The following is a 108,710-nucleotide window of genomic DNA, read 5'->3' as shown; positions in this document are numbered from 1 at the left end:
CACAATCACCACGCAGCCGGTGGGCGTGGGTATTACCCCTGCCAGCGACATCACCCGCTATAACCTGACCGGCGCCATCGACTGGACCCTGACCGACCGCGAAAGCGGTGCCCGGGTGGCCGGAGGGCGGGTGGAAAGCTTTACCTCATGGTCGGCCACAGGCTCAACCGTCGCGGGACTTGCGGCGGAAGAGGATGCGCACCGGCGGCTGATGCATATTCTGGCAGATCAGATTGTCATGCGGATCGTGGCCAGTTCGGCCAGTTGGGCCGAATGATCCTGAAAGGCGCAGAGGCGGCGCGCTATTGCGCGCGGCCGGAACCGGGGCGGGCCGGGCTTCTGATCTTCGGCGCCGATGCGATGCGGGTTGCGCTGAAGCGGCAAGAGGCGATTGCCGCCCTGATCGGCCCGAATGGCGAGGGTGAAATGCGCCTTGGCCGGATCGCGGGGGCCGATCTGCGCAAGGATGCCGCCCTGCTTTTGGATGCCATCAAGGAAGTCGGCTTTTTCCCCGGCCCCCGCGTGGCCTTTGTCGAAGACGCCACCGACACCACCACCCCCGCCATTACCACTGCGCTGAAAGAGTGGAAGCCGGGCGATGCGGCGATTGTGGTGACCGCGGGCAATCTGACCGCGAAATCCACGCTCAAGGCCCTGTTTGACAAGCATCCGACCGCCATCAGCATCGGCCTCTACGACGACCCGCCCAGCCGCGAAGAGATTGAGGCGGAACTGGCGAAAGCCGGGCTGCGCCAGATCGAGCCTGCCGCGATGACCGATCTGGCCGTGCTGGCGCGCAGCCTTGATCCGGGCGATTTCCGCCAAACGCTGGAAAAGATCGCGCTTTACAAATGGGGCGATGACACGCCCCTGACCCCCGCCGAAGTGGCCGCCATGGCCCCCGCAACGATCGAGGCTGAACTGGATGACCTGATCAACGCCGTGGCCGAGGGGCGTGGCACCGGCATCGGCCCGCTGCTGCGGCGGCTTGAGGCGCAGGGCACGCAGGCGGTGGGGCTGTGCATCGCCGCGCTGCGCCATTTTCGGGTGCTGCACGCCGCCGCCGCCGATCCGGGCGGGGCAATGAGCGGCATCCAGAAGGCGCGCATCGGCTTCAAGCAGAAAGACGCCATGGGGCGGCAGGCGCAGGCTTGGGGAATGCACCGGCTGGAACAGGCGCTGGCGCTGCTGGTGGAAACCGACCTGACATTGCGCTCCACCTCGAAGGCGCCGCAGATGGCGGTGATGGAGCGGGCGCTGTTGCGGCTGGCGATGATGCGGCGCTGACGCGGCGCTTGCCCTGCCGCCCCCACTCTGGCACCTCATGGCAAACCTTTCAGGAGGCCCCGATGCCCCGCCAAGCCGGACCGTTTGACGCCTGCCTGCTGCCGCTGGCCCGCCATGCGCTGAAATTTCCCGACATCGAAGGGCAAGTCGTCTGGTGGGAAGAGGGGCATTGGGCCGCGCAGGACGATGACGAGGCGCTGCTGGATGCCGAAGAACTCGCGTTTTATGCCGAGGGCTTGCTGACCGAGGGTTTCGGCTGCGGCTGGCAGCTTCTGGCCGAGGCGGATCATCCGAAAACGCCGGTTCTGGCGCTCTTGTTCTTCTGGCAGGGGGCCAAACCTGCCATCCCGGCGCCCGAGGCGGGTTGGGTGCTGTTCGCTTCGGGGCTGCATTCGGCCTGAGCCGCCGCACTGGCCTCTGGCCATGGCGCGTGGCATCAAGGCCCGGGAGGATTGCCATGCTGTCCGTGTTTCTGAGGGGGTTCGGCCCCGCCGTGCCGCGCCCCAAACTTTCCGAGGCGTTGCGTGCCGCTTTTGGGGCCGCTCTTGGTCTTGGCGTCGCGGCGCTGGCCTGCCGGATGGTGGGGCTGCCGGGGCCGGGGCTGATCGCGCCGTTCGGCGCCTCGGCCTTTCTGGTTTTTGCTGTTCCGAACAGCCCCCTGGCGCAGCCATGGTCTGTTGTGGCGGGCAATGGTCTGGCTGCCGTGGCGGCGCTGGTGGCGGGTTTCCTGCCGCTTCCCCTGCTGGCACAGGCGCTGATCGCCGTGGCCCTTGCGGTGGCGGTGATGGCGGCGGCGCGGGCGATGCACCCGCCCGGGGGGGCGGTTGCGCTGCTTTTGGCACTGTCGCCGCTGCCCCATGGCGGACTTGTTCCCGTGCTGGTGGGATCGTCGGCGCTGGTGGCGGCGGGGCTGGTCTGGAACCGGGCGACGGGGCGGGTCTATCCCCTGCGCCAGTCGCCCCCTGCGCCGCATGGCACCGCCGATCCCAGCCCGGCGCGGCGGCACCTGCCGCCGCCCGGTGCGCTGGCCGACCTTCTGGCCCGGCTGCGGCTGGGCGCGAACATCGGGGTCGAGGATCTGGCCCGGCTGATCACCGCCGCCGAAGCCGAAGCCGCCATCCGCCCCCTTGCCGGGTTGACCGCCGCGCATCTGATGTCGCGCGATCTGGTCACCGTGACACCGGACACCCCACTGCCCCGGCTTGCCGCCGAATTTATCACCCACCGTTTCAAGACGCTGCCGGTGGTGGCCGAAGGGCAATATCGCGGCCTTGTCAACGAACACGCCCTGACCGGGCAGACCGAGCCCGGCCTGACCGCCGCCGATCTGGCCGAGGCGGGTGAGACCGCCAGCCCGGACACCCCGGCGGGCGCGCTGGTCACACTTCTGGCCGATGGTGGCCAACAGGCCGTCCCGGTGCTGGCAGAGGGCCATCTGGTGGGGCTTGTCACCCGGTCGGACCTGATTGCGCTTCTGGCGCGGCCCCTTGCGGCGACGCCCGCCGCATGATCCGATGCGGCCATCTCAGCCGGAGGCCCGAATGTCTGCCCAATCCGATCTGCACCACGCCTGCGCCGCGCTTGGCACCATCCTGTTCACGGTAACCGTGCTGGACCCTGAAAAGGATCAGGTCTGGCGCAGCTATACCTCGCATCCGGTGGAATATCCGTTGCAGGGGACCAAGCCGCAGACGCGCGACGGCTGGTATGAGCATTGCATCGCCGGCAAGCAGACCTTTGTCGCCAACACCACGCCCGAATTTGCCAAGTTCTTCTTTGACCATGCTCTGATCACCTCGATGGGCCTTGGCTCGGCGGTGAATATTCCGATCTGGGACGATGCCGGCACGGTGCGGCTGACGGTGAACCTGCTGGCCGGACCGAACCATTTCACCTCCGAAAAACTGGCCGCCTATGGGGCGCTGGTGGCCACCGCCCGCCCCGCCCTTCTGGCCGAGGCCGCCGCCTGACCCATGGCCTTTACCCTGCGCCAGTTGCAGTTCTTCATCGCCGCCGCCGAAGCGGGGTCGGTCTCGGGCGCGGCGCGGGCGCTGTCGATCTCGCAATCCTCGGTGACCGAGGCGATCCGCGCGCTTGAGGATGATCTGGGGGTGCAACTCTTCGACCGGCTGGCGCGGGGGCTGATGATCACCCAGAAGGGTAGCGCCTTTCTGCGCCATGCCCGCCAGATTCTGGCCGATGTCGCCACCGCCCGCACCACCTTTCGGGATGAGGCGCCCGTTACGGGGCGGCTGTCGCTGGGCGTGACCAGCCTTGTCGCAGGCTATGTGCTGTCGGACATCCTGCAACGCTTTCGCCGCGCCTTTCCGCAGGTCGAACTGAACGTGACCGAGGATAACGGCGACTACCTGCAACACCTGCTGATCGGCGGCGAACTGGATGTCGCGGTGCTGCTGACCTCCTCGGTCCGCGACCGGATGGCGATGCATGTGGAAACGCTGCTGGTGTCGCCCTATCGGCTGTGGTTGCCGCTGGGCCACCCGTTGGGCGATCAGGAAAGCATCGCGCTGGACGATCTGGCGGGCCAGCCGCTGATCCAGTTGACCGTGGACGAGATCGAGGAAAGCACCCGCCGCCTGATGGGGGCGCTGGCGGTGAAGCCCGAAATCGCCTTTCGCACCCGCAGCGTCGAGGCGGTCCGTTCGCTGGTGGCGACCGGGGCGGGGCTGGCGATCCTGCCCAGTCTGGTCTACCGCCCCTGGTCGCTGGAAGGCGACCGCATCGGCATCCGCGATGTATCAGGCGACCTGCCTTCAGTGCAGGTCGGGCTTGCGTGGCGGCGCGGGGCGCCCCTGTCGCCGCCCGCGCTGAACTTTGTCCGCTCGGCGCAGGACGGCTTGGCGAACCGCTGACACCTCCCATCGGTTTTTCCGATAGATGCTTTCCGCGTTTTGTTATTGCGAAATCACCCGGCTGCCCTACCCTTGCGCCATGACCGGAAATCCGGCGGCGACGCCATGGCGCGCGACAACTCAGGGAGACTGCGGATGAAGACGTTGAAACTGATGGGCACGACGGCGCTGGCAATCCTGACCGGCATCACCCCGACGCTGGCGCAGGTCACCGCGATCGGTGACGGCGAAGGTGAAGTCTCGATCGTGGCCTGGGCCGGCTATATCGAGCGTGGCGAGACCGACAAGGGCTTTGACTGGGTGACCAAGTTCGAGGCCGACACCGGCTGCAAGGTCTCGGTCAAGACGGCCAACACCAGCGACGAAATGGTCGCGCTGATGAACGAAGGCGGGTTTGACCTTGTGACGGCTTCGGGCGACGCCAGCCTGCGGCTGATCGCGGGCGGCCGGGTGCAGCCGATCAACATTGACCTGATCCCCTCGTGGTCGGCGGTGGACGAGCGGCTGAAGAATGCCGGCTGGCACACGGTCGATGGCGTGCATTACGGCGTCCCCTATATGTGGGGGCCGAACGTGCTGATGTATAACACCGATGTCTTCAAGGAAGCACCGAAGTCCTGGAACGTGGTGTTCGAGAAGATGGACCTGCCCGATGGCAAGTCGAACGAAGGCCGGGTGCAGGCTTATGACGGCCCGATCCACATTGCCGATGCCGCGCAATATCTGATGTTCCACAAGCCGGAACTGAAGATCACCTCGCCCTATGAACTGAACGAAGAGCAATACAAGGCCGCGCTGGACCTCTTGCGCGGGCAGCGCGAACTGGTGGGCCGTTACTGGCATGACGCCTTCATCCAGATGGACGACTTCAAGAACGAAGGTGTCGTCGCCTCTGGTTCCTGGCCGTTCCAGGTCGGTCTTCTGAAGTCCGAAGGGCTGCCGATTTCCTCGACCATCCCGGAAGAAGGCGCCACCGGCTGGGCCGATACCACGATGATGCATGTGGACAGCAAGCATCCGAACTGCGCCTACAAATGGATGGAACATTCGCTGTCGTCCAACCTGCAATCCGACCTCGCGGTCTGGTTCGGGGCCAACCCCTCGGTTCCCGCCGCCTGCACCGATGGCCGCGGCATGCTGACGGCCGAAGGTTGCACCGCCAACGGTATGGATGACTTCGAGAAGATCCGGTTCTGGACCACGCCCACCTCGAACTGCTCGCAAGGCGAAGGCGCCTGCGTGCCCTATTACCGCTGGGTCTCGGACTATATCGGCGTGATCGGCGGCCGGTAACCGGCACGTCAACCCGTGGCCTCGGTCCCCCGAGGCCACGGAACGCAATCCTGCCCTTTCACCGCACCGTAGGGTGCGTGCTTGGCACGCATCCAGCCTCATCACGCCGGAAACCCCATGACCGTTGCCGTCGAATTCCAATCCGTCTCGCGCCATTTCGGCCCGGTCAAGGCCGTCGATAGCGTCGATCTGACCATTGCCGAGGGCGCCTTCTTTGCCATGCTCGGCCCTTCCGGCTCGGGCAAGACCACCTGTCTGCGGCTGATTTCCGGCTTTGAACAGCCGACCGGCGGCAGCATCCGCATCTTTGGCGAGGATGTCAGTCGGACCCCGCCGCATCTGCGCAACGTCAACACCGTGTTTCAGGACTACGCCCTGTTCCCGCACATGAATGTGCGTGACAACGTGGCCTATGGGCTGATGGTCAAGGGTATGGCCAAGGCCGCCCGCCATGCCCGCGCCGAAGAAATGCTGGCGCTGGTCAAGCTGGACCGCTACGGCGACCGCAAGCCGGGCCAGCTTTCCGGCGGTCAGCGGCAGCGCGTCGCCCTCGCCCGGGCTTTGGTCAATGAACCGCGCGTCCTTCTGCTGGACGAACCGCTGGGCGCCCTCGACCTCAAACTGCGCGAGGCGATGCAGGACGAACTCAAGGCGCTGCAACAGCGTCTTGGCATCACCTTCGTCTTCGTCACCCATGATCAGCATGAAGCACTGTCGATGGCCGACAGCCTTGCCGTCTTCAACGAAGGCCGGATTGCCCAGATCGGCACCCCGGCCGAGGTTTATGACCGCCCCGCCACCCGCTTTGTCGCCGATTTCGTCGGCTCCTCCAACGTTCTGCCGCCCGAGATGACCCGCGCCTTGGGCGGGCCGGCGCAATGGGCCTCGCTGCGGCCCGAGAATACCCGGCTGGCCGAAACAGGCCCGGTCACCGGCACGGTCACCGCGCTGCGCTATCTCGGTTCGGGAACCCGGGTGATCCTGCGGGCGGGCGAGACCGAAATTGCAGCCCTTGTCCCCGCCGGTCAGCCGCTGCCCGAACCCGGCGCCACCAGCGCCTTTGCCTTCGCGCCGGACGCCCTGCATGTGATGGGGGGTGCATGATGCCGATGCCAGGCGCAACCGAAGAATTTTCGGACGAAAATTCTTCCACCCCGGCCCACCCCGCATGAGCCGCCCCGCCATCCTTCCCGCCCGCGGCTTTGCCGACCGGCTGACCGGGCTTTTCTGGCGCCGCCCCCGGCTGCTCTTGGGCCTGATGCTGACCCCGCCGCTCCTCTGGCTGGGCGTGGTCTATCTCGGCTCGCTGGCCGCGCTCTTGCTGCAAAGCTTCTACTCGATCGACGAGTTTTCGGGCATGGTCGTGCCCGAGTTCACGCTCAAGACCTATGCCGAGCTGCTGCGCCCCGCCAATTACGACGTGATCTTCCGCACGCTTCTGATGTCGGCCGCAGTGACGCTGGGCTGTGCCGTTCTGGCCTTTCCCATCGCCTATTACGCCGCCCGCTTTGCCCGCGGCCGCTGGAAGGCGGTGTTCTATCTGGGGGTCATGCTGCCCCTGTGGTCCAGCTATCTGGTCAAGGTCTATGCCTGGAAGCTGATCCTTGCCAAAGAGGGCATCATCACCTGGGCCGCCGAGGCGACCCATACCAGCGGCATCCTGAATGCGGTGCTGGCTTTGCCGGTGATCGGGGGCAATTCGCTTTCGACCAGCTATATCGGCATGTTCCTTGTCTTCACCTATGTCTGGCTGCCCTACATGATCCTGCCGATGCAGGCGGCGTTGGAGCGGGTGCCGACCTCGATGCTGGAAGCGTCTCAGGATCTGGGTGCCACAAGGGCGCAGACCTTTCGCACGGTGATCCTGCCCCTGGCGCTGCCGGGGGTGATTGCGGGGTCGATCTTCACCTTTTCGCTGACCATGGGGGATTACATCATTCCCCAGATCGTCGGAAATTCGGCCAATTTCATCGGCATGGCGGTGTACCAGTTGCAGGGCACCGCCGGGAACATCCCGCTGGCCGCCGCCTTTGCCGTGGTGCCGATCCTGATCATGCTGGTCTACTTGACCCTTGCCAAACGCGCGGGAGCTTTCGATGCCCTCTGAACGCGCCTCGCACGGACTGCGGATCGCCGCCACCCTGGGGCTGGCTTTCCTGCACCTGCCGATCCTCTTGATCTTCCTTTACGCCTTCACCACCGAAGAGCGGACCTATGCCTTCCCGCCCCCCGGCCTGACCACGCAATGGTTTGCCGCCGCATGGGAGCGGCCCGATATCTGGCAGGCCCTGAGCCTGTCCTTGCAGGTGGCCGCCATCGCCACGGTGCTGGCGATGATCCTTGGCACCCTTGTTGCCGCCGCGATGAGCCGGGCGCGCTTTTTCGGCCGCGACCAGATCAGCCTGCTGATCCTGTTGCCCATAGCCCTGCCCGGGGTCATCACCGGGATCGCCCTACGCTCGGCCTTCGGGGTGATGGACATTCCGTTTTCGACCTGGACCATCATCCTTGGCCACGCGACCTTCTGCATCGTGATCGTGTTCAACAATGCCGTGGCGCGGTTCCGCCGCCTGTCGGGTGGTATCCTTGAGGCAAGCGCCGATCTGGGCGCCAATGCCTTTCAGACCTTCCGCCATATCCTGCTGCCCAATCTGGGCACCGCCCTGCTGGCGGGCGGGATGCTGGCCTTTGCGCTGTCGTTTGATGAGGTGATCGTGACCACCTTCACCGCCGGACAGCAGGCCACCCTGCCGATCTGGATGCTTGAGGAACTGATCCGCCCGCGCCAGCGCCCGGTGACCAATGTCGTCGCCATGGTGGTGTTCGCCGCCACCTTCCTTCCCATCCTCGCCGCCTACTATCTCACCCGCAACGGGTCCGAGACGGCAGGCGCAGGCAAATGACCGGAGAGCCGCATGACCATCCAGACCCAACTTCTGATCGGCAACGCCTTTGAGGCGGGGCAAGAGACCGCCGAGCCGATCCTGAACCCCCGCACCGGCGGACTTATCCTTGAAGTGGCCGAGGCTTCGACGGCACAGGTTGACCGCGCCGTGGCCGCCGCCCGCCGCGCTTTCGACGGCTGGAGCCGCACCACCCCCGCCGAACGCTCTGCCGCGCTGCTGCGCATCGCCGACCGGATCGAGGCCGAGGCCGAAGGCTTTGCCGCACTTGAGGCGCTGAACTGCGGCAAGCCGATCAATGCCGCGCGCGGGGATGAGATTCCGGCGATCGTCGATTGCTACCGCTTCTTTGCCGGTGCGGTGCGCTGTCAGCAGGGCGCGGTGGCGGGCGAATATTTGGCTGGCCATACCAGCATGATCCGCCGCGATCCGGTGGGCGTGGTGGCGAGCATCGCGCCATGGAACTATCCGCTGATGATGATGGCCTGGAAGCTGGGCCCGGCGATCGGCGGCGGCAATACCGTGGTCTTCAAACCCAGCGAGCAGACGCCCCTCACCGCGCTCAAGATGGCGCGCATTCTGGCCGAGGAATTGCCCGAAGGCGTGGTCAACGTGATCACCGGGCGCGGCCAGACCGTGGGCAGCTATCTGATCAACCATCCGCAGGTGGATATGATCAGCCTGACCGGCGATGTCGCCACCGGGCGCAAGATGCTGGATGCGGCGGCCAAGACCGTGAAGCGCACCCATCTGGAACTGGGCGGCAAGGCGCCGGTTCTGGTGTTCGACGATGCCGATGTCGATGCGGTGGTCGAAGGGCTGCGGGCGTTCTCCTTCTACAACGCCGGGCAGGATTGCACCGCCGCCTGCCGGGTCTATGCCGGGCGTAAGGTGTATGACCGGCTGGTGGCTGACCTTACGACCGCCGCCGCCTCGATCACCCTGGGCGCCGAGGATGACACCACCAACGAAATCGGCCCGCTGATCAGCCAGCGCCAGCGCGACCGGGTGGCAAGCTTTGTGAACCGCGCGCGCGAGCTGAACCATGTCGAGGTGACGACGGGTGGCGCGGCGATGGATCAGGGCTTTTACTACCGCCCCACCGTCGTTGCCGGAGCGACCCAAGACGATGAAATCGTGCGGCGAGAGGTGTTCGGCCCGGTGGTTTCGGTCACGCCGTTCTCGGATGTCGATCAGGCGGTGGCCTGGGCCAATGACAGCGACTATGGCCTTGCCTCATCGGTCTGGACCCGCGATGTCGGCCGCGCCATGGCGACGGCAGCACGGCTGCGTTACGGCTGCACATGGATCAACACGCATTTCATGCTGACCAACGAAATGCCGCATGGCGGGCTGAAACAATCCGGCTATGGCAAGGATATGTCGGCCTATGCTTTGGAGGATTATACCGTGGTGCGCCATGTGATGGTGAAGCACGGGTAACGGCAGGATGGGCAATATTGCCCATCCTACGGGGCGATCTATGCCACCTGACGCTCTCGCGGTTCGCGCGGGCGCAACAGCGCGACGCGGCGGTAGATGGTGACATAGACCGTCGCCACCAGCGCAAGGCCCAGCAGGATCAGCCCGGAATTGTCGCGCCCTGCCACCATCAGCGTGCAGGACAACAGCGACAGCGACCACAGCACGACCGAGGTCAGCGCAGAGCGCAGGCGCGGCTGGCCCATCGCCTGTGCCAGTTGCCGCGCACGGCTGCGGAAGATCAGGCTGTGCAAGTGCAGCCGGTCCGCCTGCCCCGGGCTTGCCCCGTCGCTGACGATACGGCGGTGCATCGAGATCGTGGTTTCCACCACCGGATAGGCCAGCGCCAGCAACCCGATCAGCGGCGACAGCGAGGGGTTGCGCGCCGGCAGGGCAACCGCCACCGCCGCCAGCAAGAGCCCGGTCACATAGGCCCCCGCATCGCCCAGAAACAGCCGGCCATGCGGGAAGTTCAGCAGGAAGAAACCCAAAAGCGAACCCAGACCCAGAAGACAGACACTGACCATCGCCAGATCGCCCTCAAGCCATGCCACCAGTGCAAAGGCGGCAAGAATGATCATCCCGGTGCCCGAAGCGAGACCATTCACCCCGTCGATGATGTTGCTTGCATTGGCAATCCCGCCGATGGCAAAGGCGGTGAACAGGACCGAGATCAGCGGCACCGACAGGATCTGATCGGCCACCGGAATATCGACCTGCGTGATGCCATAACCACTCAACAGACAGAACAGCAGGCCCGAAAGCAGCGTCGCTGCAAGCCGCATCCTGACACCGACCTTCTTGGTCAGATCTTCGGTCAGCCCGGCAGCAAAGGCGGGCAGGGCTGCAACGGCCCACATCCACCAAAAGTCAAAAGCCTCCCCCCGCAGCAGCACACAACCAAGGCCCAGCGCCATGGCAACGGCAATGCCGCCGATCCGGGGCGTCGGCGCGCTGTGCAGCTTCTGCACACCGAACTGGCTGTCAAAGCTGAGATGTCCGTGCAGCTTTTGCGTAACGACAAGCATGATCGAGACAAGCAGGCTTGTCATCAAGGTCGCGGCAAAGGCAGCAAAAAGCGACATACGTTATCCCTGCAGCGCCGAAAGACCCGAGCTACCTGCCGACCAAAGTCTGAAAACAAGGCAGGAAGTAAGCAGAAAATCCCTTCAACTGCCTCCGCTTTTATCGCCTGCATAGGATTCAGGCAACCGACTCGGTGCTGAATGAGGGTCGGTTTTGCTGTCAAGGCCAGAATTCCGCCTATCAATGATGCGGCAGCGCAGCATTTGCCCGGAGGACAGTCACGCCTGATGCGGCGTTCGGCCCTTGGGCGGTGCTGGATCACGGCCCCTCGCCTGCATGTGATTCGCCGTGATCGGGCGGCAGCGGGGTGCATGACATCCCGCCACACGGCGCCTATGGTGCTGGTGACACGCTCAGGAAAGGCCACCCACATGCCCGGCATCGACCTCAACTCCGATCTGGGAGAGGGCTATGGCCCTTGGGCGATGGGGGCCGATGCCGCGATGCTTGACCTTGTGACCTCGGCCAACGTCGCTTGCGGCGGCCATGCGGGCGACCCCGATACGATGCGGGCCACGCTCGCACTCGCGGCGGCGCGTGGCGTGTCGGTCGGGGCCCATCCGGGCTATGCCGACCCTATGGGTTTTGGCCGCCGGGTGATCCCGATGGAACCCGCCGCCATCGCCAATATGGTGGCGGCGCAGACCGGCGCGCTGATCGGGGTGGCGGCGCTGGCGGGGGTGCGCGTCGGCTATGTCAAACCCCATGGTGCGCTGGCCAATCTGGCCGCCGACCGCCGCGATGTGGCAGAGGCAATCGTGGCCGCCGTTGCAGCACAGCCGGGGCGGCTGGCGGTTCTGGCGATTTCAGGGACGGAACTGGAACAGGCGGCGCGCGCGGCTGGCATCCCGGTCTTTTCCGAAATCTTCGCGGACCGCGCCTATCTGCCGACCGGGCGCCTCGTGCCGCGCAGCCGGCCGGATGCGATGATTCACGATCCCGAGGCGGCCGCCGATCGGCTTTTGACCTTTCTGGACAGCGGAATGATGCCGGTCGTGGGTGGCCCGCCCATTGCCCTGACCGCGCATTCGGTCTGCATCCATGGCGACAGCCCCGAAGCGGTGGCCATGGCCCGGCTGCTGCGCGACAGGCTGACCGCGCAGGGCATCACCCTTGCGCCCTTCATCGGGGGCTGAGAGATGCGGCCGGTCTTTCATCCGGTGGCCGATCATGCCGTGCTGGTCGAATTCGCCGACCAGATCGACCCCGCCGCCCATGCCGCCGTTCTGCGGCTGGATCAGGCGCTGGCGGCGCAGCCCTTTGCCGGCTTTGCCGAGGCGATACCGGCCTTTGTCACGCTGCTGGTGGATTTCGACCCAGCAGCAACCGATCATGCCCGGGTGATCCACCATCTGCGCGGCCTGCTGGAGGTGCCGGTATCTGCCCGCCCCGCACCCGTGCTGCATGAGGTGCCCGTCTGCTATGAGCAGGACTTCGCCCCCGACCTGCCCGACGTTGCACGCGCCTGCGGCCTGACGCCCGAAGCGGTGATCGCGGCCCATCTTGCGGGCCGGTATGAGGTGGCGATGTATGGCTTTGCCCCCGGCTATGCCTATCTCTCCGGCGTGCCCGAGGCGATCCGGCTGGACCGCAAACCCAGCCCGAAGCGCGGTGTTGCGGCGGGCAGCGTGATCATCGCCGGGGCGCAATGCCTTGTGACCACGCTGACCATGCCGACGGGATGGTGGATCATCGGCCATTCGCCGTTGAAGATTCTGACGGGTGAGACCGACCACCCTTTCCGGTTCGAGGTGGGCGACCACATCGCCTTTCGCCGTATCCGGGCCGAGGCGCTGCCATGACCCGGATGCAGGTTCTGGCCGCCGGGCCGCATGTTACGCTGCAGGATGGCGGACGGCGGGGAATGATGCGCTTTGGCGTTCCCGCTTCGGGGGCTTTGGACCGTAAGGCGTTGGCCTTGGCCAATCTGGCGCTGGGAAATCCGCCCGGCGCCGCGGGGATCGAGGTTTCGGTGGCGGGCCTGACCCTGACCTGCCTTGACGGCCCGGTCAGCGTTTCGCTTACCGGCGGTGGTTTCATCGTGGAACATGCCGGGCGGCGGCTGGGCGGGTGGCGGGTGCTGACGCTGCGCGCGGGGGATGACCTGACCATCCGCAGGGGGCCTTGGGGCAGTTGGTGCTATCTGGCCTTTGCGGGCGGGCTGAAGGCGCCGCTCTGGCTGGGCAGCGCCGCAACCCACGGGCCAACCGGGTTTGGCGGCGGACAGATCGGCGCCGGGCAGGTGCTTAAGTTGGTCAACCCCCGTCAGATGGCAGAGCGGGCACTGACCTGCCCGGTCTGGGCCCGGCCCCGTTCGGTGCTGCACGCCGTGGCCGGGCCGCAAGACCGCTACTTTGCCGCAGAAACGCTGAGAACCTTCTTTGACAGCCCCTTCCATGTGACCGACGCATGGGACCGGATGGGCCTGCGCCTGCGTGGCCCCCTCGTGGCGCCCGAGGGGGCGCTGTCGATCCCGTCGCAGGCCATCCTGCGCGGCTCGGTTCAGGTGGCGGGCGACGGGGTGGCGACGGTCCTGTTGTCAGATCACCAGACCACGGGCGGCTATCCGAAGATCGCCACCCTTCTGGCCGATGACATCGACGGGCTGGTGCAACTGCGGCCGCGCGATGCCTTGCGCTTTACCGCCGTCACGCCGGAAGAGGCCATCGCCCTTGCCCGGCAGCGCGCGGCGGCCTTTGCCGCCTTTGCCGCCCGGATCACGCCCTGACTGCCTTATCGCCCGCGCCACGCCCCGGCGATATAGGTCGCCGTCATCAGGTCCAGATGGGCGCCGCCGCCATTCTTGGCAATGGTGATTTCATCCTCCGACCCGCGAGCAAACCCGCCCCCGGCAATGTCATAGAAATCGGCCTGCACATCCGCTTCGGTGATCGCACCCGATTTCAGCGGTTCCATCAGCTCGCCGATATGGTGCAGCGTGGTCGCGCGGGCATCGACAAAGACCCGCGCCCGCGCCATCGCGGCATCGTCCACCTCGCGCATGTCGGGGCGATAGGCGCCGATCAGGTCAAGGTGCTGACCGGGCTGCAACCATTCCCCCTTGATCAGCGGCGCCGTGGCCATGGTGCAGGTGCAGATCACATCCGCCGCCCGCACCGCCGCCTCAAGCTCATCGGCCACCGGCAAGCCCATGGCTTCGGCGGTGGCACGGGTCCGGCTCCAGACGGTAAAACGGGCATCGGGCCAGAGGCTGGAATAGGCTTCCACCATAGAACGCGCGACGGTGCCCGCGCCCACCACCAGAAAGTTCCGTGCCTCCTTGCGGGCCAGTTTCGAAGCGGCCAGAAGGCTGTCGCCCGCCGTCTTCCACTTGGTCACCAGATGGAAATCGACCAGCGCCGAAAGCTCTCCCGTCACATCATCATAAAGCGTCACGGCGCCGTTGACCGTGGGCTTGCCCCGCGCCGCATTGCCCGGAACCACGGTGGCCACCTTGACCAGCGCGCCCAGACCGTCGATCCATGTGGCGCGGTCCAGAATGGTATCCGGCCCGCGATAGCAGAACAGATCCTTGATATCGGGCTGCGGCAGGCGATGGCCCGCCTCGAACGCGGCCAGCAGGCCGGGCCACGTCAACAGGCGCTCGGCCTCTTTGGGAACGATTTCCAGGGTCATAGCCCGGCCTCCTTCTGCGTCAGCAATCCTTCGGCCACCAGCCGCGCCGCCCAGCCCTGCCAGCTTTCGAACTGATGGGTGCGCCAGCCACGGCGGGCGGCGGCGGTGATATTGTCGGCCCGGTCATCGGTGAAAAGCAGGCTTTGCGGCGGCAATCCGCAATCCTCTTCCACCATCTGGTAAATCAGCGGATCTGGCTTGATCACCCCCATCACCCCCGAGACATAACGCCGGTCGAAATCCTGCAGGAAATCCATCCTCGGCAGGGCCTCTTCAAAGGAATAGCGCCCGAAGTTGGTCAGCGCGAAGACCGGAACGCCCTTGGCCCGCAAGGCACGCTGCAGCGCAATGGAACCCTCGATCCGGGGCGAAGCCAGCTCGATCCAGCGGTCATACCACATGCGGATTTCGGCCCGCCAATGCGGATAACGCTCGGCCCAGTCATAGATCGTCTCGCGGAACAGGGCGCCCTCGTCGATCCGGTCATTCATGCCATGCAGGTCAACCTCGGCAAACAGGGCGCGACGGCGGTCTTCTCCGATCACCCGGTCATAAAAGGCTTCGGGCTGCCAGCGGGTCAACACATTGCCGATGTCAAAGATCACCGCCTTGGGCTGGTTGCTCATAACCCGGCCTCTGCTTTGGTCAGCAAGCCTTCGGCAACCAGCCGCGCCGCCCAGCCCTGCCAGCTTTCAAACTGATGCGCCCGCCAGCCGCGCGCCAGGGCGGCGGTCACATTCTCGGCCTTGTCATCGACGAACAGAAGCGCGGCGGGCGCAAGGCCGGTTTCACGTTCAACCGCCGCATAAATCGCCGGATCGGGCTTGATCAGGCCCAACCGGGCCGACACGAAAGCACGGTCAAACTCATTGAAAAAGTCAAAGTGGCGGGCTGCGATATCAAAATGCTCATCCCCCCAATTGGTCAGGGCGAAAACCGGGATGCCCTTGCGCCGCAGCGCCCGCATCAGGGCAACCGAACCGAAGATGACGGGTTGCAACATGGCCAGCAGATCGGCCTGCCAAGCCATGATCTCTTCCCGCCATTCGGGGTGGCTGTCGGCCAAGGGCGCGATGCAATCGGCAAAGGCAGCGCCCGCATCCATCCGCACATTGGCCGCATGGATCGGCACTTCGGCGAAGAAGCGCCGCCGCCGCTCGGGGCCGATGCGGGCATCGTAATAGCCTTCGGGCTGCCAGCCAATCAGCACATTGCCGATGTCAAATATCACCGCTTGGGGCTGCGACATCCTGAACCTTTCTGCGCACCGTTTCCCGCCAGAGCGTATAAAGACCCGCCCCACAGATAAGCGCAATGCCCGCCCATGCGGTCAGGTCCGGCCATGTGCCGAAAAACAGGATGCCCCAGAGAATGGCCATCGGCATTCCGATATATTCAAAGGGTGCCACCAGCGCCGCCTCGGTGGTGCGGTAGGCTTGGCTCATCATCAACCCGCCGACCCCCACCGCGATGCCGGTAGCGACAAAGGCCCAGATGTCCGAGGTTTGGGGCACGATCCACGGGCGGAACAGAAACTCCCAAGTGGAACCCGGCGCCTGTGCCAGATGGCCGTCACCCGCGATCAGCCCGAAGGAGGTCGAGACGACGATGAACCCGATCTGCACGAAAAAGTTCAGCGTCATCGCACTTTCGGTGTCGCGCATCCGCCGGGTCATCATATGGCTTGAGGCATAGCAGAAGGCCGAAATCAGCACGAGGATGGCGGCAGGCTGAATCACCCCTTCGCCGGGGCGGGTCATCACGATCACCCCGATCAGCCCCACGCCCACCGCCGCCCAGCGCCTTGGGCCGACCTGCTCGCCCAGGATCACCGCCGACATCAGCGTGACCAGCAGCGGCGCGACAAAGGCCGTCGCCACCGCATCGGCCAGCGGCAACAGCGACAGGCCGACGAAATAGGTGATATTCGACACCATCACGATCGAGACACGGAACAGATGCGCCCCCGGCCGCCGTGTGAGCAATTGCCGGAACCCGGTGCGCGAGACCCAGATCACCCCCAGAACCAGCGCCATCCCGATGGCCGCCCGGATCAGGATCACCTGATGCAGCGCATAGGCGCCCGACAGCGCCTTGATCGCAAGATCGTTGAGCGACAGGGTAATGCCACCACCAAGGGCCAGCAGGATACCAGTTTTCGGGCTTTTCGGCGCGTCAGTCATGCGGCCAGAGAACGCTGGCGCCCCGGCAAAATCTGTCCTGCCCGCGACATCAGCGCGCCGCGCGGACCTCACGTTCCAGAACATCCAGAAAGCGTGAGCGGTCGGCCTTTGAAAAGGCTTTCCCGCCGCCCTGCCGGAACGGATCGGCGCTGCGCAGATCCTGCATCAGATCACGCATGGCCAGCGCGTTTCCGACATTGCCACCGTGCAGCACCTCGCCGTTCGGCTTGACCACGCGCGCGCCTGCCGCCACGCATTTCGCGGCCAAGGGGATATCGGTCGTCACCACCAGATCACCGGGGCCTGAGCGTTCGGCAATCCACTTGTCCGCCTCGTCCGGGCCATCGGCGACAAAGACGCTTTCCACCAGCGGATTGGCCGAAGGCCGGATGCCGCCGTTCGAGACAAGCACCATGCGCCAGCCGTGGCGGGTGGCCACCCTTTCGGCCTCGGCCTTGACCGGGCAGGCATCCGCGTCGATGTAGAGAACCGCCAACCGCTTATCTGCCGAAGGTCATGACCCAGTAGTATTTCAGCGGCCGCGGCTGACCGGGCAGCGTCTTGTCATTCGGGTCATAGACCATGGCGACGCCCGCATCCTTGAACCTGCAGGTCAGGATGTTCTTGCGGTGGCCGGAACTGGCCATCCATTCCGACACGACCTTTTCCGGCGTGGTCCAGCCGCCCGAGATATTCTCGGCAACCTGGCTCCAGTTATAACCGGCCTTGGTCACCCGCTTGCCGACCGAAGCACCGTTCGGGCTTTGGTGGCCAAAGAAATTCTGCTTGGACATCGCATTGGCATGGCCACGCGCAGCCGCGGTCAGCGCATTGTTCAGCACCAGCGGCTTGCAGCCCTTGGCGGCCCGCGCCGAATTGACCAGATGCAGAATATCCGCCTCTTGTGCCGCAGCAGGCATCGCCAGCGCACAGGCCACGATCAGGGCGAAGGCCCCGCAGATCTTTCTCAACATGTCTTTGTCCCGCAACCGCCCCGATAGCAGCAGATTATGCCAGCAGCGCCCCGGCATGGAAGGCCACATGTTCCTCCATGAAGGTCGAAATGAAGAAATAGCTGTGGTCATACCCTTTTTGCATCCTGAAACTGCCACCTTGCCGCCGCTCTATCATGGCACCGGCCAGCGCTTCGGGCTTCAGAAGGTCAAGGAACTGGTCCGAAGTGCCCTGATCAATCAGCATCGGCCCGTCAAAGCCGCGCTTGCGCATCAGGAGGGTGGCGTCATGCGGCGCCCAGGCGGATTCATCGGTGCCCAGATAGGCAGTGAACTGCTTGCGGCCCCAATCGCTGGCGGTCGGATTGCAGATCGGGGCAAAAGCCGAAACGCTGCGGAAGCGGCCCGGAAAGCTCATCGCAATGGTCAGGGCGCCGTGGCCGCCCATCGAATGCCCGGTGATCGCCTGCGCCTCTTCGGCGATGGGGAAGGCGCTGAACAGCGCGTTCGGCAATTCGTCGGTGATGTAGTCCCACATCCGGAAATGCGGCGCCCAGGGCGCTTCGGTGGCGTTCACATAGAACCCCGCCCCCTGCCCCAGATCATAGGCGGCATCATTGGCCACGCCTTCGCCCCGCGGGCTGGTGTCGGGAAAGATCAGCGCGATGCCCGCCTCGGCGGCCCATCGCTGCGCCCCCGCCTTGACCATGGCATTCTCATGCGTGCAGGTCAGGCCCGACAGGAACCACAGCACCGGAACCGCCCCGGTTTCCGCCTGTTCGGGCAGGAACAGACCAAAGGTCATGTCACAATCGCAAGTGCCCGAGGCATGGGTGTAAACGCCCTGCACGCCGCCGTAACACCGGCTTTCGGAAATGGTCTTCATGGTCCCCCCACCAAGGCTATCACCACCGTCACGGTTATGACCGAAACGGCGGTGGACATCAGGATTGCGGTCGATACCCGTTGCGGTGCGACCCCGAAATGCTGCGCGAGGATGAAGACATTGCCCGCCACGGGCAAGGCCGCCGCAGCAATCATCACCCCCGCCGCAAAAGGCTCTACCGGGAAAAGCCAAAGCGTGGCAACCGCCACCGCCGCCGGATGCAGCAGCAGCTTCACCGCCGAAATCCACATCGCGGCCCCCGGCCGTTCGGCCCCGCGCCCGGCAAGCGAGGCGCCGATGGCAAACAGCGCGCAGGGCGTGGCGGCGGCGCCCAAGAGCGTCATGAACTCGTTCACCACCGCTGGCACCGCAAGGCCGGTCGCCGCCCATGCAAAGCCCAGCAGGATCGAGACGATCATCGGATTGGCCAGAATGCCGCGCAAGAGCGCCCAAAGCGTAGCCAGCCGCACCTCGCCCTCGCGGCCCGCCGTCACAATCAGGGTGATCAGGCTGGAGAATACCACCATGTCCACCGACAGCACCATCATCACCGGCCCCGCCGCCGCGGCCCCCATCAGCATGACCAGCATCGGCACACCCAGAAAGCCGGTGTTGCCGCTGACCGCCGCATGGGCCTCCATCGCGGCTTCGGTCCAGCCCAGCCGGCGGACGCGCCCCACCGCCAGAACCAGCGCATAGACCGCGAAAGAGGCCGTCAGATAGGCCGCCATCTGCGCGCCGTGAAAGGTTTCGCCCAGCGACAGGTTCGAGGCAAAGCGGAACAGCATCGCCGAAAGCGCGAAGTAAAAGACGAACTTGGTCAGATAGGCCGTCGCCTCGGCCGGAAAGAACCTGACCCGCCCGGCGGCAAAGCCAAGGCCGATCACGGCAAAGAACGGCAACGTCTTGAGGAAAATGGCCAGCATGGCGCCTTGGTGTCATGCCCGGCTGCGGCGCACAAGGCCGGGCGGCCCCGAAACGCCGCCCGCGTCGCCAATGCCCAAGCGGCAGGCAGTTTACCCGGCACCCCCGGCAAAGACCGACAGAATGTCCGCCAGCGGTTTCTTGCGTTTGGCCACGGCGGGCACTGTCGCCGAATCGGCTGGCCATCCGACCGGCAGGATCATCACCGGCTTTTCCTGTTCGGGCCGCCCGCACATCGCGGCAAGGAATTTCATCGGGTTCGGCGTATGTTCAAGGCAGACCAGCCCGGCGCGGTGAATGGCGGCAATCAGAAAGCCGGTGGCGATGCCGACGCTTTCGGGGACGTAGTAGTTTTTATAGCGGCTGCCGTCTTCGGTCAGGCCATAGCGTTGGGCAAAGACCACGATCAGCCAGGGCGCATCGGTGAGGTGCGGCTTGTCTGCCCCGGTCCCGATCGGCTCCAGCGCCGCCAGCCATTCATCCCCGGCGCCCCCGGCATAGAAGGCGCGCTCTTCCTCTTCGGCGGCGGCCCTGATCCGCGCCTTCATCGCCGGATCGGCAATGGCGGCGAAATGCCAGGGCTGGTGATTGGCCCCGCTGGGCGCAAGGCCGGCAATCTCGATACAGGTGGCGATGATTTCCTGCGGCACCGGGCGCGTGGAATAGTGCCGCACCGAATGCCGCTTGCGCATGTGGTCGCGCAGGGCCTGCACTTCGGCCAAAGCCTGATCATCGGGCAGTTGCACCCGATCCGGCAGGGGCAGAGCCTCATATTTCACTTCGCCTTTGCGATACACCTCAGCCTCCGCCGATCAGAACCCCTGCGGCGAACACCAAAGCACCGCCCAGCACCACCTGCAAGGCCGCGCGCAGGAACGGGGTTTCCATGAACTTGTTCTGAATCCAGGCAATCGCCCACAGCTCGATGAACACGACGGCAAAGGCAATGGCCGTGGCGGTCCAGAAATCGGGGATCAGATAGGGCAGAGCGTGGCCCAGCCCCCCCACCGCCGTCATCACGCCCGAGGCAAGGCCCCGCTTCCACGGGCTGCCCCGCCCCGACAGAACGCCGTCGTCATGCGCCGCCTCGGTGAAGCCCATCGAAATCCCGGCACCAACCGAAGCCGCCGCGCCCACCAGAAAGGTGGTCCAGGTGTTCTGTGTCGCAAAAGCGGTGGCAAAGATCGGCGCCAGCGTGGAAACCGACCCGTCCATAAGCCCCGCCAGCCCCGGCTGCACCCATGTCAGGATGAACTGCCGTTTCGCCGTCTGATCCTCGGCCCCGCGGGCATCGGCATCAAGGTGGCGGGCCTCAAGCCCGTGGGCATGGCTTTCGTGCCCGGCCTCTGCCGCCGCCAGATCGCCAAGCAGTTTGCGCGTGGCGGCATCCGCCGTGCGCGCCGCTGCGCGTTCATAGAAATCGCGCGCGCCCCGTTCCATCGCCTCGGCCTCGGCGCGGATCGACTCAAGGCTCAGATTGGCGGCCAGCCAGACCGGGCGGCGGGCATAGAAACCTGCCACATGCTCGCGCCGGATCAGGGGAATCACCGGGCCGAAACGGCTGTCATGCAGGTCGATCAACTGCCGCCGGTGGCCATCCTCCTCAACCGCCATGGCGTCGAACACGGCGGCCGAAGCCGGATAGTCCCCGCGCAGCCGTTCGGCATAGCTGCGGTAGATGCGCGCGTCGTCCTCCTCGGACGAGATGGCAAGGGCCAGAACCTCTTGCTCGGACAGGTCGGAAAAGCGGCGGCGGGACGACAGCGCAGAAAACATCGGCGGCTCCAATTTGGAATGATTCCAAATTAGCAGATGCGGCGGCAAGGGCAAGCTGCGACATTTTGAACTGAACGGTTCAAAATGACTTGCGAATCTGAACCGAACAGTTCAAATTGAATTCCGAACCGATGAGTTCAGATAAGGATGCACAAAATGAAACGCTTCTCTGCCACCCTGCTTGCCGCTGCTGTTGCCCTGTCGCCCGTTCTGGCCTTTGCGGATGTGGTGGGCTTTCCCAGCCTGACCTTCCCGCAAGAGGGTTCCGCGCCCGCCACGCAGGGCTGCATCGCCCCTGCCACGCTGGCTGCGCCCGCCTGCCCCACCGAATGAGCGGCGCTTGCCCCGGCCTGCCCCGACGGTCTAGATTGACCGAAACGGGGGGGCCGATGGGCGCGAAGCCGCAATTGATCGTCAGGGGACGCAAGTTCGAGCAGGTGCTGGAAGGCGCCCGCACCGTCTTTATGCGCGACGGGTTCGAGCGCGCCTCGGTTGATGACATCGCCCGTGAGGCGGGGGTGTCGAAGGCCACGCTCTATGCCTATTTCCCCGACAAGCGCCTTTTGTTCATGGAAATCGCCAAGGCCGAATGCCGCCGTCAGGCAGACGAGGCCGAGGCACTGATCACCGATGACGCCCCGGTGGCCGAGGTGCTGCGTTTTGCCGCCGAAAAGCTGGCCGCTTTCATCACGTCCGAGTTCGGGCGTCGGATTTTCCGGGTCGCCGTGGCCGAGGCGGAAACCTTTCCGGCGCTCGCGCATGAATTTTATCACTCCGGCCCCAAGCTGGTGCATGACCGGATCGCGCATTACCTGCGCTGTGCGGCAGAGCGGGGGGAATTGGCGATTGATGACATCGACCTTGCCGCCGAGCAGTTCACCCAGCTTTGCAAGGCCGGTCTGCATGACCGGCTGATCCTTGGCATCGACATCGCGGAATGCTGCGGCCCGGCCGACATGGCCCGGGTGATCGACGGCGCGGTGCAGATGTTCATGGCACGTTACGGCAATGCCGCTCAGGGCCGCAGATAAAGCGCAAAGTCCAGCCGCTTGCCGGTTCCAAGGTTGGTAAAACCCTCGAGCCGCCCGGCGGGTTGCACTCCTTCGGGCGCGGTCCCGCTGGCCACCGCCAGCAGGACACACCCCGGTTCGGCCAGCAGGCCCGGCAGGGTTTCCGGCGTGGCAAACCGCACCTCGGCCCGGGTCAGGAACAAAAGCGACGGTTCGCCAAAGCCCAGCGTGACCAGACGGCAGCCCGGATGCGCCCGCCCGGCCTCGGCCAGCGCAACCGAGGGCCAAAGCTGCGGCATCCGCGCCAGCGTCGGATAAAGCATGACCGCCAGCGCCAGCCCCAGACCGGCAAGCCCCCCCGTCATCGCCGGGCGCCGGTTGCGCCAGAGGCCGGTCAGGAAGAGGGCCAGCCCCGGCAGCAGCGCAGCAGCGCCCAGCCAGAACGGCCAGCCCAGCACACCGCCCACCTGTCCCGCCCCAACCCACAGCGCCACCGGCAGCAGGACTGCGACCGCCACCGCAAGCAGGCTTGCCACCGACTTCGCCCAGCGCCCCGGCGCCGCCCGTTGCAGCCCCCATGCCGTGAGGATCGCCAGCGCCGGATAGGCGGGCAGGACATAATGGATCAGCTTGGTCGCGGTCAGCTCGAACACCAGCCAGACCGGCACCGCCCAGGCAAGGCAGAAGATCACCAATGCCTCGCGCCGCCCGCGCCAGATCGCCGGAAGCGCCGCAGCAAACAGCGCTGCCCCCGGCCAGAAGGTCAGCCACAGCGCGGCAAGATAGCTGCCGGGCGGCGCGCCATGGCTTTCCTGCCCGGCGCCGACCTTGGCCAGCAGGTCTTCGCCCACCGAGGCCGTCCAGAAGGCGCCATCGCTGCGGATCGTTATGGCGATCAGCCAGGGCAGCACCAGCACCAGCAGCAGGGCAAGGCCCGGCAGCGGCCGCAGCGCGCGCAACAGGGCAAGGTCGCGGCGGTAAAGGCAAAGCAGCGCCAGCGTGCCAAACCCGACCAGAACCGGGATCGGCCCCTTGATCAGGATACCAGCGGCCATCGCCGCCCAGAACCCCATGGCAAGCGGCAGGCTGGCCACCGGCACCTGCGCCCGCCCTGCGGGCAGGAACAGCCGCGCCAGCACCAGAAGGCTGGCCAGAATCGCCGCCAGTTGCGCCGCATCGGTCTTGGCCAGCCGCGCCTCTCCCCCCATCAGGAAAGAAGCCGCCAGCATCACCCCTGCCAGAAGCGCCGGACCCTCGCCCATCACCCGCCGCGCGATGGCAACGGTCAAGCCAACCGAAGCCATGGCCGCCAGCAGGCTGATCAGACGATAGCTCCAGATTTCCCCGGGGGCGCCGGTCAGCCCGGCACTCGCCGCCTGCAACCAATAAATGCCCGCCGGTTTCTTCCAGCGCGGCTCGTCGCCCAGCCGGATGTCGATCACATCGCCCGAGGCCAGCATCTGCGCCGAAGACTGGGCAAAGCGCGCCTCGTCCCGGTCCACCGGCGGCAGGGTGAAAAACCCCGGCAAGGCCAGCACCAGCATGACCAGCATCGCCACAAGGGGCGCGTATCCGCGTTGCCAAAGCCCTGCCATGCCCGCCTCCTGCTGTTGCCGGGTGGTTCTAGCCTGCGGGGGCTACGAAGGAAACCGCCTTGGCGGCGGCAAGCGGCGGAGCGGGGGCCAGCCCCCGCACCCCCGGGATATTTGAGCCAAGATGAAGGGGGAGCCTAGCGAAGGCGGACGCGGGCGTCGGCGCCCTTTGGGTCACAGGCGAAGCGGCTGGGGTGGTCGCGCATGAACGCGCGCCAGTCCTTGAAGCCGTGTTGGCTCATCTTCTTGCCGGTTTTCTTGAACATCAGGGGGCCAAGCTGCTGGACCTCCAGCCCGCCTTCGGTGGCGTTGGCGGCGATCACCTCGGCCAGTTGGTCGGCGAGCGCCCTTTTGGCTGGGTTCGCAGATGTGGGTTTGGCTGCGGCAGGCGGCGGAGGAGGAAAGGCGGGTGGCACGGCCTCCGGCTCGGGCAAACGATGGAAGTCGGCACAGCATTTCTCGAAATGCACAGGCGCCTTTTCCTCGCCGATGCCCACCACCCGCCGTCCATTTTCCCGCAGATGGGTGGCGAGATGGGAGAAATCGCGGTCGGAACTGGCAATCACCAACACATCGGCCTTGCCGGTCAGCATGATCTCCATCGCCTCGACCGTCAGCAGGAGGTCGGCGGCATTCTTGCCCGAACCGGCATGGCGCAGATGAAAGCCTTGGGTCTTTTCCCAATTCGTCAGCCCGTTCGGGCCGGCATAGATGCGGCGGATGATAAGGTCGCCCTCGCGCGCGGCCTGCACGATCAGCTTACCGGCCTGAGCCGCCGACATGTTGTCCCCATCGACCAGAAGCGCCACACGCTGGCGGGGGACGGCCGAAATAGCAAAGCTTGCAGGCGAAAACTCGGTCATGGAACAGGGGCCGTTACAGGTTTCCCCTGTTGTTCCAGACGATTGCGGCGGTTTTCGGGCCTTATCCGTTCTCGCGCAGGATGGCACCCGCCAGATAGAGCGAACCACAGATCAGCACCCGCGCACCCGGGGTCTGCGCGGCGATTCCGGCGAGGGCCGAAGCCACCGAAGCCGCCGCTTCCGCCGGGATGCCGACCGACAGCGCCGCGTCGCGGGTGGTTTCGGCGGGAAGGGTGTTCTTCTCGCCCGGGATCGAGACGGCGTGCAGCCGCGTCACCTGCCCGGCAAGCGGCTGCATATAGCCCGCGACATCCTTGGTGTTCAGCATTCCGCAGATCAGATGCGTCTCGCGCGTGGGCATCCGGGCCAGCGTTGCCGCCACCGCAGCACCGCCTGCGGGGTTGTGCCCGCCGTCCAGCCAAAGCTCCACCTGCGGCGCCAGATCGACCAGCGGGCCATGGCGCAGGCGCTGCATCCGGGCGGGCCATTCGGCGCGGGTCACCGCAGCCTCGCAGGCGGCGGCATCGCGGCCAAGGGCGCGCAGGGCGGTGATCGCCGCCCCGGCGTTTTGAATTTGATGCGGGCCGGGCAGATTGGGCAAGGGCAGGTCCAGCAGGCCGTTCTCATCCTGATAGATCAACCGCCCCCGCTCTTCCCAGACGTTCCAGTGCTGGCCATAGGCCAGAACCGGGGCGCCGAGCCGCGCCGCCTGCGCCTCGATCACCTCAAGCCCCTCGGGGGATTGCGGGCCGACGATCACCGGCACGCCGCGCTTGATGATCCCGGCCTTTTCGCCCGCGATCTTGGCAACCGTGTCGCCCAGGAAGCTTTCATGGTCCAGCGAGACCGGGGTGATGATACTGAGCCGGGGCTTGTCCACCACATTCGTGGCATCCAGCCGCCCGCCAAGGCCGACCTCAAGCAGGGTCCAGTCGGCTTTGGTGCGGGCGAACGCAAGAAAGGCCGCGCAGGTGGTGATCTCGAAAAAGGTGATCTCATCCGGGCCGTTGGCGGTGACGCATTCGTCCAGCAGCGCGGTCAGCGCCGGTTCGGAAATCAGCGCGCCCGCCAGCCGGATACGTTCGTGAAACCGCGCCAGATGCGGCGATGTATAGGCGTGAACCCTGTCACCCCCGGCTTCAAGCCCGGCGCGGATCATCGCCTGCGTGCTGCCTTTGCCATTGGTGCCCGCGATATGGATCACCGGCGGCAGGCGCCGCTCGGGGTGGTCCAGCGCGGCCAGTAGGCGATGCACCCGGTCCAGCGTCAGGTCGATGACCTTGGGATGCAAGGTCATCATCCGTTCAAGAATGGCGTCCGACCCGCTCAATTGGCGTCTGCCACCGCTGCCGAGGGATCGCCCGGCGGCGGAAGATCGCCCTTCACCGCAGGCGTCATACCCATCAGCATCCGCAGAATCATCATCAGCTCATCCCGCATCGCCTTGCGATGGGTCACGCGGTCCAGCATCCCGTGATCCAGCAGATATTCGGCGCGCTGGAAGCCTTCGGGCAGTTTTTCGCGGATGGTCTGTTCGATCACCCGGGGACCGGCAAAGCAGATCAGCGCATTCGGCTCGGCAATCTGGACATCGCCCAGCATGGCATAAGAGGCCGTCACGCCGCCCGTGGTCGGATGGGTGAGAACAACGATATAGGGCAACCGCGCCTCACGCAGCATCTGCACCGCGACCGTGGTGCGCGGCATCTGCATCAGGGACAAAATCCCCTCCTGCATCCGCGCGCCGCCTGCCGCGGCGAACAGCACCAGCGGCCGCTTCAGCTTTACCGCACGCTCGGCCGCAGCCACGATGGCATTGCCGACATACATGCCCATCGACCCCGCCATGAAGCTGAAATCCTGTGCCACGGCGACGATGGGGGTGCGGCCCACCTCACCCTCTGCCACCAGCATCGCCTCTTTGGCGCCGGTCGATTTCTGCGCGGCTTTCAGACGGTCGGGGTATTTCTTCTGATCGCGGAAATGCAGCGGGTCGGTGATCGGCTCTGGCACCTTCACCTCGACAAAGATGCCTGTGTCGAACAGCGCGGTGAAACGGTCGCGCGGGGTGATCGCCATATGGTGATCGCACGAGGTGCAGACGTTCAGATTGGCCGCCAATTCGCGGTGGAACAGCATGGTCCCGCATTCAGGGCACTTGGTCCACAGGTTCTCGGGCACTTCCCGGCGCGAGAAGAGCGAATTGATCTTCGGTCGGACGTAGTTCGAAATCCAGTTCATCAGCCCGCTCCTCGCATCGCGTCAGCCTCGTCCAGATAGCGGCAGGGGGGCCGGATTGCAACGGCGGGGCGCAGGGGGCCAAATTCCTTGGAAGGAATTTGCAAGTTTCTTCGAAGAAACTTGGCGGTTCAGGCCATCAGCCGGGCGCCCTCATGGCCGAGAATCGCCGCTTGCAGGATCACGCCCTCGGGCTGATCGGCGGCAAAGGCGACTTCGGTGAACTGCTCGGTCCGGCCCATGCGGGGGGTTTCGGTCAGGATGCGGTGGGTTTGCCCCCGCTGCGCCGCCAGATGCCGGGCAAGTGCGGTGTCACCTGCGGCGCGCAACCGGGCCGCGCGGTCGCGGATCACCGGGCCGGTCAGTTGCGGCATCCGGGCGGCGGGGGTGCCTTTGCGCGGGCTGAAGGGGAAGACGTGCAGGAAGGTCAGCCCGCAATCCTCCACCAGTTTCAGCGAACTGGCGAACATCTCTTCGGTTTCGGTCGGAAAGCCCGCGATGATGTCGGCACCGAACACCATATCGGGCCGCAGCGCCCGGGCCTCTTCACAAAAGCGGATGGCATCGTCGCGCAGATGGCGGCGCTTCATCCGTTTCAGGATCATGTCATCGCCCGCCTGCAAGGACAGATGCAGATGCGGCATCAGGCGCGGTTCGGTGGCTATGGCCCGCATCAGCATCGGGTCAGCCTCGATGCTGTCGATGGAACTGATCCGCAGGCGCGGCAAATCGGGCACCAGTTTCAGAATCCGCATCACCAGATCGCCAAGACGCGGCTCTGCCGGCAGGTCGGCGCCCCATGACGTCAGGTCAACCCCGGTCAGCACCACCTCCTGAAAGCCCTTGTCCACCAGCCGCTTGATCTGCTCCACCACCACCCCGGCCGGCACCGAACGCGAGTTGCCGCGCCCGAAAGGGATGATGCAGAAGGTGCAGCGGTGATCACAGCCGTTCTGCACCTGCACATAGGCGCGCACGCGACCGAACCCGTCAATCAGATGGCCTGCGGTTTCCTTGACCGACATGATGTCATTGACCTGCACCTTCTCGGTCTGGCCGATGAAATCGGCGCTGCGCAGGCTGGTCCAGGTTTCGGCCTGCATCTTTTCATGGTTGCCGATGACGCGGGTCACCTCGGGCATGGCGGCAAAGGTGTCCGGCTCGGTCTGGGCGGCGCAGCCGGTGACGATCACCGGCGCACCGGGGTTTTCCCGGGCAAGGCGGCGGATTTCCTGCTTGGCCTTGCGCACGGCTTCGGCGGTGACGGCGCAGGTGTTGACCACCACGGCGCCCTCCACCCCGGCGGCGGCGGCCAGTTCCTTCATCGCCTCGGTCTCATAGGCGTTCAGGCGGCAGCCCAGCGTTGAGAAGACGGGCGGTTTCATGCGTTCTGCGCCAGATAATCGGGCGACAGCCAGCCGTCAAAGACATGCGCCACCGGCCCGCTCATCCAGACGCCATCTTCGCGCCAGTCGATCTCCAGCACGCCGCCGTCAAGGTCCAGCAGCACATGCCGCCCGGTCAGCCCGCGCAGATGCGCCGCCACGGCCGCAGCACAAGCGCCCGACCCGCAGGCGAGGGTGATGCCCGCCCCCCGCTCCCACACCCGCATCCGCAGGCGGTCGGTGCCGGTCAGGCTGACGAATTCGACATTGGTGCGCTGCGGGAACAGCGGGTCATGCTCATAGACCGGGCCAAGGGCGGGCAGATCCACAGCTTCGGCGTCTTCCACGAAGATCACGCAATGCGGGTTGCCCATGCCAAGGGCCACCGGATCGCCCGGCAGCGGCAGGTGCATCACGTCCACCTCGCGCGCCAGCGGCACCTCGGCCCAGCCGCGCTGCGGGTGGCCCATGTTCACCGAAACCCGGCCATCGGTCAGCCGGACCGCCGACAAGCCGCCGCGCGCCGTCACCAGCGACACGGCATCGCGCCCCAGCCCCCGCATCACCAGATCAGAGACGCAGCGCGTGGCATTGCCGCAGGCGCCAGCCTGCGTGCCATCGTTGTTCCAGAAATCCAGCGCGAAATCGGCCTGATCGCTGTCGCGGATCTCGGCCAACTGGTCAAACCCCACGCCGCGGTTGCGGTCGCCCAAAGCCTTGGCCAGCGCAGACGTGACCACCGCCCCGGCCCGCCCGCGCGAGTCGATCACGACAAAATCGTTTCCGGCGCCATGCATCTTGCGGAAATGCAGGCCGTCGATGGGGGATTGCGCGCTCATGGCCCGCATATACGCCGCAGCCGTGCCGCTTTCCAGCCCTTGGTCACGGAAAGCGCTTGCGCTCGTCCGAGATAGGGTTTAGGGCGCCCCCACGGATGGGCCGTTAGCTCAGTTGGTAGAGCAGCTGACTCTTAATCAGCTTGTCGAAGGTTCGAATCCTTCACGGCTCACCATCCGTCTCCCTTCGATCGCGTCAGGCTGCAACCCATTGCAGCGGCGCAATTGATTCGGGGTTGACGTATCCCAGAGGCTTGCTTAGTGAGCCTCTCGCAGTGGGCCGGTAGCTCAGTTGGTAGAGCAGCTGACTTTTAATCAGCGGGTCACAGGTTCGAATCCTGTCCGGCTCACCACTGCTTCCCTGATATATTGCTGATGAAGGGGTTTGCCATTCCGGGCGACCTCTCTTCCGAGACCCGTCTTGGCAATGCCCGCAGACCGGCGACTCAACGGGGCGGCGCAAGTTGATCGCGGGCGGCGCAAAGACACTCGGCCATATCCCGCGCCAGACGCGAAGGTTTCTTGGGCGGCAACAGCAGCAATGTGCGAAAGTTGACCGAGGGCCGCATCGGGCGCAGCACCATTCCCCGGTCGGTAAAGCCCGGCGCCGTCAGCGGATCGACGATCCCGCAACCCAGACCCGACAGCACCAGCCCGCAAATCGTGGTGGAATAGGCGGTCTCGACCACCACGCGCGGCGACACACCATGCGCTGCAAAGATCCGTTCGGCCTCGTGTCGGGTGGTATCTTCGGCGGCAAGTGCGACAAAAGGCACGCGGTCCAGATCGGCGGGCAGGATTTCATCCCGCGCCGCCAGAGCGTGGCCGGGCGGCAGCGCGATCATCGCGGGGATCTGCGCAAAGGGGGTGGCGTCCAGCCCGGTCTGGTCAATCTCATCCGCTGTGACGGCCACGTCCAGATGATTGGCCGCCACCTGATCACGCACCACGGAAGAGCCGGCCACAACCAGCGTCACACTCACCTCGGGGTGTTTGCGGCGGAACCGGGCGATGGCATTGGGCACAAGATTGGTGCTGAAGGCAGACAGGCAGCCCAGCCGGACCTCGCCGGTGCCATAATCGCGGATGCGGGCGGCGGCGCTGCGCAGGCGGGCGATACCGGCAAAGGAAATCTCGACCTCGCGGTAGAAAAGCTGCCCCTCGGACGTGGGAACAAGGCGGCCCTTCTCGCGGTCGAAGATGCGGAAACCGACCGCGCGCTCAAGCGCCATGATCGCCTTGCTGACGGCGGGTTGCGAGATGCGCAGCACCTCGGCCGCGCGGGCCGTGGTGCCCCAGGTCATCACGGCATGGAAGGCTTCGATCTGGCGAACGTCCAAAGCTATAACCTAACGGAATAGAAGGCACCCATCTCTATATTGGACGGAATGTTCCTTGCCGGTCAACCTTGAGCGTGACGACAAAGGAGTTCCGTATGCGTGATGAGACACTTTCCCTTCAGAGCGTGCCGGTCAGCACCGAGGGCTATGACAGCCTGACGGTGCCGGTTCATCGGGCGTCCACCATCCTTTACCCCGATGCCGACAGCTTTGCCCGCCGCCTTGGCCGGGGGGCGGATGGCTATGTCTATGGGCTTTACGGCACGCCGACCCACCGGCATCTGGAGGGCAGGATCACGGCCATGCAGCGCGGGGCGCGGACCGTGCTGCTGCCCTCTGGTCAGGCGGCGAATGTCTTTGCCATGTTGGCCGTGCTGAAGACCGGCGACCGGGTGCTGCTGCCCGATACCTGTTATGGCCCGACCCGCGATTTCGCGCAGACCGACCTGCCCGCCTTGGGCATTTCTGCGGCTTTCTACGACCCGACCGACCTTGCGGCCCTGGACGAACAAGCCCCGGGCGCCCGGCTGATCTGGGCGGAAAGCCCCGGTTCCCTGACGCTGGAGATGCAGGATATTGCCGCCATCGTGGCCATTGCCCGCCGTCATGGCGCGCTGACGGGCTGCGACAACACCTGGGCCTCGCCGCTGAACTTCCGCCCGCTGGAGCATGGCGTCGATCTGGTCGCCGAAGCCCTGAGCAAGCATTTCGGCGGCCATTCCGATCTGCTGATGGGATCGGTCACGGTGGCCGACCCGGATTTGGGCCTGCGGATCAAGGCGCAGATGGGCCGATATGGCATCGGCGTGTCCCCCGATGACGTGGCGCTTGTCATGCGTGGGGTCGAGACGATGGCGGTGCGGATGGCGCGCGCCAGCGCGACGGCGCTGCGACTGGCCGGATGGCTGGCAACGCAGCCGCATGTGGCGCAGGTGCTGTATCCGCCGCTTCCGGGCAGCCCGGGGCATGACATCTGGGCGCGCGATTTCCATGGCGCCTCGGGCCTCTTCTCGGTGGCCTTCGATGATCTGGCCGCGCCGCATGTGCTGCCCGCGCTGGATGCGCTGCGGGTCATCTCCATCGGCGCCTCGTTCGGCGGAACGCGCAGTCTGGCCGCGCCTTCAGCCGTCGCGCCGCTGCGCAGCGCCACCCGCTGGACCGGCCCGGAATTCGTGCTGCGCCTGTCGGTCGGCATGGAAGCGCCCGAAGACCTGCAAGACGACCTGACCCGTTTCCTGACCGCGATAGAGACCTGCATCGCGGCGGGCAAGATCAAGAAAAGCTGAACAAAACCAACATATCAACAGGAGAGCCCCAGATGAAACGCCGCAACCTTCTTCAAGGCATGGCCGCCGCCGGTCTTTTGCCCCTTGTGCCAGGTTTTGCGACCCGCGCCCTTGCCGCCCCCGGTGACACGGTGCGTTTCGCCATCGCCAAACCTGCGGGCGACATGAATCCCCATGCCTATAAGGGTCTCTGGGGCGCGCAGGATCTGATCTATGAACCGCTGGTGAAATACGGCCCCGGGGGCGAGATTCAGCCCTGCCTTGCTGCCTCGTGGTCACTGTCCGACGATGGCAAGACGCTTGCACTGGAATTGCAGCCGGGCGTGACCTTTCAGGACGGCACACCCTGGAATGCCGAGGCGATGAAATGGAACCTCGACCGCTGGGTGCCGACGGGCGACCATGACTGGATCAACCACGTCCGGCTGTTCGACCATCTGGAGATCAAGGGCGATCATTCGGTGGTTATGCATTTCAAAGAGGCACCTCTGAGCCTGTTCTTCGAACTCAGCTACACCCAGCCGACGCGCTATCTCAGCCCGGCCTCGGTGGCGGCGGATGGCAGTTTTGACAAGGCCATCGGCACCGGGCCGTGGAAGCTGACCTCGGCCTCGGATAGCCTCTCGGCGTTTGAGCGGTATGAGGGTTACTGGGGCACCGCGCCCGGCTTTGACAAGCTGGAACTGGTGGTCCTGCCGGATTCGCGGGGCCGGATGGCGGCCCTGCGAGCGGGTGACATCGACGTGACGGGGGGTGATTTCATGGCCCCCATCACCGCGAACGAGGCGACCACGCTGAAAGACGCCGGCATCGCGGTTGCGGTGCATTCCGGCATTGCCATGCTTCTGGGCTTCAACCCTGACCGCAACCCGGCTCTGGCCGACAAGCGGGTGCGCAATGCGATCAGCCAGGGCTTTGACCGCGTGGCGATTGCGCAGGTGCTTTACAGCGGGCTGGCGGAACCCGCAGGCAGCATGTTCCCGCCCTCAGTTCCGCTGTCGGGCAATCAGTTTGCCCCCGACGCCCATGATCCCGACGCCGCCCGCGCGCTGCTGGATGCGGCGGGATGGACCGGCGACGGCATCCGCAGCAAGGATGGCGCCGCGCTGAAGGTCGAATTCGTGGTCTCGAACGATCAGATCGCCGGGTCGCGCAGCATGGCCGAGGTGATGCAGGCGCAACTGGCCGAAATCGGCGTCGAACTGACGATCCGCTCTGTCGATCACGCCTCGCGCCACAGCGACATTCCGGCGCGGCAGTATGACATGGCGCTGTTCCTGACCTTCGGCGCCCCCTACGAACCTTTCGGCACCATGATGGGCTATCTCTATTCGCCCTATGACAACGGGGTGGATGGCAAGATGGTGATTGACGCCGCCAACCTCGACCCGCTGATGGAGGCCGCGACGGCAGCAAGCGAGGCGACCGTTCAGGCACAGGTGCAGGCGGTTTATGACTGGATTCACGCCGAAACCGCGCTGGCCCCCCTGCTCTACACGCCCTCGATCTGGGCGCATGGGCCGCGTGTCGAAGGCTTCACCCCGCCGGCGACCGAATATGACACGCCCTATGACGGGCTGATCATCAAGGCGGGTTAGGGCGATGCTGGGTTATGTGACCGGCCGCTTCCGCAATGCGGCCATCCTTCTGGTTCTGGCCTCGATGCTGTGCTTCGGCCTCGTCGTCTCGGCGCCCGGCAATGTCGCGGTGCTGATTGCGGAACTGCGCACCCCGGGCGCGACCTTTGCCCAGATTGCCGAGATCGAAGAGGAGTTGGGTCTGAACGAACTGCTCCCCACCCGCTACTGGCACTGGCTGTCTGGCGTGCCAGCGGGGATTTCGGCATCTCTTACAAGACCGGAGAGGAGGTGGGCGCGGCGATGGCGCGCAGGCTGTCGGTCACGGCAACGCTTCTGGGCGGTGCGGCGATCTTTGCCTGCCTCTTCAGCCTGGCCATGGGGTTTCTGGGCGCCCTGCGGCCGCATGGGGTGGTGGACGGGCTGACCCGGATCGGGGCGCTGATCGGCGCCTCCACCCCGCAGTTCTTCCTTGGCGCCATGCTGATCTATGGCTTCGCGCTTAAACTGGGCTGGTTCCCGACCTTCGGCGACAATCAGGGGCCGCGCAGCTACATCCTGCCATGGATCACGCTGGGAATGCTGCCGGGATGCGTTCTCAGCCGCCTTGTGCGCGTCGGGCTGGAGGAAGAGATGACCCGCCCCTTCGCCCTGACGGCCCGCGCCAAGGGGCTGCGGCGCAATGCGATCCTGTTCCGCGACGCGCTGCCGAATGTCGCCCCGGCCTGGCTGACCGCCTTTGGCGCGCAATTCACTGCCATGACGGTGGGCAGCGTGGTGGTCGAGCCGCTTTTCGCCTGGCCCGGTGTGGGGGCCATGTTCCTGCAAGGCGTGCAGTTCCGCGACTTCATGGTGGTGCAGGCCGGGCTGCTGATCTTCATTTCGTTCTTCATCCTGCTCAATCTGGCGGTGGATATCGCCGTGATGCTGTTTGACCCGAAACTTCGCCGGCAGGGGGACCGCTGATGACCGTTTTCCTGAATTCCGCGCGGCCCTTGCGGGTTTCCCCCGGGCTGGCGCTCTGGATCGTGGCCGGGTTCCTGTTCCTTGGCCTTTTCGGGCCCTGGCTGGTGCCGCATGACCCGCTAAAGCAAAACCTGCTGGCCGCGGGACAGGGTCCGGGGCTGGTGCATTGGCTGGGCACCGACCATCTGGGGCGCGATACGTTCTCGCGGCTGATTGCGGCTGCGAACACCTCTCTGGTGGGCATCACGCTGGTTCTGGGCATCGCGCTGATCATCGGGATCGGGCTGGGCACGCTGGCCGGATACCGCCGCGGCTGGACCGAAGAGGCGATCATGCGGGTGACGGATGTGGGCCTTGCCATGCCGTCGCTGATAATTGCGCTGGCGATGATCGGCATTTTCGGCACCGGCTACTGGAACATGGTCATCGCGCTGGCGCTGGCATGGTGGCCGTCCTTCTGCCGTGTCAGTCGGGCGGTAGTGGTGGGCGTGATGAACAAACCGCATATCGAGGCGTTGCGCGTCATGGGCGCCAGCCCCTTGCGGATCTTCTTCGTCCACCTTCTGCCGACGACGACCGGCTCGGTCCTTGTCTATGCCACCGCCGATGCCGGGGGGCTGGCGCTGTCCATCGCCACCTTGTCGTTCCTTGGCCTTGGCATCCAGCCACCCACCCCGGAGTGGGGCCAGATGCTAGTGGACAGCCTGCCCTATCTGGAAGGCGATCCGCGGCAGGTGATCCTGCCGGGGCTTGCGCTGACCCTTGTCGTTGTCGCCTTCAACTTCCTGGGCGAAGCTATCGCGCTGAACCGGGTGCCGCGCCCCCTGGGCCGCCGCCTGCTGGCCCGCCGCCGGGCCGAGGCCGCCGCCTGGGACAGGCCGCCCAGGGGGCTTGTCACCGGAGAGAAAGCATGAATGCCGTTTATGACATCCGCGACCTGACCGTAGACCTTTACACCCGCAGCGCCGCCGTGCGCGTGGTCGATGGCGTCAGCCTGTCGGTCGCCGCCGGGGAATGCCTTGCCATCGTCGGCGAAAGCGGCAGCGGCAAGACGGTGATGAGCTTTGCCCCCATCGGCCTGATGCCCGAAGGGGTTTCGGTAGGGCTGTCTGGCGGTGCGCAACTGGCCGGGGCCGACCTGATCGGCGGGGACGAGGCTGCGCTGGCCCGTCTGCGCGGGCGCGAAGTGGCGGTGATCTTTCAGGATCCGATGACGGCGCTGAACCCCGCCCGCCGGATCGGCAGCCAGATCGCCGAGGTCTGCACCCTGCACCTTGGCCTGAAGGGCGCTGCCGCCGAGGCGCGGGCGCTGGAGCTGATGCGGCTGGTCGGTATTTCCGACCCCGAGGCGCGGCTTCGGCAGTATCCGCACGAGCTTTCGGGCGGGCTCTGCCAGCGCGTCGTCATCGCCATGGCCATCGCCGCCGAACCGAAACTGCTGATCGCGGATGAGCCGACGACGGCGCTGGATGTGACGGTGCAGGCGCAGATTCTAGACCTGCTGCGCGACCTGCGCGCGCGGATGGGCATGGCGATGATCCTGATCACCCATGACATCGGGGTGGTGGCCAATGCCGCCGACCGCGTGGCGGTGATGTATGCCGGACGGCTGGCCGAGGTGGGGCCGGTGGATCAGGTGCTGCGCGCGCCGACCCATCCGTATACCCGTGCATTGATCGACGCGATTCCGCGCCCCGAAGACCCGGTGGGCAGCCCGTTCCGCGGCCTGCCCGGGATGCCGCCACAACTGGCCGGACCGATCGGCGGCTGTGCCTTTGCGCCGCGCTGCCCGCGCGCCACGCCCGGCTGCGCCACGCTGCGCCCGCCGATGCGGGCGGTCGCCGGAACCCCGGGCTGGCAGGCCGCCTGTCACCACCTGACCCTTGCCGTCATCCCGAAGGGAGCTGCCGCATGACCACGCCCGTTCTGGAGGTTCGCAACCTTGTCACCCATTTCCGCAGCGTCGAGCGCGGCAAGACGATCAAGGCCGTCGATGGTGTCAGCCTGCATCTGAACGCGGGCGAGATCGTCGGCCTGATCGGCGAATCTGGCTGTGGCAAATCCACCCTAAGCCGGTCGATCGTCGGGTTGGCCACGCCCAATTCGGGGCAGATCGTGCTGGACGGCACCGATCTGTCTACCCTCAGGGGCAGCGCCCTGCGCCGCACGCGGTCGGCCATTCAATATGTGTTTCAGGATCCCTATTCCTCGCTCAACAATCGCCAGACCATCGGCGAGGCGCTGGAAGAGGCATTGGTCATCGCAGGGCTGCCCGCCGAACGCCGCGGTGCGCGGACCACTGAACTGCTGGACCATGTGGGTCTGCCCGCCGCCATCGCGCCCCGCTATGGGCGGGAACTGTCGGGCGGGCAGCGTCAGCGCGTCGCCATTGCCCGCGCGCTGGCGATGAACCCGCGCGTCCTGATCGCGGATGAGCCGGTCAGCGCGCTGGACCTGTCGGTCCGGGCGCAGGTGATGAACCTGTTCTTCGATCTCAGCCGCAATCTGGGGGTGGCCTGCCTGCTGGTCGCCCATGATCTGGCGCTGGTCCGGCAGGCGGCCAGCCGCAATTATGTGATGTATCTGGGCAAGATCGTCGAAGAGGGCGCCTCGACCCAGCTATACGGCGACCCGCGCCATCCCTATTCGCGCGCACTTCTCGCTTCGGCGCCCAGCCCCGACCCGGTGGCGGAACGCGCCCGGCCGCGCGTTCCCCTCACCGGAGAATTGCCCAGCCCGACCAATCCGCCGTCGGGCTGCCGGTTCCGCACCCGCTGCCCCGTGGCGCAGGCGGCCTGCACCGCAACCCTTCCCCCGCCGGTCGAGGTGGCAACCGGCCATCGTGCGGCCTGCCTGTTCGAGGGGGCCTGATGGCAGAGATTTCCAACCTGACGATCGCACAGCTTTCGGCGTTGATCCGGGGCGGGCACCTGTCACCGGCAACGCTTGTGCAGACCTGCCTTGACCGGATCGCGGCCTTCGACCCGCACCTGCACGCGGTGAACAGCCTGCGTGCCGAAGCCGCGCTGGATGAGGCGCGGCAGGCGGCGGATGAGATCGCCCGGGGCGGCTGGCGCGGGCCGCTGCACGGTATCCCCGTCGGCATCAAGGATCTGATCGACGTGGCGGGCCTGCCCACCACCGTGCAGGCGGCGCATCGGCGCGGCCATATGGCCAGCGGGGATGCAGCGGTGGTGCAGCGGCTGAAAACCGCAGGCGCGGTCATTCTGGGCAAACTCGCCACGCATAAATATGCGGTGGGCCTGAACGAGGACGCTGCCTTTCCCGCCGTGCGCAACCCATGGGATTTGTCGCGCGATCCCTGCGGGTCGTCTTCGGGCTCTGCCGTTGCAGTGGCGGTGGGGCTGTGTCCCGGGGCGGTGGGCAGCGATACGGCGGGGTCCATCCGTGACCCTGCGGCATGGTGCGGCGTGGCGGGGCTGAAGCCGACCGACGGGCTGATTGCCACCGGCGGCCTGTTGCCGCTGTCGCGCAGCATGGATTGCATCGGCCCGATGGCCCGGACCGCCGCGGATTGCGCGCTGATGCTGGAGGCGATGGGGGGGCCGCCGGTCGCGCCCGATCTGCCCGACCTGCGGGGATGCCGGATCGGACTGCCGCGCCATGTCTATCCGGACCACGCCACGCTTGACCCCGAGGTGGCAGCGGCCACCGAAGCCACGATCGCGCTTTTGCGCGATCTCGGCGCCACTGTGACTGAGGTGCGCCTGCCCGATTTCACCGAAATGGGCCGCATCGCGCGCCGCATCACCTGGCCCGAGGAAACCGCCGAACACGGCGCCGAACTCGACGGCTGGCCCGACCGTTTCTCGGCCACGGCGCGGGCGCGGCTGGCGGATGGCAGGTCCATCCCGGCGCCCGATTATATCACCGCCCTCGGCCAGCGGCGCAACATGTGGGCCGCGGTTGCGGCGGTCATGTCCGAGACCGAACTGTTGTTCTTACCCACCATGCTGACCCCGGCGCAGCCCCTTGGCTATGAGAGCGGCCCCATGGGGGAGGTTGACCTGTCGCTTGCCCGCCCCTTCAACCTGACCGGAAATCCCGCCCTGTCCTTCTGCATCGGCCTGACCCGGCAGGGTCTGCCCATCGGCGGGCAGCTTGTGGCCGGGTGGCATGACGATGCACGGCTGTTGCAGGTTGCCACGACCCTCGAGCGCGCCATGGGGGTGGAGGCGTGGCGCAAACTTGACCCGGGTTTGCCGACCGGCCCGTGCCAGCTTGATCACAGGACGCGCGTCAGGTGAGGAATGCGCCGCGGCCCTCGGGAACAAGTGAAAGGGTCTGAGCCGCCGCCCTGCTTGCTGCCCAGACAAGCAAGGCGGTTTCGGCGCCCGCTGACCCTAGCCCAAGGCCAGAGCGCGGATCTTTGGCCCATCGAAATTCCCGCCGCACAGAAGGACGATATTGGTCTTGCCCGCCGTCCTTTCCCCCAGCTTGCGGAACGCCGCCATGGCCAAGCCAGCGGCGCCTTCGACCAGAAGCGTTTCGTCCTGTGCAAGGCTGCGCAGCGCCGAAAGGATTTCGCCTTCGGAACAGGTCACCACCTCATCCACCACAGCTTGCGCCAGCGGCAGAGTCAGCGTGCCCTCGTCGATGCCGCCCGCCACCGCATCGGCCAAGGTATCCAGATGATCGCATTCCACGACCCGCCCGGCCTGCATCGAAAGCGCCAGCGCCTGCGAGGCTTCGGCAGCGGCACCGATGATGCGTGTGCTGGGCGAGAAGGCTTTGATCACCGCACCGATACCGCTGATCAGACCGCCGCCACCCATGGCGATGACGAGGTTGTCGATCTGCCCCGCCTGCTCCAGAAGCTCCAGCCCGATGGTGCCCTGACCCGCGATCACATCGGCATCATTATAGGGCGAGATATAGCGCGCACCCGTCTTGTGCGCGAGGGTCTGGGCGTGCTGCTCGGCCAGGCCGGTTTCGGCGCCGTATAGGACGACCTCGACACCATGGGACCGGATCTTTGCCAGCTTTTCCGGCACGACGCTTTCCGGCAGGACGACCGTCAGCTTGCGCCCCAGCGATTGCGCTGCACGGGCCGCCCCGATGCCGTGATTGCCGGATGACGCCGTGATCAGCGCCTGCCCGGCGGGAACCGCCGTCATCACCGAAGCCGCCCCGCGGATCTTGAACGAGCCGGTAAGCTGAAAATTCTCGGCCTTGAACCAAAGCCCCTCGCGCCGGGCGGGCAAGAGCGGCGTTTCCTGAATATGCGCCCGGATACGGCGCCGGGCCATGACGGAACGCGCGGCAGAGGCAAGGATCAGGTCGGTCACTGGGCGGTGCCTTTCGCGCGGGAGAGGACGGAACGCGCCATCGCAATGTCTTGCGTGGCAACGCCGGTAAGGTCGGCAATCGTGATATCGTCCGGGGATCGGCGCCCCGCAGCCCGGCCCGAAAGGATCGCACCCAATTCGGCGCAATCGCCGGGCCCGATCAGCCCCGCCGCGCGGGCATGGGCAAATTCGCCATGGTCCAGCGATTGCGACAGGCTGTCGGCGACGCGCAATTGTGCCCGAACGACCAGCGCGGTTTCCAGTTCCTGCTTGCCGGGGCTGTCAGCGCCGATGGCGGTGATATGGCAGCCGGGGCGCACCCAATCGGCGCGAACAAGCGGGGCGTTGGCGGGGGTGGCCGTCACGATCACATCGGCGCCGCGGCAGGCGGTTTCAAGATCGGGGGCGATTGTCACCCCCTCCAGCCGGGCAACCAGCGCCGCCACACGGTCCGGGTTGCGGCCCCAGATGGCAATATCGGCCGCCGGCGCCAGATGCCGCAGCGACCGGGCCAGCCAATAGCCCTGTGTGCCGCTGCCAACGATCAGGAACCGCCGGGCATCCGGACGGCAAAGCGCGAGGCTGGCCACCGCACCGCCCAGCCCGGTGCGCAGATCGGTCAGATAGCCCTCATCGGCCAGAAGCGCCTGCATCTGCCCGGTCAACGCCGAAAAGACCAGCACAACCCCGGTGCTGGAGGGCAGGCCCTTTGCCGGGTTGTCATAAAAACCCGAAGCGATCTTGACGGCAAAGACCTCATCCCCGGCGATATGGCCGAATTTGATATGACAATCGCCATGGGCCGCGGGAAAGCCCAGATGGCCCACCGGCGGCAGGTTGGCGCGCCCGTCGGAGATGGCCCGATAGGCGTCGCGCACGGCCTCGGCCATTTCGGAATCGACGGTGACCAAGGCTTCGATCTGAGTTCGGGAAAGCTGGATCATGGTTTCCTCAAGCGCCAAGCGCCAGAACGGCGGCCCGGGCCAACAGGGCTGCCCCCGGCGCGATGGCCGCGTCATTGAAATCGTATTTCGGCTGATGCAGACCCGCTTCGGGGGCAAGCGCACCATTGCCCAGAAAGGCATAGGCACCGGGCAGCACGCCCAGAAACTCGCCGAAATCATCTCCGGCCATTACCGGCGGCGGCGGCGCGATCAGGGCTTCGCCCGCCGCCTGCCGCAGGATGTCGCGCTCGGCCCCTGTGTTCACCACCGGGCTGCAGGCATTGGGATCAAAGTCGAGGGTCCAGTCGCAGGCCGCCATCCCTGCCGCCGCCTCGGCCACCGCCGCCACCCTGTCGCGCAAATGCCCCAGCGTCTGGGCGCGGAAGGCGCGCAGCGTGCCGGTCAACTCGGCCTCTTGCGGGATGATGTTCTGCGCATGGCCGCCGCGAAAGCTGCCCACCGTGACCACCGCCGCCTCCATCGGATCGACCGAACGCGCCACGGCCTGCTGGATGCCGGTCATGAAATGCCCACCGGCCAGCAGCGGATCGCCCGTCAGATGCGGCATCGAGGCATGGCCGCCCGCCGCGCTGAACCGCAGCGAAAACTCAGCCGTGCCCGCCATGACCGGGCCGTCATGCACCGCAACTGCTCCCGTGGGCAGGCCGGGCCAATTGTGCAGACCAAAGATCCGGTCCATCGGAAAACGCCGCAGCAAACCGTCATCCAGCATCATCCGGGCACCGCCATACCGCTCTTCGGCGTGCTGGAAGATCAGATGGACCCGCCCGGCAAAATCCTGCCGCCGCAGGATCATCGCCGCACCCAGAAGGATCGTCATATGGCCGTCATGGCCACAGGCGTGCATCACGCCGGGCGCTTGCGACTGATGCGGCAAACCCGTCAGCTCGGTGATCGCCAGCGCGTCCATATCGGCACGCAGCCCCACGGCGGGACCGTCGCCGTTCCCGACCGTGGCCACCAACCCGTGCCCGCCGATGCCGGTGACCACGGGCAAGCCCAGCCCGGCCAGCCTTGCCGCCAGAAACTCTGCCGTCCGCACCTCGGCGCAGGACAGTTCGGGATGCCGGTGCAGGTGGCGGCGCATCTCCACCAGTTGCTCCAGCTCGCTTGGCGACAGCATGGCGCCTCCATGGATTATCTTGTCCAATTTATACATACTGGTATAAATCCCGCAAGCTTAACGCGAGATGCCCATGCCCCTTTCCGCCTTTCACCCGCTTTGCGACGCCATCGCGCTGTTGTTGCAGCCGCAGGCCGAGGTGGTGTTGCATGATCTGGCGACCGAAACGGTGGCCCATATCGCCAACCCCTTCTCGCGGCGGGACATCGGCGAGCCGTCCTTGCTGCATGAGATCGACTTTCGCCCCGATGTCGCGGTGATCGGCCCCTATGAAAAGGTGAATTTCGATGGCCGGCGCCTGAAATCGGTCAGCGCGGTGCTGCGCGATCCGGGCGGGCGGGCGATTGGCGTCTTGTGCATCAATCTTGATGTCACCCACCTGCACACTGCGATCGAACTTCTGACCAATCTGACCCGCCTGCCTGCGGGCGCCGGTCAGCCCGCCGTGCTGTTCCATGAAGATTGGCACGAAAGGATCAATCAATATGTCCACGGCTGGACCGCGCGCAATGGCACCTCTGTTGCCGATCTCAGCCGGGCGCAAAAGCGCCAACTGGTGGGCGAACTCGCATCGGACGGCGCCTTTGGCGGCAGACATGCTGCGGCCTATATCTCGCGCGTGCTGCAGATGAGCCGGGCAAGCGTCTATAACTATCTGCGCGCCGCCAAGGGCGGCGGAACAACGGAAGGCTGAGGAATGGAACTGCAAACCGGGTTGAGCAACGGAACCGTCGTGACCTTTGCCGGCGGCAGTCTTGGCGAAACCGCGCGGGTGGTCTTTGCGACAGAGGTCGCCCGCGAGCATCTGGCGGTGACCGACCGCAGCCCGTTTCACCCGCAAAGCCTGTCCTGGCCGGATCAGCCCGGCGACCGCGGCTGGCTGATCCTGGCCGACGGGCGGCGGGCCACGGTGCTTGACAGCCGCGAGGCGCTGTTGAACCGGGCGACCGGCATTCTGGCGACGGGTGATGCCGCAAGGGCGCTGAAGCGCGGCGATCCCGACATCGCCGCGGTGGTCCTGCATGTGCTGGACGCCGCAGTTGCCCCGGGCGAGGTCGTCACGCTGGAGGTGGACGGGCCGTTCCGCCACGCGCTTTCGTTGCAGCATACCGGCGTGCATCTGGCGGCGCTGGCTCTGAACCAATGCGCGGCACCCTTCTGGACGAAGACCCCGGACGACACAGACAGTCTTGGCGCGCCCAATCTCGACAAGGCGGCTGTGACGCAATCACAGATCGGGGCTGATGCCTCGACCGACGGCTATCGCTTGGGCAAATCGCTGCGCAAGAAGGGTTTTGATGCGGCGGCTTTCCTGTCCGATCTGCCCGGTCGGGCGGCGGCGATCAATGAAACCCTGCGCCAGATGCTCACGACGCCTGCCCCTGTGGTGCTGACCCCCGGCGAAGGCCCCCTTGGCGACCGTCGCCTGTGGTCAACCCACCTGAACGGTGTCGAGGTGTCGATGCCCTGCGGCGGCACGCATGTTGCCCGGCTCTCGGACCTCGCGGCGGTCGAGGTTTCCCTCGCCCCGACCGAAGACGGCTTTGTCATGGTGACCCAAAGCAGGGCAGCCACCACCGCCTCCTGACCCCTGGCCAGGCCCCCTCAGACCTCAACCGTTCCGAGCACCTGCTCTGCGACGGCGCCGGAGCGGAGCATGTCTTCGAGCGTGAGCGAGTCGATGATGACGAGGTAGGACCAGAACACCTCGGCAAAGACCTTGCGGATGCGGCAGCTTGCCTCGTCCACGCAGTCCTCGCAGCGTTGGTAGGCGCGGCGCGACAGGCAGGGCAGCGGCGCAATCGGCCCGTCGATGGTGCGCAGGAGTTCGGAAATTGACACTTCGCCGGGCGCCTTGATCAGGCTGTAACCGCCCGAGCGGCCGCGGATCGAGGCGATGATCCCGGCATTGCGCACTTCCAGCAGGATATGCTCGAGAAACCGCTTCGGCGTGCCGGAGCGCCGGGCGATCTCTTCGATCGTCAGCGGCTCGGGCCGCGGCTTGGCGGCCTCGTCGGCAAGGGTCAGCAGCGCCTTCAGCGCATATTTCATCTTCTGCGTGATCATTCCCGAACGCTAGGCGGTTAACAGCGCGGAATCAACGGAGGGAATGCCTGCCATCGCCCGCAAAACCGGCAGAATCCCTTGCACAGAGCCGATTTTTCCGTGCGGCAGAAGCCTTTGCCATTTTACACGATAAGAACGGTAGACATTTGCGTTTTTTGGTGCATTCTAGGGGACACGCCGCCCTCGGGGCGCCCAAGCTGTAGACGGAATTGATACGATGGAACCGCTGGATCTGATCGACCGGAAGATTGTCGCCGAATTGATGCGCGATTCGACGCTTGCCGTGGCCCAGATCGCCGACCGGGTCGGCCTGTCGCAAACCCCGTGCTGGAAACGCATCCAGAAGCTTGAGGCGACGGGCGTTCTGACCGGGCGTGTGGCCCTGGCAGATCCGGCCAAGCTGGGATTCGGCCTGACGGTCTTTGTCGGCATCGAGGCGCCCGACCACTCGGCGGAATGGCGCGAGACTTTCGCCCGTGCCACCGAATCGCTGCCGCAGATCCTTGAGGTTTACCGGACGGCGGGACAGGTGGATTACCTGCTGCGGATCGCCGTGCCCGACATGCCGGCCTTCGATGCGCTTTACAAGCGGCTGACAGATGCCGTGGCGATCAAGAACGTCACCTCACATTTCGCGCTTGAGCGGATCAAGTTCACCACCGCCTATCCGGTCAACACCACTGTGCGTTGAGAGAAGGCCATTCTCTTTCGCCGCCGAAGTTTGGAATCGATAATCACGACTTGTCTAGTAGATTTAACTATCGCCAGAATCGGGGAAGGAGACCCGAAGTGACCAAGACCCTGATCGTTCCCGGACTTGACGGCTCTGCCGCCCCGCATTGGCAACATTGGTGGGCGGCGACGGAACATGACGCGCTGATGGTTGAGCTTTCCGACCCGTCCCGTCCCTCTCCTGCGGTGTGGGAAGCGGAACTGGCAGGGATGATCCTGCGCCATCCCGACAGCATTCTGGTCGGCCATTCGCTGGGCGCGATCCTGATTGCGCGGATCTTGGCGCGCTGGCCGCAATTGCAGGTGCGCGCCGCCCTGCTGGTCGCCCCGGCCGAGACGGAGGGCGCCGACCGGATCGGCCATTTCGGCCCGATCCCGCAACTGCCCTTCGACATTCCGGCAACCGTCGTGGCCAGCCGCAACGATCCGTGGATGAGCCTTGCCCGCGCCAGCCATCTTGCCCGCGCCTGGGGCAGCGATCTGCTCGATCTGGGCTTTGTCGGCCATATCAATGTTGCCTCGGGCTTTGGCCCCTGGGCCGAGGGCAAGGCTGTGCGCGACGACCTTGCGTTGCGGTCGGGTCCGGTCCTGCCGCGCAACCGGCTTGAACGGAGACTTGCCCGATGAACCGCCTGTTCCGCCGCCCCGAACCCGGAAAATCGGACCGCGCCGCCCTGTTGGCCTTTGCGCTGATCTATGTGTTTGCGCTGGTCCTTGTGTTGGCACCTGAAACATTTCTTGGCACCTGAAAGGAGAAAACCGATGTTTGACGGACATTTCGACCCCGCCTTTCACGAAGCTTTCCGCACAAGAGATGACAGCGACGAACCGCTGTCGATGCCCGCATGGCTGGCCGCGCTGACGGTGGCGGCCTCGATCGGGCTTCTGGGGGCGATCTGGGCCCTTGCCCTGGCCTGACCGGACAGCCGCCCGGACAACAGGCCCGCCGGACCTTTGCCACAGGTGCGGATGGCCCATTCCGGGGCTTGGCCGTGCCGAAAGCCTCGCTAGACTGCGCTGGAAACCGGAATCTTCCGGGCAGGTTTGGTAAGCGGTCCGGGGGCAGCGATGGCGGGTGAACTGACCGCGGCGGCAGAGGTGGCGGCGCAACATGGTGGTGGTGTCGATCTGACCTCGGTCGTCGTGCTGCTGGCGGCGGCGGTGGTTGCCGTGCCGCTGTTCCGGCGCGCCGGGCTTGGCTCGGTTCTGGGTTATCTCGCGGCCGGGCTGGCCATTGGTCCCTATGGGCTGGGTTTCTTTCACGACGCGCAATCGGTGATCCATGTCGCCGAACTGGGCGTTGTCCTGTTCCTGTTCATCATCGGGCTGGAAATGCAGCCCTCGCGGCTGTGGTCGATGCGGGGCGAGATCTTCGGTCTGGGTCTGGCGCAGGTGGTGCTGGCGATTGCCGCGCTGATCTGGGTCGGCATCACGCTGGGCTATCCTGTCACCGCCAGTTTTGTGGCGGGCACCGGCTTTGTGCTGACCTCCACCGCCATTGTGATGCAGGTGCTTGAGGAACGCGGCCAGATGGGCCTGCCCAAGGGGCGGAGGATCGTCGCCATTCTGCTGTTGGAGGATCTGGCCATCGTGCCGCTTTTGGCGCTGGTGGCTTTCCTTGCGCCGGGTGGGGCCGAGGCGACGCTGGCCGACCGGCTGATCAGCGTGGGCATCGGACTTGCCGCGATTGCGGTGCTGGTGGTCGCCGGGCGCTATCTCTTGGACCCGATGTTCCGCCTTCTTGCCCGGTTCGGCGCGCGGGAAGTGATGACGGCAGCCGCCCTTCTGGTGGTGCTGGGCGCGGCGGTGCTGATGCAGGGGGGCGGGCTGTCGATGGCGATGGGCGCCTTCCTTGCCGGGGTTCTGCTGTCGGAAAGCAGCTTTCGTCATCAGCTTGAGGCCGATGTCGAGCCGTTCCGCGGCCTGCTTCTGGGCCTGTTCTTCCTAGGCGTCGGCATGGCGCTGGACCTTGAGATCATCGCGCGAAACTGGGCGATCATCCTTGTCAGCGTGCCTGCCTTCATGGCGCTGAAGATGCTGGTGATCTACGGTGTCGCCCGTGCCACCAAGGCCGGCCATGCCGAGGCGCTGGAACGCGCCGTCCTGATGGCACAGGGGGGCGAATTCGCCTTTGTCCTTTACGCCACCGCCACGCAATTCGGGATTCTGGAACCCGAATGGAATGCCAATCTGGCCGCCATCATCATCGTCTCGATGGCGCTGACGCCGCTGATGCTGATTCTGCATGACCGGCTTGTGCCGCAAAAGGCCGCGTCTCTGGATGGGGTCGAGGCGGCGCATGACCTTGCCGCGCGGGTGCTGATGATCGGCTTTGGCCGGATGGGCCAGATCATCAGCCAACCCCTCTTGCAGCGCGGGCATTCGATTTCGATCATCGATACCGATGCGCAGTCGATCCGCGATGCGGGGGAATATGGCTTCAAGGTCTGGTATGGCGATGGCACGCGGCTGGACATCCTGCACGCTGCTGGCGCGGCGAATGCCAGTCTGGTCATCGTCGCCATAGACAATGCCGAGGCCACGACGAAGATCGTCGAGGTGATCAAGCACGCGTTTCCGCTGGTTCCGGTTGTGGCCCGCGCCTATGACCGCCAGCACGCGCTGGCGCTGGTCAAGGCCGGGGTCGATTTCCAGATGCGCGAGACCTTTGAAAGCGCGCTGGCCATGGCGGGGGCGGCGCTGGACCGGCTGGGCGACAGCCCCGAAGAGGTGGCCGAGCTGATCGCCAGCATCCGCAGCCGCGACATGGACCGTTTCGCGCTGGAATGCGTCGGCGGGGTCGAGGCCGGGATCAGCCTGCTTCTGGGCAACAAGGATCAGCCTGCCGCCGGTCACTGACCCCGGCGGATCAGGTCGGCGGCGCGTTCGGCGATCATGATGGTCGGCGCATTGGTGTTGCCGCTGACCAGACGCGGCATGACCGAGGCATCGACCACCCGCAGCCCGGTGACACCGCGCACCCGCAACCCGGGGTCCAGAACCGAGGCGGCATCGCTGCCCATGCGGCAGGTGCCGACGGGGTGATAGATCGTGTCGGCCCGGGCGCGGATATGCCGCTCCCATTCGGCATCGTCCATGCCGTCGCGCAGCCCGAACATCTCGCGCCCCAGATGGGGTTGCAGCGCAGGCGCCCGCATCAACGCCCGGGTCAGTTTCGCCCCGGCGATGGTGGTGGCCAGATCGCGCGGGTCCGACAGAAAGCGCGGGTCGATCAGCGGGGCCGCCAGCGGATCGGACGAGGCCAGCCGCACTTGCCCGCGCGAATGGGGCCGCAGGGTGCAGACATGGCAGCAGAACCCATGGCCCCAATGCAGCCGCCGCGCGTGGTCGTCCACGATGCCGATGACGAAATGCAACTGAATGTCGGGCCGCTCCACCCCCGGCGCGCTACGCAGAAAGCCTGCGCCTTCGGCAAAGGGCGTGGTCAGCATCCCCCGCCCGTGGCGCGCCCAGTTCAGGATATGCCCCGGCATCGCCGCCGCCGCGCGCAGGCTGAAGCCGAAACTGTCGGTGTCGGGGCTTTTCCACGACAGGATGAAGTCGAGATGGTCTTGCAGGTTCTGCCCCACCGCAGGCAGGTCATGCAGCACCGGCAGGCCCATCTGCCGCAGGTGGTCACCCGGACCGATGCCGGACAGCATCAGCAGTTGCGGCGAACCGAAAGCGCCTGCCGACAGGATCACCTCGCGCCGGGCCAGAACCTGCCGCTCTTCTCCGCTGCGGCGATAGGCAAGCCCCGTCGCGCGGCGCCCGTCGAACAGCACACGCGCGGCTTGCGCCCTTGTGATCACATGCAGATTCGGGCGCTGCATCACCGGATGCAGATAGGCCGCTGCCGCCGAACACCGCTCCCCCTTGTGGGGGCCGGAATGGAATTGCGTGACCTGATACAGGCCAACCCCTTCATTGTCGCCGCGGTTGAAATCCTCGGTCACCGGATGCTGCATCTGCCGGGCGGCTTCGACAAAGGCGCGGCTGGCGGGGCGGGGGTCGGGCTGGTCGGCCACCTGCAAGGGACCGTCGGCGCCATGCAGGGCATCGGCACCACGCGCATTCCCCTCGGCCCGCAGGAAATACGGCAGCACATCGTCCCAACCCCAGCCGGTCGCCCCCTCCGCCACCCAGCCGTCATAGTCCTGCCGCTGGCCCCGGATATACAGCATGGCATTGATCGCCGATGACCCGCCCAGCGCGCGGCCGCGCGGCTGATAACCGCGCCTGCCGTTCAGCCCGGGCTGCGGCACGGTATGGAACGCCCAGTTGTTGATCCTTGGCCGCCCCGGCAGCATAGCCACCGTGCCCGCGGGCAGCCGCACCGGCAATCCGTCGCCCCGACCCCCGGCCTCGATCAGGCAGACGGTCACGGCAGGGTCTTCCGACAACCGCGCCGCCAGCACCGAACCGGCGGAACCGCCGCCCGCAATCACGAAGTCAAACATCCCGGCCATGTCGGACCCTCCTCCGATTGCGGCGATTGTTACCACCACCCGCCAAGGGCAAAAGCCCTGCCGCAGCGTCACGGCGATTGACGCGGCCCCTGCCGATGCGGGATGACGGTCTGGCCCCTTGCGAGAACCGCCATGCCCCCCACCCGCCTTGTGATCTTTGACTGTGACGGCGTGCTGATCGACAGCGAGATGATCTCGGCCCGGATGCTGGTCGAAGAACTGTCGCGGCTGGGCCTGTCGATCGACCTTGACTATGTGGCGCGGCATTTTCTGGGCCGGTCTTACCCGGTGGTGATGGAGACGATCCGGCGCGAATTCGGGCTGGACCTGCCCCCCGCCTTTGAAGACCGCTACCGCGAGCGGCTGCTGGCGGCGTTTCAGACCGATCTGCGGATCATGCCCGGCGTGCGCGAGGTGATCGAGGGGCTGGCGCTGCCCTGCTGTGTCGCCACCTCCTCCTCGCCCCGGCGGGTGGCGATGTCGCTGGCGCATGTCGGGCTGGCACCGCTGGTCGCGGGGCGGGTGTTCACCGCAACCCAGGTCAGCCGGGGCAAGCCCGCGCCGGACCTGTTCCTTTTCGCCGCTGCACAGATGGGCGTCGCCCCCGCCGATTGCCTTGTGATCGAAGACAGCCTGACCGGCATCCGCGCCGCGCGTGCCGCCGGGATGCCGGTCTGGCGCTTTACCGGCGGCAGCCATCTGAAGGGCCGCGACGGGCCGGAGCCCGAGGACGCGCGGCCGGATGCCCGGTTTTCTTCCTTCGCCGATTTTGCCACACTGGCCCCCGAATTGATGAGACCCACATGACCCGCCCCGAACACGAACCATCCCCCCAGGATGACGCCGCCCGCGCCGGCTGGCTTTCCTATGTCGGCGGGCTGACACAGGATCAGATCGCTGCCGAACTGGGGGTCAGCCGCCAACGGGCGCAGCGCCTTGTCAGCCGCGCCATGGCCGAGGGGCTGATCCATGTCCGGCTGAACCACCGGATCGGCGCCTGCCTTGACCTTGAGGCGCGGCTGACCGACCGTTTCGGGCTGACACGCTGCCGTGTGGTGCCGGGCCTTGGCGCGGGGGGTGATCCGGTGCGCGCCATCTCACCCGCCGCCGCCGCCGAGCTTGAGCGGTTTCTGGGCATGGCCGAACCGCTGACCGTGGCGCTGGGCACCGGGCGGGCGCTGCGCGGCATGGTCGATGCCATGACCCCGATGGATGCCGACCAGCACCGGCTTGTCTCGCTGATCGGCAATATCGCCCCGGACGGATCGGCCAGTTTCTTTGACGTGGTGATGCGGATTGCCGACAAGGTGCGCGCGCCGCATTACCCGATGCCGGTGCCGGTGATCAGCCCCACCCCCGAAGAGAATGCCGCCTTTCACGCCCTGCCGCCGGTGCGGCGGGTGATCGACCTGGCCCGCGCCGCCGATGTTGTCTTCGTCGGCGTCGGCCAGATGTCGGGCGACGCGCCCCTGCTGAAAGACGGATTCGTCAGCCGCAGCGAGCTGGACGAAATGCAGGCGGCCGGGGCCGTGGGCGAGGTGGCAGGCTGGGTCTATGATTCGGCGGGCATATACCTTGACCTTGGCACCAACCGCCGCACCGGCGGGGTGCGCGTGGCCCCCGGCCTGCCGCGCCCGGCCATTGGAATTGCGGGCGGTCCGTCCAAGGTGGCGGCCATTGCTGCGGCGCTGCAATCGCGCATTCTCAATGGCTTGGTCACCGATGAACCCACGGCACAGGCCATTCTGAACCGCTGATCCTTTCGCAGTTGCGGCGGAAGAGGGGGCTTGACGGCTGCCACCCTCATGTGAGCATTTACCCACCAAGCGATGATTTGCTCATTCGCTTTCAAGGGAGGAAACCATGAACAACACGCTCCGCGCCCTTTTGGGCGCGACGGCCTTGCTTACCCTTTCGACGGGCGCCTGGGCCGAAACCACCATCACCGTTGCCACCGTGAACAACGGCGACATGATCCGTATGCAGGGTCTGATGGACGATTTCTATGCCAAGAACCCCGACATCAAGGTCGAGTGGGTGACGCTGGAAGAGAACGTCCTGCGCCAGAAGGTGACCACCGATATCGCCACCAAGGGTGGCCAGTTCGACGTGCTGACCATCGGCACCTATGAAGTTCCGATCTGGGGCAATGCCGGCTGGCTGGTGTCGCTGAACGACCTGCCCGCCGAATATGACGCCGATGACCTGTTGCCCGCCATCCGCGGCGGCCTGACCGTGAACGGCGAGCTTTATGCGTCGCCCTTCTACGGCGAATCCTCGATGGTGATGTATCGCAAGGATCTGATGGAAGCCGCCGGGCTGACCATGCCCGACGCGCCGACCTGGGCCGACATCAAGACCGCCGCCGCCGCCATGACCAACAAGGACGCCGAAATCTACGGCATCTGCCTGCGTGGCAAGGCCGGCTGGGGCGAGAACATGGCATTCCTGACCGCCATGTCCAACTCGTTCGGGGCCAAGTGGTTCGACATGGACTGGAAGCCGCAATTCGACGGCCAGCCGTGGAAAGACACGCTGAACTTCTATCTTGACCTGATGAACAACTATGGCCCGCCCGGCGCCTCGAACAACGGGTTCAACGAAAACCTCGCGCTGTTCCAGCAGGGCAAATGCGGCATGTGGATCGACGCCACTGTCGCCGCCTCGTTCGTGACCGGCAAGGACAGCACCGTGGCCGACAAGGTTGGCTTTGCGCTGGCCCCCGACAACGGTCTGGGCAAGCGCGGCAACTGGCTCTGGGCATGGTCGCTGGCGATCCCGGCGGGTTCGCAAAAGGTGGATGCCGCCAAGGCTTTCGTCAACTGGGCGACCAACAAGGACTATCTGGCACTCGTCGCCTCGAAAGAGGGCTGGGCGAACGTTCCTCCGGGCACCCGGACCTCGCTCTATTCCAACCCGGAATATGCGGCGATCCCGTTTGCCAAGATGACGATCGACAGCATCAACGCGGCTGACCCGACCAAGCCGACCGTGGACCCGGTGCCCTATACCGGCGTGCAATTCGTGGCGATCCCGGAATTCCAGGGCCTTGCCACGGCGGTTGGCCAACAGTTCTCGGCGGCGCTGGCCGGTTCGACCTCGGCGGATGATGCGCTGGCTGCGGCTCAGGAACTGGCCGTGACCGAGATGACCAAGGCCGGTTACATCAAGTAAGCGGTCCTCCCCGGGCGGGGCGCCACTCCCGGGCGGCCCCGCCCACCTCTTTCCCTTTCATTCAAGGTCTGTCCCATGGCCACCGCGCATTCCCGCACCGCCGCGCGCCTGATGGTGTCGCCTGCCGTGATCCTGTTGTTCCTGTGGATGATCGTTCCGCTTGGTATGACGATCTGGTTCAGCTTTCTGCGCTACAATCTGCTGACCCCCGGAAACGAGTCCTTCGCGGGCTTTGACAACTACTATTACTTCCTGACCAATGCCGCCTTCTGGCAGGCGCTGACCAACACGTTGACGCTTGTTCTGGGCGTGCTGGCCATCACGGTGATCGGGGGCGTTCTGCTGGCGCTCTTGCTGGATCAGCCGTTCTGGGGTCAGGGCGTGGTGCGCGTCATGGTGATCGCGCCGTTCTTCGTGATGCCCACCGTTTCGGCGCTGGTCTGGAAGAACATGTTCATGAATCCCGTGAACGGCATGTTCGCCCATATCGCCAAGACGCTGGGCCTTCAGCCCTTCGACTTTCTGGCCCATGCGCCGCTGGCCTCGATCATCCTGATCGTGGCATGGAGCTGGCTGCCGTTTTCCACGCTGATCCTGCTGACCGCGCTGCAATCGCTGGACCGCGAGCAACAGGAGGCCGCCGAAATGGACGGCGCCAGCCCCCTTGCCCGGTTCTGGTATCTGACCGTGCCGCATCTGACCCGCTCGATCACCGTTGTCGTGCTGATCCAGACGATCTTCCTGCTGTCGGTCTTTGCCGAAATCCTTGTCACCACCAATGGCGGGCCGGGCAACGCTTCGACCAACATCCCCTATCTGGTCTATGCGCAAAGCCTGCTGTCCTTCGACGTGGGCGGCGGTTCTGCGGGCGGCATCGTGGCGGTCATCCTCGCCAATATCGTTGCGATCTTCCTGATGCGGATGATCGGCAAGAACCTGGAGACCTGATCCATGTCGCGCAAAACCACGCAAACCCGCCGCACGGTTGTCACCATCGCGGCATGGTCCATCGGCTTCCTGATCTTCTTTCCGATCCTCTGGACCATCCTGATGAGTTTTAAATCCGAAGGCGATGCCATCAAGGCGCCGCTGGCGATGCTCACCTCGCCCTGGTCGCTGGAAAGCTATCACGAGGTGCAGGAACGCTCGAACTACGCGCTGCATTTCTGGAACTCGGTGGTTCTGTCCGTCGGCTCGACCATCGCCGCGCTGATCATTGCCGTTCCGGCGGCCTGGTCGATGGCCTTCGTGCCGGGCAAGCGCACCAAGGATCTGCTGATGTGGATGCTTTCGACCAAGATGATGCCCGCCGTGGGCGTTCTGGTGCCGATGTATCTTCTGTTCCGCGACTTTGGCCTCTTGGATAGCCGGGCCGGGCTGGTGGCGGTGCTGACCCTGATCAACCTGCCGATCGTGGTCTGGATGCTCTACACCTATTTCAAGGAGATCCCCGGCGAAATCCTTGAGGCGGCCCGGATGGACGGCGCCAGTCTGCGTGCGGAAATCCTTTATGTGCTGACGCCGATGGCGGTGCCCGGCATCGCTTCGACCATGCTCCTGAACATCATTCTGGCGTGGAACGAAGCGTTCTGGACCCTGCAACTGACCACCTCCAAGGCCGCGCCGCTGACGCAGTTCATCGCCAGCTATTCGTCGCCCGAGGGGCTGTTCTACGCGAAACTCTCGGCGGCCTCGACCATGGCCATCGCCCCGATCCTGATCCTTGGCTGGTTCAGCCAGAAGCAACTCGTCCGCGGCCTGACCTTCGGCGCGGTGAAGTGAGGTCCAAATGGGAAACATTACGCTCTCCAACGTCCGCAAGTCCTTTGGCGAAACCCATGTCATTCCGGGGATCGACCTGGCCATCGAAGAGGGCGAATTCGTCGTCTTTGTCGGCCCCTCGGGTTGCGGCAAATCCACCCTGCTCCGGCTGATCGCCGGGCTGGAAGATATCTCTGCCGGGGTGATCAGGATTGACGGGCAGGATGCCACCGCGCTGCCCCCCGCCAAGCGCGGGCTGGCCATGGTGTTCCAGAGCTATGCGCTTTATCCGCATATGTCGGTCAGAAAGAACATCGCCTTCCCGCTGAAAATGGCAGGGCTGGACCCGGCGGTGATCGAGCAGAAGGTGGCCAATGCCGCCAAGGTTCTGAACCTGTCCAATTACCTTGACCGCCGCCCCGGCCAGCTTTCGGGCGGGCAGCGGCAGCGGGTGGCCATCGGTCGGGCGATTGTCCGTGAACCGGCAGCCTTTCTGTTCGACGAACCGTTGTCGAACCTGGACGCCGCGCTGCGCGTCTCGATGCGGCAAGAGATTTCCGAACTGCATCAGACGCTGAAGACCACGATGATCTATGTCACCCATGATCAGGTCGAAGCGATGACCATGGCCGACAAGATCGTGGTGCTGAACGCGGGCCGGATCGAACAGGTGGGCAGCCCGCTTGACCTTTACCGCGCCCCGGCCAACCTCTTTGTGGCGGGTTTCATCGGCAGCCCGAAGATGAATTTCATCACCGGCGCCGAGGCGGCGAAACATGGGGCCACCACCATCGGCATCCGGCCCGAACATGTGATGATCGGGGATGGGCCGTGGCAAGGCACCGTCGGTCTGGCCGAACATCTGGGCTCTGACACCTTCCTCAAGGTCGAGGTGCCGGGCGTGGGCACCCTGACCGTGCGCGGCGGTGGCGAGGTGGGCCTGCACCATGGCGACACCGTGCGGCTGGCCCCGCAGCCTGACAAGCTGCACCGCTTTGACGCCAACGGGCTGGCGATGAAATGAGACTGGCAGGAAAGACCGCCCTGATCACGGGGGCCGCACGCGGCATCGGGCTTGAACTCGCCCGTGCCTATATTGCCGAGGGTGCCAAGGTTGCCCTTGCCGACATCAACGGAGCGGCGGCCGAGGCCGCCGCGGCCAGCCTAGGTCCGCAGGCCATCGCCGTGCAGATGGACATCACCCGGCAAGACAGCATCGACGCAGGCTTTGCCGGGGTGCTGGACCGTTTCGGCCATCTCGACATTCTGGTGAACAACGCCGCCCTGTTCACAGCGGCCCCCATCGCCGAGATCACCCGGACCGACTATGAACGATTGTTCGCCGTCAATGTCGCAGGCACGCTGTTCTGTATGCAGGCAGCGGCGCGCCACATGATTGCACGCGGCAAAGGTGGCAAGATCATCAACATGGCCTCTCAGGCCGGGCGGCGTGGCGAAGCTCTGGTGGCGGTCTACTGCGCCACCAAGGCCGCCGTGATCAGCCTGACGCAATCGGCGGGGCTGAACCTGATTGCCCACGGCATCAACGTCAACGCCATCGGCCCCGGCGTGGTGGATGGTGAACATTGGGACGGCGTGGACGCCTTCTTTGCCAAATACGAAGGCAAGGAGCCGGGCCAGAAAAAACGCGAAGTGGGCGCCGCCGTGCCCTTTGGCCGGATGGGCACCGCCGCAGACCTCACGGGCATGGCGATCTTCCTCGCCACGCCGGAAGCCGACTATATCGTCGCCCAATGCTTCGGCGTGGACGGCGGCAACTGGATGGCCTGACATGACCCAATCCCCCCTTCCCGCCCCCGCGCTTCCCGCCTATGACCGCAGCGCCCTGCGCCCCGGCATCGTCCATATTGGCCTTGGCAACTTTCACCGGGCGCATATGGCCGTCTATCTGGACGACCTTTTTGCGCTGGGGGAAAGCCATGACTGGGCCATCCTTGGCGCCGGGGTGCGCGCCAATGACGCCGCGATGCGTGAGGCGCTTGTGGCGCAGGACTGCCTTTCGACGGTGATCGAGCTGGACCCGGCAGGCAAATCCGCCCGCCGCATCGGCGCCATGGTGGATTTCTTGTCCGTCGAGGCGGACAATGCCGCCCTGATCGCCGCCATGACCCGGCCCGAAATCCGCATCGTCTCGCTGACGGTGACCGAAGGGGGCTATTTCATCGACCCGGCCACCGGCGCCTTTGACCCGGGCCATCCCGAGATTGTCGCCGATGCCGCCAACCCGCACCGCACCGCCTTTGGTGCCATCATCGCCGCCCTGCGTGCCCGCCGCAGCGCCGGAACGCCGCCCTTCACGGTGATGAGCTGCGACAACCTTCCCGGCAACGGTCATGTGACCCAAGCCGCCGTCACCGGCCTCGCCCGGCTGTCGGACCCGGCCTTTGCCGATTGGATTGCGGCCAATGTCGCCTTCCCGAACGGCATGGTGGACCGCATCACCCCCGCCACCGGCCCGCGCGAGCGTGCCCTTGCGGCCGAGTTCGGCCTGAATGATCCGGTTCCCGTCACCTGTGAACCCTTCCGGCAATGGGTGGTCGAAGACAATTTCCCCGCAGGCCGTCCGGCGCTGGAAAAGGTTGGCGTCACCTTCACCCCGCATGTCCACGCCTATGAGATGATGAAGATCCGCATTCTCAACGGCGGCCATGCCACCATCGCCTATCCGGGTGGGCTGATGGACATTGAATATGTGCATGAGGCAATGGCGAACCCGCTGATCCGCGGTTTCCTCGACAAGGTGGAGCGGGAGGAGATCATCCCCACCGTTCCCCCGGTGCCCGACACCGACATTTCCGCCTATTACGACCTGATCCGCGAACGGTTCTCGAACCCCGAGGTGGCCGATACCGAACGGCGGCTTTGCCTTGACGGCTCGAACCGGCAGCCCAAGTTCATCATCCCGGCGCTGCGCGATGCGCTGGCGGCAGGCGGGCCGATCGGCGGGCTGGCGCTGGTCTCGGCGCTCTGGTGCCGCTACTGCGCCGGGGTCAGCGACAACGGCACGGCGATTGCGCCGAACGATCCCAACTGGGACAAACTGCAACCGCTGGCGCTGGCCGCCCGGGACAACCCGCAGGTCTGGCTGGATCAGCGGGCGATCTATGGCGATCTGGCCGGCAATGCCCGGTTTCAGGCGGCCTTTGCCGATGCCCTTGGCCGGCTGTGGCGCGACGGCACCGCTGCCACGCTGCGCGCCTATATCGGTTGAAACCGGGAGGCCGGGGCACCTCCCCCGGCACGCCCAAACGGAAACGAAAAGGCCGCCAGAGTTTCCTCTGACGGCCTTTCATCACTTGCTGTCCGCAGTTCAGCCCTGACGGGCCTTATAGCGCTTCTGCGTCTTGTTGATCACATAAACGCGGCCTTTGCGGCGCACGATCTGGCAATCCCGGTGACGCGTCTTCAGCGAGCGGAGCGAGTTGGCAACCTTCATGGTCGTCTCCTTCCTTGTCGCGGCGCATCACGCGCCAGATGAAAACCCATGCCCCCGAATGGGGGCGGCGAATGGTGGGCGGTACTGGGATCGAACCAGTGGCCACTACGATGTCAACGTAGTGCTCTACCGCTGAGCTAACCGCCCACGCTGCCGTCTGATTCCCTTTGGCCAAACACAAAGGCCGCGGAGGAACCGCGTCGGTCTGCGCGGCTATAAACAGAGTCGCGGGCAGGTTCAAGGGGTTTCGACATCCGAGTTTTTCCCTCTATAACGATGGGGACAAGAGGGGCCAATGACAGCCGACATCTATCATCTGATCCGGCCCGCGCGGCAGGAAACCTCGGTGATCTTCGCCTCGCCCCATTCCGGGCGAGAGTATCCGGCTACCTTTCTTGCCCAAAGCCAGCTTGACGCCCGCGCCATCCGCTCCTCCGAGGATGCCTTTGTCGATGACCTTTTCGGTGCCGCCCCGCTGCTTGGTGCGCCGCTGCTGGCCGCCCGTGCGCCCCGTGCCTTCATCGACTTCAACCGTGCGCCAGATGAGCTGGACCCGGCGCTGATCGAGGGCATCGCCCGTGCCCCCCACAATCCGCGGGTTTCCTCGGGGCTTGGAGTGATTCCCCGGGTGGTTTCCGGAGCCCGCGCCATCTATCGCGGCAAGCTGCCGCTGGCCGAGGCCGAGGCGCGCATTGTCCGCTACTGGCACCCCTATCACCGCGCGCTCCGCGACCTGATCGAAACGACCCACGCCCGCTTTGGCGAGGCGGTGCTGATCGACTGCCATTCGATGCCGCATGAGGCAATCGAGGGCCATCTGCGCCATGGCCAGATCAAACCCGATGTGGTGCTGGGCGACCGTTTCGGCGCCGCCTGCGGCCCCGAGGTGATGGACCGGGTCGAGGCCGCCTTTACCGCTGCCGGGCTGCGCGTGGCGCGCAACACACCCTTTGCCGGGGCCTTCGTCTCGCAAAGCTATGGCCGCCCCTCGGCCCGCCGCCATGTCGTGCAGATCGAGATCGACCGCGCGCTTTATCTGGACGAAAGCCGGATCGAACCGCTGCCGCGCTTTGCCGCCTTCCACCGGCTGATGGCCGGGATTACCGCCGAAATCGTGGCCATCGGTCGCCCGGCGACACCGCTGCCGCTGGCCGCCGAATAGGCGCCGCCACGGGGCTTTGCGCTATCGCAGCGCCCGGCCCTTGATGATCGCGGCACGGCCAAAGCGGGCGCGGATGGCATCGGCAGCACGTTCGGCCCCGGCGCGTTTGGCCGCCTGCGGGTCAAGCAGATCGCCCGAAAGATCCGCCTCCGCCTCGGGTGCCAGATCGGCGATGCCGACCCCGATCAGCCGGAACGGCCCCCGGGCGCCCGCCTGATCCAGCAGGGCGCGGGCGGCGCGATAGATGCGGTCGGTCAGTTGCGTCGGCTCGTTCAGGCTGTGGCGGCGGCTGATCAGTTGAAAATCCCCGCGCTTGAGCTTCAGCACCACCACCCGGCCCGCCAGCCCCTTGGCTTTGGCCCGGTCGGCCACCTGTTCGGACAGCCGCCAGAGATGGCCGTCCAGAATATCGGCCTCTGCGGTGTCCTCGAAAAACGTGGTTTCCTTCGAGATCGACTTCAGCTTTTCGTCGCGGTTCACCCGCCGGTGATCCTCTCCCCGCGCCAGATGGTAAAGCCGCTCTCCCATATGGCCAAAGCGGGCCACCAGATCGGCCCGGTCCCAACGCAGAAGGTCGGCGATGCGCCGGATGCCCGCGGCCTCAAGCGCGGCCTGCGTTGCGGTGCCCACCCCCCAGATGATCCGCACCGGATGCGGTGTCAGAAAGGTCGCCGTCTCGGCGCGGCCGATCACCGAAAAGCCGCGCGGCTTGTCGAGGTCCGAGGCGATCTTGGCCAGAAACTTGTTGTGCGACAGACCGACCGAACCCGTCAGCCCCAACTCCTCTTCCATCCGCCGCACCAGCCGGGCCAGCAGCACGGCGGGCGGGGCGCCATGCAGCCGTTCGGTTCCCGTGAGGTCAAGGAAGGCTTCATCCAGCGACAGGGGTTCAACCGCAGGTGTCAGCGCCTCCATCATGGCACGGATGGCCCGCGAGGCTTCGGCATAGACCGCCATCCGCGGCTTGACCACCACCGCCTCGGGGCAGAGTTTCAGCGCCTGAAACATCGGCATGGCCGAACGCACGCCATGGATGCGGGCAAGGTAGCAGGCGGTCGAGACGACCCCGCGCTGCCCGCCGCCCACGATCACCGGCTTGTCGCGCAGATCGGGATTGTCGCGCTTTTCCACCGAGGCATAGAAGGCATCGCAATCCATATGGGCGATGGACAGGCTGGTCAGTTCGGGATGGGTCAGCACGCGCGGGCTGCGGCAGGCCGGACAGCGGGCGCCGCCGGCAAAAGAGGTCAGGCAATCGCGGCACAGGGCGGGCATTGTGGCAGCCTAGCATGGCCCGCGCCGCGGCGGAATGCCGGGCGCTGGACTCTGCCCCCCGGCTCGCCTATCTCAAGGCGACCATGGTGCAGAAATCCGATCCCAATTCCAAGCTGATCGCCGAAAACCGGCGGGCGCGTTTCGATTACCACATCGAAAGCGATCTGGAGGCGGGCATCATGCTGCTGGGCAGCGAGGTGAAATCGCTGCGTCAGGGCGGCTCGAACATCGGGGAAAGCTATGCCTCGGTCGAGAATGGCGAATTGTGGCTGATCAACAGCTATATCGCCCCCTACCTGCAAGCCAAGACCTGGGGCCATGAAGAGCGGCGGCATCGCAAGCTTCTGGTCAGCCGCAAGGAACTGGCGCGGCTCTGGTCGGCCACCGCCCGCGAAGGCATGACCATCGTGCCGATCAAGATGTATTTCAACGAGCGCGGTATCGTGAAGCTCAAGCTCGGCATCGCCAAGGGCAAGAAGCTGGCCGACAAACGCGAAACCAGCGCCAAGCGCGACTGGGAGCGGCAGAAGGCCCGGCTGCTGAAACAGGGCGGCTGATCCTTTCGGGGTGAACGGCGCCGCAAAATTCCCCTGATCTGCCGGCCCCCGGTGGTGCGATGAAACACCATGGAACCCGCCGCGTCCTGCGGGGGAATGGGGAACGGACCATGGAACTGATCATTCAACTGATTGCCGGCGCCATCGGCGGCAATGCCGCGGGCGCGGTGCTGAAAAACCAAAGCCTCGGCACCATCGGCAATTCGCTGGCCGGGGTGCTGGGTGGCGGGATTGGCGGGCAGATCCTTGCCGCGCTGGGTGCGGGCGGGGCGGCGGGCGGTGGCGACCTTGCCGGGATCGTGCAATCGCTGGCCTCGGGTGGTGCTGGCGGCGCTGTCGTGATGGCGGTGATCGGCATTTTGAAGAACGTTCTGGCCAAGCGGTAATTTTCTTGCGCGGGCGCCCCTGCGGCGCCCGTGCCACTCTTGCCTCAGGGGGCGGGCGGGGTTACTTCCAAGGGCAGATTTCGCCCCGGAGACCGCCATGCAGAGCCCCGCCGACGATCCCAAGACGCTGGTTTCAACCGAATGGCTGGCCGCGCATCTGAAAGACCCCGACCTGCGGGTGCTGGATGCAAGCTGGTATCTGCCCGACGCCGGACGCAATGCGAAGGCCGAGTATCAGGCGGCCCACATTCCGGGCGCGCGGTTCTTCGACATCGACGAGATTTCCGATCAACGCTCGACCCTGCCGCATATGGCGCCGCCGCCCGAAAAGTTCATCAGCCGGATGCGGGCGATGGGCGTGGGCGACGGTCATCAGGTGGTGATCTATGATGGCGCCGGGCTGTTTTCGGCCGCCCGCGTCTGGTGGACCTTCCGGCTGATGGGCAAGGTGGATGTGGCCGTTCTGGACGGCGGTCTGCCGAAATGGCGGGCCGAGGGCCGCGAGATTGAAGACATGCCGCCCGTGGTCAAGGACCGCCACATCACCGTCAGCCGCCAAAACCATCTGGTCAAGGATGTGACGCAGGTCGCCCATGCCGCCAAGCTGGGCGAGGCGGAAATCGTCGATGCCCGTTCTGCCCCCCGTTTTCGCGGCGAGGTGCCCGAGCCGCGGCCCGGCTTGCGCGGCGGCCATATTCCGGGGTCCAGGAACGTGCCCTTCGCCACCATGTTGAACGGCGACGGCACGATGAAATCGCCTGCCGAGTTGCGCGCGGTGTTTCAGGCGGCGGGGGTGAACCTTGCCCGGCCGGTGATCACCTCTTGCGGGTCGGGTGTGACGGCGGCGGTGCTGTCGCTGGCCTTGGAACGGCTGGGCCACCGCAACCACGCGCTTTATGACGGATCATGGGCGGAATGGGGCATGTATGACGACCTTGCGGTCGCAAAGGGGTAAGAAATGCTTGAGAACCTGAATCCGCAACCGCAGGACAAGATCCTGCAACTGATCGCCATGTATCGGGACGATCCGCGGACGGACAAGATTGATCTCGGCGTGGGCGTCTACAAGGATGCGACCGGCCTGACCCCGGTGATGCGCGCAGTGAAATCCGCCGAAAAGACCCTCTGGGAAACCGAGAAGACCAAGACCTATACCGGCCTTGCCGGGGAGCCGGCCTATAACGCCGCCATGGTCGGAATGATCCTTGGTGCGGGCTACGCTGACCGCGCGGCTTCGGTCGCAACGCCCGGCGGCACGGGGGCCATCCGGCAGGCGCTGGAGCTGATCAAACTTGCCTCGCCACAAGCAACTGTGTGGATTTCCAACCCCACCTGGCCGAACCACCCTTCGATCATCAAATATCTGGGGATGAAGCTGGCCGAATACCGTTACTTCGACGCGGCCTCGGGCGAGGTGGATTTCGCTGGGCTGATCGAGGATTTCGGCAAGGTGGCGCCGGGCGATGTCGTGCTGTTGCACGGCTGCTGCCACAACCCCACCGGCGCCAACCCGACCGCCGCGCAATGGGCCGAAATGGTCGCCGTGCTGAAGGCGCGGGGCGCGGTGCCGCTGGTGGACCTCGCCTATCAGGGCTTTGGCGACGGGCTTGAGGAGGATGCAGCGGCGACCCGGCTGGTGGCCGCGAGCTTCCCCGAGGTGCTGATCGCAGCCAGTTGCTCGAAGAATTTCGGCATCTACCGCGAGCGGACGGGGATTCTGATCGCCCTTGGCGATGCATCGCGCAAAGCGGTGACCCAAGGCAACCTGAACTTCCTGAACCGGCAGAACTACAGCTTCCCGCCCGATCACGGTGCGCGTTTGGTGACGATGATCCTTGAGGATGCCGCGCTGACCGCCGCGTGGAAGGCGGAGCTGGAAGAGGTGCGGCTGAACATGCTGACCCTGCGCCAGTCGCTGGCCGATGAGTTGCGCCGCGCCACCAATTCTGATCGCTTCGACTTTGTGGCCCGCCATCGCGGCATGTTCAGCCGCCTTGGCCTGACCGAGGCGCAGGTGAACCGGCTGCGCGAAGAGGCCGGGGTTTACATGGTGGGCGACAGCCGCATCAACATCGCCGGGCTGAACGCCAAGACCGTGCCGGTTCTGGCTGCGGCGATTGCCGCCGTCCTTTAAGCCCTGAAGACAGGCAAAGGCCCGCGCGATCGCTCGCGCGGGCCTTGTCTTTGGCCGGGGCGGCAGGGCCGCCCCTTTTTTTCAGCCGTGATAGGCTTGTTCGCCGTGCGAGGTCAGGTCAAGGCCCTGACGTTCCGCATCTGCGTCAACCCGCAGGCCGACGAGCAGCCCAACGATCTTGAAGATCACATAGCTGACCACACCCGACCAGACCAGCGTGATGGCAACCGCTTCGATCTGGATCCAGACCTGAGCGCCGATCGAATAGTCGTCACCCTTCACGCCGCCCAGCGAACCCGCCGAAAACACGCCGGTCAGAACCGCACCGATGATGCCGCCCACGCCGTGGATGCCGAACACGTCCAGGCTGTCGTCATACTTGAACTTGTTCTTAACGACCGTCACGAAGAAGTAGCAGACCGCAGCCGCGATGATACCCAGTGCAATCGCGCCAATCGGGCCGACCGTGCCGCAGGCCGGGGTGATGGCGACCAGACCGGCCACCATGCCCGAAGCCGCACCCAGCATCGAGGCTTTGCCACGTTGCAGCGCTTCCAAGAGCGACCAGGCCAGCGTTGCCGCAGCGGTGGCAACGAAGGTGTTGATCATCGCCAGAGTGGCGCCGCCATTGGCCTCAAGGTTGGAGCCGACGTTGAAGCCGAACCAGCCGACCCAGAGCATCGAAGCGCCGATCATGGTCATCACCATCGAATGGGGTGCCATGTTTTCCTTGCCCAAGCCGATCCGCTTGCCGATCACAAGGCAGGCCACCAGCGCGGCGATACCGGCATTGATGTGAACCACGGTGCCGCCGGCAAAGTCGATGGCGCCCATGACGAAGATCAGGCCCGACACGTCCCAGACCATGTGGGCAATCGGGAAGTAGACCAGCGTGACCCAAAGCGCCGAGAACAGCAGCACGGCCGAGAATTTCACACGCTCGGCAAAGGCGCCGATGATCAGCGCCGGGGTGATGGCCGCGAAGGTCATCTGGAAGGCGATGAACAGATATTCCGGGATGACATAGCCAGCCGAGAAGGTCGCCGCCATGCTGTCAGGCGTGACACCCGCCAGGAACAGCTTGCCGAACCCGCCCCAGAACGGCGAGGTGCCGCCGCCAAAGGTGACCGAATAGCCGTAGACAACCCAGATCACCATGACCATGCAGGCGATCAGCGTTGTCTGCATCAGCACCGACAGCATGTTCTTCGACCGCACCAAGCCGCCGTAGAACAGCGCAAGGCCCGGAATCGTCATGAACAGCACGAGGACGGCCGAGGTCATCATCCAGGCGACGTCGCCCTTGTCCATCACGGGCGCAACTTCGGCAACGGCTTCGGCGGTGGCGGCAGCGGCTTCGGTGGTGGCCTCCTGCGCCCAGACCGGAAGCGCCGCCATCATGGCCGCGCTGGCAAGTCCAATTCTCTTGAGCATTTCTTTTCCCCTTCCCTGCCGCTTACAGCGCTTCGTCGTCGGTTTCGCCGGTGCGCACGCGCAGGGCCTTGGCCACGTCCAGCACGAAAATCTTGCCGTCGCCGATCTTGCCGGTGCGGGCGGTGGTCGAGATGGTCTCGACCACGGTATCGGCCAGGCTGTCGCTGACGATGATTTCAAGCCGCATCTTCGGCACGAAGTTCACGGCATATTCAGCGCCGCGATAGATTTCAGTGTGCCCCGACTGCGTGCCGAAACCCTTGATTTCTGTAACCATCATCCCACGAACTCCGATCGCGGTGAGCGCCTCGCGCACCTCGTCGAGCTTGTAGGGCTTGATGGCGGCAATGATCATCTTCACGTCGCACCCCTTTCCTTGTCCCTGACCCCGTGCGGAGCCTCGCAAGGAATGAGGTCGCTTTCGCGCCTGCAGCACAAGTTCGCGGGGCGCGGGCGGGGCCGCTGCGGGTCATTCGGCAGGCATGTGCGCAATTATTGGGCGTAAATGCGCAAATTATGGGCGATAACCATAGGCGAATCGTTGCCGACGGGCGCTTCGCAATCCGACCGTGACAGTCTAGGATGCAGCAACAGCGAAAACCGGATGAACGGGCGGGCAGGCACAGATGGCGGCAACGGGCAATGGGCGCAAGCCCATGGTGGCAGACAGACGATACGGCAGCCCGGCAAAGCCCGGCACCTCCCGCACGCGGGCCGGTGGCGGCGGGGGTGGCAAGCCTCCCGCGCCGCCGCCGTCGCGCAAACCTGCGCCCCGCCGTGCGCCCGCACCCCGGCGCGGCATCCTCTCGCGCTTTGTGCGCTGGATCGTCGGGCTGGTCTGGGGGGTGACCTGGCGGCTGGGAACGGTGGCCGCGCTGATCCTCGGCATGGTCGTCTTCTACTTCGCGTCGCAACTGCCCGAAGCCAGCGCCCTTCTGGACGGGCGGGCGCGCGGCTCGGTCACCATGCTGGACCGCGACGACCGGGTTTTCGCCTGGCGGGGGGAAACCTTCGGCGGCCAGATCACCGCCGAGACGGTTTCACCCAACCTGCTGCACGCGGTCATCGCCACCGAGGACAAGCGGTTCTACCATCATTTCGGCGTCTCGCCGCGCGGTATCGCCAGCGCCATCCGCATCAACCTGTCCGAAGGCCGCGGCCCGCTTGAAGGCAACGGCGGTTCAACCATCACGCAACAGGTGGCCAAGCTTTTGTGCCTTGGGGTGCCCTATGATCCGGCCGCCTGGAAATCCGAAGCCGCCTATGAAGAGGACTGCCGGTCGGGCGGCGTCTGGCGCAAGGTCAAGGAAATCCCCTTCGCCATGGCGATGGAGTGGAAATATACCAAGGAAGAAATCCTGACGATCTACTTCAACCGCGCCTATCTTGGCGCGGGGGCGCGTGGGTTCGAAGCGGCGGCACAGCGCTATTTCGGCGTATCGGCCAATGAGGTGAACCCGGCACAGGCCGCCATGCTGGCGGGCCTGCTGAAGGCGCCGTCGAAATATGCGCCGACCAACAACCTCAAACGCGCACAGGACCGCGCCAATGTGATCATCGGTCTGATGCAGGAACAAGGCTATCTGACCGCAAATGAGGCGCAGGACGCCATCGCCCATCCGGCCCAGCTTTCCGAAGCGGCGGCGACCAAATCGGGCGGGTTCTTTGCCGATTGGGTGATGGAAACTGCCCCCGCCTTCCTGACCAGCGAGACCACCGAAGACGTGGTGATCCGCACCACGCTGGACCCCAAACTGCAACGCGCCGCCGAAGAGGCGCTGGCTTGGGTGTTCGAGAACAAGATCAAGGAAGGCTCGAACGCGCAGGCCGCCGTTGTGGTGATGAGCGCGGACGGCGCCGTGCGCGCCATGGTGGGCGGGCGCAAGACCGAACTCGCCGGCGCCTTCAACCGCGCCACGCAGGCGCTGCGGCAGACCGGCTCGGCCTTCAAGCCCTTTGTCTATGCGGCGGCGCTGGATCTGGGGTGGAGCCCGATGGATTTCGTCGAGGATACACCCCTGACCATCACCACCCCCGGCTCTGGCCCGTGGACGCCCAAGAATTATGATGGCGAATTCAAGGGCATGATCACGCTGGCACAGGCGCTGGCCGAAAGCCGCAACATTCCCGCCGTCCGGGTGTCCGAGGCGGTCGGGCGCGAGGTCGTGCGCAAGGTGGCAGCCGATTTCGGGCTGGACAGCGATCTGGCGGCGGGTCCGGCGCTGGCGCTTGGCGCCTCGGAATCGACACTGATCACTATGACCGGCGCATATGCCGGAATCCTGAACGGCGGATCATCGGTGACCCCCTATGGAATGCGCGAGCTGACCCTGCAAGGCGAGGCAGAGCCGCTGATGGGTGCCGGTGGCGGCATTGGCGAGCGGGTGATTTCCGAACAGGCCGCGCGTGAGTTGACATGGATGATGACGCAGGTGATCGAAAAGGGCACCGGCGGCCGCGCCCGGCTGAAAGGCCGCCCGGCGGCGGGCAAGACCGGCACCACCCAAGCGGCGCGCGATGCGTGGTTCATCGGCTTTACCGCCGATTATGTCGCCGGGGTCTGGATGGGCTATGACGACAATACCCCGCTCAAAGGGGTGACGGGCGGCGGGTTGCCGGCGGAAATCTGGCATGAGGTGATGGTGCGGGTGCATGAGGGGATGCCGGTCACCGAACTGCCGCTGATCGTGCCCGAACCTCGCCTGCCGCCGGAGCCGCAGCAACCCGAAGCCTGGCAAGACCCGGCCGCGCCGCAGCCGGGTGTGGAGCAAAGTCTGGACGAGGCGATGGGGGGTCAAACGCAACCGCAACAGCAGCGCGACCCCTTGGAAGAGATCCTGCGCGACATCCTTGGCACCGGCAACTGACCAGCCTCAGGCGCCGCGCAGCCGCGCCCTTTGCACGGCAAGGATGCCCGCCCCGGCCACCGCGACGCCAAGCACGTCCAGCAGGCTGATCGCCTCGCCCAAAAGGGCGGCGGCGATCAGCACGCCGAAAGCCGGGTTCAGGAAATGGAAGGCCGCCGCCTTGACTGCCCCGACCCGCCCGATGAGCGCGAACCACAGAAGCGTGGCCGCCAACCCCGGCACCAGAATCTGATAGGCAAAGGCCAGCGTCAGCGGCCAGCCCGGGGTGATCGTCAGCGTCTCGGTCGCCAGAGAAACGACCGCAAGGATCGCCGCCCCCACCCCCATCTGCAACCCCACTACCATCAGAAGATTGCCCCCTGCGGTGACCGTCCGCACCGTCAGCGTGGCCCAGGCCAGCGCCACCGCCCCGGCGATGCAAAGCCCGATGCCCATGGGATCGGCCCCGCCCGACAGCCGCCCGCCCATGATCAGCGCGACGCCGCCAAAGCCCAAGGCCAACCCCAGCGCGCCCAGCGGCGCCACCCGCTCCCCGCGCAACGCCCACCCCAAGAGCGCCACGATCAGCGGCATCGACGAGGCGATGATCGCGGCCAGCGAGGCCTCCACCCGCTGCAGCGCCACGAAGTTCAGGCCGAGGTAAAGCGCGTTCTGGCACAGGCCGAACACCACCACCCCGCGCCACTGCGCCGGGGCCAGCCGCCAAGTTTGCCCCAGCGCCCGCGCCACGGCCACCGCCAGCAGCGCCGAGATGGCAAAGCGCAACGACAGCGCGGCCAAGGGCGGCGCATGGGCGACAATCACCCGCCCCGTCGCAAAGGCCGAAGACCACATCAGCGAAAAGGTCAGCCCCATGATCAGGGCGCGGACATCCATCTCAACCTCCTGCAATGAAAAAGGGCCGCCCGAGGCGACCCTTGACACTCGGCAAACCCGGCGGGCCGGATCAGGCGTTCACGCTGTCTTTCAGCGCCTTGGCGATGGTGAACTTCACCTGCTTGTCGGCGGCCTTGGTCACCATCTCGCCGGTGGCGGGGTTGCGGACCTGACGCTCGGGGCGGGCGCGGCAGGCGACCTTGCCCAGACCCGGCAGGGTCACGGCGCCGCCTTCGGCAACTTCGCGCGCCACGATGGCGGCAATGGCGTCCAGCGCGGCGCCGGCGGTTTTCTTGTCGGCGCCCATGGCGTCGGCGACAGCGGCGAGGAGTTGGGTCTTGGTCATCGGTTTCGACATGTTCATGTTCCTTTTATGCCGCGTCTCGATGGCGGCCTGCTGCAGCCTTGCGGCGAATGGTGCGGCTTCCCATGTTAGCGATAGTCGTGCAAGTGGTTTTCGCCTTGTTTTGCAGCAAAATCCACCCGGTCTGCGCCTGCTTTCCCCAAGGTCAAAGGAATGCCGTCTCTTCAAAGCTGCGCAACTTGCGGCTGTGGATGCGGCCCAGCGGCATGTTGCGCAGCCGCTCCATCGCCCGAATGCCGATCTGCAAATGGCGGCTGACCTGCGTTTTGTAGAATTCTGACGCCATGCCCGGCAGCTTCAATTCGCCATGCAGCGGCTTGTCCGACACACACAGCAGCGTGCCATAGGGCACCCGGAACCGGAACCCGTTGGCGGCGATGGTGGCGCTTTCCATATCCAGCGCGATGGCGCGCGACTGCGACAGGCGGCGCACCGGGCCGGATTGGTCGCGCAATTCCCAGTTGCGGTTGTCGATGGTGGCGACGGTGCCGGTCCGCATGATGCGTTTCAGCTCATAGCCTTCAAGCTGGGTCACCTCGGCCACCGCCTCTTGCAGGGCGATCTGGATTTCGGCCAGCGCCGGGATCGGCACCCAGACCGGCAGATCGTCGTCCAGCACATGGTCTTCGCGCAGATAGGCATGGGCAAGGCAGAAATCGCCCAAGGACTGGCTGTTGCGCAGCCCGGCACAGTGCCCGACCATCAGCCAGGCATGGGGCCGCAACACCGCGATATGGTCGGTTGCCGTCTTGGCGTTCGACGGACCCACCCCGATATTGACCAGAGTGACGCCGTTTCCATCGGCCCGTTTCAGGTGATAGGTCGGCATCTGGGGCATCTTGGCCGTGGGCAGGATCACCCCGTCAGGTGTGGTGATCTCCTGATTTCCGGTGGCGACGAAGGCGGTATAGCCCTGATCCGGGTCGGCCAGTGCGGCACGGGCAAACGCCTCAAACTCGTCGACATAGAACTGATAGTTGGTGAAAAGGACGTGGTTCTGGAAATGCGTCGGATCGGTCGCGGTGTAATGCGACAGCCGCGCCAGCGAATAATCCACCCGCTGCGCCGTGAATGGCGCCAGCGGCATCGAGCCGTCATCGTTGTGGGTTCGCGTGCCGTTGACGATATCGTCATTGGTGGTAGCAAGGTCCGGCACGTCGAAGACATCGCGCAGGGAAAAGTCCAGCACCCCTTCTTGCGGCACAGACACATCCGGGTTGCCCGCCACCGCGAAATGCACCGGAACCGGGGTGGACGAGGCGCCGATCTGCACCGCTACCCCATGGTTCTGCATCAGAAGGCCAATCTGCTGGGTCAGATAGGCGCGAAACAGGTCCGGCCGGGTCACCGTCGTCGCATAGCTGCCGGGCGCCGAGACATGGCCGAAGGACAGGCGTGAATCCGTCAGGGCATGGCTGGTCACCGTCAGGCGGATTTCGGGATAGAAGGCGCGGATACGATGGGCCGGTTTGCCGCCCCGCACCGCCGCGCTGAAATGGCGGGCCAGAAAGGCGGTGGCCTGTTCATACAGCTCTTCCAGCCGGGCCACGGCGGCGGCGGCATCGGTAAAACTTTCGGCGGCGGGGTGATCCGGGGTGAGGATCGGGGGACGTTCGTCTTGCATCGGTCTGCCTGCGTTTTGATCGGGCATCTAAACCGGGTTCGGCGCTGCGGCGCAAGTGAAGTCTTGGTAACGGCTCAGGTGGTCTGGAACAACACCACCTGCGCCCGATCCTCGGCATGGCGGGCGTCCTGCGCAAGGGCGGCGGCGCCGTAAACCTGCACCTCGATCACTTGCAGCGCCGCAACACGCCCTGCCGCTTCAAGTGCTGCAAGCGCGGTGTCAAACCCGGCGGCCCGCCAGACGCGGTGATTGACCGAAAGGGCGAATTGCGCCCCGGGCCGGGCGACAGCCAGCAGAACCGACAGCGCCTCGGGGCCGACATGGCCTGCGGTGAAGGTGCCGGAACTGACCACGCCGCGATATTGCGGCGCCAGAGGCAAGGGTTTCGTGATATCGGCCTGCATCAGCAGGCGGTAAATCCCTTTCTGCCCGGCTTGCCGGAGCATCTCGGGCGAGAAATCCACCGCGTCGATCTCACCCGCGAAGCCCATCTCGCGCAACCGCTCCGCCAAAAGCCCGGTGCCCGCGCCGATATCCAGCACCGGCCCCTGACCGCCCGCCGCCTGAAACGCGGCGGCGACATGCGCGGGCAGCAGATAGTCCATCTCTGCCGCGAACCCTGCGTCATAGCGTTCCGCCCAATCGCGGTAATAGGCGCGGCACGCCTCTGCCCCAGTCAGCGCCAGCGCGCCCTCAAGATCCCTGCTGCTCATGCCGCAATCCTGCGGCGGGCCGGGTTGCGGTTCTTGCCTTGCAGCGCCGCCAGCGGCGTCGGATATTGACCGGATGAACACGCTTCTTTCGCTTGGCCACGGCTATTCCGCGGCCGCCCTCGCCCGCCATCTGATCCCGCAGGGTTGGTCCGTGATCGGCACCAGCCGCAGCCGCGCCGATGCCCTGCGCGCCGAAGGGGTCGAGCCTTTGCTCTGGCCCGGCGATCTGGCACCTGCGTTGGCACGCGCCAGCCATATCCTGATTTCGGCAGCGCCCGATGCCAATGGCGACCCCTTCCTGCAAGCCGCGCGGACGCAGATCATGGCCGCGCGCCCGGATTGGGTGGGCTATCTCTCCACCACCTCGGTTTACGGTGACCATCAGGGCGGCTGGGTCGATGAAGACACCCCCTTGAACCCGCAATCCCTGCGCGCCGTGCAGCGCGTTCTGGCCGAGCGGCAATGGCTGGCCACCGGGCTGCCCGTGCATGTGTTCCGGCTGGCGGGCATCTATGGCCCCGGGCGCGGCCCGTTCCAGAAGGTGCGCGATGGATCGGCCCGGCGGATCGTGAAACCGGGTCAGATCTTCAGCCGGATTCATGTTGAGGATATTGCCCGGGTGCTGGCCGCCTCGATCGCGCGCCCCGCGCCGGGAACGGTCTATAACGTCTGCGACGACGACCCCGCCCCGCCCGAGGATGTTCTCGCCGAGGCGGCGCGCCTTCTTGGCCTGCCGCCGCCGCCCGAAGTGCCCTTCGATCAGGCCGAAATGACACCGATGGCCCGCAGCTTCTATTCCGAGTCAAAACGGGTGCGGAATGACCGGATCAAGACCGCGTTGGGGGTTGAACTGGCCTATCCCGATTATCGCAGCGGTCTGGCGGCGCTCTTGGCGCAGAACGGGTAGAATCGCATTTCTGAAAGTTCTTGCAAATTTGCAAGAATACCGCATTCTGTGCGCATGATTCCCGAACCGCCCCCCCTTGGCCCCCGCATTCGCGCCTTACGTTTGCAGCGCGGGCTGTCGCTGGCCGATCTGGCCCGCGCCACCGGCGTCTCCGAGGCCACGATGTCGCGGATCGAGACCGGCGCCAGCGCGGTTTCGGCGCCGCATCTGTATGGGCTGGCGCATGAGCTTGGGGTTGAGATTGCTGCCCTCTTCTCGCCCGAGGCGGCCACGCTGCGCCCCGGGGTCCGCTCCCTGACCCGCGCGGGAGAGGGGGAAAGCTTTGCTTCGCCCCGACTACAGGCGCGGCTTCTGAACGCCGATCTCCTGCACAAGGCGATGACGCCGTTCCTGAACCGCGCCACCGCCACCACACTGGCCGAGGCCGGTGGCCTTGCCGCCCATCCGGGTGAGGAATGGCTTTATGTGCTGCGCGGCCCCCTCTGGCTGCATTCCGACAGCCATGCGCCGCTGTGCCTGCAAACCGGCGACAGCCTGTATTTCGACGCCTCTACCCCCCATGCCTATCTGGCCGACAGCGATGCGGGGGCAGAGTTCCTCGTCCTCTCCTCGCAGCCGGCCCCCAGCCCGTGAAAGGCCCCCAGATGTCCGATATCCTTGCCGAAGTGCTGCTGCCGACCAAGGAACTGCGCCATGACCTGCCGTTCTACACCAAGGTGCTGGGAATGCGGCTTGAGAATATCTTTCCAGCCGACAATCCTTCGGTCGCCTCTCTCTCGGGCCACGGGCTGCGGGTGCGGATTGAGAAGGGCGCCCCGGTGCCGCCCGGCAAGCTGCGCATCCTGACCGACCGGCCCGAAAGCTTTGCCGAAGGCCAACGCCACCTGACCGCCCCCAACGGCACCGAGATTGAGGTGGTGCCACTGTCGCCGCAACTGGTGACGCCAGAGACGGTGCATGAATTCGGCGTGCGGCGGCTGAAGGACAGCGCGCCATGGGTGATCGGGCGGGCGGGAATGCATTACCGCGACCTCATCCCCAGCCGCTTGGGCGGCTCGATCATCGCCAGCCATATCCGCATTCCCGACGGCGGCCCGGTGCCCGATATGGTGCATTACCACACCGTCGGCTTTCAGCTCATCTACTGCTACCGCGGCTGGGTGGACGTGCTTTATGAAGATCAGGGCAATGAGATGATGCGCCTTTCGGCGGGCGATTGCGTGATCCAGCCGCCGGAAATCCGCCACCGCGTCTGCCACGCCTCGCCTAATATCGAGGTGATCGAGATTGGCGTTCCCGCCGAGCATATCACCACCATCGACCACAACATGACCCTGCCCAACGGCCAAGGCGACCCGGCCCGCGAATGGCAGGGGCAGCGCTTTGTGCATCATGTGAAGGACAAGGCGACGTGGCAGCCCTTCCGCATTCCGGGCTTCACCTGCCGAGACACCGGTATTGCGGCGGGCACCAAGGGCGTGGCGAACATTCAAGTGGCTCGGTTCGACGGCACCCCGCCGCCCGCCACGGTGCATGACACCGACATCCATTTCACCTTCGTTCTGGAAGGCCAGATGGTTCTGCGGGCCGAGGGGGAGCCAGACCGTGACCTGTCTGCGGGTGATGCCTTTGTCATCCCGCCCGGGAAGGCCGCGCAATACCGCGACTGCTCGCCCGATCTGGAACTGCTGGAGGCGACGCTTCCGGCAGGCTTCTCAACCCGGGTTGTCGATCTGGCCTGAGGGCGGCTGGCGCCCTGCCCGCCTTGCCGCTAGTTTGGCGCGAACGGGAAGGGCGGGCATGGAACTCAAGCGCAGGCTTCAGGCACAGGCGGCGGCAGAGGGGTTTGCCCGCATGGGCATCTGCCGCCCCGATGCCACGCCAGAAACCGCCGCCCGGCTGCGGGGGTTCCTTGAGGCCGGGCACCATGGCCAGATGGGCTGGATGGCCGAGCGCGAAGGCTGGCGCGGGTCGGCGGCGGCGCTGTGGCCCGAGGCGCGGTCGGTGATCATGCTGGCCGAGGTCTATACCCCCGAAGCCGACCCGATGGCAGGGCTGTCACAACCGGACCGCGGCGTGGTCAGCGTCTATGCGCAGGGCAAGGATTACCACGATCTGGTCAAGCGGCGGCTGAAACGGTTGGGGCGCTGGCTGCTGGATGCCGCTGCTGGCGAGATCAAGGTTTTCGTCGATACCGCCCCGGTGATGGAAAAACCGCTGGCAGAAGCGGCGGGTCTGGGCTGGCAGGGTAAACATACCAATCTGTTGTCGCGCGATCTGGGAAGCTGGTTCTTCCTTGGCGCCATCTTCACCACGCTGGAGCTGCCCCCCGATCCGCCCGAGGTCAGCCATTGCGGAAGCTGCACCGCCTGTCTGGATGCCTGCCCGACCGGCGCCTTTCCGGCGCCCTATCAACTGGACGCGCGGCGCTGCATTTCCTATCTGACCATCGAGCATAAGGGCCCGGTGGACGAAGACCTGCGCGGGTTGATGGGCAACCGGATCTATGGCTGCGACGATTGTCTTGCCGCCTGCCCGTGGAACAAATTCGCGGTGGCGGCGCAGGAAATCGGTTATCAGCCGAAGGTCGGCCTGCCGGAACTGGCCGAACTGGCCGCGCTGGATGATGCCGGGTTCCGTGCCCGCTTTGCCGGCAGCCCGATCAAGCGGATCGGGCGTGACCGGATGGTGCGCAACGTGCTTTACGCCATCGGCAATTCGGGCCTGCCCGCGTTGGCGCCGGTTGCGGCGGCCTTGCTGAGGGATGCCGATGCGGCGGTGGCCGATGCCGCGCGCTGGGCGCTCAAACGTCTGGGCGCAACTGGTCACGCAGCGCGGTAACGGCATCGCGCAGCGCCGCAAGCTGTTCGGGCGGCAGGGCGCAACGGTCAAAGATGCAGGCGGATAACGGCTCTGCCTGCGCCTGAAGGGCCAACCCTGCCGCGGTCAGCGTCACCCGCACCTGACGTTCATCTGCGCTGTCCCGGGTGCGCGTGACGAGCCCCTGCGCCTCCATCCGCTTGAGCAGCGGGGTCAGCGTGTTCGACTCAAGCTGCAACGCGCGGCCAAGGGCGCCCACCGTCTGCCCGTCCTCCTGCCACAGCGACAGCAACACCAGATATTGCGGATAGGTCAGGCCCAGTTCCGACAGCAGCGGCGCATAGACCCGCTGCATGGCGTGATTGGCCGAATACAGCGCAAAGCAGATCATCTGGGACAGGGTCGGGGTCATCGGGCACCTCTCCTCTTGATTAAATCGCACACGATTGGATCGCAAGGGCGTTGACACGAATCGCGCGGGCCGATAACAGTCGCTAACGATTAAATCGCAAGCGACAGGAGATTGGAATGTCCGTTGACCCGAAATACTGGACCGAAGCCAAGGCCACTGGCGGCGGCCGCAACGGGGTGGCGTCGCTGACCTCGGGGATGCTGACCGTCACGCTGGCCACACCCAAGGAACTGGGCGGTTCGGGTGCGGGCCACAACCCCGAAGAGCTTTTCGCACTGGGCTATGCCGCCTGCTATCTGGGCGCGATGCGCTTTGCCGCGCAGTCGGAAAAGCTGGGCACCGTGCCCGAGGATGCCACGGTCAAGGCCAAGGTCGGCATCGGCCCGCGCAGCGAAGGCGGCTTTGGCCTTGCCATCACGCTGGAAGTGTCGCTGCCCGGCGTGCCCGCCGATGTGGCGGCGAAGATTGCCGAGCGCGGCCACTTCATCTGCCCCTATTCGCACCTGTCGCGCGGCGGTGTCGCGGTCGAGACCAAACTGGTCTAAAGGCAGGCGGACATCCCGCCATCCACGAAAAGCACCTGGCCGTTGACATAGCTCGCGGCCGGGGACGCCAGAAAGATGCACGCGCCCTGCAACTCGTGCAGTTGCCCCCAGCGGCCGGCCGGGGTGCGGCGGGCGATCCAGGCACTGAACTCGGCATCGCCGACAAGGGCTGCGTTCATCGGCGTATCGAAATATCCCGGCGCCAGCGCATTCACCCGCAGCCCCTTTGGCCCCCAATCTGTGGCCATGCCCTTGGTCAGATTGGCCACCGCACCCTTTGTCATCGTGTAGGGCGCGATGGTGGGCCGGGCCAGCGCGGTCTGGATCGAGGCGATGTTGATGATCCGCCCGGTTCCCCGCGCGATCATATGGCGCGCACAAGCCTGACCCACATGGAAGACCGAGGCGATATTGGTCTGCATCAGCGCCTCAAAATCGGCGGGGGCGAAATCCTCAAGCGGCGCACGGCGCTGGATGCCGGCATTGTTCACCAGAATGTCGATCGGCCCCAAGGCCGCCTCATAACCATCCACCGCGGCACGGGCGGCGGCATGGTCGGTCACGTCAAAGGGCAGAAGGTCGGCCTCATGGCCTTCGCTGCGCAATCTGGCCACAGCATCGGTCAGCCGGTCCGCGCTGCGCCCGTTCAGGACGACCCGCGCCCCCGCCGAAGCCAGCCCCTGCGCCAGCGACAGCCCGATCCCCTGCCCCGAGCCGGTGATCAGGGCGCGTTTGCCGGAAAGGTCGAAAAGAGGATGGGTCATGGTCGCCTCCGTGGTTTCACAGCACAGGATAGCGCCATATGCTGCCGCAAAAAGGGGGTGCGCGCGATGGGCGAACGGTTGAAGGGCAAGGTGGCCATCGTTTCGGGCGGCGCCAGCGGTTGCGGCGCGGCAGCGGTGCGCCTTTTCGCGGCCGAAGGGGCAGCGGTGGGGATCATCGACCGCAATGCAGCACTGGGGCAGGCACTGGCCGATGAGATGGCGGCAGCGGGCCACCGGGTGGTCTTCGCCGCAGCGGATGTGTCAAGCAAGGCACAGGTTGAGGCGGCGGTGGCAACCGTGGCGGCCGCATTGGGTCCGGTGAACGTGCTGTTCAACCATGCCGGCACCATCGTCATCAAACCCTTCCTTGAAACCGAAGAAGAGGATTGGGACTTCCTCTTCGACGTGAACGTCAAGAGCATGTATCTGATGACCCGCGCCGTGCTGCCCATGATGATCGCGGCGGGCAAGGGCAGCATCGTCTGCACCTCGTCCATATCGGCGGTTTACGCAACGCCGATGGAGGTGCTGTATGACGCCACCAAGGGGGCCTGCCACATGTTCGCCCGCGCGATAGCGGTCGAGTTCCGCGACAAGGGCATCCGCTGCAATGCGGTCTGCCCCGGCTTCATCGAAACCCCGCATGGCAAGCGTGAGGTGGCCGAGCTGACGGCGCTGGGGGTTGATGCCTCGGAAACGGCGATCAAGGCGGCGCAGGGCCGCTTTGGCCAGCCCGAGGACATCGCGCGCGCTGCGCTGTATCTGGCGTCTGACGATGCCGAATTCGTCACCGGGGCGCAGCTTTTCGTAGACGGAGGATTTTCGGCGGTCTGATTTCCCTTGCCGCGCATCCCGGCCTACGCCGCCTTTGCACCGGATTAGCGCAGAGCGGTTGTAGTGGCGGCGGGTGTCAGGGAATGGCCTGCAGAACTGAATAGCCTTTTCAGTATTTTCGAGACCAGCCCGGAAAACCGGCGATTCCCCGCCGCTTCGGGCCGGGCAGTTGGGCGGATTGTCGTCCCCGGGGGCGGGCACCGCTATCGGCAAGGGCGAAACTGCGCTATCCTTCGGCCATGTTGCCTGGAGGGATACAGCCATGAAACATCTTGCCGACCATGATCACGACGCATCTGCGGCACGGGCGCGGAATTTTCTGCGCATCGCCCGCGACCGCAGCGAAAGCCTGTGGCGCGGCCTCTGGCAGCGCCCCTTCGCCCGCGGCGAGGGCAATCGGCGCATGGTGGAATATGTCCGCATCGAGAAGGGCCGCGAAGCCTGAGCGCCTCTGGACCTTGCCGCTGCCCGGGCCTAGGTTCGGCAGCGGAGGTTCCCCATGCGTATTGCCTGCACCATGTCGCCCGGGCGCGGCAGCACCGATCTTGTCATGCAAGAGGCCGTCGCGCGGCTGATGGCGCGCGGGCTGCGGCTGGCCGGCACCGTGCAGACCAATTCCGAACGCGCGGGCGATCCGCGCTGCGACATGGATGTGCAGGTGCTGCCTGCGGGGCCGGTCTTTCGCATTTCGCAGGATCTGGGCCGCGATGCCCGGGGATGCCGGCTTGACCCCGAGGGGCTGGAGGCGGCGGTGGCTGCGGTTCTGGCCGGAATGGCCGCCGGACGTCCCGACCTTCTGGTGGTGAACAAATTCGGCAAGCATGAATGCCTTGGCCGCGGCTTTCGCCCGGTGATTGCCGAGGCGGTGGCCGAAGGCATTCCGGTGCTGGTCGGGGTCAATGCCCTGAACCTGCCGGAATTGCAGGCATTCGTCGGTGACGGCCTTAGCGTTCTGCCGCCTGATCCCGAAGCGGTGCTGCGCTGGCTGGCGGACTGACCCCCGCCAGACCCGCACAGAACGCCGCCGCAAGCGAAGCCAGAACCAGTTCACCCCCTTCTTCCAGTAGGGTCAGCGCGATGCCCGGCACTCCGCCATAACGCCATGGCAAAAGCGCGCCGACAGCCTCATGCAGCGCGTCCACCGCCACGCCGACAAGGATCAGCGCGGCGAAAATGGCCAGAAACCGCCGCCCGATCGCCCGTCCGGTTGCCCCGCTGGCCGCATAACCGAAGCCAAGGATCAGCGCGCAAACCGCCCCCATCAGGCCAAAGGCAATCAATTGCCCGACACCCGACGCATGAAGCCCCCAATGCGGCTGCAACTGCAACAGCCGCTCATAAACAACGCCCCGGCTTTCGTGATACTGGAAGGCGTCGTCGATCAGGATCCCCAGAAACACCGGCAGGCAGGCCAGCAGGATCGGCGCCCGGTGCAACCGCCATGCCCGCCACAGCAGGATCAGGCAGGCCAGCCATTTCAGGTAGTTCGCCCATTCCGCCAAAGTGCGGTCTGACCCGATATCCAGCATGTAAAGGATACGCGGCGTTACCCCCAGCCAGAACAGCGCCACCGCGCCCGCATAGCCCGCCAGCAGCAGGCCATCCATGATGAGCAAACAGCGCAGCAGCCAAAGGAACCAGGCCCTGGCCGCAGGATTCTGGTGCAGCGGGGCGACGAACCAGTCCATGCGCCATGCTTCCCGCAGTCTGGGCCTTTGGCAAGTGTTTTGCCACGGGCGCAGGGCGCGCCGCGAATTGCGGCTTGGAACGGCAATAAGGCTGACGTAACCTTCGCCCAAGGGAGGCGGACATGGCCGAGACTGCACCGGGGGGCGAGGGCCTTCTGTTTCTGACCGACGAGCAACTGCGCAAGGGCATCGAGGCGATGTTCTTTGCCTATCGCGGTTTTACCGCCGATCCTGACCGGATTCTGGAGGGCATGGATTACGGCCGCGCCCACCACCGCGCGATCCATTTCATCCACCGGGCGCCGGGAACGACCGTTGGCAATCTGCTGACCATCCTCGGCGTGACCAAGCAAAGCCTGAACCGCGTGCTGCGCACCCTGTTCGAGGATGGTCTGGTCGAGGCCCGCGTCGGCCGCAAGGACAAGCGCGAGCGCAACCTGCACCTGACCGAAAAGGGGGCGGCACTGGAACGCGCACTGTCGGATGCCCAGCGCGCCCGGATGCGCGCCGCCTATCGGCAGGCCGGGCCGCAGGCAGTGCAGGGCTTTCGCACCGTGCTTGAGGCGATGATGGACCCCGACCTGCGCCGCCAGTTCCAGGGCCTGAAGGAGGGCCGCGAATGAGCGCCGATCCCCCGCCCCACCTTCTGGTGGTCGATGATGACGAGCGGATTCGCGGGCTGTTGCAGAAATTCCTGATCCGCTCGGGCTATCTCGTCACCGGCGCACGCGATGCGGCGCAGGCGCGGCGGCTGATGGTGGGGCTGGAATTCGACATGCTGATCCTTGACGTGATGATGCCGGGTGAGGATGGCATCACCCTGACCCGCGACCTGCGCAAAGATCTGACCGTTCCCATCCTTCTCTTGACCGCCAAGGGCGAGACGGCGAACCGGATCGAGGGGCTTGAGGCAGGGGCGGACGACTATCTGGTCAAGCCGTTCGAGCCGAAGGAACTCTTGCTGCGCGTCGGCGCCATCCTGCGACGGGTGCCGCAGCAACGGCCCGCACAGACCGCCCCCAAGGTGCTGCAACTTGGCGCCGTGCGCTATGACATGGACCGGGGCGAATTGTGGCGCGGCAGCGATCTGGTGCGGCTGACCGCGACCGAAGCCGCGCTGATGCGGGCCTTTGCCGCGCAGCCGGGCATCGCCCTCAGCCGCGACAAGCTGGTGGGCGATGCCCCCGCAGACGAGAGCGGGCAAGAGCGGGCGGTGGATGTGCAGATTACCCGCCTGCGCCGCAAGATCGAGGATGACCCGAAAAGCCCGCGCTATCTGCAAACGGTGCGGGGCGAAGGCTATATGCTGCAACCGGATTGAGGGATTTCCTTGGGGACCGGCGCACTTGCTGTTAGCGTGAGCGCGAAAACCCGGAGGAAATCATGTTCACCGCCACCAAGGCCACCACCAAGACGCTTGTCGCGGCACTGGCCTTTGCCGCAACAGCCGCTTCGGCGCAGGAATTGCTGCCTTGGGGTCAGTCCGACTATTGGGCGGTGCTGATTGACCCCAGCCTTGGCAATGGCTGCCTCATTCAGGGGGAATTCGCCGATGGCTCGGTGGTGCGCATCGGTTTGGACCGCACCACGGACACCGGCTATGTCACCGCCTTCAACGCCAACTGGGGCGATATCGAAGAGGGCGCGACCTATCCCGTCAGCTTCACGCTGGACGGCGAACAGTTCGACGGCGACGCGAAGGGCATGTATCTGAACGGCGTGCCGGGTGCCGATGTGGTGTTCGACAATGTCGATTTCTTCATGTCCATCGCCCAGCGTCAGACCATGACGATGTATCACGACGGGGCCGAAGTGCTGTCGATCGACCTGACCGGCACGATGGCGGGCCTTGATGCCGTGGTGCAATGCCAGGACGAACAGGGGTGACAACCGCCGTCTACCTTTCCGAGGCGGGCCGGGGGCATCTGACACCGCCCGGCCATCCCGAACAGGTGGCGCGGCTTGCGGCCGTCGCGGCGGCTCTGGAGGGGTTGGGCATTGCCCCCCGCCCCTGCCCCATGGGCGCAGAGGCCGAGGTGCTGCGCTGTCATCCGGCCCGCTATCTGGGACGGGTGAAGCATGGGGTGCCTGCCAGCGGCTTTGCGCAGTTGGATGGCGACACATGGCTGTCACCCGGCTCTTATCTGGCCGCGATGGAGGCGGTGGGTGGCGCCTGCGCTGCCGTGGATGCGGTTTTGGCCGGTGAGGTGACGAATGCCTTAGTCGCGGCACGGCCCCCCGGGCACCATGCCGAAACCGAAACGCCGATGGGGTTTTGCCTGTTCGGCACCGTGGCTATTGCGGCGAAACGGGCGCTGGACCATCACGGCCTCAGCCGCGTCGCCGTGGTCGATTTCGACGTGCATCACGGCAACGGCACACAGGATTTGCTGTGGGACGAAGCGCGCTGTCTGTTCATCTCCTCGCACCAGATGCCGCTTTATCCCGGCACCGGCAGCCCGCGCGAGGTGGGGGCACACGGCCAGATCCTGAACATTCCGCTGCGCGAAGGCACGGGCGGCGCGGCGATGCGCGCGGCCTATGAGGCGCAGGTTTTCCCCCGGCTCGCGGCGTGGCAGCCGGAACTCCTGCTCATCTCGGCGGGTTTCGATGCCCACCGCGCCGACCCGCTGGCAGGGCTGGAATGGGAGGCAGAGGATTTCGCATGGCTGACGCGCCGCCTGCGGGCTTTTGCCGGGGGGCGGGTGGTCTCTTCTCTGGAAGGCGGATATGATCTGACCGCATTGGCCCAAAGCGTGGCCGCCCATGTGATCGCGTTGAAGGAGTAGACGATGACCGACAAGCCCGTATCGGAAATGACCTTTGAAGAGGCCATGGCCGCGCTTGAGGCGGTGGTCGGTCAGCTGGAGCGCGGCGATGTCGCGCTGGAAGCCTCGATCGCGCTCTATGAACGGGGTGCGGCGCTCAAGGCCCATTGCGCCGCCAAGCTGAAGGATGCCGAAGAGAAGGTGGAACTGATCCGCGCCCAGGAAGGCCGCGCCATTGCCGCCAGCCCCGTGGAGGGGATGTGAGCTTCAGCACCCTTCTGGCCACCGATGCGGCGGCCATTCAGGCCCGGCTGGATCGGGCGCTGCAGGGCCTTGACGATCAGCCGGTGATCCACGCCATGCGTTACGCCTTGCAGGGCGGCAAGCGGCTGCGCGGGTTTCTGGTGCTGGAAGGCGCGCGGATGCTGGGCGTTGATCCGGCCCGCGCCATTGCCGCGGCGGCTGCGGTTGAGGCGCAGCACGCCTACAGCCTTGTCCATGACGATCTGCCCTGCATGGACGATGACGATCTGCGCCGCGGCCTGCCCACGGTGCATGTGAAATGGGATGAGGCGACAGCGGTTCTGGCAGGCGACGCGCTGCAGACGCTGGCCTTTGAGCTGATGTGCGACCCTGCCCTTGGCAGTGCCGAGGTGCGCGTGGCGTTGGTCGCCGGACTGGCGCGGGCCAGCGGCGCCGAGGGCATGGTGCTGGGTCAGGCGCTGGACATTGCCGCCGAAACCGCCGCAGCACCCCTGACGCTGGCCGAAATCACCCGGCTGCAGGCGGGCAAGACCGGCGCGCTGATCGGCTTTTCGGCCGAAGCCGGGGCGATCATCGCCGGGGCCGATCCTGCCCCCCTGCGCGCCTATGCGCAGGCGCTGGGGCTGGCCTTCCAGATTGCCGATGACATTCTGGACGTGACCGGCGATGCCGCGAAGACCGGCAAGCGCGTGGGCAAGGATGCCGAGGCGGGCAAGGCCACCTTCGTCTCGCTTCTGGGGCTGGATGCGGCGCGGGCGCAGGCGCTTGACCTGACGGAACAGGCGGAAGCCGCCCTTGCCCCCTATGGTGCGGCAGCGGCGAACTTGATTGCTGCCGCGCGCTTCGTTATCTCGCGCGACAATTGAGGAGCGCGCCATGGCCGACCGTCCCCTGACCCCCCTACTTGACCGGGTGACGCTGCCTTCGGATCTGAAGGCGCTCTCGGATGCCGAACTGCGCCAACTGGCCGATGAGCTGCGGGCCGAGACGATTTCCGCCGTTTCGGTCACCGGCGGCCATCTGGGCGCGGGTCTGGGCGTGGTAGAGCTGACCGTGGCGCTGCACGCGGTGTTTTCGGCGCCGCGTGACAAGATCATCTGGGATGTCGGCCACCAGTGCTATCCGCACAAGATCCTGACCGGGCGGCGCGACCGCATCCGCAGCCTGCGGATGGAGGGGGGCCTCTCCGGCTTCACCAAGCGCAGCGAAAGCCCCTATGACCCGTTCGGCGCGGCGCATAGCTCTACCTCCATTTCGGCGGCGCTGGGCTTTACCATGGCCGCCGATCTGGGCGGCGACCCGGGCGACGCTGTGGCGGTAATCGGTGACGGCTCGATGTCGGCAGGCATGGCGTTTGAGGCGATGAACAACGCCGGCCACCTGAAAAAGCGGATGTTCGTCATCCTGAACGACAACGAAATGTCCATCGCCCCGCCGGTCGGCGCGCTTTCCGCCTATCTCAGCCGCATCTATGCCGGCCAGCCGTTTCAGGAACTGAAATCGGCGGCGCGCGGTGTGGTCAGCCTCTTGCCCGAACCGTTTCAGGAAGGCGCGCGGCGGGCCAAGGAAATGCTCAAGGGCATGGCGGTGGGCGGCACCCTGTTTGAGGAACTGGGGTTTTCCTATGTCGGCCCGATCGACGGCCATGATCTGGAACAGCTTCTGCCGGTCCTGCGCACCGCCCATGCCCGCGCCACCGGGCCGATGCTGATTCATGTGCTGACCAAGAAGGGCAAAGGCTATGCCCCGGCCGAAAACTCCCCCGACCGTGGCCATGCCCGCGCCAAGTTCGACGTGGTGACGGGCGAGCAGAAAAAGGCCCCCTCCAACGCGCCCAGCTATACCCGCGTCTTCGCCGACGCCCTGATCCGCGAAGCCGAGAGCGACAGCCGCGTGGTGGCCGTGACCGCTGCGATGCCGGACGGCACCGGGCTTGACCTGTTCGGCGCGCGTTACCCCAAGCGCATGTTTGACGTGGGCATTGCCGAGCAACATGCGGTCACGTTCAGCGCGGGGCTGGCGGCGGGCGGGATGAAGCCCTTCTGCGCGATCTACTCGACCTTCCTGCAACGCGGTTATGATCAGGTGGTGCATGACGTGGCGATCCAGCGCCTGCCGGTGCGCTTTGCCATCGACCGGGCGGGGCTGGTCGGGGCCGATGGCGCCACCCATGCCGGCAGCTTCGACGTGGCCTTCCTCGCCAACCTGCCCGGCATGGTGGTGATGGCCGCCGCGGATGAGGCGGAACTGGTCCATATGGTCGCCACGGCCGCCGCGCATGACGAAGGCCCCATCGCCTTCCGCTATCCGCGCGGCGAGGGTGTGGGGGTGGAGATGCCTGCGCGTGGCGTGCCGCTGGAAATCGGCAAGGGCCGGATGATCCGTGAGGGCGGGCGCGTGGCGCTCTTGTCCTTCGGCACGCGCCTGTCCGAGGTGCTGAAGGCCGCCGAGGCGCTGACGGCGCGCGGCCTGCCGCCCACCGTCGCCGATGCCCGCTTTGCCAAGCCGCTGGACCGCGACCTGATCCTGCAACTGGCCCGCAACCACGAGGCGCTGATCACCATTGAAGAGGGCGCCATCGGCGGTTTCGGCAGCCATGTGGCGCAGCTTCTCGCCGATGAGGGCATCTTCGACCGCGGCCTGAAATACCGCTCGATGGTGCTACCCGACACCTTCATAGACCACGCCAGCCCCGAAGCGATGTATCGCAGCGCCGGCATGGACGCCCCGCAGATCGAGGCGAAGGTGCTGGAGGTGCTGGGCGTGGCGGTGGTGGGTCAGCGGGCATAGCACCTCATCCCGGCGGCGGCAGCCCCCGTTCGGCCAGAACCGACAGCGGGTCGCGCCCGTCATGGGCCGAGGTTTCGCGGTAGACCTCGAGCTGCGCTTCCGAGAGGAGGCCCGCCCGATACAGCGCCATCGCCGCGCCATATCGCACCCGGCCCGATCCTTTGGGCCCCAAGGGCGAATGCAAAAGGGCGAATTCCTCAGTCATTGCTGCTAAATGCCATGCGTTCATCGGCCAGACGGCGCTTTTCGGCGCGGTGCATCACCCAGCCCGCCAGCGCAACGCCGATCCCGACCACAACCACCGTGATCGTCGCCAGCGCGTTGATGTCGGGCGTCACCCCCAGCTTGACCTTGGACCAGATCAGCAATGGCAGCGTCGTGGACCCCGGCCCGGTGGTGAAAGAGGTGATCACCACGTCATCCAGCGAAATGGTAAAGGCCAAGAGCCAGCCCGACAGGATTGCCGTAAAGGCGGTGGGCAGGGTCACGTCCCACAACACCTGCCAGGGGCGGGAGCCAAGGTCCATCGCCGCCTCTTCGATGGCGCGATCCGCCTGACCCAGCCGGGCCTGCACGATGGTCGTCACGAAAACCATCGAGAAGGTGATATGCGCCAGCGTGATCGTGCTGAATCCGCGCGCACCGGGCCAGCCGATCCAGTTCGCCGTCAGGATGAAGAACATCAGCATCGAAATGCCGGTGATCACCTCGGGCATGATCAGGGGCGCGGTGACAAGGCCGGAAAACAGGGTCCGCCCGCGAAACTTGCGGAACCGCGACAGGGCGAACCCTGCCATGGTGCCGAGGATGGTGGCGAAGGTGGCCGAAACCACCGCGATCTTGAACGACAGAAGTGCCGCCGCGATCACCTGCTTGTTGGACAGAAGCGAGACATACCACTTGGTCGAAAACCCGCCCCAGACCGTGGCAAGCCGCGATCCATTGAAGGAATAGACCATCATCGACAGGATCGGGATGTAGAAGAAGGCAAAGCCGAAACACAGCACGGTGATCAGGAAGACGGGGCTGCGTCTCATTTGCCCGGTCCTTCTTCGGCGCGGGCCTGATAGCGGCTGTAAAGCATCGTCGGCCCCACCATCAGCACCAAGAGCGCCACCGCCACCGCCGAGGCCATGGGCCAGTCGCGGGCCGAGTTGAATTCATCGGCGATCACCCGGCCGATCATCGGCGTGCTGGCATCGCCGACCAGCGTCGGGATCACCAGCTCCCCCGCCGCCGGAATGAAGACCAAAAGGCCCCCGGCAATGATCCCCGGCACCGATTGCGGCAGAGTCACATCCAGAAACACCCGGAACGGGCGACTGCCCAGGTCCATCGCCGCCTCGTCCAGCGTGGGGTCAAGCCTTTCAAGGCTGGAGTAAAGCGGCAGGATCATGAAGGGCAGGTAGGTGTAGACCATCACCAGCACGACGGCGAAGTTCGAGTGCATCATCGGGATGGACTTCACCGCCCAATCCACCGGCACCAGCAGGTTCCAGCCATCGGTCAGCAACTGATTGAACCAGCTCGACTTTCCCATAAGCCCCATCCAAGCGTAGACCCGCAGCAGGAATGAGGTCCAGAACGGCAGGATCACCAGCATCAGCAGGATGTTGCGCCAGCTTTTCGCCACCCGCGTCAGCCCCAGCGCCATCGGATAGCCCAAGCCAAGGCAAAGCAGAGTCGCCAGCCCGGCATTCATCAGCGAAATCAGGAAAGAGCGGATGTAAAGATCATCGGTGAACAGCCGCTGATAGCCGCGCGGATTGATCCAAGGGTATTCGCCGCCGAACCCCACCGGCGGGGCCGTGGGGGCCTGACTGCCCACACTCATCGCCAGCACGATCAGGAAGGGCAGCAGGAACAGCAGCAGAAGCCAGCCATAGGGCAGCCCGATGATCAGATCGGACCAGCCCCGGCGATGAAACCAGCGTGCGATGGAGAAGGGGCGCGAGACGCTCATCTTACCCCCGCAACAGGATGGCAGCGGCAGGTTCGAAGGCGACCCAAACCTTGTCATACCAATCGGGCCGCGCCTCGCCGCCGCGGCGGGCATTGACGGCGTGAACGGAAATCAACTGCCCCGAGGGCAAGGTGACCCGGTAAAGGCTGTCCTTGCCGAAATAGGCCAGATCCTTGATTTCCCCCGGAATGGCGTTGGGGCCGCCGGGCGGATGGCGGTGGATCGCCAGCTTTTCAGGCCGGACCGCCAAGGTCAGCACTTCGCCTTCGACCAGCCCGGGAATCGCGGTGGCGCGGACCGGGGTTTCAAAGGCGGGCACGTCCAGAAGCGCCTCGGCCCCCTCGATCCGCAGCACCCGCGCCTCGTATTGCGAGATGGAGCCGAGGAAACTGGCCACGAAACGGCTGGCGGGATGCTCGTAAACCTCGCCCGGCGGGCCGACCTGCTGCACCGCGCCGCGGTCCATCACCGCGATGCGGTCGGCCAGCGTCATCGCCTCTTCCTGATCATGGGTGACCACGATGAAGGTAACGCCGGTGCGCTCCTGAATGCTCATCAGTTCAAACTGCGTATGTTCGCGCAGCTTCTTGTCCAAGGCGGCAAGCGGTTCGTCCAGCAAGAGAAGTTTCGGCTGCCGGGCCAGCGCGCGGGCCAGCGCCACGCGCTGCCGCTGGCCGCCGGAAATCTGATGCGGCTTGCGCACCGCAAAAGGCGTCAACTGCACAAGGTCCAGCATGGCGCGCACCCGGTCGGTCCGTTCCGCTGCGGTCATCCGTTCATGCTTCAGCCCGTAACCGATGTTCTTTTCCACCGTCATATGCGGAAACAGGGCATAGCTTTGAAACATCATGTGGACGGGCCGCTCCCACGGCGGCACGCCGGTCATGTCCTGTCCGTCCAGAAAGATGCGGCCCGACGAAGGCTCTTCAAACCCCGCGAGCATCCGCAAAAGCGTGGTCTTGCCGCAACCTGACCCACCGAGAAGGGCGAAAATCTCGCCCTTGCCGATGGTCAGGTTCACATCCTTGACCGCCTGAAACGGACCGAAATTCTTGGAAACCCCTTCGATCCGCAGAAAGGGTTCCACATCGGCCGCCATTCTCAGCTACCCGACTTGATATCGGTCCAGACCCGGGTGATTTCGCGGTCCTGCTCTTCGGATTGCGGGGCGGGGGTGTAAAGCCGGGCCATGGTGGCTGCATCAGGATAGATCGCGGGGTCGCTGGCAATCGCCGGGTCCAGAAGCGGGGTCGCCGCTGCATTGGCATTGGCATAGCCGGTGAAATTGCTGCAGGCCGCCGCCACCTCGGGCCGCAGCAGATAGTCGATGAACCGATGCGCATTATCGACGTTCTTGGCATCCGCAGGCAGGCACCACAGATCGAACCAGGCAGGCGCCCCGCTCTTGGGCACGAAATAGGCCAGGTTCACCTCAAGCCCGGCTTCGGCGGCGCGGGTCTTGGCCACGCTGTAGTCGCCCGACCAGTTGTTGGCGACGCACAATTCGCCCGTCGGCAGGGTGTTGAGGTAGTTGGAATTGTCAAAGGTGGCGACATAGGGCCGGATTGGCGCCAGCGCCTCGGCCATCTTGCGATACTCGGGCTCACGCGCCGTATCCGGGTCAATTCCCAGATAGCGCAGCACCATGAAGCCAAAGTCGGTCGGGCTGTCCAAGAGCGAGATGCCGCAATCGGCCAGCTTGGCCGCATTCTCGGGGTTCAGCAGCGTGCCGAGGTCTTCCAGATCGACGCCCGGCAGACGTTCGGCCACCAGATCGAGGTTCCATGTGATCCCGACCGAGCCCCACATATAGGGCACGCCATGGACATTGCCCGGATCGAACCCTTCCACGATCTTGAGGATACCGGCGTCAAGATTTTTCCAGTTGGTCAGCTTGGCCCGGTCGGGCTTTTGATAGACCCCGGCCGTGACCATCTTTGGCAGCCCCATGCCGTTCATCAGGACCACGTCGTAGCCGGTAGAGCCTGCCAGCATCTTGGCCTGCATCTCTTCGGTCGAGGCATAAAGGTCATAGACCACACCAATCCCGGTTTCCGCCTCAAAATCGGCGATGGTGGTTTAGCCGATATAATCGGACCAATTATAGACATTTACGGTTCCCGCCTGCGCCCAGGACGGGCGCACATAGGGCAGCGCCAGACCGGAGCCCAGTCCGGCGCCAAGGGTGATCAGGGCCTTGCGGCGGCTCAGGGTCATGGCGGCGTCTCCCTTGTTTGTTTTGCGATCAGGTTAGCCCTGTCGTTCTGAACGGCAAATCAATTCGTCATTGCGGGCCCGGATTTCGCCTTCGGGCGGGGCCTCTGCCAGCGTCATCACCGGCATGAGAGCGCGCAAACCGTCGTGATGGCGGCGCAATCCGTATTCCAGGTCGGACAGATGAAAACCCTCGAAAGCATCGGATTTCATCGACTCGTCCGACCAGATCGACAGTTGCTGATCCTCTTGCGAGGTGGCCCGGTCGATCCGCATGGCCAGATAGCGGGCAATCCGCGCCTGCCGGCTTTCGTCCGGGTGGCGATACAGGCGGCCGGTCAGCCGCGTCAGCCCGGGCGACAGCGGGATTTCCTGATAGAACTGCACCGCTTCGGGCGTGAAGGCGAAAACCGCGTTGGGAAACAGGCCGTAATAGGTCCATGCCTTTTGCAGATGGCCGGGCAGATCGGGCCGTTCGGGCGAGATACGGACATAGTTGCGCACCGACCAGCCCCGCCCCGGCGCATCGCCGAACCAGCCGACCGAGACGGAAAGCCCGTTTTCCAGATGCAGGTCGCGGTAGGTCCGCCCATAAAGCTCTTGCAGCCCCGGATGGGCCAGCGCGACGTGATAGCCTTCATTGTCCACATCGCGCACCGATTTCCAGTTCACCGGCAGGTCGGTCATCCAGTTGGGGGTCGGCACCGACACCACCTTGTTCAGATCATAGGCCGCAAAATCCGCGTCGAACGGCGCAAGCAACTCGGCCACCGGGGGCTGCGGCCCGGGACCAAAGCGCAGGAAGACAAAGCCATGGAACAGCTCCATCTCGATCGGCATCAGGCCGAATTTGTCGCGGTCCATGTCGCCAAAGGTCGAAGGGCGCGCCGCCCCGCGCAGCGTGCCGTCCAGATTGTAGACCCAGCCATGGAACGGGCAGACGATGGACCCGCGGCAATGCCCCTTGTCTCCATCCACGACCCGCGCACCGCGATGGCGGCAAAGGTTGTGGAACGCCCGCACCACGCCATCGGCGCCGCGCATCACCACCGCCCGCTCTCCCAGCATGTCAAAGGTCAGCCAGTCGCCCGGGGCAGGGATGTCGTTCACATGGCCCGCGATCTGCCAATGCGTCAGGAACAGCTTTTCCCGTTCCAAGGCGAACATCTCGGGCGAATGATAGGTCCAGCCGGGCAGGCCCGCCCGGTCCCAGTCATTGGGGATGGGAAGGGTGGTATGGGGAAACTCGGTCATGCCTGCGGCTCCATTTCGGCCAGAACCCATTGGTGAAAGCGGTGAATCTCGTATTCCTCGGGCATCAGCCGCGCGGCGGCAAAGCTGGGCGAGGTCATGCCGCGCTGGCTCATCTCGGCCGCGGCGGCATCCTGATTGAGGACGATCTTGGCAAAGGCGGCCACTTCGGCGGCGTCAAACCCGGGGCGGGCAAGGGTTTCCGGCGCGAAATGCCATTCGGCAATCAGCCGGGTCCGCGTCGGGGAAAGCGGCATCAGCCGCACCAAGCGGACATAATCCACATGCGCCACCACATAGGCCGAGGGCCAGAGCGTGACAAAGGTATATCCCGCCCGCCGCTCTGCCTCGGTCAACCCCGGGAAGGCGGGCGCGCAGGCGGCACCTGTCAGGGTCCAGCTTTCCGCGCCGGGGCGCAGGTTCGCGGTGGCGGGGGCGTCGGGCGTCCAACCCAGTGCCTCACTGGCGCCCATGATGCCCCGGCCATAGACCGGCACCATGTCGCACAGCTCGGGGTGGATGCCCGGGCAATGCAGACATTCCGAGTAATTCTCCCAGAAGGTCTTCCAGTTGCAGGCCAGCTCCACCTCATGCCGGTGGCCGGTCTGCAATTCTGCCATGGGCCAGTTGTCCAGTGTCGTCAGCGGCACATCGGCGAGAAGGGGCGGCGGATCGGCGGCCAGCGAGAGGAAAAGGAAGCCGCTCCATATTTTTATGGAAACCTTTTTCAGACCGTGATCGTTACGCCGGAAATCATCGGTCGGCACGGCATGGGCGGTTGACACCAGACGCCCGTCCGCCGCCGCAAAGGCCCAGGCGTGATAGGGGCAGGTGACCAACTTGCCCAAAGGCTCCACCGCGGCACGGCAAAGTTCCGATCCGCGATGACGGCAGGAGTTGTGAAAGGCAGAAACGCTGCCATCGGCCAGACGGCAGACCACCACCTCTGCCGCACCCAGCCGCACCCGCCGCATGGTGCCGGGCGTGAAATCCGCCAACCGCCCCACCATCAGCCAATGCCGCGCAAAGATCGTCACCATTTCGCGCCCGAACCATTCCTCCCCAAGATAGGCAGCGCGCGGCAGCCCTTCGGGGCAGTGGTCAAGGCGCGGCGACAGCGGGTGGCGTTGCATCAGAACCTCGCAGGCGGCGTGGCGCGGCGGCGGTCGGTCTGAAAGAACGGGCGGTCCACGACCCGGGCGCGCATCATCATCTTGGCATAATGCAGCTCGCGCAGGGCATAGATTTCTGCCCACAGGTTGCCGCCCGCCGCATGGGCCGCCTGCACCTGCGCCAACGCGATGCTTTTCTTCAGCGTGGGCGACCAGCAGGCGCCGGTGATCATGCCCACCTCGGTCTTTTGATCGTGATAGAGGATCGCCCCTTCGGCACCGATGTTGCCGTCAACCTCCAATCCGACGAAGGCCCATTTCGGCTTGGCCCGCAACAGCGCCCGGCGCCCGGTGAAATGGCCCTTTTCCCAGTCGATCAGCCAGCCCAGCCCCATTTCGACCGGGCTGCGCAGCCGGTCTTCCCTCACGCATTGCGGGGCGGGGGTGAAGTCATAGCCGGTGATGATGAACCCTGCCTCAAGCCGGGCGATGTTCAGCGCATCCGAGCCGATGGGCCGCAACCCGTGTTGCGCCCCAGCGGCAAAGAGATGATCCCAGAGCGGCAGGGCCAGTTCCGGCACCGTCCAAAGTTCATAGCCCAGATCGCCGGTGAAGCCGGTGCGCGAAATGGTCACCTCACCCCCGACAAAGGCAAAATCGGCCATGCGAAAGGGTTTCAGCCCCGTCACATCGGACCCCGCCGCCGCCAGCACGCTGGCCGAGGTCGGCCCCTGCAACGACAGGGCCGCGACCTCTTCGGTCTCTTCACGGATGGCCACGTCGAACCCATATGCCGAGTCCAGCAGCCAGGGCAGATGCCGCTCCTGACAGCACAGACGAAAGCGGTCGGGCGACATCCGGAACAGTGTGCCATCGTCAATCAGATGCCCGGCATCGTCGCACCAGACCGTGTATTGCACCCCGCCGACCGACAGCTTTGCCACGTTTCGCACCGTCAGCCGGTTCAGAAACGCCATCGCCTCTGGCCCTTCGATGCGGTATTTCACCATCGGGCACAGATCATAGACCGAGGCGGCGTTGCGGATGGACGAATGCTCCATCGCAAGGTCTTCATAGGTCAGCACGCTGGCATAGCCCGCCCATGGCCCCCAACTGTGCATCTTGTTCGCCGCCGACGTCCGCGCGTGGAAGGGCGTCTGCAAAAGCGGGGTTTCGTAATGCGTCAGCGCGTTCATTTCCCGACCCCCATGATCGCCCCGGCGGCATTCCACCCGGCGCTGCCGGAAATCCCGCCGCCCGGATGGCAACCCACCGAGGCCAGCCACAACCCCTCAACCGGCGTGGCATATTGCGCCAGTCCGGGCAGGGGGCGCAGGAACAGCATCTGCTCCACCGACAATTCCCCGCCGTGCCAGTTCCCCCCCGGCAGGCCCCAGCGCGCCTCAATGTCATAGGGCATCAGCATGTCCGCCTTCAGGATCAGGCTGCGCAGGCCGGGCGCATGTGCTTCAAGCTGGCGCAAGCTGGCCTCCAGCAGGACGGCGCGGGCGACTTCGGGGTCTTTCGGCGCATGGGGGGCATATTGCACGATGGCCGACAGCACATGCTGCCCGGCGGGTGCATGTCCCGGCTCAAAGGCCGAGGGCAGGATAATTTCCATCACCGGCGCCTCGGGCACCTGGCCGTATTTCACCGGGTTGAAGGCCCGCTCCACAGCCTCCTCCGATGGGGCGATGACCAGACGAGTCTTCGGATCGGCCCCGCGAAAATCCGGCAGCCCGCGCAAGGCCAGATGCAGCTTGGCCGCCCCGCCCCGCGCCTTGAGGTGCCGCGCCCGCGTGATCAGCCCGGCATCCAGATGCCGCGACCCGACCAGCCCCAGCAGCGTCGCCTTGGGCGACAGGCTGGACACCACCAGCGGCGCCCGGATTTCCTCACCGCTGTCCAGCACAACGCCTGCCGCACGGTCGCCCTCGACCAGCACCCGGGCCACGCGGGCATTGCTGCGCAGCGAAACGCCCTTCGCCTGAACCGCCGCGACCATGGTCGAGGCCAACGCCCCCATCCCGCCCGCAGGCAGGCCGATGGCGCCCTGCACGCCGCCCACCCCGCCCGACAGCCGGTCAAGCCACAACAGCAGCGAATTGGGCGAGCGCGGAGCAAGCCAGGTGCCCAGCGTGGCATCAAAGGCCAGCGCGCCTTTCAACAGCGGATCGGTCAGCTCATCATTCAGCGCGTCATGCACATTCGTCAGAAACATGCGCAGCAATTCGCGGAACTCGGCCTTGCCCATCATCCGCGCCTTGAGGCCGACCATGGCCAGTTTCAGCATCGGGTTGCCCGCCCCGCGCGCCAGCCGCGGCGGCGGCATCTGCCGCAACGGCGTCAGAACTGCAGCAAAGCGCATCAGCCGGGCGCGCAGGGCCGCCCATGCCGCGCGGTCGGCCTCGCTGACCGCACCTTGCAAAGCAGCCCCCGCTGGTCCGTCCAGCCTCAGATGCCCGCCTGTCGGAGAAAGCGCCGTGGTCGCAAGATCAGGCGCCGCCCAGCGCAGCCCGTGGCGGGCAAGCTCCACCCCATGGGCCACACGCGGGTCAAGGTTCAGCGACAGATGCGCCAGCGGCTGCGGCGCAAAGCCTTCGGCCAAGGGAACGCAGGCCGCCGCACCGCCGCCCGGCACCCCGGCCTCCAGCAGCAGCACCTTGCGGCCAGCGGATTGCAGCCGGTGCGCGGCGGCCAGCCCGTTCGGCCCGGCGCCGATGATGAGGGCGTCAAAGGACGGCATAGGCATCGCTCATGTCCTTCGCGGGCAGCTTCATATCGCGCAGAATCTCCGCAGCCGCGTTGCGCCCCGGCGCGCCCATTACCCCGCCGCCCGGATGGGTGGACGAGCCGCAGATCCAAAGGTCGCGCACCGGGCTGCGGTAATCGGCATAGCCCGGCACCGGCCGGTTGAAGAGCAACTGGTCAAAGGTCAGCTCGCCCTGAAAGATGTTGCCCTCGGTCAGACCCACTTCTGCCTCAAGCTCGCGCGGGGTGCGGACCTCGACATGCAGGACCAAATTCTTGAACCCCGGCGCCGCGCGTTCGATCTGGTCAAGGCAGGCCCTGCCAAAGGCGTCACGGTCGGCATCGGTCCAGTCGCGGCCTTCGATTTTCGGCGGGGCATATTGCACGAAGCACGACATGAAATGCTTGCCCGGCGGGGTCATGGTCGGGTCGATCAGGGTTGGGATCATCACATCCTGAAACGGTTCGCGGCTGAACCGGCCGTCTTTCCAGTCGTCATAAGCGGCTTCCATCTTTTCGATGGAATCGGTGAAGTGCATGTCACCCTTCACATTCGGCGCCCCCTCGGGCAGCGCGGTAAAGCGCGGCAGACCGTCCAGCGCGATGTTCAGCTTGCCCGATGATCCGCGCGTCTTGAACGCCTTGACCCGCTTTACGAAATCGCCCGGCAGCTCCTTTTCCGCGACATGGCGCAGGAAGGTCCGCCGCACATCCATGTTGGACACCACGCGGGAGGCGCGGATTTCATCGCCATTGGCCAGCGCCACACCCACGGCGCGGCCATTGCGGACCAGCACCTGCTCCACCGCCACACCCGCGCGAATCTGCCCCCCCGCCGCGCGCAGACTGGCCGCCAGCGCCTTGGTGATCGACCCCATACCGCCACGGGCATAGCCCCATGCACCGACATTGCCATCGACATCGCCCATGGCGTGATGCAGCAGCACATAGGCGGTGCCGGGCGACATCGGCCCCAGCGCCGTGCCGATGATCGAACCGACGGCCTGATAAGCCTTCACCACCGGATTCTCGAAATATTCATCCAGATAATCAGCAATCGACATCGTCCAGAAGCGGATCATGTCATACATCGCCATTTCCGACAGATCGAACATCTGCTTGCCCAGCCAGGCGAGTTCGGCAAGGTCGCGGGGCCGGAAGCTTGCCGGGTCGGGCGGGCGACGCATCAGCAGCGGGCGGATGAATCGACAGTGGCGCAGGATGTCGCGGGCGTAGCGGTCATAAGCCTCGGCATCGCGTTTCGAATGGCGGGCCATCTCGCGGCGGTTGGCATCATGGTCGCGGAACATGCCCAGATAGCCGCCGCTTTCGGTGAACATCGCCCCGCCCTCATAGGGCAGAATCTGCAATCCGTGCTTTGACAGTTCCAGATCGCGCATGATCTCGGGCCGGAACAGACTGCTGACATAGGAACAGTTGGAATAGGTGAAGCCGGGGTAAAGCTCGCGGCTGACCGCCGCACCACCGATCCAGTTGTTCTTCTCGACCACGCAAACCTTCAGACCCGCCCGCGCAAGGTAGCAGGCCGCCACCAGCCCGTTATGACCCGCGCCGATGATCAGGGCATCATAGCTCATCCGGGCAAACCTGTGCGGCGGAACAGCGGCTGCGGCATTTGCGCCATGGCGGATCATCCGGGTTGATTTCGGTGCTGACAGGCTCCCATTATTTTGACTGTCTTGTCAATCAGAATCATCGCCCCTTCCATCGCCCCCGGTTTGGGCTAAGGAAAGCAGGTCACAAACCCGGAGCCCCGCATGGCCGCTGCACCCGATCAGGACAATCCGCCGCCGCGCAAGCTGCCGCGCGATGCGCGCCGCAGCCAGTTGATCGAGGCGACGATCGAGACGATGGCCCAGAACGGCTATGCCCGCACCACGCTGACGCAGGTGGCAAAGGCGGCGGGCCTGTCGCATGGGCTTGTGAACTTCCATTTCCAGAGCAAAGAGGGGCTCTTGCTGGAAACCCTGTTGTTTCTGGCCGAAGAATACCGCCAGAACTGGACCGAGGCGCTTGCCGCCTCCGGCCCCTCGGCCCCCGAAGAACTGCGCGCGTTGCTAGAGGCCGATTTCAACCCGGCGATCTGCACCCCGGCCCGCCTGTCGGCATGGTGCAGCTTCTGGGGCGAGGCGCAGAGCCGCCCGATCTATCAGGAACGCTGCGGCGCCAATGACGAGGAATACAACCGCCGGCTTGAGGCGATTTGCGCCCGGATGAATGCCGAACACGGCTATGCCGTGAACCCGGCGCGGGCTGCCCGCGTGCTGCGCGTGGTGACCGAAGGGGTCTGGCTGGACATGATGACGATGACCAGCCCCTATGACCTCACAGAAGCGCAGGCGACGGTGATGACCGCCGCCGCCGCCTTCTTTCCCCGGCATTTCACGGGCTAGGCACTATTGCAGCTCCATCCCCTGCGGCCAGCGCAGCGAATGGGTCAGTGTCACCACCTGCTCTTCACCCGGGGCAATGTCGAATTCCCAGGCGAGGATGCCACGCTGTGCCTTCACATCGGTCTCGGTCGGGGCCGGGTCGGCCTGATAGGTGACTTCCAGATCCTCCTGTTCGGAATAGGGCACCTGATCCATGAGGCGTATCGGCCAGACCTCATCCGTCAGATTCTTGACCTTCAGCACCGCAACCTCTTCGCGTTCCGTCGAACTGGACAGAATCCCCCGGTCCCCCTCGGCGCGGGTCGGCATGTCGCGGGTCAGTTGCAGCCCTTCGATGGCGCCGAAAGCCACCTCGGCCTCGGCCCCCGGCGCGATGCCGGTGATCCATGTCGCGCCGACCAGCGTGCCCTCACGCATCAGGAATGCCTGTCCGGGCAGCAGGATTTCGCCCGAGGTATTGGTAAACCGCGCCAGCACAAAGGCGGTGCGGTCATAGCGCGGAATGGCCCGCGCCTCGATCTCGGGCGCCACGGTGATCTCGTCCAGCGCCAGCCGCAGGTTTTCCACGCCTGACGCCACATCGACAGGCGTGGGATAGCGGTAGACCACCACATCACCCTGCACGGCAGCACTGGCAGTTTCTTCCATCACCGGCTCGGCCATCACCTCGGGCGCCGCTCCGGCGACCACGCCCTCCACACGATACGAGTCGTCGCTGTCCGATCCTGGCGCGGCGATGCGGCGCAACTCGGGGAAAAGCTGCGACGGTTCTGCCTGTTGCGACGGCTGCGCGGTGGACAGCGTCAGCGCCACGCCTGCCCAATCCTCGCCCGAGGACTGGCTGACCAGCACCCCGCGCCCGATGGCCAGAGCGGCACCCTCTTTCCGGGTCAGCTTCATGTCATAGACCGGCTGCCAGCTTGCATCCGCGATGAAATGCGTCACGGTCAACGTAGTTTCGCCCGCATCGGCGGCGGTGATCGCCACCGAGAGCGCGGCATAATCCGTATCGCCCCGGTCCAGCGCCGCTTGCGCGGCAAGCGCCTGATCCAGCCCCTCTTGCACCGCGTCCAGCGCCTTTTGCGCAGCCGGAAGCTCGGCCCGGGCGGCGAGTGCCGCCTGCCGTGCGGCAAGCGTCTCGCGGCCCACGGTCTGGGCCAGCGCGGCAAGCGCCTCGGGTGTCAGCGCGGCACCTTCGGGCCGGACCCCGGCGAGGAAGGCCACCTGCGCCTCGGCCGCCGCTGCCCGTGCCTCGATCGCGTCGATCACCGCCTGCGCTTCGGCAACGGCAGCCTCCCGACCCTCCACTTCGGCCTTGGCGGCCGCCTGCGCCGGTGTCAGCACCTCTTCGCGCGGCGGCAGCCGGTCGCTGCGCAGCGCGAAGGCGCCCAGCGTCAGACCCTGCGGCGCGGCAAGCCGGATCAGGTTCGGCTCGGTCTGCGCCGGCAGATCGGTGATCAGCAGGTCATGCGGGCCGGGGGTGGCGGTAAACGCCACCTCGCGGGTGATTTCCGCACCATAAGGATAGACGGTGACGGCGATGATCCGGCTGGGCACCGAGATGGTGTCGGCCAGTGCGGGCAGCGTGATCAGGCAAAGCGGCAGGGCAAGACGCAGCATGATGAAACCTCATGGAAATGCCGCCAGATTGTCGCCCCGCCCGACGCGGCGCAAGTGCAGGATGCGACAGCGCCTGTCGGCAGCGGCGTTGCGGCGGAAGCCCGCCAATGCCAGCCTGCGCGCGACCCGAAAAGGAAAGCCCATGACCACCGCCCCGCTGCCTGCCAACATCTCTGCCACCCACCGGCTGCCCAAGGTTGCCTGGGCGAAGGGAAGTTATCTGCATGACGCGAACGGGAAAACCTATATCGACGGCTCGGGCGGGCCGGCCGTTTATTGCCTTGGCCATGCGAATGAAGAGGTGAATGCCGCCATCGTGGCGCAGCTTGACCGTATTGCCCATGGCTATCGTTACAACTTCACCACCGACGCCCTTGAAGAGCTGACAGCGATCATTGCCGAACGTTCGGGCGGCAGCCTGTCGGATATGGTCTTTGTCTCGGGCGGGTCCGAGGCGGTGGAAAGCTGCCTGAAGATGGCGCTGCAATATCAGACGGCCATCGGTCAGCCCAAGCGGCGGCATTTCATCTCGCGGCAGCGGTCCTGGCATGGCAACACGCTGGGCGCGCTGGGGGTGTCCGGCTTTGCCGAGCGGACGGCGGCCTTTGAGGGGGCCTTCGTGCCTTCGGTCAAATTGTCACCCGCCAACGCCTATCGCCCGGTCGCCGGGGCGACGGCGGCCACCGCAGGCGCCGCCTGCGCTGCCGAGCTTGAGGCGGCGATCATGCGCGAAGGCGCGGAAAACATCGCCGCCTTCATCTTTGAGCCGGTGGTGGGCGCCGCCGGAGGCTGTGTTCCTGCCCCCGCAGGCTATGCGGCGGCGGTGCGCGAAATCTGCAGCCGCCACGGTGTGCTTATGATCGCGGATGAAGTGATGTGCGGCGCCGGGCGCTGCGGCACATGGCGCGCACTGGAACGCGACGGGGTGGAACCTGATATCATGTCGGTCGCCAAGGGGTTGGCTGGCGGCTATATGCCGCTGGGTGTCGCGGTTTGCACCACCGCCGTTTCGCGCGCCATCCATGACGCGCATGGCGCCTTCCAGACCGGCCATACCTTTACCGGCCACACCGCCGCCTGCGCCGCCGGGGTCGCGGTGCAGAAGATCGTTGCGCGTGACGGTCTGGTGGCAAGGGTCGCCGCGAATGAGGCGCTGCTGAAGGCCGGGCTTGCTGACGCCCTTGCTGGGGTTGCGGCCGTGGGCGACATCCGCGGGCGCGGCCATTTCATCGCCACCGAGCTGGTGGCCGATCCTGAAACAAAGGCACCCTTCCCGGCGGCGCGCAAGCTGTTCCTGAAGATCCGCGAACAGGCGCTGGAGAACGGGCTGATCTGCTATCCGGTCGGTGGCAATGTCGATGGGGTGAACGGCGATATCGTGATCCTCGCCCCGCCCTACAATTGCACCAACAATGAATTGGGTGAGATCATCGACAAGACCGCCCGCTCGGTCCGTCAGGTTCTGCGGGCCGAGGGGCTGGGTTAAGGCCACGAAGCGGCGCGCGGCAGCCCGCCGGGGTTCTGCCGCGCCGCAAGCACCGTGGCAGCGATGCCCGCATGGGGGTGGTTCGGAAAGCCGGCACCGAAACGACGGACAAGGGCGGTATAATCCGGCCCGACCTCAGCCCCCCTGGCCAGCACCCGGCCACCGGAAAGACGGATCAGGCACAAGCCATCCCCGGAGGGACGATAGGCCAGGCCCTGCCGGGCCAACACATCTTGCAGATCACCCCAGTTTTCTGCAACGGCCAGCGCCCCCGCCACAGCCTGACGCAACTGGGCAAGGTGCGCAGGCTGGGGTTCTGCGCTGTTCGGGATGTCAAAGGGGAATCGCTGCTGGCTCATCATGGCCCGAGCCTGCCGCAGCTTTGGTTAAGGCATTCTTAACAACCGAAGGGCGAATGCCGCGAAACGAAAAAGCGCCCCTTGCGGGGCGCTTTCATCAGATCGGGTGGGCGTCTCAGCCTTTTTTCAGGCAACGGCTGCCCAGCACTTCGGCAATCTGCACCGCGTTCAGCGCCGCGCCCTTGCGCAGGTTGTCCGACACGCACCACAGGCTCAACCCGTTGTCGATCGTGCTGTCCTGCCGCACCCGCGACACATAGGTCGCATATTCGCCGACGCATTCGATCGGGGTGACATAGCCGCCCGGCTCGCGCTTATCCACCAGCATCACGCCCGGCGCCTCGCGCAGGATGTCCTGCGCCTCTTGCCAGTCGAGCGGCTCTTCGAACTCAATGTTGATTGCTTCGGAATGGCCGACAAAGACCGGAACCCGCACGCAGGTCGCGGTAACCTTGATCTTGGGGTCCAGAATCTTCTTGGTCTCGGCGACCATCTTCCATTCTTCCTTGGTCGAGCCGTCGTCGAGGAACACGTCGATATGCGGGATCACGTTGAAGGCGATCTGCTTCGAAAATTTCTTCGGCGCCACTTCCTGACCCGGGACATAAAGGCCCTTGGTCTGGTCCCACAGCTCGTCAATGCCTTCCTTGCCGGCACCCGAAACCGATTGATAGGTCGCCACCACCACGCGCTTGATGTGGGCACGGTCGTGCAAGGGCTTCAGCGCCACCACCATCTGCGCGGTCGAGCAGTTGGGGTTGGCGATGATCATCTTGGTCTTGTAGCCGTCCACCGCCTCGGCATTCACCTCGGGCACCACCAGCGGCACCTGCGGGTCATAGCGATAAAGCGAGGAATTGTCGATCACCACACAGCCCGCCGCAGCGGCCTTGGGGGCGTAGATCTTCGTCGCCTCGGACCCCACGGCAAACAGCGCGATGTCCCAGCCGGTGAAGTCGAAAGTGTCGAGATCCTTAGTCTTGACGGTCTTGTCGCCAAAGCTGATTTCAGTGCCCAGCGATTTACGCGACGCCAGTGCGGCGATCTCGTCAACCGGGAACTCGCGCTCGGCGAGGATGTTCAGCATTTCGCGGCCCACGTTACCCGTGGCACCCGCGACGACGACCTTATAGCCCATCGGGGTATCTCCAGTTTCCTGTCTTCATTGTCAAAGACGGGGCCTGTTAGCGCAGAGTGGGGGGCGGGGAAAGCGGAATGTCGGCATTTCCGCCCGGCGTTGCCTTCAGGCCGCAGCGACCAGCCGGAAACGCGGGTCGCGGGCGATCAGCGCCTCGACAAAACCGCGCTCGGCGGCAAAATCATGCGGCACCTGCGCGGCGGTGCGGCTGCCCGACAGCGACAGTGACGAAAAGAAATCGAAGCCGTAAAGCGCCACCTCTGCCGCTGACGACCGTGCCAGAAGGTCGATCAGCATCAGCCCAGTGGTGGGCGGCGCGCCAAGGTGATCGGCCAACGCCTGTGCCTCGGCCCGGCGGTGCAGATAAAAGCCGGGACGGCGGGTCAGCGCAAAGGGCAGGCGCTTGCGCTTGCGGGTCATCCACAGCACGCGGGCCGGGGCGCGGGCCGCCAGCAGCGCCGCATCGGGCGGCATCGAGACGGCCAGCCAATCGGTGCGGGTGCCGTGGCTGACGGCGGCCGGAATCGGTGCACCATTGATGCGGATGACCAGATCGGCAGCGTCGATGGATGCTCCGTTCCGGCTGGCCGACAGGCTGCGGGCATTGCCGATCAGCGCCACACGCTTGCCCGCCAGTTCGGCCGCAAGCGCCTCGGGCGGAGCAGACAGCCGCTCCAGCGCCGTTTCATCCCCCGTCAGCCGGGCGATCAGGAAGCCCAGCCGCGTCATGCCCGCGCCCCCCGGGCAAGGGCGGCAAGATCGGTGAAAAGCCTTTCCGCATCGCCACGCGCCCGCGACAGGAAAGCGGCAATGCCTGCGGTTTCCGCTGCGGTATAGGGACGGTCAAGATCATCCAAGCGCAGATCGGCCAGCGCCTCCAGCGGGATCAGCCGGTCGGGCGCAAGCCCCGCCTCGGCCAAGAGCGCCTGCACTTTCCACGAATTGGACCCCACGGCAAGAACTGGCGTCGCCGTAACAAGCGACAGGCAAACGGCGTGAAACCGCCCCGTCAGGTGCAGCCCGGCCCGGCCCAGCATCGCCAGATAGGCCGCCTCATCCGCAGCCAGCCGCAGCGGCGGCAGACCAAAGGGCGCCGCGCCGTGATAAAGCGCCGACAAGAGCTGCCCGGTCGGCCAGTGCCGCCACAGCGCCGAGCGGCGGGTCTTGGTCGGCACCAGTGCCTGCGCCCCCAGCCGCGCAGCGGTCAGCGCCAACGCCCGGCGGGTGGACAGCCGCACCGAGTCGCCCACAATCAGCCCGCCCCTTGGCCCCGGCTGCGGCGCGGCGCCTGCCGACAGCGAAAGGTCCGGCACCAGCCGCACCTCCAGCCCGGTTGCGGCGATGGCATCGCGGCTTTGCCCGTCACGCGCCGAAATCAGGGCGCAGCGTGACAGCAGGTCAAACCATGATGGCGGATTGGCCTGCCACAGCGCATTGACCAGCGCCACCGGCGCGGTGCAGGCGGGATGGCCGACCACCTCCAGCAACCGCGCTCCGGCCGGGCGACCGTGGTGCAAGGTGCCTTCGCCATTGATCACCACAAGATCGGCAGCGCCCAGCGCCGCGACGAACCCGGCATCCGCCGCCCAGTCGTGCCGGGCCGGGCTGCGGGCGGTGACCTGCATCCCCTGCGCCTCCAGCCCCGCCACCAGCAGACGCATCACGCGAGAGCAGCCGTGGTGGCTGCGCCCGGAGGTGTCGTTCAGCAGAACGACACGCGGTCTTGGCTGCGGTTGCATCGGCACCCCTTGCTGTTGCACGCGCCTGCATAGCGCAGGGGCGGGCGCCGCTCAATCCGTCCGGTCACGCGAGAAAAGGTAGACGGTCAAGCCGATGACCACCAGAACCACATAGGTCAGAAACACCGCAGCATAGGGTGCCTGCACCGGGTCGGGCGGCACTGCGGCATAGACCCGCCCCGTCACCAGTTGCATCACCCCGGCCGCACCGATGCCAAAGAGGTTGATCAGCGTCACCCCCCGCCCGATCAGATGCGGCGGCAGGAAGGCGCGGCCATGCGCCATCACCATCGGGAAGGACGAGCCGAAGAAGCCAACCCCCGCCAGCAGCCCCACCGTCAGCCAGCCCGGCTGATCCACCCGCGCCATCAGCCCGGCAAGGCAGGCCAGCGCCAGCGCATTGCCCCCGAAGTTCAGCCATTTGCGCGTGCCCAGCACCCGCTCAAGCGGGCCATAGGCAAAGGTGCCCGTCACCATCGCCAGCCCCATGATCAGCGTCACCTGCCCGATGGTCGCGGCATCGGCGCCAAAGACATCCGCCTGCCACGGCCCCGCCCAAAGCCCGCGCAGCCCGGCCCCCGGCGGATAGGCGGCGGCCATCATGATCAGCACCGGCCAAAGCGCGGGCATCCGAAGCAGGTCCAGCAGCGACCCCTTCGCCCCGCCTCCGACCCGGGCCGGATCGCGCACCAGCGCAAGGATCCCCAAGGCCACAACAGCCGTCACCCCCGCCAGCGCCCAAAGCGTGCCACGCCAGCCAAAGGCCGCCACCGCCGCCGACAGGGGCACCGAGGCGGCAAGGTTGCCAAGGCTGCCCACCCCCACCATCACCGCCGCCAGCGTGCCGAAAACCGCCGCCGAAAACTCGCGTGCAAAGATGTAATAGCCCGCCATCAGCACCGCCGAACAGCCCGCCCCGATCAGCGCCATCGCCCAGATCACCGCGCCCGGCCCGGTCGCCATGGCAAAAACCGCCGCCCCCGCCGCCGCGATCAGCAACAGACCCGAGGCGGTGCGCCGCGGCCCGATCCGGTCCAGCGCCCAGCCCACCGGCAGTTGCATCAGCGCAAAGGTCAGGAACCACCAGCCCGAGGCGGAGGCCAGCGTTTCGGGCGTGGCGCCGAGATCGGCACTCAGCACCGGCGTCAGCACCGCCAGAAAGGCGCGGTAAAACTGGCTGAGGACATAGCCCAGCATCAGGGCGGCAATGGCGACGGGCATTCCGGGCTCCTTCTTTGGCGGCAAATTGTCAGGCGGGGTGGGCGGGTGCAAGGCGCGGGCTTGCCCGGTTGACCGTTCGGGGTTCAGATGGGGCAAAGCCATACCGGAGGTCGCCATGCGCCGCGTGCTTGCCCTGTTGATCCTTGCCGCTGGCCCTGTGCTGGCCAATGACGGGTTTGGCGGGCTTTCGGCCACGGGCCTGACCTTCGGCCAGACCGAGGCGGTGGTGATGGAAGAGGAAGACCTTTTCCTTTCGGTCGAACAGGTGCGGGTGGCCTATGTCTTTCGCAACCGCACGGCAGAGGATGTCACGGGCGAGGTGATCTTTCCGCTGCCCCCCGTCTCGGTCGGCGGGCAGATCGAATCCGCTTGGAACCTGCCCGAAGACCGGGCGCAGGAAAATCTGGTGTCCTTCACGGCCACGGTGGACGGCACCCCGATTGCCGTGACACAAGACCGCATCGCCGTGATCGAGCCGCCTTGGGACGAGGCCCGCCCGCTTGCCGCCGCCTATGACACGCCGGGCCGCGACGTGACCGCCGACCTCAAACGCCTTGGCCTGCCGCTGACCACCGATGGCCTGGCGGCGGCCAAGGCGATGCTGGCAATGGGCGAAGGTGCGCGGGCTGAGGTGGTGGCGCTGGGTCTGGGCGATTTCTACAGCTATGAGGGCGAGACCGGCCCGCAGACCGACGCCTATCCCTATTGGTCCATCGTGCTGCGCTATCACTGGACCCAGACCTTCCCGGCGGGGGCGCGGGTCAGGATAGCGCATGATTATGCCAACCTGCCACCCGGCGGGCTGTTCACCTGGGAAGACCCGCCGCAAGAAAGCTATCACGCCGACGAACAGGCCCGCTATTGCATCGACGCTGGCACCTCGAAGGCCATCGCCAAAGCCATCCGCTATGAGGACGCGGGCGAAACCTATTACATGGGGATGGCGTGGAACATCTCTTACGTCCTGCGCACCGCCAACAGTTGGGCCGGGCCGATCGGCAAGTTCCGGCTGACGCTGGACAAGGGGGCGCCGGGCAACGTCATTTCGCTTTGCGCCGATGGTGTCAGGAAAACCGGCCCCACGACCTTTGTCGTCAATAAGACCAACTATTCCCCCGAAAAGGATCTGGAGATTCTGGTCGTCAAGGCGATGGAGCGGAACTGACCCCGCAGGCGCGCTCACGCCGCCTGTGCGGCGACCAGAGGCCGCTCGCGCACCGGCAGGTGCACGATGGCCGAGAAGGCCCCCACGCCCACACCAATCCACCACACCATGGTATAGCTGCCGGTCAGGTCATACATCCGCCCGCCCAGCCAGACCCCCATGAAGCCGCCCAACTGGTGCGACAGGAAGATGATGCCGTAAAGCGTGCCCATGTAGCGCAGCCCGTAGATATGCGCGACCAGACCCGAGGTCAGCGGCACCGTCGCCAGCCACAGCGCCCCCATCGCCGCCGAAAACAGCAGCACCGTGGTCGGCGTCATCGGCAACAGGATGAACAGCGCGGCCACGATCGTCCGCCCCAGATAGATTCCGGCCAGCAGGTATTTCTTGGTATAGGTCTTGCCCAGCCAGCCCGCTGTGATCGTGCCCATGATATTGGCCAGCCCGATCACCGAAATCGCCACCGCGCCCAGCGCCGACGTAGAGCCGACGCCAAGGCTTGCCAGCATCCCCGACGGGTCAATCGCGGCACACATCTCGGTCACGAAGGCCGGGAAATGCGCGGTGATGAAGGCAAGCTGATAGCCGCAAGAGAAGAAGCCCAGAAAGATCATGATATAGGACGGATCGCGGAAGGCCCGCAGCACCACGGTTCCGATGCTTTCCTCAAGCTCTGCCTTGCTGGCCATTTGGGGCGAGCGCAGGAAGGGCACCGCAAACAGCGTGCAAAGCACGATGGCGGCGAAAATGATGAACACCGTCTGCCACGGAAAGAGGGTCAGAAGCCCCTGCGCCAGCGGCGCGCCGAACACCTGCCCGGCCGATCCCGCCGCCGTGGCGATACCCAAGGCAAGGCTTCGATTTTCGGCCGAAGATGCCCGGCCCACCACCGCCAGCACCACGCCGAACCCGGTGCCCGCGATGCCAAAGCCCACGATGATCTCAAGCAACTGATGCTGACCCGGCGTCACAGCGAAGGCCGAGGCGACAAGCCCCGCCGCATACATCAGCGCGCCGACCACCACCGCCCGGCGGTCGCCGAACTTTTCCGCCAGCGCGCCGAAGATCGGCTGCCCGATGCCCCAGGCCAGGTTCTGAATGGCGATGGCAAGGCTGAAATCAGCACGGGCCCAGCCGAACTCGGTCGCAATCGGCAGTTGGAACACACCGAAACTGGCGCGGATCGCAAAGCCGGTCATCAGGATCAGGCAACCTGCAATCAAAACGGGCGTGATCAGCGGCGATTTCGACATGTGAGACCCCTCTTTGCGGCGGTCTTGCATACCTGCGCTTGTGCCCGGGCAGGGTCAACGGCAATCTTGTGCCCGCAACAATGGCGCGGGAGAGGGCTTCTCCTGCCGGGGCTGGCGCGCTATGTTAGCGCTAACCAAATCAGGACGGGATCTGACGATGAGCGAGTGGTGGCGCGGCGCCGTAACCTATCAGGTTTACCCCCGGTCGTTTCAGGACGACAACGGCGACGGGGTGGGCGATCTGAAGGGCATCACCCGCAGGCTGGACCATATCGCCGGGCTTGGCTGCGATGCGGTGTGGCTGTCGCCCTTCTTCACCTCGCCCATGAAGGACATGGGCTATGACGTGTCGGACTACCGCAATGTCGATCCGGTCTTCGGCACGCTGGAGGATTTCGATGCGCTGGTGGCGCGGGCGCATGTGCTGGGCCTGAAGGTGATCATCGACCAGGTGCTGAACCATTCCTCCGACAAGCACCCGTTCTTTGCCGAAAGCCGCAAGGATCGCACCAATCCCAAGGCCGACTGGTATGTCTGGCATGACCCCAACCATGACGGCACCCCGCCGAACAACTGGCAATCGGTGTTCGGTGGCTCGGCCTGGACATGGGATGCGCGGCGCAAGCAGTATTACTTCCACAACTTTCTGACCGAGCAGCCCGATTTCAACTTCCACAACCCCGATGTGGTGGACTGGCACGAGGAAAACCTGCGCTTCTGGCTGGACCGTGGGGTGGACGGGTTCCGTTTTGACACGGTGAACTTCTTTTACCACGACGCCAAGCTGCGCAGCGATCCGGCCGACTGGCGGGTCAAGACCAAGCCCGACGGCAACCCCTATGAGATGCAGTATCACATCTTCTCGAAGAACCAGCCCGAGAACCTGCTCTGGATGGAGCGTATCCGGCGGATCATGGGCGACTATCCGGGCACCGCGACCGTGGGCGAGATGGGTGAAAGCCACCATGCCATCCGCATGATGGGCGAATACACCGCGCCGGGCCGTCTGCATCAGTGCTACAGCTTTGAACTGATGGGCTATGACTATTCGCCCGCCTTCTTCCGCGGCAAGATTGAAGAATTCTTCAAGGGCGCCCCGGACGGCTGGCCGATGTGGGCCTTTTCCAACCATGACGTTGTGCGCCACGCCACCCGCTGGGCCAAACACGGCATCAGCCAGGACGCGCTGGCGCGGCAGGCCGGGGCGCTGATCCTGTCGTTCCAAGGCTCGATCTGCCTCTGGCAGGGCGAGGAACTGGGTCAGACCGATACCGAACTGGCGCTTGAAGAGTTGACCGACCCGCAGGGCATCAACTTCTGGCCCGAGCCGGTGGGACGCGACAACACCCGTACGCCGATGGTCTGGGACAACAGCGCCAATGGCGGCTTTACCGGCGGCAACGGCACGCCCTGGCTGCCGGTCAAGCCGCCGCAACTGGCGCGCAATGTGGCGGCGCAGGCGGGCATCGCCGGTTCGGTTCTGGAAAGCTACCGCGAGATGCTGGCCTTCCGCCGCACGGCCGATGTTCTGCACGGCAGGGCGGCCACCCGCTTCCTTGACCTGCCCGAGCCGGTTCTTGGATTTGTGCGGGGCGAGGGGGCGGATGCGGTGCTGTGCCTGTTCAACCTGTCTCCCACAACCGTCACCCTGCAGGAAACGGGTCTGGAGGCGCAGGTCGGCCCGGCTCAGAATCTGTCGCTCAAGGCGGGCAAGCTTGAACTCGGGCCCAATGCCTACGGCTTCTTTCGCCTGCGCCCGGGCTTTGCCCTGACGGCCTAAAGCGTGTCCGGTTCGATCCGAATCGAAATTCGCTGCCTCTCGCTTACGCTCGAACGCGATTTTCGATCGGTTTGTTTCAAAGTGACCCGGACACGCTCTAAAGCCCGAAGGGCATCGACGGGATGCGTGACGAGGCCGACAGATCTTTCATGCAGACATCCAGCGCACCGTCGCTGCTTTCACAGGCATCGGCGGTGTTGACCAGAATGCGCGACAGGTCTTCGCATTTCGTCTGCGGCAGATCGAATTGCACCACGCGGGTTTTCGACAGCGGCAAGGCGCCGAACTCCAGCACCAGAATCTGGCTGACCGTGCCCGAGGCGTCGAACACCGCCACCTCGTAATCGGCCTTGGTCAGGGATTTTCCGGTGTTGTTGGTCGCCACGAAGGTCAGCCGGCAGGCCCCCTCGACATCGACCGAAGTGTTCAGCTCCAGCTCAAAATTGCCGGTCTGGGCAAAGGCGGGGGCGGCGGCAATAGCCAGGGCACAGAAAAGGGCGGGGCGAAGCACGGAGGTAATCCTCATCGCTGAAAGCTGCGGAACTCTGGCCGCAGGTTGCGCCCGCCAAGCTGCGCCTGTCAACTGCCCGTCAGTTATAGACGCCGATCAGCCACGGCAGTTCCACAA

General features: G+C 65.6%; 118 protein-coding genes and 3 tRNA genes (2 of these 121 cut by a window edge). 66 read left to right on the top strand and 55 right to left on the bottom strand.

The window, feature by feature from the left end:
- The 11 genes from lptE to HS053_RS00750 form a co-directional block, all read left to right on the top strand.
- On the top strand, positions 1–277 hold the 3' portion of the coding sequence (gene lptE / locus HS053_RS00800) for an LPS assembly lipoprotein LptE (protein ID WP_241699714.1). It extends 209 nt beyond the left edge of the window; the window shows 277 of its 486 coding nt (coding positions 210–486); its start codon lies off the left edge, out of view; its stop codon occupies positions 275–277.
- A complete protein-coding gene (gene holA / locus HS053_RS00795; RefSeq protein ID WP_174209280.1) occupies positions 274–1,287 on the top strand; it encodes a DNA polymerase III subunit delta in 1,014 nt (337 codons plus the stop codon). The genes lptE and holA overlap by 4 nt, the downstream gene beginning before the upstream one ends.
- Positions 1,288–1,349: 62 nt before the next feature.
- On the top strand, positions 1,350–1,688 hold the full coding sequence (locus tag HS053_RS00790) for a hypothetical protein (RefSeq protein WP_174209279.1): 339 nt from the start codon (positions 1,350–1,352) through the stop codon (positions 1,686–1,688).
- A gap of 56 nt (positions 1,689–1,744) precedes the next feature.
- Positions 1,745–2,797, top strand: a complete 1,053-nt coding sequence (locus HS053_RS00785) for an HPP family protein (protein ID WP_174209278.1) — start codon at positions 1,745–1,747, stop codon at positions 2,795–2,797.
- A 31-nt stretch (positions 2,798–2,828) separates the two neighbouring features.
- Positions 2,829–3,257, top strand: coding sequence for a GAF domain-containing protein (locus tag HS053_RS00780; protein ID WP_174209277.1), 429 nt, complete (start codon positions 2,829–2,831; stop codon positions 3,255–3,257).
- A 3-nt stretch (positions 3,258–3,260) separates the two neighbouring features.
- Positions 3,261–4,160: a LysR substrate-binding domain-containing protein gene (locus HS053_RS00775; RefSeq protein ID WP_174209276.1), complete on the top strand. Its 900-nt coding sequence runs from the start codon at positions 3,261–3,263 to the stop codon at positions 4,158–4,160.
- A gap of 135 nt (positions 4,161–4,295) precedes the next feature.
- Entirely contained in the window at positions 4,296–5,453 is a 1,158-nt protein-coding gene (locus HS053_RS00770; RefSeq protein WP_174209275.1) for an ABC transporter substrate-binding protein, read from the top strand.
- A 117-nt stretch (positions 5,454–5,570) separates the two neighbouring features.
- Positions 5,571–6,557, top strand: a complete 987-nt coding sequence (locus HS053_RS00765; protein ID WP_174209274.1) for an ABC transporter ATP-binding protein — start codon at positions 5,571–5,573, stop codon at positions 6,555–6,557.
- Positions 6,558–6,621: 64 nt separating this feature from the next.
- The gene (locus HS053_RS00760) at positions 6,622–7,560 is read left to right on the top strand and encodes an ABC transporter permease (RefSeq protein WP_174209273.1); all 939 of its coding nucleotides are present in this window, start codon (positions 6,622–6,624) and stop codon (positions 7,558–7,560) included.
- Positions 7,550–8,356: an ABC transporter permease gene (locus tag HS053_RS00755; protein WP_174209272.1), complete on the top strand. Its 807-nt coding sequence runs from the start codon at positions 7,550–7,552 to the stop codon at positions 8,354–8,356. Before HS053_RS00760 ends, HS053_RS00755 begins: the two co-directional genes overlap by 11 nt.
- Positions 8,357–8,374: 18 nt before the next feature.
- Positions 8,375–9,799: an aminobutyraldehyde dehydrogenase gene (locus HS053_RS00750; protein ID WP_174209615.1), complete on the top strand. Its 1,425-nt coding sequence runs from the start codon at positions 8,375–8,377 to the stop codon at positions 9,797–9,799.
- 38 nt (positions 9,800–9,837) lie between these two features.
- Here HS053_RS00750 and HS053_RS00745 read toward each other — a convergent pair whose 3' ends face one another.
- Positions 9,838–10,890, bottom strand: a complete 1,053-nt coding sequence (locus tag HS053_RS00745) for an MraY family glycosyltransferase (protein ID WP_241699713.1) — start codon at positions 10,888–10,890, stop codon at positions 9,838–9,840.
- Positions 10,891–11,235: 345 nt separating this feature from the next.
- Between HS053_RS00745 and HS053_RS00740 the strand changes: the two genes are divergently transcribed.
- Genes HS053_RS00740 through HS053_RS00730 form a run of 3 tightly spaced genes read left to right on the top strand, consistent with a single transcriptional unit; the run spans position 11,236 to position 13,652 of the window.
- A complete protein-coding gene (locus HS053_RS00740; protein ID WP_347233279.1) occupies positions 11,236–12,060 on the top strand; it encodes a LamB/YcsF family protein in 825 nt (274 codons plus the stop codon).
- Positions 12,061–12,063: 3 nt separating this feature from the next.
- A complete protein-coding gene (locus tag HS053_RS00735; RefSeq protein ID WP_174209270.1) occupies positions 12,064–12,726 on the top strand; it encodes a 5-oxoprolinase subunit B family protein in 663 nt (220 codons plus the stop codon).
- On the top strand, positions 12,723–13,652 hold the full coding sequence (locus HS053_RS00730; RefSeq protein WP_174209269.1) for a 5-oxoprolinase subunit C family protein: 930 nt from the start codon (positions 12,723–12,725) through the stop codon (positions 13,650–13,652). Before HS053_RS00735 ends, HS053_RS00730 begins: the two co-directional genes overlap by 4 nt.
- Before the next feature lie 5 nt (positions 13,653–13,657).
- On the opposite strand, the gene HS053_RS00725 is transcribed toward HS053_RS00730, so the two are convergent.
- The 10 genes from HS053_RS00725 to mbfA form a co-directional block, all read right to left on the bottom strand.
- Entirely contained in the window at positions 13,658–14,560 is a 903-nt protein-coding gene (locus HS053_RS00725) for an ornithine cyclodeaminase family protein (RefSeq protein WP_174209268.1), read from the bottom strand.
- The gene (locus HS053_RS00720; RefSeq protein ID WP_174209267.1) at positions 14,557–15,186 is read right to left on the bottom strand and encodes an HAD family hydrolase; all 630 of its coding nucleotides are present in this window, start codon (positions 15,184–15,186) and stop codon (positions 14,557–14,559) included. Before HS053_RS00720 ends, HS053_RS00725 begins: the two co-directional genes overlap by 4 nt.
- Positions 15,183–15,809 carry an HAD family hydrolase gene (locus HS053_RS00715; RefSeq protein ID WP_174209266.1) on the bottom strand — a complete coding sequence of 209 codons (627 nt, stop codon included), beginning with the start codon at positions 15,807–15,809 and terminating at the stop codon, positions 15,183–15,185. The genes HS053_RS00720 and HS053_RS00715 overlap by 4 nt, the downstream gene beginning before the upstream one ends.
- Positions 15,781–16,743, bottom strand: a complete 963-nt coding sequence (locus tag HS053_RS00710) for a DMT family transporter (protein ID WP_174209265.1) — start codon at positions 16,741–16,743, stop codon at positions 15,781–15,783. The genes HS053_RS00715 and HS053_RS00710 overlap by 29 nt, the downstream gene beginning before the upstream one ends.
- A 49-nt stretch (positions 16,744–16,792) precedes the next feature.
- A complete protein-coding gene (locus HS053_RS00705) occupies positions 16,793–17,239 on the bottom strand; it encodes a YaiI/YqxD family protein (protein WP_174209264.1) in 447 nt (148 codons plus the stop codon).
- A 4-nt stretch (positions 17,240–17,243) separates the two neighbouring features.
- Complete coding sequence (locus HS053_RS00700) at positions 17,244–17,717, bottom strand: CAP domain-containing protein (protein WP_174209263.1); 474 nt, start codon at positions 17,715–17,717, stop codon at positions 17,244–17,246.
- Between the two features lie 34 nt (positions 17,718–17,751).
- Positions 17,752–18,582 carry an S-formylglutathione hydrolase gene (gene fghA / locus HS053_RS00695; protein WP_174209262.1) on the bottom strand — a complete coding sequence of 277 codons (831 nt, stop codon included), beginning with the start codon at positions 18,580–18,582 and terminating at the stop codon, positions 17,752–17,754.
- The gene (locus tag HS053_RS00690; protein WP_174209261.1) at positions 18,579–19,508 is read right to left on the bottom strand and encodes an AEC family transporter; all 930 of its coding nucleotides are present in this window, start codon (positions 19,506–19,508) and stop codon (positions 18,579–18,581) included. Before HS053_RS00690 ends, fghA begins: the two co-directional genes overlap by 4 nt.
- A 90-nt stretch (positions 19,509–19,598) precedes the next feature.
- The gene (locus HS053_RS00685) at positions 19,599–20,303 is read right to left on the bottom strand and encodes a nitroreductase family protein (RefSeq protein ID WP_174209260.1); all 705 of its coding nucleotides are present in this window, start codon (positions 20,301–20,303) and stop codon (positions 19,599–19,601) included.
- 1 nt (position 20,304) lies between these two features.
- Positions 20,305–21,282 carry an iron exporter MbfA gene (gene mbfA / locus HS053_RS00680; RefSeq protein WP_174209259.1) on the bottom strand — a complete coding sequence of 326 codons (978 nt, stop codon included), beginning with the start codon at positions 21,280–21,282 and terminating at the stop codon, positions 20,305–20,307.
- A gap of 156 nt (positions 21,283–21,438) precedes the next feature.
- Here mbfA and HS053_RS00675 point away from each other — a divergent pair, with 156 nt between their 5' ends.
- A complete protein-coding gene (locus tag HS053_RS00675; RefSeq protein WP_174209258.1) occupies positions 21,439–21,615 on the top strand; it encodes a hypothetical protein in 177 nt (58 codons plus the stop codon).
- 56 nt (positions 21,616–21,671) lie between these two features.
- Positions 21,672–22,313, top strand: a complete 642-nt coding sequence (locus tag HS053_RS00670) for a TetR/AcrR family transcriptional regulator (protein ID WP_174209257.1) — start codon at positions 21,672–21,674, stop codon at positions 22,311–22,313.
- Here HS053_RS00670 and HS053_RS00665 read toward each other — a convergent pair.
- From HS053_RS00665 to dapF, 6 genes are all read right to left on the bottom strand, one after another.
- Positions 22,298–23,887, bottom strand: a complete 1,590-nt coding sequence (locus tag HS053_RS00665; RefSeq protein ID WP_174209256.1) for an ArnT family glycosyltransferase — start codon at positions 23,885–23,887, stop codon at positions 22,298–22,300. The genes HS053_RS00670 and HS053_RS00665 overlap by 16 nt on opposite strands.
- Before the next feature lie 134 nt (positions 23,888–24,021).
- Complete coding sequence (locus tag HS053_RS00660) at positions 24,022–24,747, bottom strand: NYN domain-containing protein (protein WP_174209255.1); 726 nt, start codon at positions 24,745–24,747, stop codon at positions 24,022–24,024.
- Between the two features lie 61 nt (positions 24,748–24,808).
- Entirely contained in the window at positions 24,809–26,047 is a 1,239-nt protein-coding gene (locus HS053_RS00655; RefSeq protein WP_174209254.1) for a bifunctional folylpolyglutamate synthase/dihydrofolate synthase, read from the bottom strand.
- Positions 26,048–26,073: 26 nt separating this feature from the next.
- Positions 26,074–26,988 carry an acetyl-CoA carboxylase, carboxyltransferase subunit beta gene (gene accD / locus HS053_RS00650; protein ID WP_174209253.1) on the bottom strand — a complete coding sequence of 305 codons (915 nt, stop codon included), beginning with the start codon at positions 26,986–26,988 and terminating at the stop codon, positions 26,074–26,076.
- A gap of 128 nt (positions 26,989–27,116) precedes the next feature.
- Positions 27,117–28,370 carry a tRNA (N(6)-L-threonylcarbamoyladenosine(37)-C(2))-methylthiotransferase MtaB gene (gene mtaB, locus HS053_RS00645; RefSeq protein WP_174209252.1) on the bottom strand — a complete coding sequence of 418 codons (1,254 nt, stop codon included), beginning with the start codon at positions 28,368–28,370 and terminating at the stop codon, positions 27,117–27,119.
- A complete protein-coding gene (gene dapF / locus HS053_RS00640; protein WP_174209251.1) occupies positions 28,367–29,209 on the bottom strand; it encodes a diaminopimelate epimerase in 843 nt (280 codons plus the stop codon). Before dapF ends, mtaB begins: the two co-directional genes overlap by 4 nt.
- 97 nt (positions 29,210–29,306) lie before the next feature.
- Between dapF and HS053_RS00635 the strand changes: the two genes are divergently transcribed.
- Positions 29,307–29,382: transfer RNA gene (locus HS053_RS00635), tRNA-Lys, on the top strand.
- Positions 29,383–29,483: 101 nt separating this feature from the next.
- Positions 29,484–29,559, top strand: a tRNA-Lys gene (locus HS053_RS00630).
- Positions 29,560–29,652: 93 nt separating this feature from the next.
- Here the strand turns inward: HS053_RS00630 and HS053_RS00625 are convergent.
- A complete protein-coding gene (locus HS053_RS00625) occupies positions 29,653–30,546 on the bottom strand; it encodes a LysR substrate-binding domain-containing protein (RefSeq protein ID WP_174209250.1) in 894 nt (297 codons plus the stop codon).
- Positions 30,547–30,641: 95 nt separating this feature from the next.
- Here HS053_RS00625 and HS053_RS00620 point away from each other — a divergent pair, with 95 nt between their 5' ends.
- The 8 genes from HS053_RS00620 to HS053_RS00590 are packed head-to-tail and all read left to right on the top strand — an operon-like array spanning position 30,642 to position 38,643.
- On the top strand, positions 30,642–31,832 hold the full coding sequence (locus HS053_RS00620) for a trans-sulfuration enzyme family protein (protein ID WP_174209249.1): 1,191 nt from the start codon (positions 30,642–30,644) through the stop codon (positions 31,830–31,832).
- Positions 31,833–31,864: 32 nt separating this feature from the next.
- Entirely contained in the window at positions 31,865–33,430 is a 1,566-nt protein-coding gene (locus tag HS053_RS00615) for an ABC transporter substrate-binding protein (RefSeq protein WP_174209248.1), read from the top strand.
- Between the two features lie 4 nt (positions 33,431–33,434).
- Positions 33,435–33,836: an ABC transporter permease family protein gene (locus HS053_RS22240; protein ID WP_241699712.1), complete on the top strand. Its 402-nt coding sequence runs from the start codon at positions 33,435–33,437 to the stop codon at positions 33,834–33,836.
- A complete protein-coding gene (locus HS053_RS00610; RefSeq protein WP_241699725.1) occupies positions 33,788–34,375 on the top strand; it encodes an ABC transporter permease in 588 nt (195 codons plus the stop codon). Before HS053_RS22240 ends, HS053_RS00610 begins: the two co-directional genes overlap by 49 nt.
- The gene (locus HS053_RS00605) at positions 34,375–35,289 is read left to right on the top strand and encodes an ABC transporter permease (protein ID WP_174209247.1); all 915 of its coding nucleotides are present in this window, start codon (positions 34,375–34,377) and stop codon (positions 35,287–35,289) included. The genes HS053_RS00610 and HS053_RS00605 overlap by 1 nt, the downstream gene beginning before the upstream one ends.
- The gene (locus tag HS053_RS00600) at positions 35,286–36,290 is read left to right on the top strand and encodes an ABC transporter ATP-binding protein (protein ID WP_174209246.1); all 1,005 of its coding nucleotides are present in this window, start codon (positions 35,286–35,288) and stop codon (positions 36,288–36,290) included. Before HS053_RS00605 ends, HS053_RS00600 begins: the two co-directional genes overlap by 4 nt.
- Positions 36,287–37,246 (top strand): ABC transporter ATP-binding protein, encoded by a 960-nt coding sequence (locus HS053_RS00595; RefSeq protein WP_174209245.1) that lies wholly within the window; start codon positions 36,287–36,289, stop codon positions 37,244–37,246. Before HS053_RS00600 ends, HS053_RS00595 begins: the two co-directional genes overlap by 4 nt.
- Positions 37,246–38,643 carry an amidase gene (locus HS053_RS00590; protein ID WP_174209244.1) on the top strand — a complete coding sequence of 466 codons (1,398 nt, stop codon included), beginning with the start codon at positions 37,246–37,248 and terminating at the stop codon, positions 38,641–38,643. The genes HS053_RS00595 and HS053_RS00590 overlap by 1 nt, the downstream gene beginning before the upstream one ends.
- Positions 38,644–38,739: 96 nt before the next feature.
- Here HS053_RS00590 and HS053_RS00585 read toward each other — a convergent pair whose 3' ends face one another.
- Genes HS053_RS00585 through HS053_RS00575 form a run of 3 tightly spaced genes read right to left on the bottom strand, consistent with a single transcriptional unit; the run spans position 38,740 to position 41,772 of the window.
- Positions 38,740–39,684: a pyridoxal-phosphate dependent enzyme gene (locus HS053_RS00585; RefSeq protein ID WP_347233278.1), complete on the bottom strand. Its 945-nt coding sequence runs from the start codon at positions 39,682–39,684 to the stop codon at positions 38,740–38,742.
- Positions 39,681–40,628, bottom strand: coding sequence for an ornithine cyclodeaminase family protein (locus HS053_RS00580; RefSeq protein WP_174209243.1), 948 nt, complete (start codon positions 40,626–40,628; stop codon positions 39,681–39,683). Before HS053_RS00580 ends, HS053_RS00585 begins: the two co-directional genes overlap by 4 nt.
- Positions 40,629–40,635: 7 nt before the next feature.
- Positions 40,636–41,772 carry a M20 metallopeptidase family protein gene (locus tag HS053_RS00575; protein WP_206677567.1) on the bottom strand — a complete coding sequence of 379 codons (1,137 nt, stop codon included), beginning with the start codon at positions 41,770–41,772 and terminating at the stop codon, positions 40,636–40,638.
- 67 nt (positions 41,773–41,839) lie between these two features.
- On the opposite strand from HS053_RS00575, the gene HS053_RS00570 reads away from it, so the two are divergent.
- Entirely contained in the window at positions 41,840–42,466 is a 627-nt protein-coding gene (locus HS053_RS00570) for a helix-turn-helix transcriptional regulator (RefSeq protein ID WP_174209242.1), read from the top strand.
- 3 nt (positions 42,467–42,469) lie between these two features.
- Positions 42,470–43,360: an alanyl-tRNA editing protein gene (locus HS053_RS00565; protein ID WP_174209241.1), complete on the top strand. Its 891-nt coding sequence runs from the start codon at positions 42,470–42,472 to the stop codon at positions 43,358–43,360.
- Between the two features lie 17 nt (positions 43,361–43,377).
- Here the strand turns inward: HS053_RS00565 and HS053_RS00560 are convergent, their stop codons facing one another.
- A complete protein-coding gene (locus tag HS053_RS00560) occupies positions 43,378–43,839 on the bottom strand; it encodes an RrF2 family transcriptional regulator (protein WP_174209240.1) in 462 nt (153 codons plus the stop codon).
- Between the two features lie 217 nt (positions 43,840–44,056).
- Between HS053_RS00560 and HS053_RS00555 the strand changes: the two genes are divergently transcribed.
- The 5 genes from HS053_RS00555 (at position 44,057) to HS053_RS00540 (ending at position 47,430) form a co-directional block, all read left to right on the top strand.
- On the top strand, positions 44,057–44,530 hold the full coding sequence (locus tag HS053_RS00555; RefSeq protein WP_174209239.1) for an Lrp/AsnC family transcriptional regulator: 474 nt from the start codon (positions 44,057–44,059) through the stop codon (positions 44,528–44,530).
- Between the two features lie 98 nt (positions 44,531–44,628).
- Positions 44,629–45,198: an alpha/beta hydrolase gene (locus HS053_RS00550; protein WP_174209238.1), complete on the top strand. Its 570-nt coding sequence runs from the start codon at positions 44,629–44,631 to the stop codon at positions 45,196–45,198.
- On the top strand, positions 45,195–45,320 hold the full coding sequence (locus HS053_RS22455; RefSeq protein WP_277817033.1) for a hypothetical protein: 126 nt from the start codon (positions 45,195–45,197) through the stop codon (positions 45,318–45,320). Before HS053_RS00550 ends, HS053_RS22455 begins: the two co-directional genes overlap by 4 nt.
- A gap of 13 nt (positions 45,321–45,333) precedes the next feature.
- The gene (locus tag HS053_RS00545) at positions 45,334–45,489 is read left to right on the top strand and encodes a hypothetical protein (RefSeq protein ID WP_174209237.1); all 156 of its coding nucleotides are present in this window, start codon (positions 45,334–45,336) and stop codon (positions 45,487–45,489) included.
- A gap of 150 nt (positions 45,490–45,639) precedes the next feature.
- Complete coding sequence (locus HS053_RS00540; protein WP_174209236.1) at positions 45,640–47,430, top strand: monovalent cation:proton antiporter-2 (CPA2) family protein; 1,791 nt, start codon at positions 45,640–45,642, stop codon at positions 47,428–47,430.
- On the opposite strand, the gene HS053_RS00535 is transcribed toward HS053_RS00540, so the two are convergent.
- Entirely contained in the window at positions 47,424–49,031 is a 1,608-nt protein-coding gene (locus HS053_RS00535; protein ID WP_174209611.1) for a GMC family oxidoreductase N-terminal domain-containing protein, read from the bottom strand. The genes HS053_RS00540 and HS053_RS00535 overlap by 7 nt on opposite strands.
- A gap of 141 nt (positions 49,032–49,172) precedes the next feature.
- On the opposite strand from HS053_RS00535, the gene HS053_RS00530 reads away from it, so the two are divergent.
- The 8 genes from HS053_RS00530 (at position 49,173) to HS053_RS00495 (ending at position 57,207) form a co-directional block, all read left to right on the top strand.
- Positions 49,173–49,847 carry an HAD family hydrolase gene (locus HS053_RS00530; RefSeq protein WP_174209235.1) on the top strand — a complete coding sequence of 225 codons (675 nt, stop codon included), beginning with the start codon at positions 49,173–49,175 and terminating at the stop codon, positions 49,845–49,847.
- Positions 49,844–50,797, top strand: a complete 954-nt coding sequence (locus tag HS053_RS00525) for a sugar-binding transcriptional regulator (RefSeq protein WP_174209234.1) — start codon at positions 49,844–49,846, stop codon at positions 50,795–50,797. The genes HS053_RS00530 and HS053_RS00525 overlap by 4 nt, the downstream gene beginning before the upstream one ends.
- A gap of 106 nt (positions 50,798–50,903) precedes the next feature.
- On the top strand, positions 50,904–52,214 hold the full coding sequence (locus HS053_RS00520; protein WP_174209233.1) for an ABC transporter substrate-binding protein: 1,311 nt from the start codon (positions 50,904–50,906) through the stop codon (positions 52,212–52,214).
- A gap of 75 nt (positions 52,215–52,289) precedes the next feature.
- Positions 52,290–53,162 carry a carbohydrate ABC transporter permease gene (locus tag HS053_RS00515; RefSeq protein WP_174209232.1) on the top strand — a complete coding sequence of 291 codons (873 nt, stop codon included), beginning with the start codon at positions 52,290–52,292 and terminating at the stop codon, positions 53,160–53,162.
- Positions 53,163–53,165: 3 nt separating this feature from the next.
- Entirely contained in the window at positions 53,166–53,996 is an 831-nt protein-coding gene (locus HS053_RS00510) for a carbohydrate ABC transporter permease (RefSeq protein ID WP_174209231.1), read from the top strand.
- A 7-nt stretch (positions 53,997–54,003) separates the two neighbouring features.
- Entirely contained in the window at positions 54,004–54,999 is a 996-nt protein-coding gene (locus tag HS053_RS00505) for an ABC transporter ATP-binding protein (RefSeq protein ID WP_174209230.1), read from the top strand.
- The gene (locus HS053_RS00500) at positions 54,996–55,766 is read left to right on the top strand and encodes an L-iditol 2-dehydrogenase (RefSeq protein WP_174209229.1); all 771 of its coding nucleotides are present in this window, start codon (positions 54,996–54,998) and stop codon (positions 55,764–55,766) included. The genes HS053_RS00505 and HS053_RS00500 overlap by 4 nt, the downstream gene beginning before the upstream one ends.
- Position 55,767: 1 nt before the next feature.
- Entirely contained in the window at positions 55,768–57,207 is a 1,440-nt protein-coding gene (locus HS053_RS00495) for a mannitol dehydrogenase family protein (RefSeq protein WP_174209228.1), read from the top strand.
- Between the two features lie 99 nt (positions 57,208–57,306).
- Here the strand turns inward: HS053_RS00495 and ykgO are convergent, their stop codons facing one another.
- Both ykgO and HS053_RS00485 read right to left on the bottom strand, forming a co-directional pair.
- Entirely contained in the window at positions 57,307–57,432 is a 126-nt protein-coding gene (gene ykgO, locus HS053_RS00490; RefSeq protein WP_100196728.1) for a type B 50S ribosomal protein L36, read from the bottom strand.
- A 72-nt stretch (positions 57,433–57,504) separates the two neighbouring features.
- A tRNA-Val gene (locus HS053_RS00485) sits at positions 57,505–57,579 on the bottom strand.
- A gap of 148 nt (positions 57,580–57,727) precedes the next feature.
- Between HS053_RS00485 and HS053_RS00480 the strand changes: the two genes are divergently transcribed.
- The gene (locus HS053_RS00480; protein ID WP_174209227.1) at positions 57,728–58,594 is read left to right on the top strand and encodes an N-formylglutamate amidohydrolase; all 867 of its coding nucleotides are present in this window, start codon (positions 57,728–57,730) and stop codon (positions 58,592–58,594) included.
- A gap of 21 nt (positions 58,595–58,615) precedes the next feature.
- Here the strand turns inward: HS053_RS00480 and HS053_RS00475 are convergent, their stop codons facing one another.
- Positions 58,616–59,869: a DNA polymerase IV gene (locus tag HS053_RS00475; RefSeq protein WP_174209226.1), complete on the bottom strand. Its 1,254-nt coding sequence runs from the start codon at positions 59,867–59,869 to the stop codon at positions 58,616–58,618.
- Between the two features lie 83 nt (positions 59,870–59,952).
- Between HS053_RS00475 and smpB the strand changes: the two genes are divergently transcribed.
- From smpB to HS053_RS00455, 4 genes are all read left to right on the top strand, one after another.
- The gene (gene smpB, locus HS053_RS00470) at positions 59,953–60,426 is read left to right on the top strand and encodes an SsrA-binding protein SmpB (protein ID WP_174209610.1); all 474 of its coding nucleotides are present in this window, start codon (positions 59,953–59,955) and stop codon (positions 60,424–60,426) included.
- A 110-nt stretch (positions 60,427–60,536) separates the two neighbouring features.
- Entirely contained in the window at positions 60,537–60,812 is a 276-nt protein-coding gene (locus HS053_RS00465) for a hypothetical protein (RefSeq protein ID WP_174209225.1), read from the top strand.
- Between the two features lie 97 nt (positions 60,813–60,909).
- Complete coding sequence (gene sseA / locus HS053_RS00460) at positions 60,910–61,767, top strand: 3-mercaptopyruvate sulfurtransferase (protein ID WP_174209224.1); 858 nt, start codon at positions 60,910–60,912, stop codon at positions 61,765–61,767.
- A gap of 3 nt (positions 61,768–61,770) precedes the next feature.
- Positions 61,771–62,946, top strand: a complete 1,176-nt coding sequence (locus HS053_RS00455; protein ID WP_174209223.1) for an amino acid aminotransferase — start codon at positions 61,771–61,773, stop codon at positions 62,944–62,946.
- 81 nt (positions 62,947–63,027) lie between these two features.
- On the opposite strand, the gene HS053_RS00450 is transcribed toward HS053_RS00455, so the two are convergent.
- Together HS053_RS00450 and HS053_RS00445 are read right to left on the bottom strand one after the other, a co-directional pair.
- Positions 63,028–64,380 carry an ammonium transporter gene (locus tag HS053_RS00450; RefSeq protein WP_174209222.1) on the bottom strand — a complete coding sequence of 451 codons (1,353 nt, stop codon included), beginning with the start codon at positions 64,378–64,380 and terminating at the stop codon, positions 63,028–63,030.
- Positions 64,381–64,402: 22 nt separating this feature from the next.
- The gene (locus HS053_RS00445; RefSeq protein WP_174209221.1) at positions 64,403–64,741 is read right to left on the bottom strand and encodes a P-II family nitrogen regulator; all 339 of its coding nucleotides are present in this window, start codon (positions 64,739–64,741) and stop codon (positions 64,403–64,405) included.
- A 265-nt stretch (positions 64,742–65,006) separates the two neighbouring features.
- Between HS053_RS00445 and HS053_RS00440 the strand changes: the two genes are divergently transcribed.
- Complete coding sequence (locus tag HS053_RS00440) at positions 65,007–67,247, top strand: transglycosylase domain-containing protein (RefSeq protein ID WP_174209220.1); 2,241 nt, start codon at positions 65,007–65,009, stop codon at positions 67,245–67,247.
- 6 nt (positions 67,248–67,253) lie between these two features.
- Here HS053_RS00440 and HS053_RS00435 read toward each other — a convergent pair whose 3' ends face one another.
- The 4 genes from HS053_RS00435 to HS053_RS00420 all read right to left on the bottom strand — a co-directional run bounded on the left by HS053_RS00435 (position 67,254) and on the right by HS053_RS00420 (position 70,824).
- Positions 67,254–68,123 carry a DMT family transporter gene (locus tag HS053_RS00435; RefSeq protein WP_174209219.1) on the bottom strand — a complete coding sequence of 290 codons (870 nt, stop codon included), beginning with the start codon at positions 68,121–68,123 and terminating at the stop codon, positions 67,254–67,256.
- A gap of 70 nt (positions 68,124–68,193) precedes the next feature.
- On the bottom strand, positions 68,194–68,481 hold the full coding sequence (locus tag HS053_RS00430; RefSeq protein WP_174209218.1) for an HU family DNA-binding protein: 288 nt from the start codon (positions 68,479–68,481) through the stop codon (positions 68,194–68,196).
- Positions 68,482–68,632: 151 nt separating this feature from the next.
- Positions 68,633–70,111 carry an AMP nucleosidase gene (locus tag HS053_RS00425; protein ID WP_174209217.1) on the bottom strand — a complete coding sequence of 493 codons (1,479 nt, stop codon included), beginning with the start codon at positions 70,109–70,111 and terminating at the stop codon, positions 68,633–68,635.
- Positions 70,112–70,185: 74 nt separating this feature from the next.
- Positions 70,186–70,824, bottom strand: a complete 639-nt coding sequence (locus HS053_RS00420) for a class I SAM-dependent DNA methyltransferase (protein WP_174209216.1) — start codon at positions 70,822–70,824, stop codon at positions 70,186–70,188.
- Positions 70,825–70,897: 73 nt separating this feature from the next.
- Here HS053_RS00420 and HS053_RS00415 point away from each other — a divergent pair, with 73 nt between their 5' ends.
- From HS053_RS00415 to queG, 4 genes are read left to right on the top strand one after another with little or no spacing between them, the layout of a single operon-like run.
- Positions 70,898–71,731, top strand: a complete 834-nt coding sequence (locus HS053_RS00415) for an SDR family oxidoreductase (RefSeq protein WP_174209215.1) — start codon at positions 70,898–70,900, stop codon at positions 71,729–71,731.
- A 54-nt stretch (positions 71,732–71,785) separates the two neighbouring features.
- Positions 71,786–72,364 carry a helix-turn-helix domain-containing protein gene (locus HS053_RS00410; RefSeq protein WP_174209214.1) on the top strand — a complete coding sequence of 193 codons (579 nt, stop codon included), beginning with the start codon at positions 71,786–71,788 and terminating at the stop codon, positions 72,362–72,364.
- Positions 72,365–72,375: 11 nt separating this feature from the next.
- A complete protein-coding gene (locus tag HS053_RS00405; RefSeq protein ID WP_174209213.1) occupies positions 72,376–73,473 on the top strand; it encodes a cupin domain-containing protein in 1,098 nt (365 codons plus the stop codon).
- A gap of 58 nt (positions 73,474–73,531) precedes the next feature.
- Complete coding sequence (queG, locus tag HS053_RS00400) at positions 73,532–74,572, top strand: tRNA epoxyqueuosine(34) reductase QueG (protein ID WP_174209212.1); 1,041 nt, start codon at positions 73,532–73,534, stop codon at positions 74,570–74,572.
- Here queG and HS053_RS00395 read toward each other — a convergent pair.
- Entirely contained in the window at positions 74,535–74,963 is a 429-nt protein-coding gene (locus tag HS053_RS00395; protein ID WP_241699710.1) for a MarR family winged helix-turn-helix transcriptional regulator, read from the bottom strand. The two genes, queG and HS053_RS00395, sit on opposite strands and share 38 nt — an antisense overlap.
- A 116-nt stretch (positions 74,964–75,079) precedes the next feature.
- On the opposite strand from HS053_RS00395, the gene HS053_RS00390 reads away from it, so the two are divergent.
- Entirely contained in the window at positions 75,080–75,508 is a 429-nt protein-coding gene (locus tag HS053_RS00390) for an Ohr family peroxiredoxin (protein WP_174209211.1), read from the top strand.
- Here the strand turns inward: HS053_RS00390 and HS053_RS00385 are convergent.
- Entirely contained in the window at positions 75,505–76,272 is a 768-nt protein-coding gene (locus tag HS053_RS00385; RefSeq protein ID WP_174209210.1) for an SDR family oxidoreductase, read from the bottom strand. The two genes, HS053_RS00390 and HS053_RS00385, sit on opposite strands and share 4 nt — an antisense overlap.
- Positions 76,273–76,338: 66 nt before the next feature.
- On the opposite strand from HS053_RS00385, the gene HS053_RS00380 reads away from it, so the two are divergent.
- From HS053_RS00380 to HS053_RS00370, 3 genes are all read left to right on the top strand, one after another.
- The gene (locus tag HS053_RS00380) at positions 76,339–77,106 is read left to right on the top strand and encodes an SDR family NAD(P)-dependent oxidoreductase (RefSeq protein WP_174209209.1); all 768 of its coding nucleotides are present in this window, start codon (positions 76,339–76,341) and stop codon (positions 77,104–77,106) included.
- Between the two features lie 262 nt (positions 77,107–77,368).
- The gene (locus HS053_RS00375; protein ID WP_174209208.1) at positions 77,369–77,551 is read left to right on the top strand and encodes a hypothetical protein; all 183 of its coding nucleotides are present in this window, start codon (positions 77,369–77,371) and stop codon (positions 77,549–77,551) included.
- A gap of 54 nt (positions 77,552–77,605) precedes the next feature.
- A complete protein-coding gene (locus HS053_RS00370; protein ID WP_174209207.1) occupies positions 77,606–78,103 on the top strand; it encodes a DUF2478 domain-containing protein in 498 nt (165 codons plus the stop codon).
- Here the strand turns inward: HS053_RS00370 and HS053_RS00365 are convergent.
- The gene (locus HS053_RS00365; RefSeq protein WP_174209206.1) at positions 78,051–78,794 is read right to left on the bottom strand and encodes a hypothetical protein; all 744 of its coding nucleotides are present in this window, start codon (positions 78,792–78,794) and stop codon (positions 78,051–78,053) included. The genes HS053_RS00370 and HS053_RS00365 overlap by 53 nt on opposite strands.
- 122 nt (positions 78,795–78,916) lie before the next feature.
- Here HS053_RS00365 and HS053_RS00360 point away from each other — a divergent pair, with 122 nt between their 5' ends.
- The 7 genes from HS053_RS00360 to dxs all read left to right on the top strand — a co-directional run bounded on the left by HS053_RS00360 (position 78,917) and on the right by dxs (position 84,616).
- Complete coding sequence (locus HS053_RS00360; protein WP_174209205.1) at positions 78,917–79,417, top strand: MarR family winged helix-turn-helix transcriptional regulator; 501 nt, start codon at positions 78,917–78,919, stop codon at positions 79,415–79,417.
- Positions 79,414–80,115, top strand: a complete 702-nt coding sequence (locus HS053_RS00355; protein WP_174209204.1) for a response regulator — start codon at positions 79,414–79,416, stop codon at positions 80,113–80,115. The genes HS053_RS00360 and HS053_RS00355 overlap by 4 nt, the downstream gene beginning before the upstream one ends.
- A 62-nt stretch (positions 80,116–80,177) precedes the next feature.
- Entirely contained in the window at positions 80,178–80,681 is a 504-nt protein-coding gene (locus HS053_RS00350; protein WP_241699709.1) for a hypothetical protein, read from the top strand.
- Positions 80,678–81,583 (top strand): histone deacetylase family protein, encoded by a 906-nt coding sequence (locus HS053_RS00345; protein ID WP_458358869.1) that lies wholly within the window; start codon positions 80,678–80,680, stop codon positions 81,581–81,583. The genes HS053_RS00350 and HS053_RS00345 overlap by 4 nt, the downstream gene beginning before the upstream one ends.
- Positions 81,584–81,586: 3 nt before the next feature.
- Positions 81,587–81,826 (top strand): exodeoxyribonuclease VII small subunit, encoded by a 240-nt coding sequence (locus HS053_RS00340; protein ID WP_174209202.1) that lies wholly within the window; start codon positions 81,587–81,589, stop codon positions 81,824–81,826.
- Positions 81,823–82,692 carry a farnesyl diphosphate synthase gene (locus HS053_RS00335; RefSeq protein WP_174209201.1) on the top strand — a complete coding sequence of 290 codons (870 nt, stop codon included), beginning with the start codon at positions 81,823–81,825 and terminating at the stop codon, positions 82,690–82,692. The genes HS053_RS00340 and HS053_RS00335 overlap by 4 nt, the downstream gene beginning before the upstream one ends.
- Positions 82,693–82,702: 10 nt before the next feature.
- Positions 82,703–84,616 (top strand): 1-deoxy-D-xylulose-5-phosphate synthase, encoded by a 1,914-nt coding sequence (dxs, locus tag HS053_RS00330; RefSeq protein ID WP_174209200.1) that lies wholly within the window; start codon positions 82,703–82,705, stop codon positions 84,614–84,616.
- A 4-nt stretch (positions 84,617–84,620) separates the two neighbouring features.
- Here the strand turns inward: dxs and HS053_RS00325 are convergent, their stop codons facing one another.
- From HS053_RS00325 to HS053_RS00275, 11 genes are read right to left on the bottom strand one after another with little or no spacing between them, the layout of a single operon-like run.
- On the bottom strand, positions 84,621–84,821 hold the full coding sequence (locus HS053_RS00325; RefSeq protein WP_174209199.1) for a hypothetical protein: 201 nt from the start codon (positions 84,819–84,821) through the stop codon (positions 84,621–84,623).
- Positions 84,814–85,653 carry an ABC transporter permease subunit gene (locus HS053_RS00320; protein ID WP_174209198.1) on the bottom strand — a complete coding sequence of 280 codons (840 nt, stop codon included), beginning with the start codon at positions 85,651–85,653 and terminating at the stop codon, positions 84,814–84,816. Before HS053_RS00320 ends, HS053_RS00325 begins: the two co-directional genes overlap by 8 nt.
- Positions 85,650–86,579: an ABC transporter permease gene (locus tag HS053_RS00315; RefSeq protein WP_174209197.1), complete on the bottom strand. Its 930-nt coding sequence runs from the start codon at positions 86,577–86,579 to the stop codon at positions 85,650–85,652. The genes HS053_RS00320 and HS053_RS00315 overlap by 4 nt, the downstream gene beginning before the upstream one ends.
- Position 86,580: 1 nt before the next feature.
- Positions 86,581–87,678 carry an ABC transporter ATP-binding protein gene (locus tag HS053_RS00310; RefSeq protein WP_174209196.1) on the bottom strand — a complete coding sequence of 366 codons (1,098 nt, stop codon included), beginning with the start codon at positions 87,676–87,678 and terminating at the stop codon, positions 86,581–86,583.
- A 2-nt stretch (positions 87,679–87,680) separates the two neighbouring features.
- Complete coding sequence (locus HS053_RS00305) at positions 87,681–88,652, bottom strand: extracellular solute-binding protein (RefSeq protein ID WP_347233283.1); 972 nt, start codon at positions 88,650–88,652, stop codon at positions 87,681–87,683.
- Positions 88,653–88,658: 6 nt separating this feature from the next.
- Positions 88,659–88,796, bottom strand: a complete 138-nt coding sequence (locus HS053_RS00300; RefSeq protein ID WP_174209194.1) for a hypothetical protein — start codon at positions 88,794–88,796, stop codon at positions 88,659–88,661.
- A 33-nt stretch (positions 88,797–88,829) separates the two neighbouring features.
- Positions 88,830–90,047, bottom strand: a complete 1,218-nt coding sequence (locus HS053_RS00295; protein ID WP_174209193.1) for an aromatic ring-hydroxylating oxygenase subunit alpha — start codon at positions 90,045–90,047, stop codon at positions 88,830–88,832.
- Positions 90,044–91,177: an aromatic ring-hydroxylating oxygenase subunit alpha gene (locus tag HS053_RS00290; RefSeq protein WP_174209192.1), complete on the bottom strand. Its 1,134-nt coding sequence runs from the start codon at positions 91,175–91,177 to the stop codon at positions 90,044–90,046. The genes HS053_RS00295 and HS053_RS00290 overlap by 4 nt, the downstream gene beginning before the upstream one ends.
- Positions 91,177–92,352, bottom strand: coding sequence for an aminomethyltransferase family protein (locus HS053_RS00285; RefSeq protein ID WP_174209191.1), 1,176 nt, complete (start codon positions 92,350–92,352; stop codon positions 91,177–91,179). Before HS053_RS00285 ends, HS053_RS00290 begins: the two co-directional genes overlap by 1 nt.
- Complete coding sequence (locus tag HS053_RS00280) at positions 92,349–93,908, bottom strand: phytoene desaturase family protein (RefSeq protein ID WP_206677566.1); 1,560 nt, start codon at positions 93,906–93,908, stop codon at positions 92,349–92,351. The genes HS053_RS00285 and HS053_RS00280 overlap by 4 nt, the downstream gene beginning before the upstream one ends.
- Positions 93,889–95,562, bottom strand: a complete 1,674-nt coding sequence (locus tag HS053_RS00275) for a phytoene desaturase family protein (protein WP_206677565.1) — start codon at positions 95,560–95,562, stop codon at positions 93,889–93,891. The genes HS053_RS00280 and HS053_RS00275 overlap by 20 nt, the downstream gene beginning before the upstream one ends.
- Before the next feature lie 123 nt (positions 95,563–95,685).
- Here HS053_RS00275 and HS053_RS00270 point away from each other — a divergent pair, with 123 nt between their 5' ends.
- Positions 95,686–96,321 carry a TetR family transcriptional regulator C-terminal domain-containing protein gene (locus HS053_RS00270; protein ID WP_174209190.1) on the top strand — a complete coding sequence of 212 codons (636 nt, stop codon included), beginning with the start codon at positions 95,686–95,688 and terminating at the stop codon, positions 96,319–96,321.
- Between the two features lie 3 nt (positions 96,322–96,324).
- On the opposite strand, the gene HS053_RS00265 is transcribed toward HS053_RS00270, so the two are convergent.
- A complete protein-coding gene (locus HS053_RS00265; protein WP_174209189.1) occupies positions 96,325–97,941 on the bottom strand; it encodes a DUF4139 domain-containing protein in 1,617 nt (538 codons plus the stop codon).
- A gap of 142 nt (positions 97,942–98,083) precedes the next feature.
- Between HS053_RS00265 and HS053_RS00260 the strand changes: the two genes are divergently transcribed.
- The gene (locus HS053_RS00260) at positions 98,084–99,427 is read left to right on the top strand and encodes an aspartate aminotransferase family protein (protein WP_174209188.1); all 1,344 of its coding nucleotides are present in this window, start codon (positions 98,084–98,086) and stop codon (positions 99,425–99,427) included.
- Here HS053_RS00260 and HS053_RS00255 read toward each other — a convergent pair.
- From HS053_RS00255 to HS053_RS00235, 5 genes are all read right to left on the bottom strand, one after another.
- Positions 99,424–99,786, bottom strand: a complete 363-nt coding sequence (locus HS053_RS00255; protein ID WP_174209187.1) for a relaxase family protein — start codon at positions 99,784–99,786, stop codon at positions 99,424–99,426. The genes HS053_RS00260 and HS053_RS00255 overlap by 4 nt on opposite strands.
- A 115-nt stretch (positions 99,787–99,901) precedes the next feature.
- A complete protein-coding gene (locus HS053_RS00250; RefSeq protein ID WP_174209186.1) occupies positions 99,902–100,924 on the bottom strand; it encodes an aspartate-semialdehyde dehydrogenase in 1,023 nt (340 codons plus the stop codon).
- A gap of 105 nt (positions 100,925–101,029) precedes the next feature.
- Positions 101,030–101,653 carry a glycosyltransferase family 29 protein gene (locus tag HS053_RS00245; RefSeq protein WP_174209185.1) on the bottom strand — a complete coding sequence of 208 codons (624 nt, stop codon included), beginning with the start codon at positions 101,651–101,653 and terminating at the stop codon, positions 101,030–101,032.
- Positions 101,650–102,663, bottom strand: coding sequence for a polysaccharide pyruvyl transferase family protein (locus tag HS053_RS00240; protein ID WP_174209184.1), 1,014 nt, complete (start codon positions 102,661–102,663; stop codon positions 101,650–101,652). Before HS053_RS00240 ends, HS053_RS00245 begins: the two co-directional genes overlap by 4 nt.
- Positions 102,664–102,714: 51 nt before the next feature.
- A complete protein-coding gene (locus HS053_RS00235; protein ID WP_174209183.1) occupies positions 102,715–103,884 on the bottom strand; it encodes an MFS transporter in 1,170 nt (389 codons plus the stop codon).
- A gap of 115 nt (positions 103,885–103,999) precedes the next feature.
- On the opposite strand from HS053_RS00235, the gene HS053_RS00230 reads away from it, so the two are divergent.
- The gene (locus tag HS053_RS00230; RefSeq protein WP_174209182.1) at positions 104,000–105,049 is read left to right on the top strand and encodes a DUF4424 family protein; all 1,050 of its coding nucleotides are present in this window, start codon (positions 104,000–104,002) and stop codon (positions 105,047–105,049) included.
- A gap of 14 nt (positions 105,050–105,063) precedes the next feature.
- On the opposite strand, the gene HS053_RS00225 is transcribed toward HS053_RS00230, so the two are convergent.
- A complete protein-coding gene (locus HS053_RS00225) occupies positions 105,064–106,302 on the bottom strand; it encodes an MFS transporter (protein WP_174209181.1) in 1,239 nt (412 codons plus the stop codon).
- A 157-nt stretch (positions 106,303–106,459) separates the two neighbouring features.
- On the opposite strand from HS053_RS00225, the gene HS053_RS00220 reads away from it, so the two are divergent.
- Positions 106,460–108,082, top strand: coding sequence for an alpha-amylase family glycosyl hydrolase (locus HS053_RS00220; protein ID WP_174209180.1), 1,623 nt, complete (start codon positions 106,460–106,462; stop codon positions 108,080–108,082).
- 97 nt (positions 108,083–108,179) lie between these two features.
- Here HS053_RS00220 and HS053_RS00215 read toward each other — a convergent pair whose 3' ends face one another.
- Both HS053_RS00215 and HS053_RS00210 read right to left on the bottom strand, forming a co-directional pair.
- On the bottom strand, positions 108,180–108,593 hold the full coding sequence (locus HS053_RS00215) for a hypothetical protein (RefSeq protein WP_347233277.1): 414 nt from the start codon (positions 108,591–108,593) through the stop codon (positions 108,180–108,182).
- A gap of 79 nt (positions 108,594–108,672) precedes the next feature.
- A protein-coding gene (locus HS053_RS00210) for a hypothetical protein (RefSeq protein ID WP_174209179.1) crosses the window boundary here: on the bottom strand, positions 108,673–108,710 show its 3' end. Its footprint extends 238 nt past the window's final position; the window shows 38 of its 276 coding nt (coding positions 239–276); its start codon lies off the right edge, out of view; it ends in the stop codon at positions 108,673–108,675.

It is taken from the genome of Tabrizicola fusiformis (assembly GCF_013328815.1).
GTDB lineage: Bacteria > Pseudomonadota > Alphaproteobacteria > Rhodobacterales > Rhodobacteraceae > Fuscibacter.
Note: the sequence above shows the minus strand (reverse complement) of the source record. Positions and strands in the feature narration are given on the sequence as shown.

Excerpts from the sequence above, each read along its gene's own strand:
- holA (WP_174209280.1), top strand. The coding sequence starts at position 274 with ATGATCCTGAAAGGCGCAGAGGCGGCGCGCTATTGCGCGCGGCCGGAA.
- HS053_RS00790 (WP_174209279.1), top strand. The coding sequence starts at position 1,350 with ATGCCCCGCCAAGCCGGACCGTTTGACGCCTGCCTGCTGCCGCTGGCC.
- HS053_RS00785 (WP_174209278.1), top strand. The coding sequence starts at position 1,745 with ATGCTGTCCGTGTTTCTGAGGGGGTTCGGCCCCGCCGTGCCGCGCCCC.
- HS053_RS00780 (WP_174209277.1), top strand. The coding sequence starts at position 2,829 with ATGTCTGCCCAATCCGATCTGCACCACGCCTGCGCCGCGCTTGGCACC.
- HS053_RS00775 (WP_174209276.1), top strand. The coding sequence starts at position 3,261 with ATGGCCTTTACCCTGCGCCAGTTGCAGTTCTTCATCGCCGCCGCCGAA.
- HS053_RS00770 (WP_174209275.1), top strand. The coding sequence starts at position 4,296 with ATGAAGACGTTGAAACTGATGGGCACGACGGCGCTGGCAATCCTGACC.
- HS053_RS00765 (WP_174209274.1), top strand. The coding sequence starts at position 5,571 with ATGACCGTTGCCGTCGAATTCCAATCCGTCTCGCGCCATTTCGGCCCG.
- HS053_RS00760 (WP_174209273.1), top strand. The coding sequence starts at position 6,622 with ATGAGCCGCCCCGCCATCCTTCCCGCCCGCGGCTTTGCCGACCGGCTG.
- HS053_RS00755 (WP_174209272.1), top strand. The coding sequence starts at position 7,550 with ATGCCCTCTGAACGCGCCTCGCACGGACTGCGGATCGCCGCCACCCTG.
- HS053_RS00745 (WP_241699713.1), bottom strand. The coding sequence starts at position 10,890 with ATGACAAGCCTGCTTGTCTCGATCATGCTTGTCGTTACGCAAAAGCTG.
- HS053_RS00740 (WP_347233279.1), top strand. The coding sequence starts at position 11,236 with ATGACATCCCGCCACACGGCGCCTATGGTGCTGGTGACACGCTCAGGA.
- HS053_RS00735 (WP_174209270.1), top strand. The coding sequence starts at position 12,064 with ATGCGGCCGGTCTTTCATCCGGTGGCCGATCATGCCGTGCTGGTCGAA.
- HS053_RS00730 (WP_174209269.1), top strand. The coding sequence starts at position 12,723 with ATGACCCGGATGCAGGTTCTGGCCGCCGGGCCGCATGTTACGCTGCAG.
- HS053_RS00725 (WP_174209268.1), bottom strand. The coding sequence starts at position 14,560 with ATGACCCTGGAAATCGTTCCCAAAGAGGCCGAGCGCCTGTTGACGTGG.
- HS053_RS00720 (WP_174209267.1), bottom strand. The coding sequence starts at position 15,186 with ATGAGCAACCAGCCCAAGGCGGTGATCTTTGACATCGGCAATGTGTTG.
- HS053_RS00715 (WP_174209266.1), bottom strand. The coding sequence starts at position 15,809 with ATGTCGCAGCCCCAAGCGGTGATATTTGACATCGGCAATGTGCTGATT.
- HS053_RS00710 (WP_174209265.1), bottom strand. The coding sequence starts at position 16,743 with ATGACTGACGCGCCGAAAAGCCCGAAAACTGGTATCCTGCTGGCCCTT.
- HS053_RS00700 (WP_174209263.1), bottom strand. The coding sequence starts at position 17,717 with ATGTTGAGAAAGATCTGCGGGGCCTTCGCCCTGATCGTGGCCTGTGCG.
- fghA (WP_174209262.1), bottom strand. The coding sequence starts at position 18,582 with ATGAAGACCATTTCCGAAAGCCGGTGTTACGGCGGCGTGCAGGGCGTT.
- HS053_RS00690 (WP_174209261.1), bottom strand. The coding sequence starts at position 19,508 with ATGCTGGCCATTTTCCTCAAGACGTTGCCGTTCTTTGCCGTGATCGGC.
- mbfA (WP_174209259.1), bottom strand. The coding sequence starts at position 21,282 with ATGTTTTCTGCGCTGTCGTCCCGCCGCCGCTTTTCCGACCTGTCCGAG.
- HS053_RS00675 (WP_174209258.1), top strand. The coding sequence starts at position 21,439 with ATGAAACGCTTCTCTGCCACCCTGCTTGCCGCTGCTGTTGCCCTGTCG.
- HS053_RS00670 (WP_174209257.1), top strand. The coding sequence starts at position 21,672 with ATGGGCGCGAAGCCGCAATTGATCGTCAGGGGACGCAAGTTCGAGCAG.
- HS053_RS00665 (WP_174209256.1), bottom strand. The coding sequence starts at position 23,887 with ATGGCAGGGCTTTGGCAACGCGGATACGCGCCCCTTGTGGCGATGCTG.
- HS053_RS00660 (WP_174209255.1), bottom strand. The coding sequence starts at position 24,747 with ATGACCGAGTTTTCGCCTGCAAGCTTTGCTATTTCGGCCGTCCCCCGC.
- HS053_RS00655 (WP_174209254.1), bottom strand. The coding sequence starts at position 26,047 with ATGATGACCTTGCATCCCAAGGTCATCGACCTGACGCTGGACCGGGTG.
- accD (WP_174209253.1), bottom strand. The coding sequence starts at position 26,988 with ATGAACTGGATTTCGAACTACGTCCGACCGAAGATCAATTCGCTCTTC.
- mtaB (WP_174209252.1), bottom strand. The coding sequence starts at position 28,370 with ATGAAACCGCCCGTCTTCTCAACGCTGGGCTGCCGCCTGAACGCCTAT.
- dapF (WP_174209251.1), bottom strand. The coding sequence starts at position 29,209 with ATGAGCGCGCAATCCCCCATCGACGGCCTGCATTTCCGCAAGATGCAT.
- HS053_RS00620 (WP_174209249.1), top strand. The coding sequence starts at position 30,642 with ATGCGTGATGAGACACTTTCCCTTCAGAGCGTGCCGGTCAGCACCGAG.
- HS053_RS00615 (WP_174209248.1), top strand. The coding sequence starts at position 31,865 with ATGAAACGCCGCAACCTTCTTCAAGGCATGGCCGCCGCCGGTCTTTTG.
- HS053_RS22240 (WP_241699712.1), top strand. The coding sequence starts at position 33,435 with ATGCTGGGTTATGTGACCGGCCGCTTCCGCAATGCGGCCATCCTTCTG.
- HS053_RS00610 (WP_241699725.1), top strand. The coding sequence starts at position 33,788 with ATGGGGTTTCTGGGCGCCCTGCGGCCGCATGGGGTGGTGGACGGGCTG.
- HS053_RS00605 (WP_174209247.1), top strand. The coding sequence starts at position 34,375 with ATGACCGTTTTCCTGAATTCCGCGCGGCCCTTGCGGGTTTCCCCCGGG.
- HS053_RS00600 (WP_174209246.1), top strand. The coding sequence starts at position 35,286 with ATGAATGCCGTTTATGACATCCGCGACCTGACCGTAGACCTTTACACC.
- HS053_RS00595 (WP_174209245.1), top strand. The coding sequence starts at position 36,287 with ATGACCACGCCCGTTCTGGAGGTTCGCAACCTTGTCACCCATTTCCGC.
- HS053_RS00590 (WP_174209244.1), top strand. The coding sequence starts at position 37,246 with ATGGCAGAGATTTCCAACCTGACGATCGCACAGCTTTCGGCGTTGATC.
- HS053_RS00580 (WP_174209243.1), bottom strand. The coding sequence starts at position 40,628 with ATGATCCAGCTTTCCCGAACTCAGATCGAAGCCTTGGTCACCGTCGAT.
- HS053_RS00575 (WP_206677567.1), bottom strand. The coding sequence starts at position 41,772 with ATGCTGTCGCCAAGCGAGCTGGAGCAACTGGTGGAGATGCGCCGCCAC.
- HS053_RS00570 (WP_174209242.1), top strand. The coding sequence starts at position 41,840 with ATGCCCATGCCCCTTTCCGCCTTTCACCCGCTTTGCGACGCCATCGCG.
- HS053_RS00565 (WP_174209241.1), top strand. The coding sequence starts at position 42,470 with ATGGAACTGCAAACCGGGTTGAGCAACGGAACCGTCGTGACCTTTGCC.
- HS053_RS00560 (WP_174209240.1), bottom strand. The coding sequence starts at position 43,839 with ATGATCACGCAGAAGATGAAATATGCGCTGAAGGCGCTGCTGACCCTT.
- HS053_RS00555 (WP_174209239.1), top strand. The coding sequence starts at position 44,057 with ATGGAACCGCTGGATCTGATCGACCGGAAGATTGTCGCCGAATTGATG.
- HS053_RS22455 (WP_277817033.1), top strand. The coding sequence starts at position 45,195 with ATGAACCGCCTGTTCCGCCGCCCCGAACCCGGAAAATCGGACCGCGCC.
- HS053_RS00545 (WP_174209237.1), top strand. The coding sequence starts at position 45,334 with ATGTTTGACGGACATTTCGACCCCGCCTTTCACGAAGCTTTCCGCACA.
- HS053_RS00540 (WP_174209236.1), top strand. The coding sequence starts at position 45,640 with ATGGCGGGTGAACTGACCGCGGCGGCAGAGGTGGCGGCGCAACATGGT.
- HS053_RS00535 (WP_174209611.1), bottom strand. The coding sequence starts at position 49,031 with ATGTTTGACTTCGTGATTGCGGGCGGCGGTTCCGCCGGTTCGGTGCTG.
- HS053_RS00530 (WP_174209235.1), top strand. The coding sequence starts at position 49,173 with ATGCCCCCCACCCGCCTTGTGATCTTTGACTGTGACGGCGTGCTGATC.
- HS053_RS00525 (WP_174209234.1), top strand. The coding sequence starts at position 49,844 with ATGACCCGCCCCGAACACGAACCATCCCCCCAGGATGACGCCGCCCGC.
- HS053_RS00520 (WP_174209233.1), top strand. The coding sequence starts at position 50,904 with ATGAACAACACGCTCCGCGCCCTTTTGGGCGCGACGGCCTTGCTTACC.
- HS053_RS00515 (WP_174209232.1), top strand. The coding sequence starts at position 52,290 with ATGGCCACCGCGCATTCCCGCACCGCCGCGCGCCTGATGGTGTCGCCT.
- HS053_RS00510 (WP_174209231.1), top strand. The coding sequence starts at position 53,166 with ATGTCGCGCAAAACCACGCAAACCCGCCGCACGGTTGTCACCATCGCG.
- HS053_RS00505 (WP_174209230.1), top strand. The coding sequence starts at position 54,004 with ATGGGAAACATTACGCTCTCCAACGTCCGCAAGTCCTTTGGCGAAACC.
- HS053_RS00500 (WP_174209229.1), top strand. The coding sequence starts at position 54,996 with ATGAGACTGGCAGGAAAGACCGCCCTGATCACGGGGGCCGCACGCGGC.
- HS053_RS00495 (WP_174209228.1), top strand. The coding sequence starts at position 55,768 with ATGACCCAATCCCCCCTTCCCGCCCCCGCGCTTCCCGCCTATGACCGC.
- ykgO (WP_100196728.1), bottom strand. The coding sequence starts at position 57,432 with ATGAAGGTTGCCAACTCGCTCCGCTCGCTGAAGACGCGTCACCGGGAT.
- HS053_RS00480 (WP_174209227.1), top strand. The coding sequence starts at position 57,728 with ATGACAGCCGACATCTATCATCTGATCCGGCCCGCGCGGCAGGAAACC.
- HS053_RS00475 (WP_174209226.1), bottom strand. The coding sequence starts at position 59,869 with ATGCCCGCCCTGTGCCGCGATTGCCTGACCTCTTTTGCCGGCGGCGCC.
- smpB (WP_174209610.1), top strand. The coding sequence starts at position 59,953 with ATGGTGCAGAAATCCGATCCCAATTCCAAGCTGATCGCCGAAAACCGG.
- HS053_RS00465 (WP_174209225.1), top strand. The coding sequence starts at position 60,537 with ATGGAACTGATCATTCAACTGATTGCCGGCGCCATCGGCGGCAATGCC.
- sseA (WP_174209224.1), top strand. The coding sequence starts at position 60,910 with ATGCAGAGCCCCGCCGACGATCCCAAGACGCTGGTTTCAACCGAATGG.
- HS053_RS00455 (WP_174209223.1), top strand. The coding sequence starts at position 61,771 with ATGCTTGAGAACCTGAATCCGCAACCGCAGGACAAGATCCTGCAACTG.
- HS053_RS00450 (WP_174209222.1), bottom strand. The coding sequence starts at position 64,380 with ATGCTCAAGAGAATTGGACTTGCCAGCGCGGCCATGATGGCGGCGCTT.
- HS053_RS00440 (WP_174209220.1), top strand. The coding sequence starts at position 65,007 with ATGGCGGCAACGGGCAATGGGCGCAAGCCCATGGTGGCAGACAGACGA.
- HS053_RS00435 (WP_174209219.1), bottom strand. The coding sequence starts at position 68,123 with ATGGATGTCCGCGCCCTGATCATGGGGCTGACCTTTTCGCTGATGTGG.
- HS053_RS00430 (WP_174209218.1), bottom strand. The coding sequence starts at position 68,481 with ATGTCGAAACCGATGACCAAGACCCAACTCCTCGCCGCTGTCGCCGAC.
- HS053_RS00425 (WP_174209217.1), bottom strand. The coding sequence starts at position 70,111 with ATGCAAGACGAACGTCCCCCGATCCTCACCCCGGATCACCCCGCCGCC.
- HS053_RS00420 (WP_174209216.1), bottom strand. The coding sequence starts at position 70,824 with ATGAGCAGCAGGGATCTTGAGGGCGCGCTGGCGCTGACTGGGGCAGAG.
- HS053_RS00415 (WP_174209215.1), top strand. The coding sequence starts at position 70,898 with ATGAACACGCTTCTTTCGCTTGGCCACGGCTATTCCGCGGCCGCCCTC.
- HS053_RS00410 (WP_174209214.1), top strand. The coding sequence starts at position 71,786 with ATGATTCCCGAACCGCCCCCCCTTGGCCCCCGCATTCGCGCCTTACGT.
- HS053_RS00405 (WP_174209213.1), top strand. The coding sequence starts at position 72,376 with ATGTCCGATATCCTTGCCGAAGTGCTGCTGCCGACCAAGGAACTGCGC.
- queG (WP_174209212.1), top strand. The coding sequence starts at position 73,532 with ATGGAACTCAAGCGCAGGCTTCAGGCACAGGCGGCGGCAGAGGGGTTT.
- HS053_RS00395 (WP_241699710.1), bottom strand. The coding sequence starts at position 74,963 with ATGACCCCGACCCTGTCCCAGATGATCTGCTTTGCGCTGTATTCGGCC.
- HS053_RS00390 (WP_174209211.1), top strand. The coding sequence starts at position 75,080 with ATGTCCGTTGACCCGAAATACTGGACCGAAGCCAAGGCCACTGGCGGC.
- HS053_RS00385 (WP_174209210.1), bottom strand. The coding sequence starts at position 76,272 with ATGACCCATCCTCTTTTCGACCTTTCCGGCAAACGCGCCCTGATCACC.
- HS053_RS00380 (WP_174209209.1), top strand. The coding sequence starts at position 76,339 with ATGGGCGAACGGTTGAAGGGCAAGGTGGCCATCGTTTCGGGCGGCGCC.
- HS053_RS00375 (WP_174209208.1), top strand. The coding sequence starts at position 77,369 with ATGAAACATCTTGCCGACCATGATCACGACGCATCTGCGGCACGGGCG.
- HS053_RS00370 (WP_174209207.1), top strand. The coding sequence starts at position 77,606 with ATGCGTATTGCCTGCACCATGTCGCCCGGGCGCGGCAGCACCGATCTT.
- HS053_RS00365 (WP_174209206.1), bottom strand. The coding sequence starts at position 78,794 with ATGGACTGGTTCGTCGCCCCGCTGCACCAGAATCCTGCGGCCAGGGCC.
- HS053_RS00360 (WP_174209205.1), top strand. The coding sequence starts at position 78,917 with ATGGCCGAGACTGCACCGGGGGGCGAGGGCCTTCTGTTTCTGACCGAC.
- HS053_RS00355 (WP_174209204.1), top strand. The coding sequence starts at position 79,414 with ATGAGCGCCGATCCCCCGCCCCACCTTCTGGTGGTCGATGATGACGAG.
- HS053_RS00350 (WP_241699709.1), top strand. The coding sequence starts at position 80,178 with ATGTTCACCGCCACCAAGGCCACCACCAAGACGCTTGTCGCGGCACTG.
- HS053_RS00340 (WP_174209202.1), top strand. The coding sequence starts at position 81,587 with ATGACCGACAAGCCCGTATCGGAAATGACCTTTGAAGAGGCCATGGCC.
- dxs (WP_174209200.1), top strand. The coding sequence starts at position 82,703 with ATGGCCGACCGTCCCCTGACCCCCCTACTTGACCGGGTGACGCTGCCT.
- HS053_RS00325 (WP_174209199.1), bottom strand. The coding sequence starts at position 84,821 with ATGACTGAGGAATTCGCCCTTTTGCATTCGCCCTTGGGGCCCAAAGGA.
- HS053_RS00320 (WP_174209198.1), bottom strand. The coding sequence starts at position 85,653 with ATGAGACGCAGCCCCGTCTTCCTGATCACCGTGCTGTGTTTCGGCTTT.
- HS053_RS00315 (WP_174209197.1), bottom strand. The coding sequence starts at position 86,579 with ATGAGCGTCTCGCGCCCCTTCTCCATCGCACGCTGGTTTCATCGCCGG.
- HS053_RS00310 (WP_174209196.1), bottom strand. The coding sequence starts at position 87,678 with ATGGCGGCCGATGTGGAACCCTTTCTGCGGATCGAAGGGGTTTCCAAG.
- HS053_RS00300 (WP_174209194.1), bottom strand. The coding sequence starts at position 88,796 with ATGACCCTGAGCCGCCGCAAGGCCCTGATCACCCTTGGCGCCGGACTG.
- HS053_RS00295 (WP_174209193.1), bottom strand. The coding sequence starts at position 90,047 with ATGACCGAGTTTCCCCATACCACCCTTCCCATCCCCAATGACTGGGAC.
- HS053_RS00290 (WP_174209192.1), bottom strand. The coding sequence starts at position 91,177 with ATGCAACGCCACCCGCTGTCGCCGCGCCTTGACCACTGCCCCGAAGGG.
- HS053_RS00285 (WP_174209191.1), bottom strand. The coding sequence starts at position 92,352 with ATGAACGCGCTGACGCATTACGAAACCCCGCTTTTGCAGACGCCCTTC.
- HS053_RS00280 (WP_206677566.1), bottom strand. The coding sequence starts at position 93,908 with ATGCCTATGCCGTCCTTTGACGCCCTCATCATCGGCGCCGGGCCGAAC.
- HS053_RS00275 (WP_206677565.1), bottom strand. The coding sequence starts at position 95,562 with ATGATCCGCCATGGCGCAAATGCCGCAGCCGCTGTTCCGCCGCACAGG.
- HS053_RS00270 (WP_174209190.1), top strand. The coding sequence starts at position 95,686 with ATGGCCGCTGCACCCGATCAGGACAATCCGCCGCCGCGCAAGCTGCCG.
- HS053_RS00265 (WP_174209189.1), bottom strand. The coding sequence starts at position 97,941 with ATGCTGCGTCTTGCCCTGCCGCTTTGCCTGATCACGCTGCCCGCACTG.
- HS053_RS00260 (WP_174209188.1), top strand. The coding sequence starts at position 98,084 with ATGACCACCGCCCCGCTGCCTGCCAACATCTCTGCCACCCACCGGCTG.
- HS053_RS00255 (WP_174209187.1), bottom strand. The coding sequence starts at position 99,786 with ATGAGCCAGCAGCGATTCCCCTTTGACATCCCGAACAGCGCAGAACCC.
- HS053_RS00250 (WP_174209186.1), bottom strand. The coding sequence starts at position 100,924 with ATGGGCTATAAGGTCGTCGTCGCGGGTGCCACGGGTAACGTGGGCCGC.
- HS053_RS00245 (WP_174209185.1), bottom strand. The coding sequence starts at position 101,653 with ATGACGCGGCTGGGCTTCCTGATCGCCCGGCTGACGGGGGATGAAACG.
- HS053_RS00240 (WP_174209184.1), bottom strand. The coding sequence starts at position 102,663 with ATGCAACCGCAGCCAAGACCGCGTGTCGTTCTGCTGAACGACACCTCC.
- HS053_RS00235 (WP_174209183.1), bottom strand. The coding sequence starts at position 103,884 with ATGCCCGTCGCCATTGCCGCCCTGATGCTGGGCTATGTCCTCAGCCAG.
- HS053_RS00230 (WP_174209182.1), top strand. The coding sequence starts at position 104,000 with ATGCGCCGCGTGCTTGCCCTGTTGATCCTTGCCGCTGGCCCTGTGCTG.
- HS053_RS00225 (WP_174209181.1), bottom strand. The coding sequence starts at position 106,302 with ATGTCGAAATCGCCGCTGATCACGCCCGTTTTGATTGCAGGTTGCCTG.
- HS053_RS00220 (WP_174209180.1), top strand. The coding sequence starts at position 106,460 with ATGAGCGAGTGGTGGCGCGGCGCCGTAACCTATCAGGTTTACCCCCGG.